This window comes from Ignavigranum ruoffiae (assembly GCF_023195815.2).
GTDB lineage: Bacteria > Bacillota > Bacilli > Lactobacillales > Aerococcaceae > Ignavigranum > Ignavigranum ruoffiae.
Window position 1 is genome coordinate 1,845,093 of record NZ_CP096206.2, and the last position, 104,290, is coordinate 1,949,382.

The following is a 104,290-nucleotide window of genomic DNA, read 5'->3' on the forward strand; positions in this document are numbered from 1 at the left end:
TACACGCTATAAAGAAGAGAAAAATGCCAAAGCCTTTATCAAGAATCTAAAAAATAGAAACTTAAACGTTCATGTCCACCGTGATATTGAAGGCTATCCTACCGAATTAGATATGATTCTCGGCCCGGATGGCTTTGAAGCAAATGAATTTATCTCAACCAGCAAACCTGTGGTCGTTGTTTCCGCCCCAGGAGCTAATAGTGGAAAATTGGCCACTTGCTTAAGTCAGGTCTATCATGAATATAAGCGAGGACGAAAAGCCGGTTATGCAAAGTTCGAAACCTTTCCTGTTTGGAATCTGCCATTAAAACATCCAATCAACGTTGCTTATGAAGCAGCGACCGTAGATATTAAGGACGTCAATATTATCGATAATTATCACTTGGAAGCTTACGGCGAACCTGCAATCTCTTATAACCGTGATACCCAAATCTTCCCTGTAATTCGACGTATTATTGAAAATATCACCAACGAACCTGCTTTCTATCAATCGCCTACCGATATGGGAGTGAATCGTCTGGCTTCAGCCATCACGGATGATCAAGTCGTAAGAGAAGCCGCCAATCAAGAGATTATCCGTCGATCTTTCGACATTGAGAACCTCCACAAGAAAGGCCAGATTGATGATGAGAGCCTACATCGGATGCACTTTATTATGGAAGAGAATAATCTCAGCCAAGAAGACCGTCCAAGTGTCTTAGCTGCTAGAAAATATAGTGAATCTCTAAAAGAACGTTTTGACTGTGAAGAGATTCAGGCTGCCATTGCCATTGAGCTTGCCGATGGCAAAATTATTACGGGTCGGACAGGAGATTTGATGGATGCTTCAGCGGCTGCCATTGTCAATTCTTTAAAATATTTCGCCGGTATCGCTGATTCCATCGACCTCCTATCACCTAATATCTTGGAAACCATTCGTAATTTAAAACAAGATTCCCTTCAGAGCCGGATTACGACCTTAACCGCTAACGAAGTCCTGATTGCGCTAGCGATTTCAGCGGTAACCAATCCGATGGCCAAGGTTGCCTATGACAAAATTGCTAAATTAAACCACGGACAAGCTCATTCCACCATCATCTTGCCGAGTGAATCCATGCAAACTTTAAGACGGCTAGGCATGGATGTGACTAACGATCCAGTCTATGAGGCGAGTCATTACTTTATCCAGTAACATCAGTAAAAAATATCCTTTCCCTACATTCGTAATCAGCAATTTTTGGTGGCGTCCGCATGGACTAACTAGCCAAATTAAAACTTAATCATCAAAACAAAGACCGTTCAGAAAATACTTGCTTTCTGAACGGTCTTTTCTGAGCCCATATTTGTAGATGTCAGATTGAAGGGCTATTTTTATTTATAAGCTTTAAAATTAATATCTTCCATCCGGTCAGCAAGACGAACACTGTCTGTAATCGCAGCAGCCATTAAATGAGGTTTAATGGTATGAACACGAACGACTTCTACCCCTTTAAGCGCAGCAATCGAAGTCAAGAAGGCGGATCCCCAATCACGATTCTCTGCTCCTTGAACCGTTTGACCATCGGTATCAAATCCTTGATCGGCTAAAATATTAGTAATGAAGCGTTTGCGTGACACCCCTAAATAAGCCAAATAGCCCATTTGATGAATCACATCAATTTGGTTGATTAACGTTAGATTTTCTTTCTTGGTTAATCCGAAACCAATGCCTGGATCCAACATAATCCGATCACGTGGAATACCCGCAGCATCTGTCAGAGCCAGACTCTTATTGAAATAAGCTCCCATTAAGCTAACAATATCTGAGGTTTCAAATTGGCTGAGTTCCTCAGGGGTAAAGACATCTTCGGCACCAAAGGTCGGGAAAATCTTGGAACTTGGATGTTCAGGCCGGGCAATCACCGGGTTAAACATCAAAATCAAACCAGCTTGGCTTTGACTCACTACTTCCGCCATCTTAGGGTCCCCGAGACAGCCAGTAATATCATTGACAATATCAGCTCCAGCTTCAATCGCTGCCTGAGCAACCTCACTCTTCCAAGTATCCACAGATAAAGGCACATCGACCGCTGCTTTAATGGCTTTAATCGCTGGCACGACGCGGTCAATTTCTTCTTGAATCTCCACATAAGTTGAACCTGGTCGGGTAGATTCTCCCCCAACATCCAACATTTTGGCCCCATCAGCGACCAATTCTTTAGCCCGAGCCACCGCCTTATCGACTGAATTATATTTTCCACCATCTGAGAAAGAATCTGGTGTCACATTAATAATGCCACATAAACAAGTTTCTTGTCCGGGTAAGATTTCTTTTCCCATATATTTGAATTTCATCTTATCTTCCTTTCTAATCTTATAGAATTCCCATCAGATGCCACCATGGGAAATACAACAAGGCAAAAATCGCAAAAATAACGACCGTCATTACCAGACCAAATCGCAACATATATTGATCAGGATAATAGCCTTTTGCAGTTCCAATCATTAAGGTCGCATGATGATACGGGAATAGAAAATGAATATTTACAATAATATAGGTCATTAAGGTAATCATCTCGGCTTGATAACCTTGGTTTACCAATAAAGGAATCATGATTGGTAAAGTGACTGACATGGTTGCCACCGCTGAGCCAATACAGATATGAAGCCCCATAATGACTGCGATAATCAAGAAGAGATAGAAGGCTGAAGAAGTCTCCGGAATCATGGTCGTTAATTTCTCAAACAATTGTCCAGTAATTCCCGTTTGACCTAACACCTTTCCAATTAAAAAGACCGTAATTAAGAAGATTAGAAAATGCGGATTTACCGATTTAAGATCCTCTTGTTTCAAGACTCCCAGGACAAACATTAATATCACGCCCACCAATGCTGGAATCCAAGGCCGTAAATGATGGATGCTCTCGCTCATCCAACAGCCAATAATGACCAACATGACCAGTAACAAGATATTCTTGGTCTGAGCACTCATTTCAAGGCTCTTTTGTGAGGGTTTAACAATCATTGTAGGTTTAAAGTTTTGAATCTCTTGGCGGAATAAGAAGTATGATAGGCCCAACACCAGTAGACAAGTAGCTAGTGTAGGAACACTCATTAAGGTAAACCAACGTTCAAAAGTCAGCACTGACTGAACTTCCGGTCCAGCAAAGTTCAAAGCGGCCCCATTCAAGACAATGTCTCCATTATTAAAGAACATATAAGTCATAGAAATCGCCATAAAACCATTGAAAACCAAGAATTGTTTAGTCTTATGACTCGCCTGGTCGTTGTCCTTCAATAATTGATTAAAGATCGTCCCGATAATAATCACCCGGGCAAAGGCTTGTGGAATTAAGAAAATCATAATTAAGCCTAAGACATAGGGTAATAAGAGCAATAATAAAGTGTTGCCTGAACAACGACGAAATAACGATTCTACGAAACGGTCAATAATCCCTGCTTTCATCATCCCGACCGATAACAAAGTGGTCGTAGCAATTAATAGAATCACATCCGACCATAAGAATGAAACAACCGTCCAGGGAGAAGTCTGGCCAAAGAGAATAAAGACTAACAGCAAGAAGAGACAGGCTAGGGTCTTATGAAAAGCTCCCGTTGCCCAAACGCCTACCGTAAAAAACAAACCAGCTAAGACAATATTCTGAGAACTGGTCAGGGCTAAGGGATTCAACCAAGCTAACAACAGCGTGATCAAGGTCACAATCGCAAGTGGCTTTACTTTGATATTATTCAATACAGCACCTCCTTTAATTTTTTACCTCAAAACAGATAGGAAGGCGCTCCAGCAAAAAATACACAGCGGAGAGTTTATTCCACAAAAAATACACAGCGGAAGCGGCAATCAATCGTACGATATCTTAATCGTTCGTTTCACAACAACATCCCATTCGTGAACACTTTACGCTAATTGTCTACTCTGTTTATCGATGATATTGAATAGCATCAAGCCTTACCTACTATAAGCCTATCAAAGTGGCTTGTCAACGCTACCAACGCAGATTTCACAACTATTTTCATAATTATTTTCAAGAGGATTCTTCCATGAAATCTCCTTTAAAATGGTGTCAAATCATTAATATTATTTAACCTTAATTTAATAATGTGGGCGTCTATGTTATAATTTTTCTAAGGAGGGAGAGGATGAAAGTCTATTATTTTAATATAAATTTGGATAAGCATGGCAACCATGTGGTCCATAGCCAAGACTGTAAATATTTACCAAAAATTGAAAATCGCAAACTGATTGGCCGCTATCAAGATTGTGAACAAGCTTTACGAGCCGCAAGTTATCTAAATTATCAAGCTAATTTCGACGGCTGTCATTTTTGTTGTGGTGAATGTCATCGCACTAATTCTTAATAGATAAATTGATAAACAACTGATTAGCGACTTCTACCTAATCTTTATGATCAACCCTTGGCTTCATTTTAATCCTTATTCTTGCATTCATTTTCTAGTTTGTTTATAATGATTCTAATGTAACATTAATAAAAGGAAGGTTGATTATATGACTCCAGCAGATACTCTATTACTTAATGAATCGACCATTCAATCTTTGATTACGGTAAGTGAAATCAATGATATTGTTAATCAAACCTTTCAAGGATTAGCAGATGGTTCCATTGTCAACCCTAGTAAAGTTAGTTTAGATTTGGGTGAAACAGGAAATGAACCCCAGTATGAAGGCTTCATGAATGCAATGCCAGCATATGTCGGCTTTCAAGATATTGCCGGAATTAAATGGGTCGGTGGTTTTCAAGGAGAGCGTAAACAAGCCGGCTTGCCTTATATTACCGCGCTAACTATTCTACTAAACCCCCATTTAGGGACGTTCATCTCGGTCATGGAAGGTTCTTATATATCAAATATGCGCACGGGAGCGCAAGCGGCGATTGCCATCGAATACCTTAAACGCAAACCATCAGTGACTATCGGCATCTTCGGAGCCGGTATGCAAGCTCGTAAGACCATTCAAGCGATTGCTGACCGTATGACCATCGACCATCTATATGTCTGGAATCACCGCCGACCTACGGCAGAGCAGTTTAAAGAAGACATGGCAGAATTTGTTCAAGGTGAAATCGAAGTGACCACGGATCCAGCCCAGGCTTGCCAAGCCGAAGTGCTGATTACCTTAACACCTGCTCAAGAACCCTTATTCAAAACCGAGTCGGTCAAACCTGGTACCATTATCTTCCCTATGGGGTCTTTCCAAGAAATTGAAGATGAACTGATCCTTAAAGCCGATAAAATTATCGTCGACCATGTCCACCAAGCCCTTACTCGAGGGGCCTTAAAAAAACTTCATGGCCAAGGTAAATTAAATGAAGCTTCTATTGATTCTACCATCGGTGACCATGCTCAAAGCCAAGAAGCGATTGATCCAGATCAGCAACAAATTATTATCTGTATTCCAATCGGAACGGGAGCTATGGATGTCGCCGTAGCTTACCAAGTTTATCAAAAAGCACTTGAACAAAACCTAGGTAGTCATTTCGATTTCCATGGCTAATACTTTAAGAGGACACCATTATGTTTGAAAATTGGTTAAGGATGGAGCAATTTTACTATCAACAATTACCAACGATTGCCATTGTAATAGTTATTCTGTGCTTTATCCTCTGCATCCTCATTCCTTATCGACGCATAGCGAATATAAGGCGAATCCTACTAGGCCTTAGCCTACTCATATTTGTTGGCCTTTCCTACTTAGCTATGAATTATTACCATTACCAAGCCGATATCCAACAAATAAGCTGGATTGATGCTGGCATCCGCTCAATCGATAAGCAATTCTACTTTGACTATCCATACTCGTTTAACGAACAAAACGCTTATAAACAATATAATAACCGACAAAATTTCCAACACTTAAGCATGTATCAAGTTGAAATAATCAGCGAGCCCATTGAATTCAAGGGACTTAGCGATCGCTATCTATTCTTTGAACTCCAAGAAGAAAAGTATAAAGTCCCACAATACCTAGTCACTTATCAGACCAAACTTCAACACCCGATCCGTCAAGGGATTCAATATCAGTTAAAAGATGAACGCTTTATTGAGCTTGGTTTCTACCCCAAGTCGCATAGGTTTTTACAAAGCTATGTGCTACCGGCCGACTATGAATTCCCCCCAGCTGAAACTTTGAATGAGGATGACTATCACTATCCCTTCAAAGTATTGGCCAACTGGTATAATCCTTGAAGTAAATTATTAACAAATGAAAAAAGACCTGCTTAATGTAATCGCCAAAGGTTAGCGTTCACATTAGTCAAGCAGGTCTTTTTGTATTATTTTTGACTTTAGCCTTCGAGCAAGCAGTCTATGCAAAAGCTTGCCTTTGCCTAGGGATTTCTAATTAAAGAAATTGTTTAAAGCACTCGGCCAACTTCTCAAGTTCTTCGTCATTGGCTGGTCGTTGGCTTTGATAGAGTTCTTGCCAGGTCTGGTCTGAAAGGCCAATCTGTTCAGCCATTACCGCATCGGTTAAACCGGCGCGTTCCTGTTCATCATGAATAAATTCGACGTAATAAACTGTTTCAATTTCAGCGGGCTCGACATCTTGCATCATAGAATCCATCGCTAACAGATCTTTGACCGATTCCAGACCTAGAATTTTCCCCATATTTCGTACAGTTTGTTTAATTTCTTTCAGAATAAAATCTTTATCTTCTAAAGCCATAAGTCTCCTCCATTCTCTTCTTCATTATTATAATCGAGCAAACTTTAAAATACTACTTTAAAAGGAGTTGACTTATCAAAGCCAACTCCTAAATAAGTAATGATTTAATGGTTAATTAAAGGAAACATGGACATGGTCGTAATGGTTAGCGGTAATGCCGCCCCGATCTTCCATTTGACTCCAAGAGTTATTCCAATCGCCATAGATTTGTTGTTCCCAAATGACGTACGAAATCCCTTTTTCAGCCATATTAGCGATTGAATAGTTTGCTACATCGTCCCCTAGTTGAGAACCAACGGGAACCATGAAGTCCACGGCTTTACCCGCACCATGGTCACCATCGTCGCCTGGACGGTATAAGCTAAAGGAAGTAATTCCAAATTTATTAGCAACTTCTTCTTTATACGCAGCTACATTAGCTTGCAGGCCAGCATTTTCTGGGTTAGCCATTGGGTCAAAATCAGGACTGTTAGGTTGATCAACGATCTCTTCGACTTCTTCCGGATCTTCAACAACAATGTCTTCGGCAGGAATTTCCTCTTCTGCTTCAATATCTTCCTGAACGGATTCAGGAATTTCCTCAACAGGGACTTCAACAGTCGTTGTTTCTTCGACTGGAGTCTCAACCGGAACTGAAATTTCTTCAACTGGCTCCGTTTCTACTGGGATTTCATTATCCAACGCTGATGAATCTGTTGCTGTATTATCTGTTAAGCTAGAATCCACGGTTTCTGAATCAGCTTGCCCAACTGGGGTTGAAATTAATGCGTCAGGATTTTCTTCAAGAAGTACTGGTTCGCTTTCGCTCACCGTAGCTTCTTCTGTCGCAGGGCTTTCTTCGACCCATTCTTCTACCATCGCGGGACTATAGGTTTCATTCTCTGAACTGGCTTCAACTGATTCTGCTTGAATCATTCTTTCTGTTTGTTCGTCGCCACCAATTAAGCTAGTCGTTTCCGCTGGAGTTTCTTCCACGGCTACCTCTTCTGCTACTGGCGCTGAAATTTCTTCAGCCACTGCATCTGTGGAAACTTCTTCAGTCGCTACGTCTGAGGTTAAATTAACTGGAAGATCAATTTGATAAGATTGACCTTGGGGAGTATTTACCGTTAAATTGGTAGCTTGTTGATCTTGATTGAATTGAGCCACCAATTTGGTTCCAGGTAGAATCAAATCAACGTTATCAATCCCATTAATATTAGCTAAATAATGTAATTCAATTTGCATCGCTTCAGCGATTACACTTAGCGTGTCACCTTCTTTAACTAGGTAAGTGACTTGTTGGTTCTCGTCAACTTCTAATTCAGCTAAGACTTGATCAACAGTACGAGCTTGCCAAGAAGACATATCTTGCGCAGTAGCCATCGCTGCTTGTGAGGAAAGAGCTAATAAGGATGCTGACATCCACATTGTTTTTCCAAATTTCATATATAATCACCTTTTTATTAGTTTTTTGGTTTTTTCCTTGTTCACGGATCAAGTTTAACACAGAATATGGACAGTTTGGTCAATCTCTTGTCTTCTTAAAGGAATTGTATCGATCCTGTAACAATCATCATTCCTGATGTTTAATCATTAAAAAGTAGAAAAATCAATTAAAATTGGCTTTTATCTTAGGAATGATTTATGCTAGAATTAACAGGCTTGTTAAGCAACAAGTAAATTTTTGGTTTATCCTGAAAGAGGCGTAAAAAGATGAAAAGATATGTTGGTACCCTAAGCTTTGGCGTTCGCACTCCGATTATTCAAACCGGCGACAACCTAGTGGATATTGTAACAGACTCTGTCATTCAAGCCACTGAATCTGAGCAAATTCGCATGCGAGATAAGGATGTTGTCTGTGTCACTGAATCCTTATTGGCTCGAGCTCAAGGGAACTACGTGAATACTGATCACATTGCTAAAGAAATTTCTGATAAATTTCCTGATGAAGTGGGCGTAGTCTTTCCTATCTTAAGTCGGAATCGTTTCTCTACATTATTAAAAGGGATTGCAGCTAGTGGTCGTAAATTACACATCCTCTTAACCTATCCTTCGGATGAAGTCGGTAACCATCTGATGGATGAAAAACTACTCTATGGCATTAATATTAATCCATATACCAGTGTCCTCGAAGAAGACGATTACCGTCGCTTATTTGGCCAAGAGGTGAAACATACCTTCACTGGAATTGACTATGTCAATCTATATAAAGAAATTGCTCCCAATAGTGAAGTCCATTTTGCTAACGACCCTAAGACGATCCTTAATTATACGAAAGATGTCCTCGTTTGTTCGATTCATACCCGCGAGTTAATCAAGCAGGAATTGAAAGATGCCGGTGCCGAACGAATTTATGGCCTCGATGATATCTTAAATGAATCGATTGATGGATCAGGTTATAATGCAGAATATGGTCTGCTAGGCAGTAACATGGCTGGAGAAGATCAAGTGAAATTATTCCCTCGCGATGGTCAACCGTTCGTAGAAGCGGTCCAAGCTAAATTGATCGAATACTCTGGTAAACAAATTGAAGTCATGATTTACGGAGATGGCGCCTTCAAAGACCCAGTCGGTAAGATTTGGGAATTGGCTGACCCTGTAGTGTCTCCAGCGCATACTAGCGGCTTACTTGGCACCCCAAACGAACTGAAAATGAAGTACTTAGCCGATACAGAATTAAAAGGAATGGATAGTCAATCCATGGAGACAGCGATCCTTGACCGAATCAATAGTAAAGATCAAGATTTAACTGGGAAAAACGAAACCCTCGGTACCACTCCACGTCGAATCACTGACCTTTTAGGTTCATTAGCTGACCTGACTTCAGGATCAGGCGACAAGGGGACTCCAGTAGTATATGTCCAAGGTTATTTCGATAATTATGCGTCTAACTAGCATTAAACTTTTGAAATAAATAATAAAAATACGAGCTGTGAATATCTCACAACTCGTAATTTTATTCGTTATATTCCAAAACGAAACGATACACTCCGCGCTCGCTGGCTCGCCCGGTACTGGGCCAGTAACTCGCTACGCTCGAACTGGCAACACAAGGAGCCGCGCTCGCTAGCTTGCCCGCTACTGGGCCAGTAACTCGCTACGCTCGAACTGGCAACACAGGGTTCCGCGCTCGTTGGCTCGCCCGGTACTGGGCCAGTAACTCGCTGCGCTCAAACTGGCCCAGTACTAAAATTGGTATTTGCGAACAAAGCGTTGGACGCTTTTTTGTTTGAAGACTAGATATAAGATGGCTGTGTTTAGGATGAGGCTGACAGCATTTTTGACTAACCGAGGCATGATTAAAGCCACCCAAGCTTTATCATAAAGAATGGTTAACCACAATGAGTTCAAGCCTATATTAATAAACACAGTGACAATCGCAACATAAATAAATATTCTTAACAATGTGGGTTCTTGTCGCCAGAAACATTTAGCGTAGAGAAAACCACCTAGGGCTGCACTTAGGGTGAATCCTAAGAAGAAAGGACCCGGGTGAATAATCAAAATATCCAAGAGATCGTAAAGCACTGCAAAAACTGTTCCATAAAGTGGGCCTAAAATAGCTCCAGCAAAGGCAGTTCCTACAAAACCAAATCCCATTTGAATAATATTACCTACTTTAAAAGCTGGAATAAAGGAAAGTAGAATACGCATAGCCAACAATAGGGCCATAATCGTTAAATGTCTAGCACGAAAATGATCTAATTTACCAAGTCGATTGGTACGGTTATACTCCATTAATATAATTCTCCTTTGAAACAGAACGCCACATGTTAATTATGCAGCGAATGCAGGATTAAGCACGATGGTCATCCACCCCTTATGCAACATTCCATCACAAAGGGCTAATGCTTAATCCTTACTCTGCTAATTATTTTTTATTATTGAATGTCTAAGCTAACGGCTTCTTCAACTGCTTTTAGTAAGCTTCCATCTTCAAGTACGGCAGAAACTTTATTAAGTTCGTCGTAGATTTCGATGTCTTTATCAAGTTCGATGAAATCAACTTGTTTTCTGACGAAGTCGTAAGCAGCTTGAGATCCTTTACCTAAACCAGAAGTTTGTTCTTTCAAGTCAAGTGCTTGACATGCAGCCATAATTTCAGTAGCCACAACACGACGAGAGTTTTCTAGGATTTCTGCGGCTGTACGAGCAGCGATAGTACCCATAGAAACAAAGTCTTCTTGGTTTTCACATGAAGGAATTGAGTCAACTGAAGCTGGGTGAGCAAGGATCTTGTTCTCAGAAGCTAAAGCTGCACAAGCATATTGAGTGATCATGAATCCTGAGTTCAAACCAGGGTGTTTAACTAAGAATGAAGGGAGTCCACTTAATTGGTTGTTAACTAAGCGTTCTACACGACGTTCTGATACGTTACCAATTTCAGCTACGGCAATACCTAAGAAGTCAAATGGTTGAGCCATTGGTTCACCGTGGAAGTTACCACCTGAAATAACGTCACCATCATGAGTAATGATTGGGTTGTCAGTAACGGCATTAATTTCAATTTCAACTTTTTCTTTAACGTAGGCTACTGAGTCTTTACTTGCTCCATGAATTTGAGGGATACAACGTAAAGTATAAGCATCTTGTACGTGTTCTGGTGTTTGAGGGCGAGTATGTTGGCTGCCTTCAATCAAAGTACGCATGTTTTTAGCAGTTGCTAATTGACCAGCGTGAGGACGGATGGTATGTAAGCCTTCTTTGAAAGCATCATGGATACCATTGTGAACTTCAAGAGATAAAGCACCAGCGACGTCATTTAATTTCAACAATTCGATGGCATCGTAAGTTGCTAACGCACCTACAGCGGTTAATACGGTTGTACCATTGATTAAAGCAAGTCCTTCTTTAGCACCTAAAGTGATGATTTCTTGACCCGCTTTTTCCATAGCTTCGCGACCAGACATTAATTCGCCTTCATAATAAGCTTTACCTAAACCAAGTAAAGGTAATACCATATGAGCCAATGGAGCTAAGTCCCCTGAAGCACCTAGAGATCCTTTTTCAGGGATATGTGGAATAACATCAGCATTTAACATGTTGATCAAAGCTTCAACCGTACTTAAACGAATACCTGAGTTACCTTTTAATAGAGAGTTGATCCGGATTAAGATGATCGCACGAACAACATCTTTCTTAAATGGTTCACCAAAACCAGTTGCGTGAGTCCGAATTAAGTTTTCTTGAAGTTGAGCTGTGTCTTCAGCTGAAATACTTACTCGGCAAAGAGAACCGAATCCAGTATTTACTCCGTAAACTACCCGTTTGCTTTCAACGATTTCGTCAACAATTTTACGAGAATTGTTAACTGCTTCGATGGCTGTTTGGTCTAATTCGACCTTAGCACCTTGGCGCGCAACTTCTACGACTTGTTCAAGCGTTAAACTTTTTCCGTCTAATTTTACCATTAAAAATTCCTCCTATTGTTTTGTTACTATAATAAATTATTGGGCTTTGGACGTATTTTTTGATTTATTTAAATTTAATAAGAAATAGATGACAGAGGCAACAACTACCCCAATGACAAGATAAACCACGTTCTTAGCTTCAGCCATAAAGAGCATTACCAAGCTGACAATAACGGCTAAGGTTGGAATTAACCAAGGTCCGCCAGGAACTTTGAAAGCTGGTTTATTTGGCATATCTTTACGTTTACGTAAGAATGGCACAGCTAGGGCAGCAGGAATATATTGACCGAAACGGAATACTACTGAAAGGTTCGCTAAGGTTTCGAATGATCCTGAGAATAGTAAAGCAATGGTTACAATTGAAGAAATGGCGATGGCAACGATTGGTGCCCCTTTATCATTTTGTTGAGCAATCACCGCTGGTAATTGACCTTCTTCAGCAATCGCTGCACCGAAACGAGGAATCATAATAGATTCACCCATGTTCAAACCAGCAACTGAAATAATTGCACCAATGTTGATAATGGAGAAGCCGATTGGTCCAACCATCTCTCTAAAGGCATCTTGTACTGGAGCATCTGTAGCTAGAATACGTTGACCTAACATAGCGATAACTCCGGTAGTAATAATGATGTAGAATAATGATACGATTGAAATTGATGAAATAATCGCTCTAGGTACGTTCTTCTTAGCATCACGCATTTCCCCGGCAATAATTGGTAAAGTTTCAAAACCAATGAAGGCATAGAACACGGTAACCGCGGTAGCAGAAAGAGCTTTACCTAAAGTCATGTCTGGGTTAAGTTGTAAGAATGGAGTAAAGTGACCTTGATCCACACCATGTTTAATGAAGAAGAAAGTCATGAATGAGAAGGCCACAATTGGCACTAATTTAGCGACAGTGGCTACTACCGTAAATATCTTAGAAGTTTTAATCCCAGCGACGTTCATCAATGATAATAGAATGATGATAACCACACTTAAGATAGTTTGATGAGGTGCTAAGCTTGGGATTTGAATTGAAATTAAACGAGATAGACCCGCAGCCATGGCTGACCAGGCTACAGTGGTTACGAACCAACCTAAAATACCTACGTTAAATCCGACAAAATCACCAAAGGCAGCCTTAGAATATTGATAAGCTCCCCCATTTTTATCAAAGTAACCAGAAACTTCAGCAAAACATAAAGCTAATAAGAATACAAGAACCATTACACCAGCCATGGCTACTAGAGAAGCTGGCCCTAGGTCTTTATATAGACCCGTTTGGATTAAGAAAATACCAGAACCAATAACCGCATTAATTCCGTAAAGAATCGCCTGGGGGAAGGAGAATTTGGCTTCCTCACTAACCTCCACTAGGTTAACATCTTTTTCCATATTATTTCCTCCTAACGTTTGTTATTTATATTCAATTTTTGCTAATAAAGCTATAAGTGCATTCTGAGAGTCTTGTGCGTCAAAAATCAATGTAGCGCTTTCATTTGTCAAGCTTTGACGAATCCATAATCCTTGTCCTTGTGCTAGTGTCCACCTCTCTTCCTCATGATTGACCCGCATAGAGAATGAGATATTCTCGACAGCATGTAAGTAATAATCATTGTTACTTTCAATTTCAATATTAGGGGATTGTATAGTAATCTTGATCAGATCACTCTTCAAGGATTCTTTATAAATAATATTAAAATCAGTACATGGTTGGTGGCTACTTATTTTATCTGAGCCACTAAATGCATAGGTTTGAAATTGATCTAGTTCTACTTCTTCTCCGCTTGTATGATTCGTTAACAATAACTTACCTTGCAAAGGTAGAATAATGCGTTGATAACCAGGTAAGGGAGTAAAATCCGATTCTTCAATTTCAATGGTCGCCGAAGAAATACGATAATCGAAATTCCCCGGTTGATATACCGCATCCGGCGGCGCGATTAACAACTGAGTTGTTAATCCGCCGGACCATTGCGATACAAGATAATCATTGCTTGTTATCTTTTTTGTTTCCATAGGCTTAGAATAATCCGCTGATGTTTCCTTCTGCATCAACATCAATTTTTTCAGATGCAGGGACTTTTGGTAAACCAGGCATGGTCATAACATCACCGGTTAAGGCAACGATAAATCCTGCCCCAGCAGAAACTTTCAAGTTCTTGATTTCAATATTGAAATCAGTTGGTGCACCCACTTGCTTAGGATCATCAGAGAATGAATATTGGGTCTTAGCCATACAGATTGGATAATTACCGAAACCTAGTTCAGTTAATTCACGCATTTGACGTTTAGCTTTACCAATCAAGACAGCTTTATTTCCGCCATAAACTTTTTGAACAATCTTATCAAGTTTTTCTTGAATGCTATCTTCTTCATCGTAGACGAATTGGAAGTTATTTTCTTGTTCAGCAAGCTCAACCACTTTCTCAGCTAAGTCTTTACCACCTTCACCACCATTAGCCCATACGTCAGATAGAACCACTTCTACCCCACGTTTTTCACAGGCTTCTTCGACTGCTTTCAATTCAGCTTCGGTATCTAGCGGGAATTTATTAATGGCAACCACTACTGGTAAACCATACACTTCTTGAACGTTCTTGATATGGCGATCTAAGTTAGGAAGTCCTTTGATAACTGCATCCACATTTTCAGGGCCTAATTCTTTCTTATCTACCCCACCATGCATCTTCAACGCACGAATCGTGGCAACCAATACCACTGCTGAAGGTTTCAAACCTGATAGGCGACATTTAATGTCAATGAATTTTTCAGCTCCTAGGTCGGCACCGAATCCACCTTCAGTAACCACATAGTCAGCATGTTTTAAGGCTAATTTTGTAGCAATGACTGAGTTACATCCATGAGCAATATTTGCGAATGGTCCACCGTGGATAAAGGCTGGTGAATGTTCTAAGGTTTGAACAATATTTGGACGAATTGCATCTTTTAATAAGGCAGTCAAAGCACCTTCAGCTTTTAAGTCATGAGCTGTGATAGGTTTCTTGTCAAATGAATAACCAATGATCATCTTGCCTAATTTTTCTTTAAGGTCAGTGATATCGTTCGCTAAACACAATACAGCCATAATTTCTGAAGCGACTGTAATATCATAACCATCTTCTCTTGGCACACCATTGGTACGGCCTTGAAGACCATTGACAATGTGACGAAGTTGACGGTCATTCATGTCAACTACACGTTTCCAAGTGATATTACGTGAGTCGATACCTAATTGATTACCGTGGTGAATATGGTTGTCAATCAAGGCAGCTAATAAGTTGTTAGCAGCACCGATGGCATGAAAGTCACCAGTGAAATGAAGGTTAATATCTTCCATTGGTACTACTTGAGCATGGCCACCACCAGCAGCTCCACCTTTTACCCCAAATACTGGGCCTAAAGAAGGTTCGCGTAGGGCAATTGCTGCTTTTTTACCAATTTTGCTAAGTCCATCGACTAAACCAACAGAAGTGGTTGTTTTACCTTCACCGGCAGGGGTTGGGGTAATTGCGGTAACTAGGATTAATTTTCCATCTTCTTTGGCTTCTAATTCTTGTGGGTCGATGGCTACTTTTGCCTTATATTTTCCATAAAGTTCTAAGTCATCTTCTTCAATACCGATAGCTTGAGCCACTTCGGTAATAGGTTTCATTTGGCTTTGTTTTGCAATTTCAATATCTGTTAATTGTGGCATTCTCCAAAACTCCTTTATTTAGTATAGAAATGTTACTGATTTACATTTGAGCTAAAATTTGAGTATAAATTGTGTCAGCTAGACGCGTACCTTCGTTAAGGATTGTTTCGCCTTTAGCTTTGAAATCATTGACAAATTCTTGATCTTTGATTCCGCTAATATTGATTAATACGTTTAACCAAGCACCTTGTAAGCCAGATTTCAAGTTTAAGGCAGCCACACCTAGGTCACTGGCAGCATTCGTATTTGACTTACCTACAGCTGCAGAAGTGACGCGTAAGGATTCTACCATTAATTCCATCACTTCTAATGGTGTTGTAGCGGCAACTTTTAAAGCTTTTTGCATGGCTTCGCGGCGTTTTGCTTTGTCTTCATCGGTTTCTTTTGGCATTTCAAAGACAGCAGCAACTTCATTAAAGGCTTCAGTATCTTTATCAATCGCTTTAACTAATTTATCTTGTAATTCTACAGATTGATCATGAATTTTTTGAATTTCATCTTGGAAATCCGCGTATTTTTTCTTACCTAAAGTCAATTCAGTGACCATTTTGGTTAAAGCAATGCCCATTGATCCTGCTAAGGCAGAAGCAGATCCACCGCCAGGAGCTGGTTCATCTGAACCTAAAACTTCGACAAATTCAGAAACTTTTAAGTCAACTAATCCCATCGATTGGTCCTCCTTAATTTAATAAGTGGTTTTCTAACACTTGTTTGTCATAGTCAAATTCTTCAACTTGTAAGTAGTATTCCGCACAGTCAATTAAAGCTTTGGCTGGAGTTAAACCAATCACTTCAGAACCGATAATGTTTACACCATAGCGTGCAGCTTCGAAGCGGATAGTTTCCATGACACGGTATAGTGGAGTCTTTTCGAAGTTAACCATATTCATGGAGACTTGAGCAACATTACGATCTTCTAGCATAACGCCGATACCTTTACAATATTTATAACCACCTGAAGAACCTCGAACGATACGAGCAATCTTATTGGCGATTTCAATGTTGTCAGTATCTAAGTTTACGTTGAATGCAACTAAAGGCATACGTACACCTACAGCAGTAACCCCAGCTGTTGGATGGATCTTACGTTCACCGTAATCTGGTGCCCATTCTTCTTGCAATAATTTTTCAGGCATTCCTTCAAATTGACCTTTTCTAACTTTGGCTAAGTTCTTACGAGCAGGGGTGCTAGCAGAGTCTTCATATAAGAAAATAGGAATGTTAAGTTCGTTGGCAATACGTTCTGCAACTTTTTTAGAAATTTCAACTGTTTCAGCTACATCGATATCTTTTACTGGAACGAAAGGAACAACGTCGGTAGCTCCCATCCGCGGGTGTTCCCCTTGATGTTTGGTCATGTCGATGTTTTCGCTTGCAAATTTAACTAATTGGAAAGCAACTTCTTGAATACCATCAACATCTCCTACGAGAGTAAATACACTACGGTTGTGACTTGTATCTGAAGAGTAGTCTAATAAGGTCACGCCTGGTACACTTTTAGCCACTTCAACTAAACCATTGATGATCTTTTCGTCTTTACCTTCACTAAAATTTGGAATACATTCGATTAACTTTGCCATTTCGATTCCTCCTAAATTATTCCTAAGAATTTGGCGATTACGATCACAACTTATGATATGAAATGACTGTGTTTCATCACATAAATTATGACAGCGTTCTCACATGCTTAATTTATCAAGTCCATCAATCTGTGTCAAATCTATAATATTTATATATAGATTTATTATTATTATAAAAAAATTTTTAATATTTCTAGAGTTTTTTTTCGTCTAATGTGAAAGTCACTTTTTATTTGACTATTTTTTGACAACTTTCCATTGAATCGCTTTCAGTTATTTTTTTTGTATAAATTTTGCGCCTATATTCAGCATATTTTTATTTTATTCTCATTTTAACCTGGTAATTCTATTCGCTTTGCCTGTTCATTTTCTTTTAATTTATTCTCAAACACAGCGTTTGACGAATATTATCTTAATATCTCACTAAAATATAATGATTTTAATTAAAATATTATCGTTTTTTAATCTTAATTCTTGATGATTTTTATTGTCTTTCTCAGCTTTTTACGGAAGGATTTTCAGTAATATTTTAAACGACATTTAAAATTTGTCATTCCCACATTATTTATTTGTTTCGTTGTCACTGAGTCTATTCTTTCAAATTGACTTACCCCAGCTCTTCCATCGACCTCTAGGTCAGTTTAAACAGAAGAAAACCGAATACCTACCCAAGCAAATCGCCATAGCTGCTTACTACTCGCTTAGTCGTTTATCTTTACAAATAGAACGACTTTTGGCCAATCTTTGCCAGGTAACTATTCGGTTAGAATGAGCGCTTAAAGACTTTATTGATTCAGTCACTGGGCTATTCTATTCGTCTTGGCTTACTTGATTTGATTTAACTCATCTACATCACGGAATGGACTGAGATGGTTATATGTTAGGGACTTATAATCATAATAATTCAGCGGATTCAAGATATTCTGATCATAATGACTTAATCGATCGCTTTGTTCGAGTTGATCTAAGATCATTACCTTGGCCCAATTTAGGATTCCTATATCCCGGTCATTGGCCTTATCTGCCATGGCGACTTCTAACTCACATTTTTGTAGGTATTCATTCGCTTTCTGATCCTTATTCATCGCCATATAAGTTGTGGCAAGGTAGGCCAACATTTGGGGTCGCTTCCAAATAAAATGAATGGATTCTGAATGCTGGGCCGCTTTTAACAAGTATTCCTCAGCCAGTTCATAATCGCCCATGGCAAAATAAATAATGCCTAAATCAATATAGAAGACCACTAAACTGGTCATTTGATTTTTACCTTCGCCAAAAGCTAGGGCTCGTTTTTGTAATCTTAAAGCATCTTCATATTGTCCATTTATGCGCTCAATCTCAGCCAAGTAATTATAAGCTGCCGCAATATTAATCGCGTACTTATCGGTTAAACTCCGTGAAAGGGTCAAATTAGTAATCGATTCATGGATATATTTCTGCGCTCGTTCGTAGTGACCAATCATCAAATAATAAAGGCCTTTGAGGCGGAGAAGGATCCCAATCGCTTCATAATTATTGCTACTAATTGCTAAATCCAAGGCTAGACGGACATATTGAATCATATCTTCAGAACTATTCGTTTGAATACAGAAGTAAATCATTTGTAAATAAGCTTTCAACAAGTAGGCAGAATCACCCACATCTTTGGCTTTGACAATAACTCTGAGAATATTATCTATACCACGGTCATATTGACCTAGTCGAATATAGTAGCGTCCTTCTATATAAAGGAATTTTAATTCTAAGCGAAGGTAATTATCATCGAGCCCTGATTGTTCACTTAGCTGAGCTAATTCGCTCCGTGTATTCTCGAAGAATTGATGAATTTCCTCTGGTGACATCGACACAATCTGATTTTGATAAAGATCTTGACTGTAAACTGGGAACAATTCATGCTGAAATCTCAAAATACTTTGTAGATAAGATAATTTGTAGCTGAGGGCTTGCGATTTCTGACTAGCTCGGTAATAGTGATAAGCTATTTCAGCGAGTAACTGTAAATTATCACTTTGAAGTCCTTGTTGAAGTTTAAGGTTTTCAGCAATTTGCTTATGCATTAATTGTTTGACGGCTTGGCTTTGTTTGTTGTAACAATATTCTTGCAGTCGTCGGTTTTTAATGCGGACTCCTTGAGAGTTCTCGGATTTGTCTTCTTCGATTAAATTCCTCCGGAATAAATCGACCAGTTCTTTCTTTAGTTGAATCACCGATAGTCCAATTAAGGTTGATAGAATTTGAATGGGCACATAGCTCTTGAAATAGGATAGCGTTTCTAAGATTTCCATCCCACTAGCGGTTAATAGACTATATTGTTTCTCAATACTTTCAACCATTTTATCGGTTAAGACAATCTCATACTTACCCTGTTGGAAACGTGACAGCAATTCAATGGTCGCTAATAAATTTCCTTGACTAAAGTCATATATATTTCGGATATCTTTCTCACTCAGTGTTGTGTTGCTGCCCAGTATGGTCTTAGCTAGATTCTCTGTTTCCTCATAGTTCAGCGGATTTAGATGAATGAGTTTAAGATATTCTTGCATCCGCAAATCATTCAAGACTTGCTGGGTATGGTAAGACCATTGACCGTTCCCCGCAAAGACGAAAAAGATAGGCAGTTGTTGACTTAAAATAAGGTAGTAAAACATGTTGAGCGATTTTTCATCGATAAACTCAAATTGGTCGATAAAAACGACCCATTGTTCATCTTCTAATAAAGGAAGAAGTTGTTCGGCAATCTGCTCTAGTAAAGAGAAAGAGATGCGATCATATTTATCGACAAGCTGATGATATTTCAACATTTTGCTAGACATCTTATTAGGGAAATCAAGGTACTTCGTCAATTGGTTGATCCACTGATCCCAAACATAAGCTTCTTCTTTATGAAGTGTCGCCTGACATTCTATCGTTAAGAAATTAATTGATTGCTGATTCATATTAATTAAACGATTGACAAATTCCGTCTTCCCATTCCCCGTCTCACCTTCAATAATAATGCCTTTAGGACTGCCTTCTTCTAAATAAGAAGCTAAACTTAACTCAAACAAGGCAATCTCTTCACTCCGAGAGAAGTAATAGTGGGGCAAAGGATTGGTTTCGACCTGATTTTTGGTATGAACTTTCTTCAAGGTCTGTTGATAAATCTCGGTAATTTCCTGCGTAGGTAATATTCCCAGTTCCCTTTTAAATAAGTCTGTTAAGGTCAGATATTCTTCGATAATCTTACTATATAAGCCCGCTTGGAAATAATAATTCATTAACAGAATATAGTTCCGTTCATTAAATTCATCAATGGCGATTAATCGGCGAATATCTTTTTCGACGAGTTCCATATTTTCACTATCTAAATGCTGATCGATGGTGATATATAATTGATCGGTGAATTTCTTTTCATAATAAGTACGCATTTTGTTCATCCATAACTCGTAGGATTCACAATCCTTTAAGTAGAAGCCTTTTAAGAAATCACCTTGATAAAGCGTATCCAAATCTTGGTTTTTGTCAGCAATTTTATCAATATCTAAATCGATCGGTAAGTCAGGATTCAAACTCAATACTTGATTTGACAAGGAAATAATATATTCTTCGCCCAAACTTTTATTGGTTTGATAGATTGTATTTCTCAAGTTCTTCTTGGCGTTAGCTTCAGACTTGTCCGGCCACAGCATACTAGCTATTTCATCCCGGCTGACCGACTTATTCACTAGAAGATAATAGAATAAAGCATTAATCTTGGCAAAAGGGAATAGAATCTCTTGCCCATTTTTGCGGATGGACGGACTGCCCAATAATCTCACTTTTAGTGTCACAGGGATAACCTCCTCCTCTTCATATAATTCACTTTAGTTTACACTTAATTCTATTCAATGAAAAGTCAGCTTTGAGTATGCGGAATGACATATTTCTTGAGTAATTTATGTGCGAAAGCTTGATCGATTTGAGAGAGGACACCAATCGCCGACATTAAATAGTAATGATCAAAGTAGATATTTGGTTGGCTAGGTCTTAAATTGTTATCCTCCGGATGAAAATTCTCATGTAAAATATCCTGGCGATAAGGATTCTTAGTCAATGGACCGCCAGTGGCAACAACGGTGGAGAATTGACGCAAATCCTTACCAGATTGATAATAATCCTGAGTGTTTACTTTGCGTAAACGACCGACATGGCGGTGAATCGCTTGATCGAGACACTGACTCGCCACCAATTTATCAAATAATAAACCGGCTTCATCTTGAGGGACATAGTTTCTTTCTTGGATCCGTTTATTAACGAAGTCTTGAATTTGATCTGAGGAAAATAATGATTCTAAGATTTCTTTACGTTTTGATTCCTGAATATAGGTTAAGACAGAAGCCACCGATTCACGCATGCCCAAATCGCCTTCCACCGTTCTCTTAAGTAGGGGCTCACTCATCCCTTCATAGAAGACATTCAGCCCTAGTCCTAATCCCTTGCCATAGCTATGGATATCCGTAGTGGCTCCACCAATATCAACGACTAGCACGCCGTCCATCGGCTGTCTCTCTTCCATTTGGCCTAAGCACTCGGTGGCTTTCATAACCGCAGTCGGTGTAGGAATAATAGGTAACGGAGACTGAGGAGCCAAATCTGACAAGCCATGGGACTGGGTAATCTTACGAATAAAAATTTCTTGAGCAATGGCCCGCACGGGTTCCACCTTGAGATCATTGACGGCGGGCATTACATTATCCACGATATATAGTTTGCAATTGGAATCTGCAAAGATTGCAGCAACTTCTTCTTGAGCCGCTTCATTGCCAGCATAGATAACATCAGTCTTTAATGAAGTTTGAGTCAGCTGATGAGCCACCTTAATAACAAACTGTTCATTTCCGCCATTGGTCCCACCGGCTAAGAGAATCACATCTGGATCTAGGTCTACGATTTCAGCTAAGTCTGATTGACTCAACTTATAATAGTAGGAACCGATAATTCGGGTCCCTGAACCTAAGGCTGCATATTCCCCTGCTTTCTTGGTTAATGTTTCAGTAAAAGCAATGACCACCATTCTAAAGCCACCCCAAGCTGAAGAACAATAATATTCATCGATTTGGTCTGTTTTAGAATAATTATCAAGCTGATTTAAGAGTATTGTCTTGGCGGTTCGATAACAATCCATGACCGAAGAAACCTGACTCGTTGGCAAAGTATGTTGATCAACTAAAATCTCTTGATCTCGGTTGAATAGGTTAAATTTTGAATAGGTACTACCAAAATCAGCCGTCAGAATATAATGTGTCATGATAACCCTCCTTTATTGATTGGATTGATAAACTCATCGTCGGATAATTTTATTGTAACGAATTTCTGTGACAAATTGAAAGAACATCCACCATCGGAGCATGATCCCCAGTGATGAATGTTCTTTTCTTATGTTAGCGTTGTCTCAACACCCTTGTTCAGACATCTTGGCTCACATTGCTCGCTGAGATGAATTATTTGAATAATTCGCTCACAGCTTTTTCAACCAATGATTCTTCTGGAATATAAGGGATAGTGATATGATCTGTACCTTGGCGCATCTTGTTATATTCAATTGAAGTTTCAATCGCATGTTCATTACGTGCCCAGTTACGACGAGCTACACCACCCATAGTATCCCAAGCAATCGCTGATTTGATGATTTCGTCAGTCAATTCGCTACCGTCAAGAACTAAACCGAATCCACCGTTGATTGATTTACCGATACCAACGCCACCACCATTATGAAGAGCTACCAAGCTCATACCGCGAGCTGCGTTACCTGCATAACATTGAACAGCCATATCTGCCGTTACGTTAGAACCATCTTTAATGTTAGAAGTTTCACGGAATGGAGAGTCTGTACCTGAAACGTCATGGTGGTCACGACCTAACATAACCGGTCCAATCTTACCTTCACGAACTAATTCATTAAATTTAAGAGCGATATTAACCCGGCCCATGCAATCTTGATATAAGATACGAGCTTGAGTTCCGACAACCATCTTATTCTTCTCAGCATCGCGAATCCAGTTATAGTTGTCACGGTCTTGGTAACGACGGTCTGGGTCGATAACTTCCATCGCTGCATGGTCAGTAGCCACTAAGTCTTCGTGACGACCACTTAAGCATACCCAACGGAATGGTCCATATCCATAATCGAATAGCATAGGTCCCATGATATCTTCAACATATGAAGGCCAGATAAAGCCATCTTTGTCATCTTTACCATTCTTAGAAATTTCTTTGACACCAGAGTCATAGATTGCTTTCATGAATGAGTTACCATAGTCAAAGAAGTAAGTTCCACGACTGGTTAATTCTTTAATGGCTTGATAGTGACGTCCTAGAGTTTCGTCAACTAATTTTTCGAATTTTTGGCTATCTTTAGAAAGTAATTCAGTACGTTCTTCGAAAGTAAGACCTACTGGGCAGTATCCACCATTGTAAACATTGTGGCAAGAAGTTTGGTCAGATAATAGGTCCACATGGATATCGTTCTTAACTACATATTCTAATAGGTCAACGATGTTACCATGGTAAGCAATTGACATTGCTTCTTTCTTCTCTAAGCTTTCTTGAGCTAACTTAATCGCTTCTTCTGGAGTTTCAGCTAATTGTTGGATCCATCCTTGTTCCAAACGAGTATTCACCCGTGAAATATCCACTTCAGCGATGATTGACACAGCGTGAGCAATATCTGCTGCCTTACCTTGAGCTCCAGACATTCCTCCTAAACCAGAAGAAATGAATAGTTTACCTGATAAATCACCATCATCAGCAATACCTAATTTCAAACGTCCAGCATTTAATAAGGTATTGAAGGTTCCGTGAACGATACCTTGAGGGCCAATGTACATCCAACCACCAGCAGTCATTTGACCGTAGTTGGTCACACCCATTTGTTCAGCAATTTCCCAGTCTTTCAAGTTGTCATATTCACCAACAAATAAACCATTGGTTACGATAACGCGTGGAGCATCTTTCTTAGATTTGAATAGACCCATTGGATGTCCTGATTCAACAACTAATGTTTGTTCATCAGTCATTTCTTCTAAGTAACGTTTGATTAAACGATATTGCATCCAGTTAGAACATACTTGACCAGTTTCTCCATAGGTAACTAATTCATAAGGATAAAGGGCTACATCAAAGTCCAAGTTATTATCAATCATAACTTGCATTGCTTTAGCTTGAATACATTTACCTTTATATTCATCAATTGGTTTACCAGATAAACGACCTTCTGGACGCCAACGATATCCATAAATTCTTCCTCGAGTTTTTAATTCTTCTAGAAATTCAGGAATAATTTGTTCATGATATTTGTTAGGCACATAACGTAGGGCATTCTTTAAAGCTACTTCCGTTTGTTCTTTACTTAGACGGAAACCTCTATCTGGTGCCCGGCGAATACCTTCAACAAACTCCGGCATTTCTGGCAGAGTATCCTCCAATTTAATCGTCATTGCTTGTGAAACATCAAGTTCCGTAAATTTTTCCATGCATATCCTCCTTAAAATTATCAAGGTCATAAATGACTGATTTTTTAATGTGAGTTTATTATAGAACGTGCCAGTCAATAGAGTGTCTATTTCTTAAAAATATATAAAAAAAACGACAAAAAAACGCTTTCTATCTTTTAGACAAAATTTTGACGTGTTTTTCCTACAATAATATCAAATCAAATAATAGAAGGAACGTGATTAAATGTCTGCGGATAAAATCTTGATCCATTTCAATCAAATTTTTAACCCTTACGATTTAGGTCATCCTTTATCTGGTTCTGATATGAATGATGCCCAAATTATTGAAGATGGCTATATTGCCATCAAAGATGGAAAAATTCTAGCCCTTGGTTCAGGCGAACCTGATGATAAATTGAAAGACGAGCATACTGAAATTATCGACTATTCGGGAAAGATCGCTCTGCCTGGTTTCATTGATTGCCATACCCACTTAATCTATGGCGGTAGCCGTGAGCATGAATTTGCTCAAAAACTTAACGGGGTTTCTTATCTAGAAATTCTGGAACAAGGCGGAGGTATCTTAAGTACTGTTCGTTCAACCCGTGAAGCTGACTTTGATAACTTATATAATAAATCAAAACGTCTATTAGACTATATGGTACGTTATGGTGTAACGACCGTAGAAGCTAAAAGTGGTTACGGCTTAGACTGGGAAACTGAAAAACGTCAATTAGAAGTATGTAAGAAATTAAATGAAGATCATACCATTGACTTAGTTTCTACCTTTATGGCAGCTCATGCTGTTCCACCAGAATATAAAGGAAAATCTGGCGAATTCATTGATATGATTATCAATGACATGTTGCCTAAAGTTAAAGAAGAAAATCTAGCTGAATTCTGTGATATCTTCTGTGAGAAAAATGTCTTTACCGCTGAAGAATCTGAGAAATTACTTTCTGCCGCTAAAGACCTCGGCTTCAAATTAAGAATTCATGCGGATGAAATCGAATCTATCGGTGGTGTAGACGTGGCTGCTAAACTGAAGACCACTTCTGCAGAACACTTAATGATGATTACCGATGAAGGCATTAAGAAAATGGCTGAAAGCCAAGTCATTGGGGACTTACTTCCAGCCACTACTTTCTCTTTAATGCAAGATACTTATGCTCCAGCTCGTAAGATGATTGAAGCCGGTGTGCCAATTACACTTTCAACCGACTGCAACCCAGGTTCTTGCCCAACCATTAATATCCAATTCGTAGCTCAATTAGGTTGCTATCAAATGCGCTTAACACCAATCGAAGTCTTTAACGCAATCACCATCAATGCTGCTTACGCAGTCGATCGTGCCGATCAAATTGGTAACTTTGATGTTGAAAAGCAAGCCGACATCACCATTATGGATTGCCCAAATGTTGACTACTCTATCTATTTCTTTGCCACTAACTTAGTTAGCGATGTCTACAAGAACGGTCAACATGTGGTCGTCGATGGCCAAATTCAGGCCTAATTGATTCTGTCCCTCCCCTACAAAACAGGAGCTCCTGCTTTCAATAGCAAGAGCCCCTGTTTTTTATTGATTAAAATTTGGAAAATTAATCATCAATCGTGACCTGATATAAAACCTGACTTAGATAGAATATCAGCATCGCCGCTAAAGTAGCTGTATGTTGATCATAATCATAAGGAGGCGACAATTCTACGATATCAAAGCCGATGACCTTCCCGCTTTTAGCCAAATGTTGTAGCATAGGAATCACTTTTTGTGGATTCAGTCCTAAAGGTTGGAAGGCAGAAACACCAGGAGCAATCCCCATCGAAAACACATCCATATCGATGGTTAAATATACGTGGTCAACTTTGGCAATAAAATCATCAATGACTTGATAAGAGTAGTTCAAACCACGATTCCAAATATCCAGACTGGTCACAAAATCTAACCCCGCATGTTTAGCTACAAAATCGAAAAGATGCAACTGATTCGCATGCTCTTGAATCCCCATCGCCAGATAATTAAAAGCCTTACCTGCTTGATGATTCATATCATGCATTTGTCGAAAACCCGTTCCCGAATTCGGTCCAGTCTCATCATAGGGTCTAAGATCGAAATGAGCATCAATATTTATCACTCCGACATTCTTATCAGAATAACGAGGGTGGCTTGATAAACCTAGATAATGACCAAAAGCTGTCTCATGACCTCCTCCCAAAACAATTGGAAAGATATGCATATCTAATAATTTTTGAACGGCCTTAGCTAAAGACGATTGAAGTTGACTTAAACTTCGATTCACTCCCTCGATATCCCCCGCATCAAAAATTTGCACTTCTCGACCGAGATGCCAAGGTAGTTTAAACAAACGTTGGCGAATCGCGGTTGGCCCTTCAATCGCCCCCGCCCGGCCATGATTAATATAGACACCCTTATCACAGCGGAAACCTAATAAAGCAAAGCGTATTCTGGCATTGGTCTCAAATTCAGCCTGATTTAGATCCAGGGGTTTAATCACATTTACCCATTTTGCTTGATATAGGTCGGCCTTATCCTTTCCATAATATAGACTCACATCTGGACGTTTATAATCTTCTAACATATTATTATCGCTCTCCCATAAAAGTTTATCCTGACTGACAGATGGATCGGACAAATTATAACACTAATTCAGCAATAAAGAAAAAACATTCAGAACGAAGCTGAATGTTTTTCAGTATTGGAACGAGCGAAATTATACATCCTTATGCTGGTAGTTCCACAGAGAAAGACGATAGGAAGTGTAAAAGATAATTAAGAAAATTCCGCTGCCTAATAAAATCAATTGCCCATGACTTAAGTTGAGTAGCCAATCCAACATTGGGCCATGACCAATAAAATTGATGACAAAGTATAAGGCAATCCACATACCCATAAAGGTCATAAAGACAATTTGCTTGGCTTTCTTGTAGCCAAATTTAAAGAGAAAAGGCAATTGAATACAAGAAAATAAAATCGAAGCCGCTGCACTCATTGACACCCCAGTGAGACTAGCCTGCCAGTCAATCGGTTCACTAAATATTATTTTTAGCAGACTATATAATAAGACCGCAAAAATCATGGCTGCTAAGTTCAGGCATAAGAGGGTTAAATAACGGCCCTGTACCACTGATTTCTTACCAATCCCAAATACGGTGTATAAATTATCTAAACCAGCCTCATCCGCGACCAAAAATGGATAGGAAACATGGAAGGCAGCTAAGATAGGAATCATATTCACCACGATTTGGATTTCACCAAAAATAATCGCATAAAAAGCAAAGAGCAGCGAGAATATTAGTAAATTCTTCAGGGTGAAATAGGGACGAATCGCTAAATAATCTAAATGAAGGATTTGCTCAACAGCTTTCATCTTTTATGCTTCCTCCTTAAATAAATCATGATTTGGTCAATCGAAGGCTGACTAGCGTGCCAGTCTTGAGGCAATGCTTGCTGATACTTACTCTCGATTAAGGCTTCGAAATGATAATCCATCTGCTTACAAGCCACTACAGGGGGGAGATGATTATCTGCTAAACTATCCAAGGGTCCCTTCACTAGCAGATATTTAGCTAACAAGTCGTCCTTCGTTCCCTGAAAGATGAGCTGGCCATCTTGAATATAGATGAGATAATCGGCAATCGCTTCTAGGTCGGCCGTAATGTGGGTCGAGAAGACAACTGAACGTGCTTCATCTTGAACGAAATCTTGCAATAAATCCGTCAACTCTTCGCGAAAAATAGGATCCAAACCGGAAGTAGGTTCATCAAGAATCAGGGTATTTGCTTGATGGGATAATGCAATGGCTAACATTAACTTGATGGTCATCCCCCGAGAAAGTTCCTTAACTTTCAATGATGGATTAATCCCGTATTCATTGAGTAATTGATAGTATGTTTCACTTCGCCACCCTTGGTAACCTATTTGCATCACATCATTAATGTCGTCAGCCGACCAATCTTTAGCCAAAATTGGTTCATCCATAATAATGCCAATATCTTGTAAATACTGACCCGTAGTTGATTGGACCGTTTGATCTTTATAATATATTTGGCCTTGATCAGGCTCAATCAAAGATAGAATCAGCTTGATGAACGTTGTCTTTCCTGATCCGTTGGGACCAATGATACCTGTGACATAGCCTTGAGGAATCTCAGTATTAATCCCATCCAAGCGAAAATGTTGGAATGTCTTACTAAGCCCTTGACAAGAAATTAAATTAGTCATCGACACCACCCCTATCTAATAATTTCAAAAGTTCAATCAATTCTGACTGATCAATCTGATATAAAGCAGCCAAACTTAACACTTCTTCCAACTTACTTTCAATTTGTTTAAGAATTTCTTCTCGCTCTAACTCATGATTACGGGGAGCCACAAACGTACCCAATCCCTGGCGACTGATAATGTATCCCTCAGCTTCGAGCGCATCATATGCTTTTTTAACCGTTAAGATGCTCACCTTCAACGACTTTGATAGGTGTCGAATTGAGGGTAAGGGATGATCTTCTGCAATTTTTCCTTGTAGAATATTATCTTTAATGGCTTCCTTAATTTGTTCATATAGGGCCTGACTCGAATCATTGCGCAATATAATATTCATTCAGCCACCTCCCATTTCATATAACAGTATATAACAGTGCATAACACCTGTCAAGCTGACTCAGATAAAAAAGACTGCCTTAAGTGGCAGTCTTCCTTCATAAGGATATTTACTAATAATTCCCTCAAGAACAATCTATGCTGATTCTCTTAAGTTGGACTCTTTAGTATACCTCTATGGGTCACGCGAATCTTGACATTTAAAGACTCAAATTATTTTTCTGGATGGTATATTCTAACGACGCCTGGATCATCTGCTTCAAGATATCCAGACGAATATCCGCTAATTTATTAACATAAATACACATCTTGCCTTGCTTATGCTTACCTAATTGAGTCAATAATTCAGCCCGTTCAGGAAAATCTTCAGCCAAATATAGGGCAAAACGCGCTTGACGTGGCGCAAAGGCGACAAGAGTAGATATCCCTTCTCGACCCGCCGGGGTCTGATAATTATATTGACCAAAGCCTATAATCCCTGGATACCAAATCTTAGCCGGATACGAACTCACTTCTTCAAAAAGTTTGACTAAAACACGGCTCTCTTCTTGTTTCTTCTTTGAGGCCAGGCTTTCAATATATGCTTCAACCGCTTGGCCGGTTGGTTTAAATTTCTGACTCATCGCTGTCTCTCCTAACTAATAGCGGAAAATATAAACTAATTACTAGCTTAGCCTCTTCCAGCTGAAGCTCCATGCTGCCCCCGAGTCTCTGCAGAGCAGAATGCACAATCGACAGGCCTAAACCACTATTTCCCGAAGTTCGTGAGGCGTTGGCCTGGTAGAATCGTTCGGTCAATCGTTGCAGATCTGCATTAAAATCCTGTTTTAAAGGATTGGAAATGCGAAATACAGCCTGCTTGTTTGCTTTCGATAATGATAAAGTCAAGGTTGAATGTTCTTGCCCATGATCCAAGACATTCTTCATCAAATTATCCACAATAGCATCTAAGAGAAAATCATTGGCCAAACAAACTTCATTGCTTAAGCTAAATTCTGCCTCCGTTTTAAAACCAGCCTTTTCTAACTGATCATAATAGATAAAGATTCGTTGGACCAGACTTTCTTGTAAATTCATCGGCTTTAAATCAATCAGTGCTGATTGATCTTCTAATCGCATCAACAGAAACAAACGGTCTAATAATTGATTAAGCTTATTCAATCGCTGATAAATAATCGTAAAGTAGCGGTCGCGATCGTCTTGATTCTCTGTCTCTTCTAGTAACTGAATATAACCGACTAAACTGGTCAAAGGCGTTCGAACATCGTGAGAGAGATTTGTCATCAACTCATCCATCTGCCTCTCTTTAGCTTGAATTTGCTTTCTTAACAACCTTTCTTGTTCAATGGTCTGATTAATACGAGCCACCAAGTTAGAAATTTCTGGACTATAAAGTTCTTGAGTTAACAATTGATTGGTTGTTTGTTGAGACATCTCTTGGAGTTGTTGGGAAAGTTGACGGACCTGATAACGATAATAAAATAGCACCCCCAAAATAATCAATAAAGCCAACACTAAAATGATTATCATGAGGATGCCCCCTTATTTCTTAATGTTCAAAATTAAAATCCATCCGATAAATTTGCCAATAATTAAATAGATATAATAGAAGAATCATTATCAAACCACGAATTAATAAAGGTAAAATTTGTCCCTCAAATTGGGTTCCCATTTGTAATAACTGGCTGGAATACAGCTGTTGAACCAAATCGATTCCTAGACTATTCTCGATAATCGTCAATAATTGAGTATGGAGACCCATACCCATCAAGGTTGCTATCACAATCGTTGTCACCTTGTTTTGACTGAATAACATAACCATCACGGACACTAAACAAATAATCATTAAGAGACTGAGTTGAGGGAGTATCAGTTGCAGATGGTCACGCCAGTGAATCTGAGTCATGAATTGGCCAGATAACAGTTCATTAATTACCGCAAAGATCATATTATTCAGCAAGAGTACGGGATAGAAGCAAGCTACACTGACTATTTTAGCTAGCAACCATTTCCATTTTGCACCTGACAAAGGGAGCATATTCTTTAGAAATCCTGAAGAAAAATCGGCCGCGACAAAGTTTGCTAAATAAATATATGCAAAAACTATCACCATCGGGAAATTATCAATCACAAAGCGATCAAAGGTCATGCTAGCTTTGACTTCGGCCTGATTGGCTAAGAATTCTTCTTCGGTCATGATTTGACCGCCCTCCATAGATCGCTCAATGACTAGACCCGATTGCTCATCCGGTTGACTTTGATTCATCGCTTCTTGCTGATAATCTGCATAAGTCTGCTGAACTTCATGATAATTAATGAAAGTCATTAAAGCCAGAAACAGATTAATAATCAATAATCCCAACCACAAACCTTTTGAATTAAACATACGACGAATATCATAACGGATAAAATTAAGCATGATCTTGCCCTCCTGTCATCTTCATAAAATAATCTTCCAAACTCGCTTGATCCACGGTAAAACTATCGAATAAGATGGCTGAACGAATCAGCTGGTGGGCCAACATTGGCGCTTGGTTCATATATTCAAAGATATGAAGTTCTGTGGGCGTGACCATGGTATAATTTTTCAAATTAAAATGTTCTTCTAAATGGGCAACAACTTGACTTAAATGATTTCCCGTGATGGTAATATGATCTTGGTTTTCGATCTTCAATTGCTCCATACTAGCTTCTTTAATCAGTCTACCCTGATCGATGATACCAATCCGATTGACTAATTTCGCTAGTTCCCCCAGTATATGCGAAGAGACAATCACGGTAATATCTTTTTCAATATTTAATCGCTGAATAATCTGCCGAAAATCAACAATCCCTTGCGGATCCATCCCATTGGTCGGCTCATCCAAGAGTAAAATATCGGGATCTCCGACCAAAGCCAAAGCTAAACCTAAGCGCTGTTTCATCCCCAAAGAGAAATTCTTGGCTTTCTTCTTGCCCGCTTGGCTCAACTGAACTAAAGATAATAATTCCTCAATATAACCAGGTCGTCGAATCCCATATAAAATGCATTTTAAATTCAGATTCTCATAGGCTGACAAATTCTGATAAAAACCTGGCGCCTCAATTAAAGAACCAATCCGCAAAGAATGACTATCCTTTGCCGATAATTCCTTTCCTTGAATAAATAACTTTCCTTGATGGTGAATTTGACGATTAATAATCTTCATTAACGTCGTCTTACCCGCTCCATTGCGACCGATTAAACCATAGATATCGCCCGGATAAACATGAAAATCAACCTGGTCCAGAGCCATGTGTCCTTGATAGTTCTTGGACAGATTGGCACTTTCTATCATCGCTTGCATCTTTCTTCCTCCTTATCTAATGCCTACTATACCGTCTAAAGATAAGTAAAGAATAAAGGAAAGATAAAGAATTTATAAAGATGTCGGCAACAAACGAAAACCTACACCCCAAACCGTTTCAATCCATTCCTGACCAGTTTGTTGAAGTAAACGACGGCGTAAATTACTAATATGAACATGAATCGTTTTGTCATCAGCATAATAATCTTCTTCCCAAGCACTGGTAAACAATTCTTGCTTGGTGAATATCTTTTGGGGATGTTTTAGAAATAAGACCAATAACTTACGTTCCTGGGGAGTAAGTTGAATCTCTTGATCCTGATAGGTCAATAATTGTGTCTTGGGATGATACGACAAACCCTGATATTGATATACTTTCTCGTCCAGGGCTGGATTCTGATATTGTCTCTTCAAACAAACACGGATACGAGCTGCTAATTCTTTCAAATCAAAAGGTTTAACCAGATAATCATCGGCTCCATGTTCTAATAACTTGACCTTGTCGTCCACAGAACTTTTGGCTGAAATCACAATGACCGGAATCGCAAAGGTTTGACGAATCTCCGAGAGTAAATCTTCACCACTCAGTCCTGGTAACATTAAATCCAGTAAGATTAAATCAAAGGTCTCCTGAGCTAGAATCATCCGGCCTTCGGTCCCCGAGAAAGCAGAGACGACCTGATATCCCTGCTTGCTTAAGCTTTCGACTAATAATTGATTAATTTGGACATCATCTTCGATTAATAAAATTCTTGCCACAGCAGGTCTCCAACTTTTATTTTACTTCTTGAATCAAGGGATTATTTTCCCGCAAGACTTTCACTGAATAAGCTAATTTATCAGCTTCTTCTGCTGAAAGTTCTGGAGTTAAGACTTGGCGAATCCCCTGTCTGCCTAGAATACAAGGTACAGAAATATAAACATCTTCGTGGCCGTATTCGCCTTGTAAGAGAGTAGATAGCATTAATAATTCATTCTCATCGCCAAAGATAGCTTTACAAATCCGGGTCAAAGCCATAGCCACACCATAATAGGTAGCTCCTTTGGCTTCAATAATCTTATAGGCAGCATCACGTGTTTGCTCATAGAGCGCTTCTAGCTCTTCTTGATTCAATTGACGATCTTCTAATAAATCGATCAAAGGGACCCCGGCTACTTTAGCAATCGACCAAGCAACAAATTCTGAATCGCCATGTTCACCGAAGACACAAGCATTAATTGCCCGAGCAGAGATATTAAAGAGTTGACTTAATTGATAACGTAAGCGGGCAGTATCTAAAGCCGTCCCAGAACCAATCACGCGTTCCTTAGCAAAGCCTGAAGTTTTCCAAACGGCGTATGAAATAATATCGACTGGATTGGAAGCCACTAAGAAAATGCCATCAAAACCAGAAGCCACCACATCTTTAGTGATCGCGCTGGCAATTTTAACGTTGGTTTGAATTAATTCTAGACGTGTTTGGCCCGGTTTCTGAGCAATTCCAGCACAAATGACGACAATATCTGCATCGTGACAATCGCTATAATCGCCATGCCATACATTCACTTTCGCCGTAAAATTAGCCAGACCATCTTGCATATCGGCGGCATCGGCAGCCACTTTCGCCGTATTTAAATCAATCATGACCAATTCATCACAGATATCTTGATTTAAGGCTGCAAAGGCAAAGCTAGCTCCGACAGATCCTGTCCCTATTAATACGATTTTGCGTGCTGATTTCATCATAATCCTCCTTAATATGCTTTTATTCATTATATCACAAAGTAATTTTATCACTGAAGCTAAGCAGATACAAAAATCTTCAAGTTATCATATTAATTTCAAAGTCAAATTTGCCAATGGCTCTGCTCGCTGGCTAAGTGAACTGGACCTTGGAACATATTCTGAGCTGCTTGCTTAATGGCTTGGTGAGAGCCATCTGAAGGTAAATGAGTTAGTACCAGTCGCTTGACCTTAGCTGCTTGAGCTAATTCGCCGGCTTCCTGACCACTCATATGCCCTCGCCCACTGCTGTGTTTACTTTCTGCGCTAACCGTAGCCTCTGATAATAAGAGGTCTGTCCCTTGAACAAAGGAAATGAGTTCGGGAAAATAAGCTGTATCCCCGGTGTAGGCCCATTGCTTATTCCCTTGCGAAATCTTTATCGCATAAGCGGAAATCGTATGCCTCACAGGCATCACTGACATCTGAAGATCCAAGATATTAAAAGACTTAATCGATGATAATGAATGAAGTTGAAATTGTTGCGTCTCAAAGCGTTGGTAGATGGTATGTGGTTGCTCGGGTAGATAAAGCGAGAGAGGGTGCTGGCGCAAACCTCGTCTTTTGGCGACAATCAGCGCATGATCCAACGTTAATAAATCAGCGACATGATCATTATGAAGATGACTGATTATAACCGCATCCAAATCATGTAGCGCCTGTAAGTGCGAAAGTTTCAGTAAGGAGCCACTGCCGCAATCTATCAACACCTTAGCCTGATCACTGGTGAGTAAATAGCCCGAGGCTGCAGATCCTTCAACCGGAAATCCTCCATAAAAACCTAAAATATCCAAGGACAAAACCATCATTAGACCCCTTCCTTTGGCCGTATACTTACCCAATCCTGATAGTCATATTGTTGAGAAATCGGAGTATGTACGCTAATCGTTTGCTGATTCTCGAGTTGAATCATATAATGTAATTCTTTTCCTTGAAATTGGCGGGCTTGAATTTGTCCAACAAGACCACTATGTTCAGCAGGCAGAAGTTCAATCTCTTCAGGTCGTAGCAAATATAACTGGTCGGCTTTAATTTGAGGATCAGTCCCCAAATCCGGCCAAACAATTTGAGTATCCTGAACCCGAAAGCCTTGATCCGACCATTGCCCGGAAATCAAATTAGCTTTGCTAACAAAATTAGCCACAAATGAAGTCTTTGGTTGATAATAGATCTCATAAGGTGTCCCCACTTGTTCAATGCTTCCTGCACGCATCACAATAATCCGGTCAGCCATCGCCAACGCTTCACTTTGATCGTGAGTGACATAGACGATTGAAGATTGAGTCAACTGGTGTAATTTCTGAATTTCAGCACGCATTTCAATTCTAAGTTCTGCATCTAAACTTGATAAGGGTTCATCCATTAATAGTAATCCTGGTTTGGGCGCTATCGCTCGAGCCAGAGCTACTCGCTGTTTCTGCCCCCCTGAGAGTTGGCCGGGTAGACGATCTGCCAAACTAGCCAAGCCCACACTCTCCAAAACTTCCTCAATCCGTTTATTTATCTGGTTGGCCACCAAGTTGGGTCTAAATCGATGGTACAATAAAGGAAACTTAATATGATTGCCAACCGTTAGATGAGGCCACAAGGCAAAATTCTGAAAAACCATCCCAATATTACGCTCTTCGGGAGCAAGGACTTGATCCTGATTGGAAACTAATAAATCGTCCAAATAAATTTCTCCTGAACTTGGCTGCTCAAAACCAGCTAATAATCTAAGTAAGGTGGTCTTCCCACATCCAGATGGGCCAAGGATAGCTACAAACTCCCCTTGCTGAATCTCCAGATTAATATCAACTAAAGCTTGATAATCTCCGTAAAATTTACTGATATGATTGATTCGAGTTGTCATCCTATTCTCCTTTCTTTCTTTCTAAACCCATCTATCACAGTCCAGATAATATAAGCAACAATAATTAGAAGGACGATCAAACTAGAGAAGGCATTGGCATGGCGCAAATTTCCTGCTTGTTGGAAACTCAAGACAGATACGCCAATAGTTTGAGATTTAGAAGCATATAATAAAGACGAAACAGTCAACTCTGTTAAGGCGGTCAAGAATACTAATACCGTTCCACTCAAGACAACGTTTTTAATAAGGGGCATTAGAATCCGACGCCATTTTACCCAAATCGGACTGCCACTAACTTGAGCCGCTTCTTCGATGGACACATCTAATTGCTGAAAACTCGCGATTGATGAGCGCACTTGCAAACTAAAAAAACGGGTAAAATAAGCAATGTACAAGATGGAGATTGAACCATAAATCCCTGGATTCCAACCTGGTAGGGGTTGCATCCAAGCAAAGATCATGGATAAAGCAAAGACCGTACCAGGTAAGGCATAAGGAATTGTTGCCACACTTTCAATTAGAAAGGCAAGTGGCTCTTTCTTACGAACTCGAAAGTAAGCTAAGATTGTTCCAATTCCCAAAGAAATAAATGCAGTTACCCCTGCTAGTTTTAAGGAAGTCAATATGGCTTGACGACTTTTCACACTTTGGAAGATAAACAAATAATTCTTTAGACTTAGATTATCGATGCTTAAAGGCCGGCCCATAACTTTATATAACGGAGAAATTATCAAGGCAAATAAAGGAAGAATACTGGTTACCAGTATAAATAGAATGATGGCACCTTCTATCCAAGGACGTTTAGTGCCAAGATAATAACGAACACTATGGTCCTGAACCTGGCTTTCCAATTGTTGATGCCGGGCTAATAATAAGCGCTGAATACCTAGACCTATTAAAGCAATCACCGCTAGAACCACTGATAAGACTGCTGCCTGATTAAAAGCACTCGGCCCGAAGCCGATAACTTGTTGATAAATATAGGTAGTCAACACGGTAATATTGGCCGAAGAGCCGAGAAAAGCTGGAATTCCAAAATTATCCAAACAGCTAAGAAAGGCAATGAAAATTCCTGCCGTTAATCCAGGCATCGCCATTGGTAAGGTTACTTTCCGTAATACAATCCACTGACTAGCGCCTGAGATTCTGGCTGCTAGTTCTGTTTCGCGTGGAATTTGGCGAAAAGCATTCAAAGTAAATAAATACACTAAGGGATAAGTTGTAATTCCTAAAACAACAATCATCCCCAACATAGAATATAAATTAAAACCATTAAACCCTGGCAAAATCACTGCCAGCCATCTCGCCAACTGACCATTTTGGCCAAAAAACTGTAACCAAGCCAGAGACGAAACATAAGAGGGAATAACGAAGGGTAAGAAAAGGAGTATGTGCAAGCTTTTCTTATGACGAATGTCCGTATAAGCCATCAGCCAGGCAAAAGAAATTCCACATAAACTAGCTAAAATAGTTGCGCCGAATACCATAATAAAGGTATTGACCAACACACGCCAAGTTCGCTCCATCCTAAAGATTTTAAGATAATGATCGAAGGTAAATCCTAACTCACCTTGAAAACTCATATAAATTAATTTTAAAAAGGGAAGCACAAAAATTAGAAAACTTGTAATAAGAATCAATAGCTTTACGATTCGGTATTTATCAAAAATAAAAGAGGAAACAAAAAGGTTTCCTCTTTTATGGGCAGGTTTAAAGATTGGCATCGTTCTTTAATCCATCTCCTTTATAACTTATTGAGCTGAGAACATTTCATCAAATTTTGCTTTATCTTGTTCTCGATTATCCAATAATTCCTTCATATCTCCTGAGAGAACCTTATCCAATTGATCAACAGTTTTTAGACCTTCTGGCGCTTCAATCCCTTCGCGAATTGGAGTATAACCTAGATCGGCTTGTAATTGTTGACCGGCTTCTGAAAGGATAAAGTCAACGAATGTTTGAGCAATTTCTACTTCTTCGGTATCTTTAGTAATCGCCACAGGTTCAGTGATAACCGGCACGCCTTCCTCAGGATAAACGAAGTCTACTGGCGAACCTTCATTTTTGGCTCGAATGGCTAAATAGTCAACCACCATCCCATAGGCTTTTTGACCACCAGCAACGGCCTCCATCACTCCACCATTCCCTTTCACCACTTCAGGATTGATCGCTTTTAGATTTTCGTAGAAGTCCCAGCCAAAGTCATCCAAACGGGTAAAAATACCTAAGTTGTAAGCAGCTGCTCCTGAATACAAAGGATTAGGCATGACAACTTGATCCTTAGCTGTTTCTGCTAATAAATCTTGCCAAGATTTAGGGGCTTCAACCAGATCCGTGTTATAGATAATTCCAGTGGTCAAGATTTTAGTCCCAGTATACATATTATCCGCATCTACAAAATCTTTCGGAATCGCACCTGCTTCGGTCGATTCATATGCTAGTAACATATCTTCTGCCTTTAATGATTCAAACGTCACCGCATCCGCTAAAAGCAGAACATCCGCCATCACCTTGCCAGATTCTTTTTCTGCTTTCAACTTAGACATCACTTCTTCCGTACCAGAACGGAACACATTGACAGTAACTTTAGGATAAATCGCATTATAAGCTTCGACTAATTTTGCAGCATCCTCATCGGGTTGTGAAGTATAGAATTCGATTTCACCTTCAAGATCCTTATTTTCTTGACCAAAAATGGTTGAAATATTGACCATAGAAGCTAATAGAACTATAGATAATAATAATTTAACCAGTTTTTTCATCAGATAATCTCCTTTTCATTAATATATTTCTGAATGGGTTCAACTAAATTTATTGACTCCGACATCATTGATAAAGGGGACACGGTTACATATCCCGATTTAACGAAATGATAATCATTCTGAATATCCTCAGAATGAATCTCTTGAAACAAATTTCTTAACCAATAAACATCCCGGTCTTTTGGATCTTTCAATACTTTAAAATCAAATTTCTTAATGCTTAAATCCATCGGCACTACTTTAATTCCCTGGATAGACTGATGTTCCATACTTGGTAAATTTACGTTTAGAAAATAAGCGAAATTTTTCAGGTCGGGCAATAGCTTGCCTAAGTTTTGTTGTAGAAACGGTTTTAGCCGTCCGAAATTAACCTGATGATTATTGCTTCTGGCCATGGATAAAGCCAGAGCTGGAATTTGATACAGGTTGGCCTCTCGGGCTATCGCCAGTGTCCCAGAGTAGCATAAATCTTGACCCAAATTAGCACCAGCATTAATCCCTGATATTACTAAATCTGGTCGACCAGCAGATAGATGTTCTATACCAAGCTTAAGACAATCTACCGGACTTCCATTGACTTTAAAAGAAGTCACACCGGTCATCAAATCGACTTGCTGAGCGCGCAAGGGCCGGTCCAAAGTGATGGAGTGACTTGCCCCGCTTCGTTGAGAATCTGGTGCCACTACAATAATTTCAGCAATATCTTTTAAGACTTCTGCCAACAAATACAAACCAAGACTATCAATCCCATCATCGTTCGATATTAATAACTTCATATAACCTCCTTTATCCACTTACTATTTATTTTATTAAAATAATGTTAATTTAATGTTGATCCTAGGTAAATTTTTAAAAGAATTGTTAATTCAATGTAAATAATTTGTAAATATGACAAACCTACTCAGAATTTCTAAAGCTGAAACTCAACTATACAATGTTGAATCGTTAAACAACTTTTTGATCTCTAATTTTTGCAAAATAAAAAGCTATGATATAAGTCATCAATTAAAAATTGATGATTTATATCATAGCCTTGGAAATTAAGAATAGTTGTTTTTGCCCCTTTTTTACCCCTTCTGAGAGTTAACTAAGCAAATTATTAAAATGGCAGGCACTTGAAACATGATAATATCAAGCTTATGCCGACTGCAGGGATGAAAAATATTGAATTATTAAATAATAATTACTAACAGTGCAAAATAGGTGCAAAATTTGATAATTAGCCCCTTTAACCGGGGCTATTTTTTACAAAAAAATAAAAATAATTTGATAAAAGTGTTGACATTAGCAAATATATTTGCTATAATTTACTTGTAAGGTTGAGATATATCTTACGAATAAAAACACAGGCAAGGAGTGAATGAAAGATGGAAAACGGTATGACAAATGAACAATTCAACAAAGTGTTAAAAATGATTATACAAATAATTGAAGACTCAAAAACAAAAGAAGAAGCAGTAGAAAAAATAAAAAACCTACTCAAATAGAGTAGGGTCGGTAATGAATCAGGGGAGCCTTGCCCTCCATCTGATTTATTTAAGTATATCATATTTGGCAAGAGTAAGGAAGATTCACTGATGGATATCAAAGAAAATATAAAAAAATTATTAGAAACCGATATTAGCAGTTATGAAATAAATAGGAAAACAGGGGTAACACGACAACTTATTGACAAATATAGAAAAGAACCTAATACAATCGGTAGATTAACTTTGGATAACGCTTTAGCATTAAGTAAATATTATGAAACCATCAAAAAAGAGCACAACCCGTAGTGGATTGTGCTTTTATTTTTGTTACGAGCATAAAATGTTAATGGATAAGAATTCTTTAGTATTTATATTAACATCTTCTATAGTACTAATTCGTTCTAATATTTCTAAAAAAGATTCTTTGTGAAGTTCTTTTTTTGTTTTAAGTTTTAATGGAATGTTCACATGCTCAAGAATAAAGTTTTTATCTAAATCAACAAATGAATCTCGGTTACACGGATTATTCTGATCAACCGCCTTTAATTCATAGAAATTTAAACATGGATATCCTTTAGTCTTATGGCGATTTTTAATTGTCTGAATTTTTAATAATTTTTTTATTTTTCCTGGCTTTTTACAAATATACATATGACTAAGTACTGCTAGATTACTAGAAACATTTGGATAAGGCATTCGTAAGGTTACAACATCTTTTTCTCTAATCAATTAACAATACTCCTTCTTCAATATCTAAATAAACAGGATTTTCTAAATCTTGATCCCGGCTTAAAAGCTCAATAACTTCTTGATGTTCATATGTTAATTTTTTAGCGTTCTCTTTACTTATAATAAATATTTTATTAAAAAGTTCAATGATTTCTACGTCTTGTAACGACAAATTTAAATATTCATCATATAATTCATTAAAGCATGCAACATCTTTTTCAGTTATATCACTATCATATATACCGATTCCTTTTTCGCCATTTAAGATTCTCTTAGCTTTACAACTCCATAAATCTAAATTATGAGTTAAATCAGAAATTTCGCGCTCAGTAAATGTTTTTACCAAATAAAGAGCAGCATTACTAATGTTCTCATCTATATCAGAGAAATCTACAAATGATTTAATCTTTTCGGTAAATTCTGTATTTCTATATGTTGAATCTCCATAAACCTCACTAAATACGGGACCATTTGGATAAGCTTTTAAGTACTCTAAATGATAATCCCTATTATTTATTTTTGAAAACATTTCATAGAAGAAAAGGAATTTTTGCTGTCTAAGTTTTGAACCAAATGTTTCTTCTGATTGATTTCGCATCCAAGCAAGCCTTTTTAATCGTTCTTCACTTGTAAACAACATTATATCCCTCCTTTTATTATATAATACCATAAATAATACTTTGTCACTTAGAATAAAGCAATAAAAATTTAAATTTATTTATGAAATCTTTACGAATGGCGGATTTTATAATCAACTTAGCCACCGCTAAAAAATAAAAAAAGCCATGTAAATTCATGTTATATTTAAGTCACGACACAAAAATATAAGAAGGATGAATTTACATGACGCAAACTCACTTTACCACATCTGACCGCAAATCAAAACACTTATCGTTCAAAGAACGGGGCCAAATTGAATTGTTGAAAAAACAAGGCTATTCTAACCGAGCCATTGCGCGAATACTGGGACGGGCGCCCCAAACAATTCATAACGAAATCAAACGGGGTTCGGTGGAACAAGTCCGTCAACAAAAGCAACATGGGAAGGTTTATACCTATCAATATTCCAAGTATATCGCGGAAGTCGGCCAAGAAGATTATGAACATCAGCGTCAACATTGTGGACGTAAACCCCTTTGGGCCTATTCGAGTGTCTTTATCGATTGGGCCGATCAACGGATGTTAGAAGATAAGTGGTCACCCGATGTGGTAGTGCATCGCGCCAAGCAGGTCCTCGACATTGATCCGCGTCTGATTCCTTGTACGACGACCCTCTATCATTGGATTGATTGCCAGATTATGCAGACCCGAAATATTGATTTAGTTGAAAAGTTGAAACGACATTCCAAAGTCAGCGCGCCGAAGACTCGACCCCATAAGAAAGTCCTAGGGATGTCCATCGACGAACGCCCTGAAGAAATTAACACCCGTCAAACTTTTGGTCATTGGGAAATTGATACGGTCATTGGCAAGAAAGGCAGAGATGAACCCGTCTTGTTAACCTTAGTAGAAAGGCTGAGTCGTTTTGAAGTCATTCTAAAGATTGAGAACAAGACGGCTCAAGCGGTGGACGCCGCCCTCAGAAGCTTACGAGCACGCGCAAGCGACCACTTTCCGTTACTCTTTAAGAGTATTACGGCGGATAACGGCTTAGAATTTGCGGGGTTGAGTCAAACACTGGCTGACGACGTGGCCGTTTATTTTGCCCATCCTTACGCCTCTTGGGAACGAGGAACCAGTGAAAATCAACACGGGTTGATTCGCCGATTTCTGCCCAAAGAAACCTCGATGAAAGACGTGACTGAAGCCGATTGTCGCCGCATCCAACAATGGATGAACCATTATTCGCGCAAGGTTTTGGACTATGAGACCCCTTATGAGGTTTTCATACGCTGTTTCTATAAAGAAAGACAAGCTCGCGCACACGTGCCCGCTTGACAACGAGCCTCCTTCGGCATGGTTTTCTTGGTAAGGCGGTCAATGACCCATTAGTGAACCAAACTACCATGCCTCAGCTCATTGTCAAGCCGTCACTGGCAGAGAGGATTAATGTTACATAGCTAGTTACCCGAGGTGGCTAACTTATACTTGAAATTTACAAATCTTTACGAATGATTAATTCAGCAAAATTAAACAAAACCCTACCTCCGATTAAGGAAGTAGGGTTTTATCGTTATTTTATAATTTTAACAATCTCAATCTTACCGTTTTTAACTCTTAGATATTCGTCCTCTGCCAACTCGATTGCTTTGGTCTGTTCACCTTTATCCTCAACAACATTGACAACCTTTTCATCGACTCCCTTATCATTCGTGGAATCTGGTTTCTTGTCGCCAATCTTCGCCGGTTCTTTAACAAATAATTTCATACCTGTATAAATCATATTAGATTCAAGGCTGTTCCAGTCTTTGAGCTGTTTAACGGTAATTCCGTGGGCTTGTCCAATAGCCCATAGGTTATCGCCATGTTTAACCGTATAGACATTGTCTTTAGCTTTTTCGATGGTCGGCTGCGTGGACACTTTCCCGAGGTTTGCTAGGTCAGACTTAAATTTCTTCCACAGTGCCCAATCATTATGACGCCAAGGCGCTGGACACATCTTGCCAGACACGTCATAGTGACGGACAACATTATCAATAGGGATATCGTATTTATCCATCAAAAACTTAGTTAGTAACAATGTTTGCTCAACAACAATCGGGTCAATCGGCCAATCTTCAATCGGTTTACCTGGTTGCGGATTTTGACACATCTCAATCCCAATTGAGTTATAGTTGGTAGCTTTACCGTTATAAACATAACCATTCGCCCAGCCTATCCGGGATTTATTACCGTCGCCGACGTGCCACATGCCCATATCATCATAGCCGACCTGCCACGTTTCTTTTTTGTCAATAAAATAATGGGCGGAGGCATTGCGGTTTACATTATAAAAATAATCAGCGTTAGCTTCCGCTTGACCGGCAGCACCTACATAGTGGATTACGATAAATTTAGGTTTATTAGTGTTTCGTCCGAACGTATTCACTCGAGTAATTTGGACAATCGGTTTTCTTAGCGTCGCCATTTCTTTTTCTTCCCCCTTATTTAGTTTGTCATAAGCATTAAGCCCGTAATAATTGATAATCTCGATGAGCTTGTCTGCGTACTTCGAATCAGTGGCATACGTACCTGTTAATGCTTTTGCTTGTTCTTCCGGTGTTTTCGCATTAATTGCCTTTCTGTAATAATTTGCATACCAATCTGTCCGAGACAGCATTTTAGCGTGGTCTTTGACGGATTCCTCCCACGATTCGTATTTCCTGAAATTACTCCGCTTGATATGGATAGCACCTTTTATTTCCTCGGGGCTTTCCTTGAGATAGGTTTCCCCACTCCATTCGCCTCGCTTAGCCTTATAGCCAAACAAATTATTTGCCTCTTTGGCTAGCTCACTTTGCCCATATCCAGACTCTAAGCAGGCCTGGGCGATAGAAATCGAATTAAAAAAGTCGGACGGGTATTTAACCACCATCCGACCGATTTCTGCGATAAAGTCTAGTTCTTGTGTCATCTTAACTCCTTTCTAAAAATTGAGTTCCACTTTGGTTCCGGCCTTAAAAATTGCATAGGCGTATGTTCCATAATCTTTCCACATTTGCCCGGTAGTACGTTCGAGATATTCTTTCCACGCCGTAAATTGGTCGCCTTGTATTTTTAATCGAGCGCCGAAGTTTTTAGTTCCGCCAATCACGACATTTTCAAAGTATAAAATTTCTTGATTGTTAATTCGAATTCCTTTAATACTTAGATAAGACGATGGTTTTTCCGTTTTGAAATAAACTTCTCCGCTACGTGTGGGTGCCACCGTATTTTTAAAGATAGTAATGTGGCTAATCGTACTCGAAACATCTAAACTATTTGCCGATTCTGCCCATAATTTAGCGCCTTTATACCAAGCTTCTTTGATTTTCTGTCCGTTATAATAGACGCTTTTAGTGTTTCTAAAGTCAATAATTGGCATATTATGCCCCCTTAACTAGATATAAAACATTATCTTGGGGTGCTGACGGTGGTTCGGTCACGACTTGCACCGTAATAGATTGACCATCTTTACCTGGTAATCCTTGTTCGCCGTTTTCGCCACGTAAGCCTTGGAGCCCTCGAGGTCCCTCTGGTCCGCGTTGAATAACCGCTTCCTTACCGTCTGAAAAAGTAATTTTTGTGTTGCCATCTTCTTGGATTTGTGAGCTTTCAACGGTTACAGATTTTCCGTCCAGCCCGCTAGGGCCGGTTGGTCCTTCTGGTCCGGTCGGTCCGATTGGTCCTTGTGGACCTTGTTCTCCCCGGGGTCCTTGTTGACCCTCTGGGCCCGCTACCCCTTGAGCACCGGATAGGTCAGCCAGATATTTAAAGGTTTCGCCGTCCCAGTAGTACAGTTTTGCGTTGTCCGGGTCTTCGACGTCATCAGTATTAATCATGACAAAGTCATTTAGTTCGAGACCGCTTGAATCCATCGCCTCTACCGATTTAAATGTTTTCTTAATCGAGAAACCTTTACCTTGTGGCCCTTGCAAACCTTGCGGACCCGGTTCGCCAGTTTTACCAATAGGCCCCATCGGACCTTCTTCGCCCTTTAGACCACGTTGAATCGTGATACTGGTGCCATCGCTAAATTTAACCGTCGTATTTCCGGCCTCGTCTTGAGATTGGCTCTCGATGGTTAGATTATCCCCTTTAGGTCCCATGGTACCTTGTGGGCCCCGTGGTAACTGTAATTCCTCGGTCTTATCGTCTGAATAGGTTACGGTGGCGATTCCGGTGCCGTCCTTATCTTCAATGGATACAACAGACCGCCCGTCTTGACCAGGTTCCCCTGTATCCCCCTTAGGACCCGGGTCGCCTTGAGGACCTTCCAAGACACTGATTTCGTCCTTGCGCACATAGCCTTCAAGGTCTTTAAGTGTTAACCCTTTTTGCTCGCCTAACTGATTTAGGATATCTGCCTTAAGTTGCTCAATCCCGTATGATTCAATGGGTTCGATTAATAAATTTTCACTTGATGTTGTAATTAAGATGCTTGCTTGTCTATCCGACGGGAAAATATGTTTATCTCCAACAATAATTTCAAGCAAATACTCGCCAGTTGGCAATGTTTTATTAATATTAAAGGTAGCTAAACTACCCATCAAATCAACGTGTGTCTCATAAACCACTTGATGATTTTTAATCAGTTTAGCTACGGCTGTTTCATCTTCAAAATTAACTTCATGACCGTTTTTTAATAGATTGTATTTAATAAACGTATTGTCGCCTTGCTTAATGACTTGAATTTTATCCGATGCTAAAATATCTAAGACATTACTCATGGCTATTTACCGTTTTGCTTGTGATAAGCATTGCTAGATACTTGTAACAAACTCCCTAGCATGACAGCACAGGCATTAATGGTTAAAACGATTTGATCCGCATTTTGTAATCCCCAAATTTCGCCTAGGGTTCCGATTAAAGTAGCAATAGCTGGCAATCCAATTAAAGCCACATATTTCAATACATCATATTTTTTATTACTCATTATTTTGTTCCTCCAATTCTTTGATTCGCTTTTCTAATTCTTCCACAATCAATTTCAGTTGAGCGATTTCTGCGTCCCGTTCTTCCAGTTCTTTTTCTAACTTTTCAATCCAAATTTGTTGCTTATCAAAAACTGTTGTCGCACCTTGAGTATTTACTTTTCTACGATCGTTTAAATACACCAACAAAGCGGGAAAGAAAGCTGCAAGAAATGTTGTAATTAATTCCTGGCTCATCATTACCTCCTAACCTACTTGTTATATGTCATAGATGCTGTAGCTGTTAACATGACCATCACAAGTCCCAAAATAAACACCGTGTTCGGTGGCGGGCTGATACGAAATGCAATCATAAAGGTACACCATAAAAACATCAGTCCTGTTCGAGCTATCATTTTCAAATGTCGGTTATTAAATACCACCCCTAACAATTTAATTGAAGCTAAAGCTATAAACGCTGAGCCGATTAATTGGCCGTGGAAAATCTCTCGAATTAATGCATATACTCGATACTGATCTAAAATCTCAGGGTGCAATACTAACTGCAAACCATAACGAAAAGAGCCAATAATCAAAATGATGCTGGCTCGCTTAAGTACAATAATATGTTTTATCCTGTCCCATTGGTTGGGTCTTCCCATAAATTTGCTCCTTTCACTAATAATGTCTAGCATATTCTTTGGCCATCTTCCTACCGAGTAACATAATCCCTCTTTCGTTCGGATGAGTTCCATCTGTTTCGCTAAAATAATACCGCTCATTATCTGCGTTAATGCCTAAATCGTGAAATGTTTGTGCGATTGGTACATAACTATCTTTATTTAAAATCATATTTAACGCCGATGCCCATTCCACTAATCGCTCGCCCTGACCATTCTTATTGCGCCAATTATCTGCATTCTGCGAACGGTCATTTGTTGATCTAAATATCGGCTGACAAACCAAAATATGTAAGTGAGGATATTTTAATCTCAATGCTCGAATTGCGTAACGTAGTGCCCCAAGATAGCTTGATTTATCGAATGAATCATCATTATTTAATAATAGATTGCTATTTGCCCAGTCATTGGTCCCGTAAGATATGATGACCCCATCCACAGCTAGCCAATTGGTATCTTTTAATTTGTTAATTTGGTTAATATAAGCTTGATGTTGTTGGGCCCCCATTTCTAATCCACTCGCTGTAACGCCTAATTGCAAGCTAAAATCATTATTAACAATACTGTCTACTAAATTGACTAGCGATAACTTCTTCCATTCTGCATTAGGGTGGTATGATGCCATCGTGCCACCAAGACCAGCATTGACAACTTTCGCATTAAGTTCGTCTTCGATAACCAGGGATGTCGTTAATTGCTTGCCATAATTGTGTTGGATAGAATCTCCAAGGACTACAATTGTCTTTCCTTCATAACCAGTCAGAGCCTCTGCTTGGGGAATGAAATAACTACCATCACTACCTTTAATTTTAAATACCGGCATTATTGCACCTCCTCAATCGTAAAGGTATAAGTTTTATCTTCTAGCTGTGCAGAGTTATATTGATTTACATTTCCGCCTTCTCTGTCCTTAGGTGGTCTTGCAAAAACAGATACATTTCCATTAGTCGTTGTAATCTTTGGTGTAACCCCGCTGACTGCTTTGCTTCCGGAAATGAATGACGACGAGCTTAGCCAGATATCCCCAGGGAAATCGGTTCGCAAGACGTAAGAGGCACCAGGTTTCAGTGTGAGTTCGAATATATCTAGATACATCGGGTTTAAATTCTGAGAAATTACAAAATCAACATTTGTCTTGCTAGAATCAAAGGCAACGTTGGCCACTGGATCCGTCGGTTCTGGATCAGTGGGCTGAGGTAACTCGCTGCCGTCTGCTAGTGGTAAAATAATAGGACTTGTATCTACCCACATCAATGTGTCGGGTTTATCCTTGGAAATTGTGAGACTGGTGGTTCCTTCGAGTTGTTGTTGCAATTCTGCTTCCGTAACGTATTCACTTGGAATTACTGTTAAATAATTCCCCTTAGGTTGATACGTTGAATCTGCTGTATTTTTTGTCAGATAGTTGCTTAGGTCAACACTTCCACCACTAGAAACATTAGCTAATTCTTCTTTGGTGGCGTAATTACCTTTCGGCTGATATAACTTATCAGCTTGTGTTTGTGTAAATGTTTCACCCGTTAAATACCCTTTGCCAGATAATTCGGTATCTGTCACATATTCATCAGGGATGCTTGTTAGATACCCTTTATCTGCCAACTCCGTTTTACTCACATACCCACTTAAATCCACTTCACCACCTAAGCTAGCCTCTGCCAATTGTTCTTGGGTTACATAATTATCATGGGTGTGGTCTATCGGAGCATATTCTGTGTGCGTGTGTGTTTTATTTGCGTATTGGTTGTGCGTGTGGTCTTTTAACGCGTAATTAGCTAATGCTGAGCTTAATGCATACTCGCTGTGCGAGTGGTTGACCGGAGCATAGAGTTTATTGGCATCTACCGCCTTTAGAAAACCATCTAAATTTATCGTCCCACCGCTAATGGATTGGATAATTTCCTGTTTTAGCTTATCAATCCCATAGACTTCAATTTCATCGACCAAGGCATTATCATGGTTGGCGGTAATGATTAATTGAGATTCGTATCGATTGGACGGTACTTTGTGACCGTTCAAAGTCATCTCAATATCATAGGTAGCTGTTGGCAAAGCTTTATTAATAGTCAATTTAACACTATTACCATCGCTGGTTACAGATTTCGTATAAACTCGGGTATTGGTTTCTTCGTTTAATAACGATACGTTTACACTTCCGCCACCGAGGTTTATCGGCGAGCCGTCTTCATCCACAAATATATAGATGAGCTCCGTAGCGTTATCGCCCTGCTTGAGCGTTTTACCACCCTTGATTTGTTTTAATCCTACACTAAGTTTCGGAGAATACATCCACATGCTCCTTTCTAAATCAACGACTTCAATCTTTCCTTAGCGTGTGTAACAATTTCATCATGAGATAATGAGTCTAAGTTATATTCATTCTTCAGTAATAACACATTCCCACTAAATGCTTCATTCAGTCCGCTAGATACATAAGAAAAACCAACTAATATAGAAATTAGTTGGTCATCATCATAGTTATATTTAATTTCAGTAATATTCATTAGTTATCCTCGCCTTCTTGTTTGTTAGATTTATCCTCGTTTAAATCATCAGTCAGGATAGGACTTATAAAATAAATCTCATTAGGAGTAATATCCAAAGATTCTATTTCAGAAAACATTAGTGTTTGAATATCCCCTACTTCTTGTTCTGAATCTGTAATTTCAAACCATTCAGGCGATTTATGTTCAATACCTGATAGACTATATACAATAGGTTGCATGAGGTTGTCGAATTGTTTAATCAGTAGGGCGATTTTAAACTTCAATCTGCCTTTAACTTCTTGGTCTCCTAGTTTCATAAGTGTATTGTTGATTGTGATTATTTCAATGTTTTTTAATTTCATAGTTTGATTCTCCTAATTTACTTGATACCCTAAATCCATTAATATTTTACGTACATCATATGAAATCCCATTAAGTAATATTCTCATACCATAATCATAAACAAGAATACCATTTCTACTGTTCGTGCTTGTCCAACCAATATGTCCTGAATTAGGAAACATACTTAACCTCATTCCATATTGAGGATAATCAGAATCAGCTATTATATCCGCTCCAAAATACATTAAACCTGTATCACCGTCTAATCCTAGTAGACGTGTAGTTGTACCTTCTTCTTGTCTAACTGAACTTTCATAATAACCCCATGATAAATAAGAACCTCGTCTGGGCGTCATAGATATTGATTTTTTACCTGCAAAGAAACCAGTAGTATCACTGGCGTTACGACTCTCAAACCTACCGATAAGAGTTCCCTCTTTCCAAATTTCTAAACCATTTCTTGTAAAACTTGTTGAAACATAAGTTGAATTCGCCATAACGTCCATACCAGAACTTGTGATACGAACCGTGGAATATGTACCATTTAAAACCGCTAGTACCATATCAATTCGTCCTGTAGTTATGTAACTTGCGTCAATATTAGCAGAGATAACATTCTGAAATTTAGCGGTATGAGCAGAGATTGTTTCAGCGGTCATATTTTCTACCATGAGATTTTTTACAAAAGCATTATCCATAGAAACTTGTCCATCAAGTTTTATATTCTTACCTCTAATGTAAATATCTTCTCCAATATTAAGTCGTGAGGTAGCTCCTGTTTGACCATATAAAGCTAAATCTATATTATTATTAAGTTGTGTGATTCTTGATGATATTTTTCCTGAACCTGTTGTAACAGGTACCTTTGCTTTAACTTCTTTCCAAATCTTCACACTTACAACAGAACCTGTCGTACTATCCCAACCTAAGCTAAGTTCATCACTGTCAGTGATAATATCTCTTTTAGTTAAGGTAATACTTCCAGTGATAACGCTTGTGTTAGCAGGCACATATTCTGATATAAGCATAGTTCGTTCTTTATAAATATTTTCAGCAGTTAGAACGATTCCTGTACTTTCACTTTGAGGGGTTATCTTTATTTCGAATAAGTAATCCCCTCTGTAAATCATTTTCTTGAGACGATAATCATGAGCATAAAATTCAGGAAATTCAGGGGCAATATGATAGTCAACGGCAGACCTTATCTTTGTGTCTTCCATGAAAACTTGTTTACCAATCTTCTCCTCATATTGCTGAACCATTTCCTCATCAAGTTTACTACTCACAATCGCCTTAACCTGTTCCACGGTCATTCCAGATTGTTCAGCGATTCGTTTAATATCTTCATCACTTACAAAACCGTCAGCGAACATTGCTTCAATATCTGATTTAGTCAGGTTCACTGATTTAGCAATATCCTTAATCTGTTCATCACTTGGTATTGGTACAATCTCTTTAATCTCACTTTGCAATAACTCGCTAGTCTGAACTAAGTTACTGATATACTTTTCATCAATAACAGAATCTTTAATAAACTTTGCTGTCTGTTCGTTGATTGATAAGCTACCATCAGGATTGTAGACCATAGCTTTCACTCTATCAGATAAGGTTTCAAGCTTGACTTCGCTTACATCGCCAATTGCTTCTTTAAGGCTTGCATATCCACCTTCAGAAATAATCTTTTCAAACTCATTCGCTAGGGTCTGTCCGGCTCCGGATTGTTCTAAAGCTACCTTGGCATTGATTTCGGCATCAGCAATAGATTTCATCATGTCGGCCACTTTGCCATCAATTTCTTCAAATTTTGCTTGAATTTCTTTCGGCAAGTCTTCACTCATGATTTCTTCCCACATCGTACCGTTCCAGGTTAAAATCATTAACTTACCTTCATATCTAGGGTCTGGCTTAAACCATAAATCGCCGATTTTAGGATTTTCTGGCGTTAAATCCGTATAGTAGTTACGGTTAAATCCATCAGCACTCGGAAGACTCGTAACCAATTGTTCGATTTCATTACCAAGGAAATTAGTTAAGTTTTCGGCGACCTTAGCCATCATACTTGCTTGACGTTTCTGTTCATTGCTATTAATCTTATCGCCAAGTTTCATGTCGGTAGATGCATTGGTCAATCTATCCCACTCAATTTCGAACACGCGTGTTTTATAATCCAAGTTTCTATCAGGTCTAACCACACGAATCGTATCGCCGATTCCTGTTTCCGTGAGATATAAACTATCTGTTTTCATTAAGACCTGTGGACGGTTCAACTCTAATAATTTTTCGTAAGTCAGTTGAATTAATATTTCTGGGTCTTCCACATCTTGAAATTCGACAAATCCAATCTTAGGCAGATTCCCATCCTGTGTTTTTATACCATATAATAGGGTAGCTTCCGGGTCTTCTAAATACTCTTGTCCAGCCGGTTTATTGAGTGGTTTCCCCTCAGACGTCCGCCACACTACATCTTTAAAGGTTATTTTTCGACCATAGCCCGCTTGACCCGATTCGTTTTCTTCGGCGCTTGATATTTGCTCGCCTTTACCGCGACCAATCAACGCTGTGATGAGGTTCGTTTTGCTGTCTTCCTTAACAATCTTTAGCGCATTGTGGCCATAAACCACACGCTTGCCGATATCTTTTCCAGTGCGTTTTTTAAAATCGATATACCTCGCTCCGATTCGCGTACTTCGGACTTCGACAAAAAACTGCATTTCAACATTAGCTGATAAACACGCTTTTTTTAGAGCTTCAAAAACAGAAATATAATAAAAATTTGTGCTGACTTTCCCATCAGCGACATAATTCGCCCGCCAATTCGTCCCTTCAAGCAATCGTTCAACTACTTGTCTAACATCATAATTCTGTGGTCGCTGGTCATAGACCGGTATTTTACGTAATTCTTCTATCCCAGACTGCACACCCGTAATCGTCGTGATATTTCCTTCCGTTTTTGTTTCGACGATAAAAAATAAATGATGGACAAACGGGTCTTCTTGTGTGGGAATCGCTATAAATTCCATGTCTTGAATGACTTGTTCGTCTAGTGCTAATAATTCAACAAATAACTGATCAGATATATAATTTTCATCCGTTAAAATTTGTTTATGCTTTAACACTCTGATGGCATCTTTTCGAACAATTTTAATCAGTTGCTCTTGATTATTAAATAAACGTATCACTCAATCACAACCTTTCATCTTGCCAAGTGACTTTGTCTAATCTAAATCCGATTGGTTCAACGACATCATCATGTTTCACTGTAAATGTTTCCGGAATATGGAAATTTGCTAATTCATGCATGATACTGCTACCTGCCACGATAGCTTTAAATTCTTCCGTCGTCCATTCGAATTTAACTTTTTGTCCCACTTTATAACTTCCCATAAAAACAATTTGCTTCGTCCCTACTTTAAAACCAATGGCGGACACCGTGGTAAGCACTTCGCCTTCAATCGTCAATGGATTAACTTCTTTAGCATGATACAGCTCAACTTTCCCTTTACTAGATTGGACATCATGCTTTTTATAAGGGTTCGGGCACAAGATTTCAAACTCGTCAATAACCTGTAGTCCTTGTTCTGGTGCATCTTTTGCATCACTTAGCACGCCGAAATAACTCCACGATGGTTCATCCGCGAATTTAATCGGTAAATACCCGTCTGCATTCACACCGCGTAATATCGCATTTAAACGCTCATATTTATCCCGTAATTCATCGGATGATTTAGCTTCCAACTTAAATGTAATTTTAAGTTCTCGAATATCGTCTTGGTGTAATTAAAAAATGCCCCGGCACGACCAGGGACTTCGGTTAAATGAGGTTTCATACCGACGACTCCACGTCCTGCGACGTGAAGTTGCCGATAACCATCAATAAGATCACTAAGTGAATTCCCATTGATTAACATATCATCACTAGGATAAGCGTAATTTGTACGCCCATCTGGCGCTATTTTACTGTAGTTATACATCTTATCCCCTTTCTAATAAGCAAGCCTTAAATCTGCTGACTTATTCTGTACATCGGTAATATCGTCCACGAATGCGCGGTATTCTGTTCCGCCTAGATTTAATGCAATAGTGGCCGGTTGTTGATTAACCGTTAATGTTCCGGCACTAAATTGATAACCGGCATCTAATTGCTTCGTGGTCAACGCATTCATTCTGCCTGTAATATCGTTGGCTGAAATATCTGGCACCGCATAACCGGCTAGTTTTGTTGCCATCCGTTCAACGTAACCCCTCATATTCGCAATACCATTTCCCAGACCCTCACCAGTATATTCCCCGATCTTTGTGGTTACTCTAGATGGGGAACGAACGATTAACGCACTTCGCATCGCAGCAGCTGCACGACTAGCAATACTATACGCTAAAGCAATAATCGAACCCGCCATCGAGCTTAATCCGTTGTAAAACCCAACCCCCATGTTATATCCGGCAGAACGTGCCTGTCCGGCTGCGCTATTCATGGCAGATACCACACTGCTCATGATACTTCTGACTGTGGAAAGGGTTGAATTCATGCTAGAAGTCACGGTGGATTTAATCGCATTAAAACTGCTTGTAAACGATGATTTAACTGAATTCAAGCCACTTGTTACTGTAGACTTAATGCTATTCATACCGCTAGTAAACGTTGATTTAATACTATTTAATACTGTGGTGGCTGTCGTTTTCATAGAAGTTAAAGATGTTGTGAAGGTGCTCTTTAAAGTGGTCATAGTTGACCCTAATTGTGTTGCTGACGTGCCAAGTTGTGTAAGTCCTTGACCAGCTTGTGTAGCAAAAGTACCTAGACCTGTTAATGCTGTTTTAAGCGCTGCAAAGTCGGTAGCTAATGCTGAAACTCTAAAGATAGTACCTAAAGCTGTTCCAATCGCCGATAACCCTGTTGCAATCGTTTGAGTGTCAGGGAATCCGCTGAGTGCTGATCCAAGCGCTTGGAAATCAGTCGCCAATGCTGAGACTCTGAAAATGATTCCTATAGCTGTGCTAATTCCTGTTAATCCTGTTGCAATGGTTTGCGGGTCGGCTCCCTTAACGGCCGCTAAACCGGCACCAAAGGTAATGAAACTTGCCCCTAAACCAGCCACATCGACTTGGTTCAATGCAATTAATGCATCAGACATCGTTTGAAACGATTCGCCAATCTTAGTAGCTGTGTCGCCGATTTCCTGAATAATTCCACGGACTGAATCCATGATTCTGGTCACTGTATCGCCGAATGTTTCAATGACTTGACTTGCGCCACTAAACACCGTTTCGATAATGGTTCCAAAACCTTCTAGGACACCTTGTGCGCCCTCTAAAGCCGTCTTAATACCTTCGCCTAAATCTTTAAACATTTGTCCAGCTGACTCTAATACCGGGCCGATTGCACTGATTAAACCAGTAACAGATTGGATAATTTGACTAATACTATTACCTACTGCGGTAACAAGACCTGCAAAAGCTGTAATAATGTTTGGGATTTGACTCACTACCGCTGTAACCATTTCAGTAATTGCTGGAATAAATGGCGCAATCGCTTGGACGATTTGGACAATCGCATTGGCCACAATACCGGCGAGTTGTACAAAGATACCTCCAACCACTGATACAAGTGGCGTGACGGCTGTAATAATGTTAGCGACCGCTTGACCAATGGCAATAGCTACTTGAGCTAAGGCACTACCAAGCGATTCCACAATGCCACCAATCGCTGTACCAAGAGCCACCACAATTTCAGAGATAGCACTACCTAATGCTTGTAAGATTTGCGCTACACCTTCTGATTGTGTGGCGAGGAGTGCTAATGAGGCCACCACAATGGCAATAGCGGCTGCAAAGGCTAGCATATTGACCGGATTCATAACCTGAGTCATGCGTCCAATCCCCATGAATATGGTTGATAATCCTTTACCAATCCCTTGTGCTGCGGTTGAAATGCCTTGGCCTAATCCCTTAAAAACAGTTGAGATACCTGTTCCGATACCCTGAGCGGCCTTGCCAATTCCTGAGCCCAAGTCTTTAAAGAGTGTTCCAATGCTTTGAATGATTTGAGCGACTTTTGACTTATCTTTAATCAGTCCGTCAGTCAATGCTTTGAGTGGATTCGCTGGCATTTTAAGTTTGTCAAAAAAGCTTTTGATATTTAAAGCAGTTTTTAACATTTTAAACGCTAATACGACTCCTAATACACCTTTGGCAAATGCTTTAATTGCTCCAGGATCTAACTTAGCCACAAAATTGGCAATCTTGCTAGCTACATTCGCAATTTTTTCAACCAATTTACCAAATGACCGACCTAAATCAATCGATGAGGTTTTAGCTCCTGTAAATGCACTGATTACATTTTTTACCGCTGAACCAATAGAAGAAAAAGCTTGCTTCAGCGCACTCATTGCGCCTGTTTGATTAAACCCTTTAAAGAAACTAACTACCGCTAATCGTGCTTGCATGATTTTATCTTTAAGGCCATCAAAGTTGACTTTATCTAAGGCTTTTCCTATTGATTTTACAGCTTGAATACCAATTTTATCCAAGGCTTGAAAGGCTGGCATCAATTTGTTGGCCAATCCTTCCCTTAAACCATCAATCGCTTGTCCCGTTGTTTTTGCTTCTGTGGCCATTCTCGAGAACGATTCATTTGTCCCAACTTCAGCTACGGCTGCCGCAAAATCTTTTGATGAAACTTCGCCATCTTGAATTTTTTGAACCAATTCATCCAGCGACATGCCCATTTGTTTGGCGACTGCGCTCATCCCTGCCGGCGATTGTTCTAACATCAGCTTAAAGTCCGCCCACGTCATCGTAGGCTTGGTTAGTGCTTGTGTCATTTGTGTGGATAAAGTCTTCATCGCTTGTTTCGGATTTTCTGAAGCGGCTGCAATACCGCCCATCCCTTTTACAAGCTTTTCGGTATCTTTCACACCAATCGCGGCCATTTGTGCATAGGTTTGCGCCATATCTGATGCCGAGTAAATAGATTTCTCCGCAAAATCTTGCAAGCTAGACTTTACTTGATCAATTTCGCCGGAAGATTTGCCCAACATCTTCATATTACCTTCGAAAGTTTTCCATGATTTATTAGACTCATCCATCTCGCCAATCAGTCCGCTCATTCCGCTAGTAACCATACTAAATCCCTTGCTAACGGCGTTTGAAGCTAAATTGGCTAGAAACATCGACTTCCCAATTCCGCCCATACCACCAGCAACAGATTTTACCAGACCAGACAGTCCGCTTTGAGCTCGTTGTAGTCCACTACTAAAATTACTCGTATCAGCCTTTAAACGAGCCACTACATCAAAATTTGCCATACATACCTCCTTTCTTTATCCGTTTAAAAGGCGATTCATATCAGCGATGCTATTTCGTTTCTTCTCTTGGTTCTGTGGATCAACAATGTTACGAATCATTTGTTCAGCATCGTAAAAATCTTCAAACCGCTTATAGTACGGTCGTGTTTTATTTTTTCCGACACGCTTATCGGCTTGAACATCACGATTTTTCCACGCTTGAAAAGCCATATCTTCATGCCGTTCTTGACGTTTGAACCGCCTTGCATGCATGTAAATATCAAACTCTTTCGGCGTACATCGTTGCGCTTCAACAAGACTCATACCTAGCCAACCGATACAAATCGCTAATATATCTCGATGCCGGAGGTTTAAATCTAAACGTTTAGCTCGGACAGTGCCTTCAGCATTTTGTCCTTTTTTATCTCACTATGTAACTCTTCAACAAATTCTTGATAAGCTTCAGCACCTTCATACAATTTTTCTTCAATAAGTTTGCGGATATTTGCTTTTGACGGCGTTGTTTTTTCGGTGGCAGTCGCTGATTGGATTACTTTTTGAACCGCAATCAAATCGTACGATTCTAACCCCTGTTCCATAAACGGAAACCCATTCATCCGAGTGTTAATTTCAATGCCATTCACATCGACCACAAACCCGAATAAGTTATTGACTTGTTCCAAGAATTCCCATCCAAAATACAATGGATAATTTTTATTCCCAATCTTTAATTCCATGTTCTTATCTCCTTTTTAATAAAAAAATAAGAGGAGCTTCCGCCCCTCAATGATTAAACTTCTGAAACAGTAGTTGCTGCCATTTTTTCGTATCCGTAAATAGCCGCTTCAATCATCGCCAACTGTTCTTCTGATAGTTTATCTTCGCCGGTTACACCATTGCCGTTAATCGCATAGGTATAATTCAATTCGACCTTATCATCAGCCGGTGCTGATAATTCAAACGATGAAAAATAACCTTGGAAATAATCCGGTGTAACGTCTAGTTTTTCTTTCGTAACGTCTGTAACATCGACTTGCCACATCTCAACCAAGGCATTCCGCTTAAACATATCTTGTAATTTTTTCCATGTCTCAATGGTTTCTCCGTCCTCACGGTATGCTAATGATGTGATTTCAGCTTCGTTTTCGCCGTCATTAATCGTATTAATATTGCCGTCCTTAGTAACTGTAGACTCTGTTTCTTTCTCCATTGAAATAGAGTATTCCGTCTGAAAACGTAATTTTGAAGCATCTTCAGTGGCTTTTTTATTATATTCACGGAAAAACACAATGACATTGCGCCCAGATAGTACTTCTACTGCCATAAATTTATCTCTCCTTTTATTTTTTGTTGTAATTTAGTGTGACATCAGCGATAAAATGCAAAATGCCAGGAGCATCATTGCTCTCTGGCAGTTCAAAATTTCTCCATGTTTTTACCGACATTGCATAATATTTTGTAGATAGCGGTTTGCGTAAATCGTCATGCAATTGACTCATCGCAATATCAATTACCTTTCGGTCTGTACGTTTGCCAAAGAAATGGACATAAACGGTATATTCGCCAAAGGCATCGTTATTTGTCTGTTCATCAATCCGACCATATTCGACAAAACAGAAAGGATATTTTGTATGTGCATCCGGCAAATAGTCATAAGTATCCATCAGACGGTTACAAATCGACCCTAAAGCCAGAAAACACTCATAATTTGGTGTCATATAAACATCCCCTCCGTAACATCTTTAATATCTTTTTCCAATGGTTTTAAGATATCTTGAAAAGCTGGACGGAGATGTTTCTTTCCAGGTTGAAACCGAGTCCCGAATTCTTGGAAACCGGCGTATCCAGCGTATGAACCAACCTCATGATCCATCTTCCCCATTGGTTTGTGACGGATTTGTGATTTTAAATAACCTGTATCCTCTGGGGCATAACCAAATGCTTTGTCTTTCATATCTTCAGCATTATTAAAGATAACCTTATCCACAAGTTCGGGCGATTTGGCAATCGCTTTTTGTAAAACTCTGCCGAACTCTTCGGCACCAACCCATTCGACTGTGACTCTGCTCATTCAGCCACCTCTTTCAAGCGGTACGCTGTCTTAGGAGCATCTGTTTGCTCAATAGGTATAAATGACTTGCCTTGAAACAAAGCCTTATCAAACGGATGCTGTGCTTGCATAAAACGAGCAATTAGAACACGGTCAGTGCGGTCGCCGTATAACTCAAAGACACGTTGTTGGGATACATAGTTAGCAAAACAAGGGACGTTAACCGATTCGCCTTTTGCATCGCTATAATCCCCTGTTTCCCAGTCAATTCGTCGATGACTATTGCGAATGAGTGTAATCGTGTGGGGTGTTTTCATACGAAATAAAAGCCCCCTTTTTCTCGGAGGCTCTTATCGTCTAAATTAAAATCTTTATTTAATAACCACATATAACTATTAAAGTCATCCGTGTCATAGGTCACTGAATACCCGTCCACACTTTCAGATTTAACCCCTTCACTACCTTTTCGAGCATAACGCATACATACTACGTCGGTAATAATGAAACTGTACTTACTCAGAACGGCTTCAGCGCCTGTAATAGCTAAGAATTGTGCTTCTGCATCTTCGATGAGGTCACCCAGTAAGTCGTCTTGTAGCGTATCTTTGATACCCAAACGACGCTTGATTTTATCTATTTGAGTACCCATATCATCACTACTCCTTATCTACACGTTCAAGGTGGTCAGGATACTTCTTATTAGATTCTTCAAACCGTTTAACGGTTACTTCAATAATTTCCCCAACTTCATACATCTTTTTGGTTTCTTTATCTCGGATTGGCTTTAAAACTTTATATTTAGCCATTTAACCCCCCCCTTAAACTTCTGAAGTAACCGCTGGTGCAGTATCTAATTTAGCAAATGCTTTTTCATTAGGAATAGCAACCGCAATCTCGAAGATCGCTCGCATTGCTTGCATATCTTGTTCGAATAAATGCACATCACCAGAATCAGGTCCAGTATTTTGAACCTTAGATAATGTGGCATCTCCAGTTAATTTAAGTCGCAATCCAGTACCTTGTGGCAATCCGTATTTAATTGCTTTGAAGTCTCCAACGAATAATGAATTCTCTGGATATTTAACTTCTTTAGCTAATTTTAATTCATGATATGGCAGTCCGTCTAAAGTATTGGTATTACGATCAAATAAATACGTCTTCGTATTTTCGTCAAAAGAACCACGTAAAGCAGTGTTAACAGAACGATGTCCAACAAATGCAGTCGGTTCAGATTCAACTAATGACTCAACCTTTAATAAGTTATCAAAAGTAACACCGCCTGTCACTGGAGAATTTTGCTCAGCTAATTGTTTCACGTTAGTACCGAATGTGTTACCGTGTAAACCTAAGAAAACATCGCCGTCTAATACTTTATTAAATTTATCAATGATTAACGGTTTAGCGTGTTCAAAATATTGAGCCCAAGTATAATTTAAAAACTCTTGTGTTACCGGCAAGATAACTGCAATTTTCTTGGTTTCAAGCGTATAATCTTTCATTTGAACATTAGCGATACCAATTTTTTCGCCTTCGCCAACAAAATAGGCATCAGATAATTCGCCATCAATTGCTTTAACTTTTTTGATATATTGGTTGCCCATGTCAATACGTTCGCCTAATTGGATTACTTTTGATACGTTCGCTAATCCTTTAACAAATTCCGCAGTAATTAAATTGTCTGTAATCTCTTTACCAATAGAATCCATCAGCATAACTTTTGCTGGATCAAATGTTTGTGCCATAATTTTTTATCTCTCCTTTTTATTATAAAATCAGGCGTTTATCGACCTGCATCATCTAAAATTTTGAAAATATCTGTTTCTGTGTTTTTATTACCTATCCCCCCACTCGTTAGTGGCGGTTCACTCGTTGCATATTCGTTTTTAATGTCTTTGATAATCTCCCCCATGCTTTCAATCGCTTTTAGGGTATCTTCAGCCGTGTCTTTAACAACGAAGTCAAGCACTCGGTCATTGACTGGCATCTTGCGTTCAGAAAGCGTCTTGATAGCTTCATCCTTCAACTCCCGTCTAGTGTTTTGTAATTGAAGTTCTTCGATTTTGTCTAACAACTTTTGCTTTTCTTGTTCGGCTTGTTGCTCTTTGTATTTTTGCAACTCTTTACCAGACAGTTGTGCTTGCTTTTGCGCTTCTTCCACGGCTTCTTTAATACGATCATCAATAGATTGTTCAAGTTCTGCGAATTTGCTTTGTTCTTTTGCAATACGTCGTTTCATCTCCGCAACAGTCACAGTAGGTTCTTGAGTGTCGACTTGCTCTTGTTCCTGTGTTTCTGTTACTTCTTGATTTAATTCTTCCATGTTCTAAACTCCTTTTACGCTTTAACGTGCAACCTCCACGAGTCTCATGAGTTTTAACGATGCATCACGGTTTATCGAAACAGTTTAATGTCATGCTTAGGACATAAAAAATAACCGCAGGTAACCCCATACGGTTAGTAAAATAAAGAAGACCGCTATTCGCCGTCTTCTTCAAACAAAAAATTAATACTGTCTAATTCATCTTGCAATATCATTTCTTCGGTAATTTCCTGGTCTTCAATCGACTTTTCATAACCTCGCTCATACGCATGAATAATTGCTTCTACGAAATTTTTAGTATGCTCATCCATGTTACTCCTCCTAGATAACGTTCTAGTCACGAGATACGGCATTTTTCAGCATTTGGATCACACTCCTTTCAGACTAAGCGACAATACTCTGTCAAAGTCATGTAATCCCCCCCTTTCAAGGGCAAATCGTTATTTTTTAAACGTATCCATAAACCCTTTGATAAAACTCCCACCAGACAATGCAATGACAATCAGCATAAATACCGCCAGGGCATCACTCACTAATCTCCACATACCTATAACCCCCCTTTGATAATTTTGAGCATAAAAATAGCGCCTCTATTAAGAAGTGCTACCGTTTTACATAAATGGCGTAATATCTTTGACATCTTTCAACGTTCGTTTTATTTTCTCTAAAAACGTATTATCAAACAAATATTGAATGCCTTTGGGAGTAATCATCATTCCTTTAAAATCATTAAAAATGATGCCATCCTTAGTCGGAATTCCCTTGGGTCCTTGAATAAAATCTTCTTTCAGTAAACTATCAATAATATATCCCCAATAAGATTCCGGAATATTAAAGTAACTGGCTGTTAACTTATCATAATCAGGTTGAATACCTTTTTTTAAACAATCATACAGATATTTTAGTAATTGATACACAATGACAAAATAGTCATCTTTGCTCATAAAAGTATCACCCTTTCTGCATAAAAAATAGCACCCTCTTAAATTAATAAGTGAGTGCTATGAATATGTCCCATAAAACACTATGGATGGATCCTCACATAAATCATTTAATGATTTTCCATCAAAAATTTTTTTATTCATTACGACATCAATATCGTCTAAATCTTCATAATAGTCACCAAACCAAACAGTGTATTTCCGTTTATAATTGTTTACCAATGTATCAACTCCCGCATTTTTACCAGCATACTCAAACGTAATTGTATCCAAAGGATTATATATAGAATTTTTCAACTTTTCTTTCATAATATATCCCTATTTTCCTTTCTTTCTATTTCATTTATTTCTCTGTCAGAACGATATCGTAGCTTTCCATTTTGATCCCAATAATAATTGTGTGCATGTTCACCATAAAATCCAAGATTATGGTGCTTTGAATTATTGTGATTGTGAGGTGTAATATCTTTAATTTTTAAACCTCTAGAATCATAATACGTTCTAGTATCGAATCCTTTTTTAGTAATTCTATCAACAACAGAAAATGGTTTATATGTTTTAGGGGCTGATTCGTGCCCATTAATTATTGTATCTGCTACTATTATACCATGTTTATTCCGTTTATAACCATCCGTTTTACCAATATTACTCATTCCATCTTTGCGTTTTAATTCATATCTTGCCTTGGTATGACATCGACAGTTTGGATGGAATGGCGGGGCATTCACTCCGATTTCCATTTCTTCACGTTTTATCCATATACCTTGCCACCCAGCACAATGTGGACAAGCACTATATTCCGGAATATTCGTATAATAATCAGCCTCAGCTTGGTCATACATATCTTTTTCAGCAAGCATGCGCATTCGATTCATCTCGGTATACATCAGCCGATTGGCTTCATATTTCGTGACCTGCATAGCTTCTTGCAATCGTCGCCGTTCTTGCTTGAACGTCGATATATCACTATGCATTCGCATAAAAGCACCAAATAATTTTTGCCGGGTCTGTTCGTATTGACCATTCCGCCCCCATACTTTTTCACTGAAAGAATTACCGTAAAAATCGGCGTTTAACACCTCTTGGACACGGTCTAAGTGTCCAGTAGCTGATTGTCCTAAGATGCCGGCTTGACGCTTTGTTTCGTCTAAATAGGCATTGATTAAACTTTCTTGGATGATTACATGGTCTTGGGCATACATACGTTGCAAATCGATTTCTATTTCGGCTTTCATGTATTCTAGTCGTGAAATATACATCTTGCGGTTATAAGTCTTCAACCAGTCATTGGTTTCCGGACTAAAATAGTCGCGTAAATTTTTCTTATTAGCTTTATATCGCTGCGGGTCATGTAATTTATCGCGAATTGCTTTATCGACCGTTCTGGCCGCTTTATCCGCCCATGAAGGCACATCGAAATCTTTTATCTTCTTCCGAGCTTCAGCCAGTGTTAGACCTTGTTGATTGGCGTAATTAATATAATGCCGGTCAATTTTTTGTTGGATGATGTCTAAGGTTTCTTTATGGACTTCTTCGATGGCTTTTTCGACATCAAAGTCTTTTCTCGCCCATTCGTTTTGAATTTTTCGTTCTTTGTTGTAATCAATACTATTCATCTTCAATCACTGCCTTAACCGAGTCAGTTGCGTCTGGCCGGACACCATCTAAGGCAATCCGTTGTTTTTCTTCATCAGCATTCGGAATGAAGCTAGCCAGTTCCATCAATGTTGTATCTGATACCACACCCCCCACATTGATATAGCGTTCAACTTCTTGCCAGATATCTTCAGGAATGTTTTCGTGGAAAGTAAAAGTCAAATCGTCGGCGGTAATTTTGTTGGTAGATAAACCGTTATGGATATTCTCAATCAATTGATACCGTCGTCTTAAAGCTTTGCTAAAGAATGATTCTTTGATTGATTTAATTTGTTCTAAACCAATCATCTTGTACTTTAAGGCGATACCAGAATTGCTGGCGTTGAATCGGTCATCGTCTAAATTAGGCACCTTAGATAATTTATAAATATCATTAATCAAGCGTGTTTTATAAGCTTCCACACCTTGGACGTCGTATTGTTTATAAATATATTCGGCACCAACACTGGTTTGTTTGCCCGTGTGGTCGATTCCCGATTCCAGTAAAAGCATGTTCGCTTTCTTCATCAGCATAGCGTCCGTTGGTGTGATACCGGCAGAGTCTAGGTCGCCATTGATGACCAGCAAGGCGTCGTTTAAGTCACTCATATAGTTCGCCGTGTCAGATTGTGCTGCGTCGTATGCGTCAATCAAAGGTATCTCGTTCTCGAAATCCCCTTGCCTGAATCGATTGTTCCACCATTCAACCACTGGGACATCGTCGTACATGTGTTTCCTACGGGATAACTCACTAAATGTAACTGCACCCTCCTTGAACGGTTGAAATTGGATCGCGTGCGTATTAGTGTAAATAGTCATATTTATCTCGCCGTTATAAATCGGTACATGCACTGCACCAATAACTCGCTTAGATACATCAGTAGAACGTATGACAAATATCTCCCTTGGGTCAATCTGCACAATGTTATCTGTGCCGCCTAAATCTCGGTAATGTAATTCAAAAGCTCGTCCAAATCGTGAAGCGTCAAAGCCAAGTTCAAAGTTAAGCGTATCTATATCATTATCCAAATTGATGTCATGAATCGTTGCTAGTGATTGTGTCTCGTCATCGTCTGCTTGACGTGTGCCAATCGTGATAGGTTTGGAGATTAAGTAACCAGTAATATAATTACTGATATACCCACCCCAGTTATGTGTCACACGGTAGTCAGATTTTTCTTGTTCCAACCGTCTGCGACCCGATAGGATAGTGTAGTTATGTCCTTTCGAATAGCCGTCTAAAATATCCAATCTTATTTTTTGTGCATTAAAAAAGACCGATAACATATCGGTCAATGATTTCTTTCCTTGCTCGGTATTTAATAGGTCTTGCATGTTGCTGTATACAAAATGAATATTTGCGTCTTCGTCAAATTGTAATGAATCGACACGCCGTTCAGGATTGGAATAGTCCATGTCCCGTTCGAATTGATACGACTTCGGTATGTATTGACCTTCTAAGTTCGTATCGCTTGCTGTGTGTGTTGTTTCTATGACTGCTCACCTCTTTCGATCAGACGAACTCTTGTTACGCCTCCTGCCGGCATATACTCCACCTCTACGATTTCGATTGCTGCCGACATTGTTTCGGACTCAACCTCTATTTCGTATTCTGTCATCCCATAGTCTAAATTTTCTGGATAATCTTTCACAATTACTTCGTATTTATTTTTACCCATAATTAATCACTCCCCTACCCAAACAACCGCTTGGCTGTTCGCAATTTATTTGTTATGTTGGTTTGTTTAGTGTTAAATACAAACGTTTCTAGTGCGTATCTACTGGCATCTATTACGTGGTTATATGAATCTGCCGGCTTATTGACATATTCATTTGTCTTTCGGTCTTTCTGCCATGTGTAATTCTCCAATTCTTCAATCAGTTTCACGCACCGTTCATCCACAATTAAGTCAAACTGTTGCATGAGTTGGATTCCTTGCAAAATACTTCCCGGAGGTTTCTTCGCTGCGACCACTCTCGTAATTCCATGTTGCCTTAACTCTGATACCGATTTCTGCTCGGCACTATCTGCAATAATTTGTTCCTTAGCATATCCAAGTGAATGAATTGCACTTGCTATGACATCATTAGTCATGCCACGTTTGACATACTCTTCCATAAAATAAAGCTGTTTATTATGTTCATCTACCTTGATATGGATAAACGCACTTGGGTCATTGACATAACCGAAGTCAAGACCGAAAAAGCTAGGTAAGTGCGACAACTCTTCTTTGTTTAGTAATCGTTTCTCGTATTTAGGGAAGACCAACTTATCTAGTGTCGCAAACTCCCCTAATGCGTATATCTTGTAGTAAGCAGGATTACGATTAGCTAAGTCTTCAATATTCTGTTTCGTCATTTCGTCTAAGAATCGATTATCCTTGTAGGTTGACTGGTGTATGATCGTATTGTTCTGTTCTTTAATAAAGAACGTCGTATACACCCAATTGACCTTACTCACCGGATTGAACATCAGAAAAATTTGCTTGTCTTTATGTTTCTTTTCACGCAAACGCAATGTTAACTGCGTGTAGTCGTCTAAATTAAATTCAGACGCTTCTTCCATGACTACGTCAGATATACCTTTGATAGATTTAATCTTTTCAGGGTCATCTAAGCCTTTAAATAAAAAAATTGCTCCATTCGGGAGCGTTATTTCTCTGTTTGAATGATTGACCTTGCAATGTTCTAGAATATAAAAGTCTGCCAATGATGATATGACATCCGCAAAGATTGAATCCTTAACTGTTGCACCGACTTTTCGTAGCCACAGTACCTTTCTTGGATATTTCCAATCTTGCAATGACTTTAGAATCACCTTTTGCACCACGCCATGAGACTTTCCGCTTGAAGCGCCACCGTACCAAACTTCGGTAAAGTATTTGTAGTCCATCAAGTTGTCAAATATATGCTTGTTAAAGATTCGTTCGGGATGACTTATGTTAATTTCAATCTGTGTCATCGTACTCACCAAGATTAATCTTAATAGGTGTATTTACATTGACGTCTTGCTCGTGCTTGTCTCGCCATTCTGCTGGCTTTCTATTCTTCAACCAAAATATTTGAGCCGTTACATTTGGCTTGCTACACTTCCGTGTTATCACTACTTCACCGGCATTCGTGACCGTTTCCTCTTCATACATAAAACCTAATGCCGATTTAAGCATGGCATTCTCAACTTGTCTATCTATGACCTCTTTACCACGCTTTAAGGCCTCCGAAATGTCCGTGTACTTATTCTTCCATTCGTATAATGTCGACTCTACAATGCCCAAATTATGGGCAATTTGCTTATCGGTAAGGCCATCTCTAGCCATACCTTCTAATTCAGTTAATCCTTCTTCTGTTATCCAGTAATCGTATTTAGCCATGACCTCACCACCTTTCATTTTTAGTTCACGTTCATGAACTGTACTTAGTTTATCAAGTAGATTGAATCGTGTCAATAAAAAAGTTCATATTTTTTAAACTTATTCATTGAATAAAAGTTCAATAGTTGATAGAATATAAACATAAAGGAGGCTAGCAATGGAAGAGAGAGTATCATCAGGCGTTCGCCTTAACCAAATTATGTCTCAAAGAAACTTAAAGCAAATTGATATTTTAAATATGAGTAAAAAATACCAAGATAAATATTCTATTTCTCTTAGTAAAAGCGCGCTTTCTCAATACGTTAATGGCAAACAAGAGCCAGACCAACACAGAATATATCTTCTGTCAAAAACTTTAAATGTAAGTGAAGCTTGGTTAATGGGGTTTGATGTTCCTATGGAAAGAAATGATTTGCCGAAAAACGTTACTGAAATCCCTCCCGCCATTCGTATTCCTGTCTTAGGCCTTATCGCGTGTGGTGAACCCATACTAGCCGACGAAAATATTTCCGAATACCGGGAGACTTTTAATCGTAATTTACCTAAGGGCGATTTGTTTTTTCTTAGAGCCAAGGGCGATAGTATGGCACCTAATATCCCTGATGGGAGCTATGTAATGATTAGGCATCAGGAAGATGTGGAAAACGGAGAGATTGCTGCGGTGCTAGTTAATGGGGATGAGGAAGCTACGCTCAAAAAGGTTAGAAAACTAGGAGATTCAATTTTGCTAGAAGCCATCAACGAGGATTATGCCCCTTATCTAGTAAACAAAAACAACCCTGCCAGAATCATCGGCAAGGCTGTGAAGGTGGAGTATGAGTTGTGAGGAGGAATGTAATGGTAAAAATAGTGGCTAATGGAAATGAAATATCCATCTTAAAATCAGATTCAGATTATATTAGTTTGACTGATATTGCAAAATATCAAGATGAAGAAAATCCAAGATATATCATTCAAAATTGGATGAGAAACAAAAATACAATAGAGTTCCTTGGAACTTGGGAAAACTTAAATAACGAGAATTTTAACCGTGTCGAATTCGAGGCGGTTAAAAATGAAGCAGGTACAAACAGATTTGTATTAACACCTAATAAATGGATAGAAACCGTAAAAGCTATCGGCATTCAATCTAAAGCAGGTAGATACGGCGGAACATATGCACACTCTGATATAGCATTTGAATTTGCTTCATGGATATCACCTGAATTTAAACTTTATATAATTCAAGATTATCAACGGTTAAAACAAGAGGAAGCATATAAAAATCAGCTTGAGTGGCAAACAAATCGATACATATCTAAGCTTAATTATTCTATCCATACTGACGCAATAAAAGAGTATTTAATTACCCCAAATCTAACACCGAATCAGATTCGTTACACATACGCTAGTGAAGCAGATATGCTTAACACAGCCTTATACGGTATGACAGCTAAAGAATTTAAGCAAAAATACCCTGAAAAAGAAGGTAATTTAAGAGATAACTCAACGATTGAACAATTACTAATCATGAATAATTTACAAAATATTAATGCCGAAATGAACAAACAAAAAATACCTATGGCAACAAGACTCAAAGAATTAAATAGAATTGCTAGAGAACAACAAAATATCCTCATAAAAAATAACCAAAAAGCATTAAACGACTTAAAAAAATTACATTAAAAAAATCCCACTCTCCTGTCGCCAAACAATCGGAGTGAGATAACACAAAAACAACCCCATAATAGGGACTATTTTATGTACCCTATTATATCAAATTTTGCACCGATAGAATAGGAGTAATAAACATGTCTGTATCTAAAGACAAAAAAACGAAAAAATGGATGTGTCGAGTATCGTATAAAGATTGCGGTAAGTATAAACAAGTAACCAGGAAAGGATTTGATACAAAGAAAGAAGCATTGCTAAAAGAATCGGATATTTTATTAAACATAGAAAATGGTAAAGATATTGATGATAACCCAAGAGAAATCTTAACACTTCACAAATACTTCGAACATTGGATATACACATACAAAATAGACAGAGGTCTTAGCAAAAGCACGGAAAGCAAATATTTATTTACATTAAATTTAGTAGAAGACTATTTTGGAAATACCCCAATAAATGCTATAACACGAACCATGTATCAAGATTTTATTGATCAAAGAGGCAAAGATAGATCTAAAGATACCGTTGAAAAAACACATAATTATATCAGGTCATGTGTACAAGATGCACTTCACGATGGGATAATAGAAAAAGATTTTACATATAAAACGTTACTTTCTTATGACATTAAAGAAAAAACAAGCGCAGAAAAATATTGGGACTTAAACGAATTCGAAAAAATAATAAAATTTGTTTCTAACGAATTAAAGCAAACGGCAGCAATTATTTTAATCTCTGCCTTAACCGGCCTCAGAATGGGGGAAGTATTCGGTTTAAGTTGGGACGATATCGATTTTAAAGAAAAAACATTAAGCGTCAATCGTGGATTTGATTATGTAAAAACAAACAGATTTACAGATGGTAAAACAGATTCATCCATAAGAACAATCATCATTAACGATGAATTAATCTTATATCTAAAAAAATACAAACTAGTTTACGGCAAAGATAACAATTGCTATTTGTTTATAGATAAAATAGCAAAACGTTATCAACCAGCTATTAGCTATACAGCAGTTCGTAAATATTTAGAACGCACTTGCAAATTTCTAGGAATTAGAAATAGATCTCCGCACGCTTTAAGGCATACCCATTGTTCAGTGCTACTAGCTGAAGGAATAGACCTTAGTTACATTTCACAAAGGTTAGGACATAAAACGTTGAATGAAACCATTAGAACGTATTCACATATTATTAAAGAAAAAGCGCAAAAAGAGGATACCAAGGTTATTGATGTTTTAGAAAACATATCTAACTAACATAGCAAATGTATCATTTTGCACCCACAAAAAAATTGGGTGCAAAATAGTGCAAAATTATTTTATTTTCTTATGAATTCTTCTGAATTCTCAAAAATAAAAATAAGCTACAAACGCCTATGTAACAACGTTCTAGCTTATTCTTATGTTTTCTTATATTAAGTTAGGATGCCGACTGCAGGGTTCGAACCTGTGACCTACGCGTTACGAGTGCGTTGCTCTACCAACTGAGCTAAGTCGGCACAAAAAATGACCTGTGCAGGAATCGAACCTGCGACCCACTGATTAAAAGTCAGTTGCTCTACCGACTGAGCTAACAAGTCATAATTACGACAAGCATTACTATAACTTAAATAGGCCATGCTTGTCAATATTTGTCAGGAAATTTTTAAGCGGGTCCAGAATAAACTACTATGTCAGAACCATTTTTTCCGTTTAAAGTACCATATCAATACCAAGGCGACCACAATACAGATGATCCAAAACATGGCATAGCCAAATTCCCAGCGTATTTCAGGAAATTCAACAAAGTTCATCCCATAAACCCCAGCCAAGAAGGTCAATGGCGTGAATATGGTCGCAATCACAGTCAAGGTTTGCATGATTTCATTCATCCGATTATTAACTCGAGCTAAGTGCGAATCATACAAGTTGGAACATAGGCCTCGATACAACTCAACCATCTCATTCAATTGACTCATATCTTCATAAACATCATGGAAATATTTTTGCGTATCTTCATCAATCATGGCATGTTTACCCCGTGTCAGGCTACCAATCGCTGTTCGCATCGGCCATAGGCCTTTCTTTAGCGAAAGCAAATACTTATTAATATGGTTGATTTTCTCAATCGAATCTTGATGATCCCCATCTAGAATTTCCTCTTCCAATTCATCTAGATAATAGTCAATATGTTCAAAGATTTCCATATAAGATTCCATGACCGCATCAATTAAGTAATACATCAACATGGCTGTCCCATGCTCATTAATGACTGATTTGGCATGGAGCTGAGAAATCACCCAACTAAATATGCCATGACCTTCAGGTTCAATCGTGATTAATAAATTGTCATAAAGGATAAACTGAATACTTTCATTAATAATATCTTGATTGCGGTCCATCCGGGTCAATACTAACAATAGGGATAGATAATTCTTAAATTCTTGAAACTTGGACCGGAGATTACTTTCTTCGTCTTCCACAATCATCAAAGGGTGCCAGTCAAAATAATCTAACAATTGATTGGAGATCTGTTCGGGATCGTCTGTTTGAATCGATAACCAGTAATGGTGATCGGGATTATCCACCTCTAACTTGTCGAGATTATCGAGAGTTCGCCGATACAAATAATCGGTATTATATTCATACAGTTTAATCCGTGTTCCCATAAGAACTCCTTTCTTATTGAATAGCTTTATTCTGACTTGCCATGGATTGATACTGATTAAGGTCGACCAGAACCTGACCGATAACGTTGATAATGAACGGGTTCTTTCTTGTAGAAATCTTGATGGTAATCTTCAGCTGGATAGAAAGGCCCTGCTGGTTCAATTGGGGTAATAATAGGTCGATCATAACGACCACTTTGACTCAGGGCTTCTTTAGAAGCTTCGGCTAATTGTTTTTGTTCTGGCGTCGTATAGAAGATAACTGGGCGATAAGAATCGCCACGATCGACAAATTGACCGCCAGCATCGGTCGGATCACTCACTTGCCAATAAATATCTAATAACTTCTGATAAGAAATTTTGCTAGGGTCATAAGTTATTTCAACTGCTTCTGTATGCCCAGTTTCTCCCGAACATACTTGTCGATAAGTAGGATTTTCTGTATGGCCCCCTGTATAACCAGAGACCACTGAGATTACCCCATCCCATTGATCAAAGGGATGAACCATACACCAGAAACAACCTCCGGCAAATATTGCTTTCTCTTCCATAATATCGCCCCTTTATCTTAATTAAATAAATCTGTAAAGAATTTCCGAGTAGCTTCCCAAGATGCATCAACCGTCTGACCAATTCCTTTAACGGTCTTTTCAAACCAATTGACTTCTTCGATGCTAGTCTTTACTTTTACTGATACTGTATTCCCTGTTGAGAATTTAAGAAATTTACTTTTTTGTCCTTCCACATCAATCACCATCTGACCAATTTCCGTTCCTGCTTTCACAGGGGCCTGCAATTTCCCATTTGGATCCATGACTTCTTCATTGGCCATGAAATGATAGGTCATCCTCGGAGCCGTATCGATAATGGGCGTAGCTAGAACCAGCGCTTCACCGTATTCTAGGCTAGCATAGTCGTCTTTTCCATCATTTACTTTAACTTGAGCCATCTGGGTGACTTCCTGTCCTTGGCGAATGACTGGCGTACTGACATACATTGCATAGACTGCATCTAGCAACTTTTTGCTTTCATTATATCTTCGATTTGAATCTTTGTGATCTGTTCCTAAGACGACACTTAAGACGGCCAGATCATTCTTTTCGGCAGTTATCATCGCTGAATAGCCATCTTTGGCTGAAGCACCAAGAAATAATCCACTAACACCAGGATATTCTTGGGCCCCATCAGCTAACATTTCATTCGGCGAAGACATCTCATAAGGATCGTCTGTATCTTGCTTAAAAACGGCCTCGCCTTGCTGGCTATATTCTAACAATTCGGGAAAGACTTGTAAAAGATGAAAACTTGCTGTTGCACAAGCTGCAGCAGACATCTTATTCACAGAACCTTGATCCATCGTTGCCGGATCACCCGGAACAAAATCACTGGCTAAGCCGGTACAATTATATATCTCCGCTCCATCATATTCCCATTCAGCGAGCTGAGCACGCATTTCTTTTACAAAGGCTTGTTCACTCCCTGAATGAAATTCAGCTAAGGCTAGCATAGAACCATTAGCTCCAGTAACCGCGACACTTTCAATCAGTTCCTCAACCGTATAGGTAAAATCTTGACGCAAGGGTACGTTATAAATATCGTAATCCTGACTTAAATCGTAGGCCTGATCTGAAATTGGTACCGAGTCTGATAGTTGAATTTCTCCTTTATCAACGGCCTTTAAAATTAAGTAAAGTGACAAGGCTTTTGATAGGGCGCCCACTTCAACATTCTCCTGGCTATCTTGTTCGGCAAGAATTTGACCAACTTGCAAATCAATGACCATAGCCCCTTTGGCTTTTACCTTTACTTCTGTTTGAGCCATGGCCATGGACCAAGGGCTGAAGCAAGCCAAACACAGGCTTAGGAGACTCAGTAATATGAACTTAGCTTTCAGAATTTTCATCCGTCTCCCCTTTCTTGATTTTCTTTGGCATCGTCATCCGAAAGACCGTCTCATTATTCTCAACCAGCGCATAAATCTCGCCTTGATGTAGGTGAATCATATTCTTGACGATGGCTAACCCCAGTCCAGAACCCGGTTCCTTGGCATTTCTTGATTTCTCGGTTCGATAAGAACGTTCGAAGATCTTATCTTCCTCGCCAGCTTCAAGAACCTGTCCATTATTACGAACTTCAAAAATATTTTGCTGCTGTTCTACCTGCTCATAAGCAATTAAGCGGATTCGGTCGGCTCCATGACCATATTTAATCGCATTGGAAATTAAATTGGCGAAGACGCGAGCCATTTTATCCGCATCAAAACACACTTGCAAATCTGCAGGTTCGACTTCCACTACGATATTAATTCCTTTCTCTTGAGCTGTGAGTTCAAATTCGGCAGCCAGTTGTTCCAAGTAGAAATAAATAGGAATTTCTGCACATTGAATGTGATAGCTTTGTTGCAATGAATCCGTATATAGAAACAAGTCATCTACCAATGTCTTCATAGTTTTGGCCTTTTTATAGGCTATATCAATATAATGTTCTTTTTGTTTCTCTGTATCATATTTATGATTCACAATTACATCCAGATAACCTATGGTTGAAGTTAGTGGAGTGCGAATATCATGGCTGACATTAGCTATCAGCTCATCCTTGGTCTTTTCATATTTCTTTTGGTTATCTAAGGCCTGTACGGTGGCGTCAACCAATTGGTTGATACTCCAGACCACGGGTTGTAGTTGGGTATTCTGAATTTCGGGCACTCGTGTATCAAAGTTTCCTTCAGCAATATAATGTAAATGTTGGATAATCTTATCTAACTGAATATAATTATATTTTCTTTGCACTCGGCGATATGTCAAAGAGAAACCGATTGCCATCACCAAAAGGGTAAAAACAAAATAAACTTTCCCATCATTAATGTTCACACCGACATTATCCAGAAAATACTCATAAATATTGGTTCCCGCTATTGGAAGGGCAATTAATAATGGATAGCCGATAATCGCAGCAAAATAGATAATAAAGACATTGGTTAAAACCCCAATGCCCGTCATAAATAATTCTATTTTTTGTGTCTTGCTTAGAGCCACGGAAGGAAGAGAATTTATCTTAGGCTTCAATTTTGTACCCCACACCCCATACTGTCTGAACTACTTTATTACCACCGGTCGCTTCAGCAAGTTTATCCCGTAGATGGCTCACATGGACCATGACCGTCTTAGCGGACATTTGTCCTTCTTGTTGCCACACTTCATCAAAAATATTCTCAGCCGAGAATACTTTATTCGGATTGCTCGCTAACAAATATAGAATACCGAATTCAGATGCCGTCAATTGGATATCCTTTCCATCGGTCGTTCGCACTTGATGCGAGTCTTTAGCAATCACTAAGGGCCCGACTTCCAGCAGATTACTATCTTTGCTAACTTCTGCATAATTATATTGGCGACGCAATAAGGATTTTACCCGAGCCATGACTTCCGATGGATTGAAAGGCTTCACCACATAATCGTCTGCCCCCGAAAGTAGACCTAATATTTTATCATTGTCTGAAGATTTAGCACTAACGATTAAGACTGGAATAGAAATTCCTTGGTTGCGCATTTTTTCGACGACTTCCAGCCCGTCCATTTCGGGCATCATAATATCTAGGATTGCTAGGCCGATATCATTCTGACTGAGAAGTTGTTCCCAGGCTGCTCGGCCATCATTGACAGGAATCACTTGGTATCCTTCACTCTTTAAATATATAGACAACAGATCAACAATTTCTTGTTCATCATCCGCAATTAAGATACGCATACTTTATCATCCCCTTACTTGTAAGTTCATTCCCTATTATACCCTATTCCTCATTGATTTTTAAGTTTATTTAGAAAGCTAGCCATAATGTAAAAAATATGTAAAAAAAGAAAGCCAAACCTTATCCAGGCCCAGCTCCCTTTGATACAAATTATTGACGAGAATAGTTTGGTGCTTCTTTAGTAATGTTAACATCATGCGGGTGAGATTCAATTAACCCAGCTCCCGACATCCGAACGAATTGAGCTTCTTCTCGTAAGCTTTCCAGATTTTTAGCACCGACATAGCCCATACCTGACCGTAATCCGCCGACCATTTGGAAAATAATATCTTTCACGCTACCTTTATAAGCCACACGACCTTCAATGCCTTCAGGAACTAATTTATTGGCTTCGGTCTTAGATTGGAAGTAACGATCAGAAGATCCCTTCTCCATAGCTGCTAATGAACCCATACCGCGGTATGTTTTGAACCGTCGTCCTTGATAAATTTCAAATTCACCAGGGGATTCGTCGGTTCCTGCTAACATAGATCCTAACATAACTGCATGTCCGCCAGCCGCTAAGGCCTTCACAATGTCACCAGAATATTTAATGCCGCCATCGGCGATAATCGTCTTGCCGAATTCTTTGGCTGCACTTGCTGCTTCGTAAATAGCTGTCAGTTGAGGAACACCCACACCAGCCACGACCCGTGTCGTACAGATTGATCCCGGTCCAATACCGACTTTGACTACATCTACACCTGTTTCAAATAAGGCGCGTGCTCCTTCGGCGGTAGCCACGTTCCCAGCTATAATGATCACGTCTCGATAGGTTTGGCGAATTTCTTTAATTTTTCGAATCACGCCTGCGCTATGACCATGGGCAGTATCAACCACAATCGCATCAACTTGTTGTTCAATCAACGCTTTGGCACGTTCAAAGGTATCTTGGGTAATGCCAATGGCAGCGGCTACTAACAAGCGACCTTGCTCATCTTTAGCAGCATTAGGATATTCTACGACTTTTTCAATATCTTTGACGGTAATTAAACCGGACAATTTACCCGCTTCATCAACTAAAGGTAATTTCTCAATCCGATGTTGATGAAGAATTTCCTTGGCTTCATCTAAGGAAGTTCCGATCGGAGCAGTCACTAAACCTTCGCGGGTCATCGCTGATTCGATGCGTTGGGAGAAATCAGTGATGAAGCGCATGTCTCGGTTGGTAATAATTCCAACTAAGGTTAAGTCAGCTTCATCTTTAACAATCGGCACCCCACTAATCCGATATTTAGACATAAGTGCTTCAGCATCTTGAACCGTATGTTCAGGCGTCAAATAGAATGGATCGAAAATAACTCCATTCTCTGAACGTTTGACTTTACGAACTTCTTCGGCTTGATCAGCAATTGACATATTCTTATGGATGACTCCTAGACCCCCTTGGCGAGCCATTGCAATTGCCATCACAGAATCAGTGACTGTATCCATTGACGCAGAAATAATTGGGATGGTTAATTTTAGTTTTGGCGCCAATTCAATCGAAAGGTCCACATCATTGGGTAAGACTTCACTTGCAGCTGGCACTAATAATACATCATCAAAAGTATATCCTTCACGTTTAAATTTGCTTTCCCATGGGGTCATGTATCTTCCTCCTATAAATTATTCTTGCTTAATTTGAACTAAGGTATCACGTTTGGCCAGAGACTTCAACCGAAAAACTAATAATTAATCAAATTCTTAGAAAATCGTACGGATTTCAGCTCAATTTCATATAAGATTAAAGAAAAAAGCCTGCTAAATGCAGACTTTCTCCTGTGTTAGAATACGCCACCTTTAATATTATAGCGCCGACGAAGATAGAAGCGCAGGGCGAAAGTGACCCCACCAATCATCATATAAATAACCCCTGGAAGAACCGGGTTAATTGATCTCGGTAAGATGACTACACTAAAGGAAACTATTAAGAACCAAGATACCATGGTTAAGATAGAAACTAGGAAATAACGTAAATATCCTTTCTTGCCTTTTTCAGCATCGGGATTTGGCAAATTTTTGGCGGTCATTAGCATGGCAAAACCAGCCACAATATAATTGATAATCATGGTAATGACACCCATATAGGTTTGAGTGTTGGCTTTGTCTGTTGCCATGACCATGGAAAGTCCTGATACAAAGGTAAAGAGAGAACCTAAGAACAATGACCCATCAATACCAATTAATAAATCACTGGACGGAGCCTGTTCCGCTTCGATTTTATGGGTCAATTCTTGATCACGAATCACTTGCGCCAATTCAGTAGGCGTCCCATAAATATGTTTAGCAGTTTGTGAGTGTTCTTGACCAGCTAAGAGGGTCTCTACAATTTCCTCGAAGACTTTACGACGGACTTCAAAATGCATTTCATTATGCAGTTGCCGATCTAAAGTAACAATGAATTGTTGGTTTTTATTCGTTAAGCGGTCGAAATTTTTCTGCGTAACCCCAGCCATAATTTCTTTGGACTCATTGGCTTCCATCTCTTCTGTTCGGACTTCTTCAACCTGCTCAATTTCTTCCTGTTGGACAATTTCTTCTAGCTCAGTTGTTTTTTGGCTTTCTTCCAGACTTGGATCAGCCTGAGCCATCGATTGTTTTTCTAAGTTTTTCTTTTCTTCACTCATATTATTCTCCTTTAAACATTGAATCTGAACAGCATAATATCACCATCTTGAACCAGGTAATCCTTACCTTCAGAGCGGTAACGTCCAGCTTCCTTAACCGCGTGTTCGCTACCATATTTCATCAAGTCTTCATAGGACATAGTCTCTGCTCGGATGAAGCCACGCTCAAAATCACTATGAATGACGCCAGCAGCTTGTGGAGCTTTCATACCTAATTTGAAGGTCCAAGCTCTAACCTCTTGGACACCGGCAGTGAAATAAGTTCCCAGCCCTAACAAGGCATAAGAAGCTTGAATTAGGCGATCAAGTCCGGATTCTTCCAAGCCAAAATCAGCCAGAAATTCTGCTTTTTCTGCTTCATCTAATAAGGCAATTTCTTCTTCTAATGAGGCACAGACTGGCACCACTTGAGCCCCTTGCTCTTCCGCCAAAGCTTGAACAGCTTGTAAATGAGGATTTGAGCTTGGATCAGCCACTTCATCTTCCCCAATATTAGCCACGTAAAGCATTTTTTTGCGAGTTAATAAGAATAGACTCTTGACAATCGGCTCTTGTTCTTTGCTGAATTCCACACTATTGGCTAAACGATTTGCTTCTAAGGCTTCTTTTAATTTCTCCAGAACTTCAAGTTCAGCCATGGCTTCGGCATTTTTTGCTTTAGCCATCTTACTTGTTTTACTCAATCTTTTATCGATGGATTCCAAGTCTGCCAAGATTAATTCTAAATTAATCGTCTCAATATCTGATACAGGATCAACTCGGCCATCAACATGAGTAATATTATCATCTTCAAAACATCTTACCACTTGACAGATGGCATCGACTTGCCGAATATTGGCCAAGAATTTATTTCCTAGTCCCTCACCCTTACTGGCTCCCTTAACAATACCAGCAATATCGGTAAATTCAAATGTCGTTGGCACTGTCTTCTTGGGTTGTACAATCTGGGTAATATCATCTAATCGCTTATCTGGTACTTCTACAACACCAACATTAGGATCAATCGTTGCAAAAGGATAATTTGCCGCTTCAACACCAGCTTTGGTAATTGCATTAAATAGGGTCGATTTACCAACATTAGGTAAGCCTACAATTCCGGCCGTTAATGGCATAATTCAATCACACTCTCTTCTTTAATCTTGCTTTGCTTTTTCGATAACTTTTTTTAATTTTTTCTCGAAATCGCGTCGAGTCATGGTAACAATATGTTCACAATTCTGACAGCGAATTCGTATGTCCATACCCATTCGAATGATCTGCCAACGATTTGTTTGGCAAGCATGGGGTTTCTTCATTTCTACGATATCAAATTTATCATAATCTTTGGTTTGCACTTCGCTCACCTCTTTATATCTAATCTAGACTGCTAAATTTGGATATTAAGAATATCCAAAATCCGCATCAAATCTGACTCCGAGAAGAATTCGATCTCAATCTTCCCTTTATTTCCTTTTTGAGAAATATTGGTTTGAGTTCCTAAGAATTCCTCAATATGTTGTTCAATCTCGATAATATGTTGGGGCTTTGTAGGTGTTTTTTTAGCCTTTTTTTCTTTACGAGGTTCTTGTTTCTGATTTAACTGCTGGACCAAATCTTCTAATTGGCGGACCGTTAATTTTTCCTTAATGACTTTTTTAGCTAAATTAGGGAGTTGGCTTTTGTCTTTTAAAGCTAGAAGGGTCCGAGCTTGGCCCATAGATAATTCTTCTTGATTGACCATAGTTTTAACGGCTTCAGGCAAGGAAAGCAAGCGTAAATAGTTTGCAATATAAGGCCGGCTTTTACCAATCCGTTCGGCTACTTCCACTTGGGTCAGATTTAATTTATCCATTAAGACATTATAAGCCTCTGCTTCTTCAAGCGGACTCAAGTCTTCCCGTTGTAAGTTCTCTACCACTGCAATTTCAATCATCCGTTCTTCATCCAGTTGACGAATAATCGCAGGTATGGTTGTTTTCCCAGCCATACGACTGGCACGAACTCGTCGTTCACCCGCAATTAATTCATAACCTTTGATAGAAGATTGTCTTAAAATCACCGGTTGAAAAACGCCGGATTGTTTAATCGATTCAGCCAGTTCTGCTAAAGCTTCCTCATTGAAGTGTTTCCGAGGTTGATAAGGGTTGGGACGGATCTCTGCTAAAGCAATCTCCTCAACCACTTCATTCTCATTGGGAGTTTCTTCATAAGCCTCAAAAAGGACGTCAATCCCCCGACCCAATCCACTGCGTTTCTTTGATTTATTGGTCATTGGCAATCACTTCCTTTGCTAATTCCATATACATCTCAGCTCCTCGCGAACGCGGATCATAATCAATAACGGATTGGCCATAGGAAGGGGCTTCAGACAAGCGAATATTACGCGGAATTAAGGTCTTGTAGACTTTCTCTTGGAAATATTTTTTGACTTCTTCTACCACTTCAAAACCCAAATTCGTTCGGGCATCTAGCATCGTAATCAATACACCCTCAATGCGGAAGTTACGGTTATAAGATCTTTGAACTAAACGAATCGTATTTAATAACTGTGTTAATCCTTCTAAGGCATAATATTCGGCCTGAACCGGTATTAGGATGGTATCCGCAGCAGTAAAGGCATTAATTGATAATTGTCCTAAAGACGGTGGGCAATCCACCAAAATATAATCATACTGATCACGCACCGGCTCTATCGCTTGTTTTAGACGGGCTTCTCGATTCTTGACGCCGACTAATTCAAGTTCAGCCGCTGCCAACTGAATATTAGAAGGAACAATATCTAAGCCTTTGGCGCTTGTTTCCAAAATAACCGATTCTAGCGGGACTTCATTCACCAATACCTCATATAAACTTTGTTTGACTTGACCTCTTTCAACACCTAAACCACTGGTCGCGTTTCCCTGTGAATCCGAATCGATAATTAATACCTTTTTACCTAAAGAAGCAAGGGCTGCCCCTAGGTTGACGGTCGTTGTGGTTTTACCAACGCCTCCTTTTTGATTACCTACGGCAATCATTCTTCCCATAATATCGTCCTCCTTTAGTCTCACTACAGTGGTTGCTTATTTGGTTTTCCTGGTCGTCGTGGGTATTTATTAGGTGTATCAAGGGTCTTACGAATATCTATAATTGCCCGATAACTTTCTTCTTGAGGTAACGTCTCATGAAATTCTGCTTCGAATTTACCCCCTAATAAAGTGATGGCCCGTTTAGCTTCAATCAGCTCATTATGAGCATCTTGGCCTTTTAAGGCAATAAAGTGACCGCCTTTTTTGACAAAAGGAAGGCAGAGCTCGACTAAAATATTTAAAGAAGCGACGGCGCGGGCAGTTGCCAGATCATACTGACCACGATAAGCCTGATCTTGACCGGCTTCTTCAGCCCGAGCATGAACTGCCTTAACTCCAGTCAAACCCAAATCAGCCACTAATTCATTTAAGAAATTTATGCGTTTGTTCAGCGAATCAATAATGGTTAATTGAATATCTGGACGGATAATTTTAATCGGAATACTAGGGAATCCTGCGCCAGCGCCAACATCGACAACTTTCGCAGCTTCTGGAATCTCCACCCACCATAAAGGTACTAATGAATCATAAAAATGCTTTAAATATACCTCATCATGTTCGGTGATGGCTGTGAGATTGATTTTTTGATTCCATTCAACTAACAATGAAAAGTATCGATCAAATTGTTGAAGCTGTTTTTCCGAAAGTTGGATGTTTTTTTCCGCCAAAGCCTGTATAAATTTTTCTTCGTTCAATCTCAAGCTCCTTCGTTAAAATTTGTGAAACAATAATGTTTCACACATGCCTACTATAGCGAAATTTATAAAGAATAGCAACCTCTACAGATAAATTATTCACTATACTTAAGCGAAATTTTTGTTTGAAATATTTTGTCGGCAAAACTAAAGATTTTATTGGAAAAAATTCAAACTTATGATTTTTCTGTGAAGAAAACCTTTCCAAAACACTTATAGTATCATATAAGCTCAATTCATAATGTCTTTAACTTTCTTAATAATTATTTCTAGACTCTTTCTTAGTATCTTTATTAAGTATTCATGGCTAGTCGCTATACTTTAGATAGTGAGATAAGGAAAGATACTATCTCAGAAAATTAAATAAAAATTGAATAAAGTCGTTTGTTACTTTGGCACAACTGTCGTTCTTTGAGTTCATGTCATACTATATAAAGGAGGAGAAAAGACATGCAAAACTTGAAAAAAGTATTAGCGTTTACTTCCTCAAGTTTAATCTTGCTTGGAAGTATTCCCGTGATTAATGCTCAGGAAACAACTACCGTCTCTGAAACCTCTGAAACAGAAACTATTGAAAGCAGTCAAACTATGACAGAAGAAACTTCTATTGAAGAAGAAAATTCCCTACAAGAAAATGCTGAAACTGTCAATCCTACCACGACTGTCCAAGTATTGGTCAACGGGGAACCAATCCCTGAAGGAATGGGGGTAAATATTGAGAGCAAAACTATTGGCGTTGACTTAAGACCTGTTGATAGTCAAAGTCAATTTGAAATAAACTATGCTAGTGGGGAATATCAAGTCCAATTAGTCTCTGCTGAAGGAATTCCTATCGAAACTGAAGGGAGTCAGGGTGTTCTAGTCGTGCCGGAAGAGGGTGGACCTGTCACGCTCCACTTTGAATTAGCGGAAGAGCTCACTCAAACTCTGGTACTCAACCTATATCTAAATGATTTAGCCGTCGAACCTGGCTCACGACTCATATTAACGCAACAAAATGGTGAACAAGACTATATCTTAGAAGAACAAGGGCAAATTGAACTTGACCTTGTTCCTGGCGAATACATGGCCAAACTGATTTCTGCCGATGGTACAAAGATTTCTAATAAGTTAAAATTCTCAGTGGACAAAGATACAAACATCAAAAATCTGTTCTTCTCAACTTATGATGTTCCGTCATTTACTGAATATCCCGTTCAAACTACTCTCGATCAAGAGCTTGTAGAAGCAGGTTGGTTTGTTAAAGTTTATTCTGATGAAGAAGTCTACACCTACACTGTGGGTGAAGAAGGTGAATTTACGATAGCACTAGAGACTGGAGAATATCAAACCGTTCTTTACAATAAAGATGGTAAATATATTGATGAGGCACCCCTGATCATTCCAGAATCAGGTGGCACGCTGAATATAAATTATCATAGTAAAGATGCCGCTCCTGTTGATCCAATTGGTATCAACTATACGGTTCGAGGTTTCTTAAATGATGAACCTCTCGGTGAAGGCGCCTTAGTTAAAGTAATCACCGAAAATGATACTTACAGCTTTATGGCTGACGCTGAGGGTTACATTCCCCTTGATTTATTACCAGGTGACTATCAATTAAATCTATATAATATCAAAGGTCAACATTACGCGACCAGTTATCTAACAATTCCGGAAGAAGGTGGTGAGTTAACGGCTATCTTTACGAGCCCTCAAGAAGATCTACCAGTAAATTACACGGTATCAGCCTATCTCAACGATCAATTACTCACCGATCCATACGTCATTAAAGTAGATACCCCTTCAGGTGTTTATTCATATAAGGTGAATGAAGCAGGTTTGGTACCATTAGACTTGTTACCAGGCGAATACAAAACAACTCTATATGGGCTTGAAGGACAAGCTTTAGCAGAAGCCTATTTAGAAATTCCAGAGAATGGAGGAGAGCTCAGCCTAAACTATTATGTCGATGCAAATAAACCCACTCAGCCCGGTTTACCAGGCAATAGCGAAGGCGAAGGTTCCTCAACCGAATCTTCAAATCAAGCCCAACTTCCTAATACTGGGGAAAACCAGATTGCTAAGTATCTAAGTCTCTCAGGATTCTCATTTGTAGGAGCCATTGGCTTACTCTTAAAGAAATTTAAACACTAATCAAATAGCATCAGTTAACTAACTCTTGCTATAAAATCGCATAGAACCCCCTTCATTCCTAACTGGTTTGAAGGGGGTTCTGATTTTAATTATTTTTTTATCATTCCCGTGATTGAACGGGTAATCATGCGTCCTAACTCACGTCCAACGGAAGACATCATATTCTTGGTAAAGCGATCGAAATTAGAATCAGTCCGTCGGCTAGACCTGCTGGTCTCTGTTTTTTCTTTTTTTGCCGGAGCTTCTTCTACTTCCTTTTGGGCTTTAGTGGCTTTTTCTGCTTCAGCAGCTTGAATTAAAGCTTGCTCTTGTTCTTGAGTCGCTTTAAGAATTTGTTCATGAGCACTTTCTCGGTTAACAGGTTCGGCATATTTATCCATCAAGGCAGATCGATTAATAATTAGTAAAATTAAAGAAGGATCAATGGTGCCAATCTTTGACATCGGTGGATAAATCATAACCTTATCGGCAATACTTGGCGCGCCATCAGCTTGTAAAGTCGAAATCACTGCCTCGCCTACCTGTAAATTCTGAATGACTTGGCTTAAATCCGCTTGATCATCTTGTCGGAAGGTCTCTGCCACGACTTTCACGGTCTTAATCTCCTTAGGAGTAAAGGCACGTAAACCATGCTGAATTCGATTCCCTAATTGATTAGCTACCGAATCAGGAATATCCGTCGGATTCTGGGTAACGAAGAAGACTCCGATCCCTTTGGATCGAATGAGTCGAACGACAAGTTCAATCTTATCCACTAAAGCTTGTGGAGTATCTTTAAAGAGGGTATGGGCTTCATCAAAGAAGAAGACCAATTTAGGTTGTTGGAGATCTCCCTCTTCCGGAAGATTCTCATATAAATCAGAAAGTAAGGCAAAAAGCACCATCGCATATAAGGTAGGAAGTTTATATAACTCTTTAGCATTGAGGATATTAACCATCCCTAAACCTTGATCGTTAGTTCGAAAGAGATCCTGAATTTCTAAACTCGGTTCACCAAAAAATTTATCGGCTCCTTGCTGCTCTAAGACCACTAAGCTTCTTAATATAGCTCCTACCGAACTTTTGGCAATGTTGCCATAATGTTGACTTAATTCGCTAGCATGGTCAGCGACATAATTGAGCATGGCACGAAGATCCATTAAATCAATCAGTAATAGACTTTGTTTATCTGCTACATCAAAGACTATATTTAATATACTTTCTTGAACATCATTGAGGCCCAGAATTTTGGTCAGAAGAATCGGCCCAATTTCAGAGACGGTAAAGCGCAAAGGCAAGCCTTCCTCAGCTAATACATCCCAAATTTCAATGGGGAAACTTTGACGTTCGTAATCCGTATAATGAGTATCTGTTAAACGCTGACTTAGATTTTCACTTTGATTTTCCTCCGCCAAGCTCATGATGTCACCCTTGACATCAGAAAGAAATACAGGAACTCCTGCTCGACTCAGTTGTTCAGCCAAGACTTTCAGGGTAATCGTCTTACCCGTCCCGGTAGCACCGGCTATAATGCCATGACGGTTCAACTTATCCAAATGTAATTGCGCAACTTCTTTACCAAAGCCAAATTGAATTGATTCTGCCATTGTCTCTTCCTCCATCAGATTTAGTCATCCTTATCTTACCATATCTACCTTGTGAACAGGATATGAAAGATACTGACAAATTCTCTGATTAAGCTAAATTTTTTAAAGCTTCTCGTTGACTGAGAGAACTCATCTTTGAAGCACGCTCTTGCACAAATTTTTTGACCCATTCTGGATCCGTTTTGGCATATTCTCGTAAAGCCCAACCAATTGCTTTGTTAATAAAAAATTCCTGACTCTCTAGATTATTATCAATGACTTTACTTAACAATGTTAGGTCAGTGCCTTCTTTCAAGCCTAATTGATGAATAATTGAAGTACGAACTAACCAAATGTTCTCCGCTTGAGACCAAGTTAAGATTTGTGCTTTCAGCGAAGGATATTTGTGAACCAGAGTTCCTACTCTTTTAACCAGAACATCTACTGAATCCCACCATGATTTATCGACAATAAATTGCTGTAACTGATCAAGATCTTCTTCTAGCAGATAGTTTTCGACTGATTTTAGGTAATCCGCGGCTATATACTGAGCCTCTCTAAAATCTAAGGCCCATAAATCTCTAACCATTGGCCAATCAATATAAGGGGACACCTGTTCTTGATATCTTTGACGAACCTCTAACTTGGCCTGGCGTAGCCAAGCACGACTCAATTCCCGTCTCTGTGGGGCTTTGATTCCCAAGAATTTAAATTGATTTTTCTGATAGGCTGCCATCCCTTTGGCTACCGTCAAATCTTCGTGGTCAAGCAGTGTCGAGATCAGAGTATCCAGATTTTGCATAATTCCTCCTAAGAATAAAACATCTTTAGCAAACCTGACAGAATGTAAGCTAAGCAAAATAGACCGATGTATTGTCCTATTTTAGCAGTAAGTGCTTCTCTTTCCTTAGTCAGGGACTTCAATGATTGAAAAGAACCTGACTGAAGCATCACAAGAAATATTATCAAAACGGTTCCATAAAAATAATATTTAATCTGATAAAACGCTAGCAGGATTCCTAAAACAAAACCGCAAATAAATGAGAGTAGCTTGGCTAACACATTATGCACCTTTTCTTTTTGTAATATCATATATTTTAACATAATCAGGTAATTAGTGATTTAACCAGCCATGATAACGCGCAATATTCAGTGCTTCGATTCGCGATTGTGCTCCCGTTTTACTTAATATTGAGGAAATATAGTTACGAATGGTCCCTTGACTCAAAAATAATTGATCCGCAATAGATTGAGTGGCCAATCCTTGATCTAGTTTTAACAGAATTTCTTGTTCGCGCGGGGTCAACGGATTACGTTCTGCCCGTAACACATGACGAACCAGTTTGGGATCATAAACAGTATCACCATCTATGACGGCGTGAATTGTTTCAATTAAATGTTCAGTTGGACTATCTTTCAATAAATAGCCTTTGACATCGGCCTCTACCGCCTGTTCAAAGTAATCTTGTTTGGCAAAAGTCGTCAAGATAATCACTAATACCGCTGGTTTCTCATCTTTTAAACGATGTGCCAGCTCTAATCCTGTCATATGAGGCATCTCGATATCCAATATGGCCACATCAACGGCTAAGTGATTGATCTCCCTGAGCGCAGTTTCTCCATCCAGAGCGGAACCAAGAATATTAAGGTCCTCTTCTAAGTCTAACAAACTTACCAAGGCTGAATTTAACATGACTTGATCTTCGGCAATATATAGATTAATCACGTTCTCCCTCCTTTATCGGTAATTCAACCTTTAATAGACAACCCTTGTCACCAGAGATAAATAGCTTTCCTCGCGCTTTTTCAATCCGTGAAATCATCCCTTTAATACCAAAAGAGGGCTCAAAGGAAGCTGATAAACCAACTCCATTATCATGAATATTCATCCAATAGGTATTTCCTTGGCCAAAGATTACCTCAACTTTCTGTGCTTGACTATGACGCACCACATTATTAAAGGCTTCTTTTAAAACAGCTCCCATTATATACTGAATTTCAAGGGGCCAATTTCGAGAAATTTCTTCATCTTTCGTTATTAGAATAATTTCAGCTTGTCCTAACTGATTTTGATTTTCAATTAAGACTGAAGCAATGGTTGTTTCGTGCAAATTGCCAACAATGTTTCTAACCAAATTCAGATGGTCGCGAGACGTCTGGGCAATTTCTTGTAATTCTTTCTGAGCTTTAACTGGATCTTTCTGTAAAAGCTTACTAGCTAATTCAGCCTTTAAGGCAATCATCGAATAAGATTGACCCAGATTATCATGGAGGTCGCGGGCAATACGCTCTCTTTCACCTTGACGAATGATAGTTTCTAAACGCTGGCGATTTAGATTCAAATCATTGATTTTATGTTGATAAGAATACAAATAACGAGCAAAAAAGGGAGAAACGAGAACAACGAATAAGCCGAAAAATAACCAACCCCATTCAAAGTGGATTTGAAAGTTAACCAATATTAGGGCAAACAGACTTGCTATAAGTACAGAAGCATAATAAATATTTAAATATTTTCGAAAAAGACTCTCTTTTATCTGCCAAAAAGGAAATTGCCAACCCGTATAAATAAAAATCGAAATGTAACCTGAAGGAATCGCTACAATCGTGGCCAAGATTAATTGAATGAATAGATTTTGAGTGTTTTGACAGGCGTCAAAATAGCCTTGCCGATAAAAATATAAGTAAGTGAGGACCAATAAAAAATATAAAAAACGCAGTGGCTCCGGGTAAAACCAGCTGGTATAAAGCATGGGAATCAAAAAGAGTAAATAAAAATAAGCAAACAAGCCCATGGGTGGAGGGATCAAAATATATTTTCTAAACCAATTTTTCATGAAGTTTTCGGCTCCTTATAAGGTATCCACTTTACCAAGACCAAAATCAATAAGCTTAAAGCAAATGCCCAACTCAGTAAATGGAATAATAATGCTCCACTCATTTGACCTTGATGAATAAATTGTCGACAAAGAGCAGCAGATTGGTAAGTCGGTAATAATTTGCCGATGTCTTGTAACCAGCCTGGCATGATTTCAATCGGCCACCATAGACCCCCTAGAATTGCTAAGGGAAAGACTAATAAGTTAGTTAAGATATTTACTAATAAACTATTATTTAATTGGGCCAATAGGATGCCTAAGAGAGAGAAGATGGCACTGGCAAATAATGAAAATACTAACAAGACTAAATACGATAACAAGGGCAAAGATACCTGGTTTAAGAAAAATGCCAAGGAAGAAATTAAGATAAAAATCAAAGCATTCAAGGAGAAATAAACCAAAACCAGCATCCAATAATAATAAAATTTCGATTTGGGACTTAAAATTACAAATAAATCGAAATAATCCTGATGATCTTTGACTAAACTGCTTGATATTACTTGGATTGAAGTAATCAAATTTCCATAAATAATCATACTAATCATATAGTCAAGTTGCCAAATTTTCAACATCTCTGCAGACATCTCCCAGGCAAACACTCGCGTATATAAATAGTAAAAGAAAATTGGGAAAATTAAGGCGGCGATATAACTCTTTAAATCACGTAAAACCAACCTTTTGAAATGCAACTCGAATTGGTTAATAAATGGCTTCATCTACTTACCTCCTTCAAATAGATTGAAAATAGTTTCTAAAGAAGTCTCTTTAATTTCTATATGTTTAATATGATTTAAATAGGGGTAGAGTTCGACCAACAAGTTTATAGTCTCCTGGGTTTTAATATTATACCTATGATCCAGTTCCTCTAAAGAAAGCACAGAAGGCAATTGCTTAAAGACGTCGCTGGTTAAATCACTGACAAAAGAAACACTGACTGCCCCAAATTGATCCCTTAACACTTGTAAATTACCGTCAAAAGCGATTTGGCCTTTGGAAAGAATTAATATTCGGCTTGCCACTGACTCAAGTTCATCCAAATAGTGACTCGTAATAAAAATTGTTTTTCCCTTCATTTTAAGCCGTGTAATCTGTTTCCAGAAAATTTTCCGGCTCAAACTATCCATAGAAGTTGTAGGTTCATCAAGAAAGATTAATTGCGGGTCACCCACCATCGCTAAGACAAAATTAAATCTTCGAAGTTCCCCACCGGATAATTGATTCACTTCCTTCTTTTGTAAATTTTCTAATTCGCCAAGTTCAATGAGTTCACTGTAGGGAAGCGGATGAGCATAATGGCTTTGAATAAGACGAATGGCTTCATGGACTGTTAAGTTTCGTAATCGAAAATTATCCTGCAACATCATGGCTGTTCTTTCACGTACTATGGCATTCATTTTTGAATAACCAAATAAATTAACTTTGCCAGAATCTGCTTTCAGTAAACCATTGATTATTTTGATTAATGTGGATTTACCCGCCCCATTTCTACCGAGTAAAGCAATAATTTCACCTTGATTTACCTTTAAATTGACATCCGTTAATACTTTATCTTTCTTAAAAGATTTAGCTAAGTGTTCAATTTTCATAATTTCTTGCATAAGCTTCCCTCCTTTTGGCTTAATTATAAAATGAAAGCCCGCTCTATCCTAGACACAGCTATCATGACTTTCTTATGACAAATGTCATATCTTTATCAGACAAACGAAAAAACGCCTATTTGTACTGTTTAAAATACAAATAAGCGTTTTATTTAATAACAATTATATTTAATGTTTATATGCTTTCCGGATTATCTTTAATTCGGGCGATATTGCGATAGGGTTGAGATAAATACACAGAAAGAATAGCAATATCCGCTGGATTGACCCCACTGACGCGGCTAGCTTGTCCTAAGCTGGTTGGTGAAATACGCTTCAAGCGATCTCTCGCTTCGTTGGCTAAGTTAGGAATTTGGTCCCAATCGATATCCTCTGGGATTTGTTTTTCTTCTAAGGACTTCATCTTATCAACATTTCGTTGGGCTTTTGCAATATAACCGGCATATTTTATTTGAATCGAAACTTGTTCAGCCGTTTGTCGATCTAAGGTCGGTCCCTCTTTGGGAATTAATTGAACCAAATCTTGATAATGAATTTCAGGACGTTTCAGTAATTCACTAGCCAAGATACCATCTTTAAGAGGTGTTGAATGTACCCGTTCGAATAATTCGGCTAGACCAGGGGTCGACGGTTTAATTCTCACCTGCTCAAGGCGTTCAATTTCTTCTTGAACCTGAGCTTGTTTCTTCAAGTACTGACGGTAACGGTGTTCGTCCACTAAACCAATCTTATACCCTTTTGACGTTAAGCGTAAGTCAGCGTTATCGTGACGTAAGAGCAGACGATATTCAGCTCGTGAAGTCAGCAAGCGATAAGGTTCCGCCGTTCCCTTAGTCACTAAATCATCAATCATTACACCAATATAAGCCTCATCTCTTCGCAAGATAAACGGCTCTTTCCCTTGAACTTTCAAGGCGGCGTTAATCCCAGCAATGAGACCTTGTCCGGCTGCTTCTTCATAACCGGATGTACCGTTCATTTGACCAGCGGTAAATAATCCTGGAAAATCTTTCAATTCTAGACTAAGACCCAGTTGATAAGGCATCACCACATCATATTCAATGGCATAGCCGGGTCGCATTAAGCGAGCGTGTTCTAAACCCTTGACGGTCTTAAGCATTCCTAGCTGGACATCTTCCGGCATAGAGGTTGATAAACCCTGGATATACATTTCTTTAGTGTGCAACCCTTCAGGCTCGATAAAGATTTGATGTCTAGGCTTATCAGCGAATCGCACTATCTTATCTTCAATCGACGGACAGTAACGAGCTCCAACTCCTTCAACCATTCCTGAGAACATAGGAGCTCGATCCAGATTGTCTCGGATTAGTGCATGGGTTTGACTATTGGTATGAGTCAGCCAGCAAGGTTCGCCAGGTCCCTTATAAGCACTATCTTCAGTGAGATAAGAAAAGTGATTAGCTCGTTCGTCACCCGGTTGGATTTCTGTTTCCTCAAAATTTACGGAATCACGGTGGACGCGCATTGGAGTTCCAGTTTTGAATCGAACCAATTCAATCCCTAATTCTAATAAATGTTCAGATAACTTAATCGAAGGAATTGTGTTGTTGGGTCCCGAAGAATAAGCTAAATCTCCAATTAAAATCCGTCCTCGCGAAGAAGTCCCAGCTGTTAGGACAACGGCATCACTATAATACATAGCCCCTGTACTAGTAATAACCCCTTTGATGACCCCTTCTTCGACAATTAATCTTTCAACTAAACCTTGTTTTAAGGTTAAATGTTCGGTATCTTCTAATGTCTGACGCATTAAGCTTGCGTAGGCTTGTTTATCTGCTTGGGCCCTCAAGGCTTGCACTGCGGGTCCCTTAGAAGTATTTAACATTCTCATTTGAATATACGTTTGATCAATGTTTTGGCCCATTTGCCCACCTAGGGCATCAATTTCTCGCACAACGACCCCTTTAGCTGGCCCCCCAATGGAGGGATTACAAGGCATAAAGGCAACCATTTCTAAGTTTAAAGTTAGCAAAAGTGTCTCAACACCCATTCTGGCACTGGCTAAGGCTGCTTCAGAACCAGCATGGCCGGCACCTACGACGATAACTTGATAATGTCCGGCTTCAAAAGTTTTCACGGTATTATTTTCACTCCTTTATTTATTGAAATCAACGGAATAGGTTTGTAATTGACCGGCTTCATCATAAACAAATTTAGCAGAGAAATAATCAATTGACCGATCTAGCACCCAATCTAAGTAGATATAATCTCCTTGCCAAGTAGGTTTTTCAAAGACTTGATCATAGTCGACCCAATAGAGAGTCCCTTCATCAGAGTCAAAGTTGATCTTTCCTTCAAAACCAGTCACTCGGTAGACAAAGCTGTACCAATCTTCGCCATCATGTTGAAAATTGGGAAAACTAATAAATCCTCGCAAATCTAATTTTGTAGCAGTTAAACCGGTCTCTTCTTTAATCTCCCGGATTGCACATTCTTCAGGTGTTTCTCCTAGCTCGAATTTCCCGCCAACACTAATATATTTGCCCCAATGATAATCATTTTCTTTCTTATTTCGTAAGAGTAAGAGCAATTGTGAGCCATTATCAATATAACAAATGGTAGAAAGTTTGGTCATCGTCTAGTCCGCCTCCTATTTACCTAAACAGAATTGACTAAATAACTTAGTGATTAATTCATCTTGAACCGCTTCACCAATAATTTCTCCTAACAAATCCCAGGCTTTAGTAAAATCAATTTGAATCAGATCGACTGGCATGCCTAAGTCACAAGCTTGGATAACTTCATCTAAAGCTGAACTGGCTTGTTTCAATAATTGAGTGTGACGCGAGTTTAATAAATACGTCACGTCCTGGCTAGCAATAGCTCCGCTAGCAAATTTTTGCCAAATCATCTGTTCTAAATCATTCATACCACTTTCAGACAACATCGATGTTCGGATCATCTCCGCTTCTGAACTATATGGCCTTAAATCCTCATCATTCAATTGACTAGGTAAATCTTGTTTATTTAAGACGATAATCCGTTGACTCCCTTGGGTCAAACGTAATAATTCCTTGTCAGTATCAGTTAATTTCTCAGCTTGATTCAAAATTAAGATGATTAAATCTGCTTCTTGCATCACCTGGTGACTTCGTTTAACCCCAATTTGTTCGACCACTTCGTCAGTTTGACGAATTCCAGCTGTGTCAATTAATTTCAAAGGAATTCCTTTAACATTAACAAACTCTTCAATCGTATCACGGGTAGTTCCTTCAATATCAGTCACAATAGCCCGCTCGTAACCTGATAGGACATTTAACAAACTAGACTTGCCTACATTTGGCCGGCCAATAATTGCCGTCTTAATCCCTTCGCGGAACAATTTCCCTTGTTGGGCTTGATTTAATAACTGTTGAATTTGTTCTTTAACCGATTGCGCTGTATTTAATAATTCTTGACTAGATAGCTCCTCAACATCATCATACTCAGGATAATCAATGGTCACTTCAACTTGAGCTAAAGTTTCTAACATATCTTGGCGTAATTGACGAATCTTTCGCGACAGACTTCCCTGTAATTGATTAACTGAAGCTTGCATAGCCTTATTGGTCTTGGCTTCAATTAAATCCATAATCGCTTCTGCTTGCGATAAATCAATTCGACCATTTAAAAAGGCTCGCTTAGTAAACTCGCCCGCTTCAGCCAGACGCGCCCCCTGATCTAGAACATTATCTAGCACTTCTTGGACAGCAATAATCCCCCCATGACAATTGATTTCAACAACATCTTCTCGAGTAAAAGTTTTTGGAGCTCGCATCACGCTGACCATCACTTCATCAATCACTCGATGCTCTTTACGATGAATAATATGGCCATAATGGATTGTATGACTGGAAACTTGAGCTAAATCTTTGCCTTTAAACACCTGATTAGCAATTTCAACGGCCTGATCACCACTTAAACGGACAATACCAATCGCCCCTTCACCTAATGCAGTTGAAATCGCAGCTATAGTATCTTTAACATACATGGACAGTCTCCTTTCTAAAACATTGAACAAAAAATGGCTAAATCCATAAAAAAAGTGCCTAAACTAACCCAATTACAAAATTAGGTTAGTAAGCACTTTGACTGCTGACTCTTATTTCTCAGCCATTATACAGCAGAAAAATAACTTCCGCAAGCAGAAATCATACGAATTGAATGATTTAACTTGAAGATTTAGATTCTGACTTATCTTTCTGAGGATTGCAATCGCTAAATAATGGGTTATAATTGAGACTGTCAGTTATCTTCAAGGAGGGAAAAAGCTTGAATAGAAAACTCCGTTACTTTATAGGAGTGATCCTTACTATGATCAGTCTAGGCTCTTTTCAGACTGCTCATGCTATTGACAATGCCGAAGTCTATAATATTGAGCTTATGAAAGAAAACAACATAGAAAGTGGACTCGGGGCTGAATACGACTCAATCGAGAGCTTAGTCAATGATTTAATCGCTGAGTATAATATTAATACTGATGAAATCAGTTTCGCTTACTATAATTTTACCAGTGATCAACATTATTATATTAATCCTGATTTACAAATGATTGCCGCATCAACCATTAAAGTTCCCATCGTTGCCCTATATCTGGATTTGATTGCACAGGGACAATATACTTTTGATAGTCAGATTCCTTATGTGGAAGATTATATTGGTGGCGGAACTACCGGGACCACTTCCCCATTGGCAGACTTGATGTCCAATGCCATTATTTATTCGGATAATAGTGCCTGGTATTCGCTCATGTCTAATTACGGATCTTTTAGCGATAATCGTCAAGCAATTCTAGATTTCGTGGGTTATTATGATGTTCCTGGCGAATTTTTTGCCGATAATTATAGTTCGGCCTATTTAGCTGAACAATGGTTAATCAAGGTTGCGGTCAATCCAGATTACCAATATGTCGTTAATTTAATGAAACAAACTGATCCTAAACAACTTTTTACTTCCTATATTGCTCAAGGAATGGCCAATAAATATGGTCGTTTAGATGATTATATCCATGATACTGGCATCTATTATGAGAATAACCAAGCTCAATATGTCCTAGCTATTTATACCAATAATCAAGAACAAGCCGATCCTTTTATTGAAATGCTAAGTTTAAGAATTAATGAATGGTATCGAAGCCACTATCTTTCAGCAGAATATACACCTATAGATATCAAAAAAGATGAATCAGGCGTATCCATCACCAAAACTCAAAATGAAGACTCAACGAGCACAGAGACTAGCCAAGAATAAATCTAAAGGATTATAATATTTTAAAGAAGACGATTGAAATATTTTCAGTCGTCTTTTTTATCTGATGAAATCAATAAATTATCTCTTTATCACTGATTTAGCGAACTTGCTGATAACTTATCATTCACCATACATCAGATTACTTAAACACACCGAAATTTCTGCGATCAATTATTAAATTCGTACAAAAACCCAAGTCTGGTTAGCTGACTGCCAACCAAACTTGGGCTAATATCATCTTCTATTGTGTTTGAAAGGGATTGGTTTTAGCTTCTTCCAACCACTTCGCATCATAATGATAGACTCCTTGCTGGGGATAAGTAAAGGTATCCGGAGCCAGACCATATTGATTGACAGTTAAACGAACTTGATCAACACCCAGCCATTGGTGAACATTGGCAACAATCGCTGCAATCACAGCTTGTTCTCCTTGAGGATGGGCATTCATGGTAGCCACCACTCCTGGACTAAAATCAATCGTCACGGTATTATCTGCTAACTCAACCTGATTGACCACAATATCCGCCCCAATAAAATTTTGACTCTGGAACAAATTCGTAAAAGCACTGGCTAAATCTTGATCCGTCTGCCAGTCCAAAGACCCTGATGTCAATCTTAATAAACTTGATCCATCAGCTTGGGGTACAACCACCGGTATGGAGCTAATCAATTTAACATTTTGATTTCTTGCTTTAATTATCCAGGATTCCTTATTATTTTCTACAGCAATTAAACCGACTGCTTGCGCGAAATAATAAATCTGATTCCCCACTGAAACTTGCAGAACATTCTGATAGGTCGATTCTCCGATCTTAGCTTCGCGGTATATCTCGGTAATACCATTACTTTGATCAGTCAATGTCAAGGGCTCTTTCATCAGCAAGGTATTTTCGGATGCTGTCGAATCTAACACAAAAATTCTTGAATCTTTTTGTTTTGAACTTTTTGTTAAAGCTTGCTGAGCCCAACTATAAGATTCATTCCTTAACTGATTATCTTGAATCACTAAGATATGTTGAACTTGTTTTTGATCGTCTGTCGACATTAAATATAGAGACCTACTCGCAGAACCATTACTAAAGGTGCGAATTTCATTGGCCTGCATAGGTAAGAAATCAAGTATCGAAAACGAAGATGCTTCTTCTAATGTTTGCCAATGAGACTTATCAATACTGAGCTTTTCTTGAGGTTTGGTTTTTTTCTCTGAATTACTCTCTGTGGTCGATTGTTTATCTTGCGACTCAGTTTGTTCTTGATTTTTTTTGGCTTCAATTTTGGCCTTATTTTCCTCGCTCAACTGTATCATAGGTTCTTGACGACAGGCTGATAAGCTGAGCATACTAAGTGAGATAAGGCCAATTTTAATGATGGTATCTTTCATCCTTCTCTCCTCAAATTTAATCACTCCCAAATTGTACCATAAAATTTCAATCAAAATTTAAAATTTATCATTGAAAATTTGTTTTCGACGAGCAAAATCATAAAATCTAAATTTTTCTAATTTATGGTAGGAAATCGTATGTTGGAAAAAAGTGGTGTCTTCAAGATACACATTACTTCGGACTGCCATTACATAGTCATTCTCCTGAATTCCTAAAGCTTGACTAATAAATTCATCCGCTCGCTTGGCCATAATTTCCTTACTGGCATAGGCAATCTCTAAGTTTAAATCCCGTTCAAAATATTGATAAATAGAAATCTCAGCACGATCCTTGGGAATTTCTGGGATAATTTGTTGACGGAGGTAGTCTTCATCAACAATTAAGACTTCACCCTGGACTTCTCTGGTTCGAATCAAATGAATAAATTTTTCATGTTCAGAAACATCTTCTTGATCTGCTAAAAACTGAGGACATAATACTAATTCATTAACCAAGACAGTGGTTTTGGCCGAAATATTTTGTTGATCTTGTAATTCTTTGTAACTCGTCAATCCACTGATTGGCAATGAGAAGCGCCGATAATCCAGAATAATTGAGCCAGATCCTTGTTTCTTTTGAATATAAGCATGATCCTCAAGCAAACGCAAAGCTTTACGAATAGTTTCTCTTGAAACTTGATATTGCTCAGCCAATTGATGTTCACTGGGTAAATAAGTATCTTTTGGATACTGACCTTGCTGTATTTTTTGTTCAATATCTAAATATATTTTCTCAAACTTTTTCATGGTTCACCTCTACACGCTATTTAACCATCCTTCAACAGAAATACTGCTGTTTCGTAAGATTGTAACATAATTTCTTCGGTTAAAAATTGTAGCGGACCATTTCCGATTAATTTTTGACTAGGCTTGTCTAAATATTTGCTCGGTAGCATCAATTTACTTGGCTGGGCGTAGAAATTATTTACTACCAATAGAATTTGACCTTGATATTGACGTTCGTAAGCCATAATTTGTGGGTGATCCAATTGAATTCCTTGATAAGATCCCTCTTGGATAATCGGATAATCTTTTCTTAATTGGATCAGATCTTGGTAATATTTATAAATTTTGCCTTCTTTTCTAGCTCGTTCAACATTGATTGTTTGATAATTATCAGCAACTTTTAACCATGGAGTTCCTTTAGTGAAACCAGCATGTTTACTACTATCCCATTGCATTGGTGTCCGAGAATTATCGCGAGATTTTTTACGAATGATATTCATGATTTTCTCAATGGAATAGCCTTTTTCTTGCAAAATTTGATAATGATTTAAGGTTTCAACATCAACATAGTCATCAATACTTTGATAACCCGGATCGGTCATACCAATTTCTTCCCCTTGATAAATATAAGGGGTTCCTCTGAGACACTGAATCGCTGTGGCCAGCATGGTCTGAGTCTCGTATGGATAATGAATGACATCGCCAAAACGCGAATTAGATCGAGGTTGATCATGATTATTTAAGAACAGTGCATTCCATCCCTGATGATCCGACATCCCTTTTTGCCAAGTATCCAGGATTTGCTTGAGCGCTATAAAATCAAATTCAGGATCTGACCACTTTTCACCATCTTGGTAGTCTACTTTTAAATGATGGAATGAAAAAATCATCGAAAGCTCTTGTTCTGCTGGATTGGAATAACGGATACCATTGGCAACATCCGTCGAAGACATTTCGCCAACCGTCACAATATCATCATAGCGACCAAAAGTAGCCTGACGCATTTCCTTTATCCATTGATGTACGATCGGCGTATCAGTGTATAAATGTTTCTCCTGATTAGATCCTGGTTCTTGACTATCCTGAAAATTTGGGTCTTTACCTATAACATTTAAAACATCAAAACGTAAACCCTTCACGCCTTTAGCTAACCAGAAGTTAATGACCTGATATAAAGCTTGACGAACTTTGGGGTTATGCCAATTCAGATCAGCTTGGCTAACATCATACAAATGTAAATAATAAAGGGAGGTATCGCCAAATTTCTCCCATGCAGGTCCACCAAATTTCGACTGCCAATTTGTTGGTAATGATCCATCAGCTTTAGCCGGCCTTAAATAATAAAAATCCTGATATTCTGGATCTCCAGCGAGCGCTTTTTGGAACCACTCATGTTCAATCGAGGTATGATTAAGCACCATATCTAGCATTAATGAAATGCCTCGCTTTTCGGCTTCAGCAACCAATCGTTCAAAGTCTGCCATTGTTCCATAGGTCGGATCAATGGCACAATAATCGGAAATATCATAACCATTATCTTTTTGAGGAGATGGATAAAAAGGATTTAACCAAATTAAATCTACTCCTAAATCTGCGATATAATCCAATTTTTCAATCACACCGGCTAAGTCGCCCTTTCCATTGCCAGTGCTATCGTAGAATGATTTAGGATAGACTTGATAAATAACTTTTTCGCCTAAATTCATGAAAATCTTCCTTTCTACAGACTAAATAAAGAATAGCGTTTTTGAAAAATACAAAAACGCTATTAAAGTGCTTGAAATCATTATTTATTGGCCGTATTAAAGAAGGGAATATCAAACTTTAACCCAGCATTGGTTAAGAATCCCATTTTCTTGAAACTAAGTGTGAGAACAAATGGAACCACCACTGCAATTAACATGGCAACAAAGAACATTAACCAATATTGGATTTGAATAACTAGAATCCCTGGCAAACCTCCCACTCCAATCGAATTCGCTTGAATGCCTACTGTCGTAGTTAGTAATCCAGCTAGAGCAGAGCCAATCATAGCGGCTAGGAAAGGATAAACATATTTCAAGTTCACCCCGAACATGGCTGGTTCAGTGACTCCTAAATAAGCTGAGATGGCTGATGGAATAGTAATTTGGGATTCTTCTTCATCTTTCCGACTCATCCACCAGACAGCCAATACCGCCGATCCCTGGGCAATGTTGGATAAAGCAATCATTGGCCATAAGCCAGTAGAACCGCTGTCAGCAATTAATTGGCTATCAATTGCATTCGTCATATGGTGTAAACCAGTGATAACCAGTGGAGAATAGAAAGCTCCAAATATCGCACCAAATAACCAGGATAATGGACCTGTTAAACCAGCTAGAACCACACTAGAAATTAGACTACCTAGCCACCAACCTACAGGACCCAAGACAGTATGGGCTAAAATAACTGCTGGTAATAAAGAAAGGAAAGGAACCAAGATCATAGAAAGATATTCTGGAATAACTTTTCGCCAGAATTTCTCTAAATAGCCTAAAGCTAACCCGGCAAACATTGCTGGTAGAACTTGAGCTTGGTAGCCAATCATATCTAACTTGAAGAAACCAAAGTCCCATTGAGGAACGGTTCCTTCAGCTAAGGCATCAGCAGCCCCATAGGCATTTAATAGTTGTGGAGAAACTAAGGTAATCCCGAGAACAATTCCTAAAATTTGGGTAGTACCTAATTTTCTAGTAACCGCCCAGGTAATCCCAACTGGTAAGAAATGGAAAATAGCTTCCCCAGGTAACCATAAGAATTGGTTTACCCCATTCCAGAAAGGTGATACATCGACAATACTGTTGTAAATCGGATCACCATTCGCTGTGGCTTGAGCCACACCATCGACAACTTTTTGACCTAATGCCTCAAATCCTACACCTTCTAGAATATTTCTGAATCCGAGTATCAAACCACCCACAATAATGGCTGGAATAATTGGTGCAAATATTTCAGCCAAGAAGGTCATCGCTTTCTGCCACCAAGATTGATTAGATTCAGCAGCCTCTTTTACTTGAGCCTTAGATGTTTCAACAATACCAGAATGTTTCTCAAATTCTTTATAAAAATCAGCGACTTGGTTACCCACGATTACTTGAAATTGCCCTGCTTGGGTAAAGGTACCTTTTACTGAAGCGAGATTTTCGATACCATCTACATCTGCTTTGTCTGGATCATTCAAGGCAAAACGCATCCGCGTTGCGCAGTGAGTAACGGCCTTAATATTCTCCTTGCCACCGATTAAAGTGAGCAAATCCTGAGCATCTTTATCAAAGTTCGGCATAAATTCTTCCTCCTTTAAGAACTTGTCTATACAACTTGTACTTGTAGTATATATTGAAAACGGTTAAATAGCAATGAAAGCACTCCCTTAAATTAAATGATAGATATCATAAGTTAATTTAATACTTTTAATTCTATTTTAATTGTAAAACGATATTTTGAGAGTCATACCATATTAAAAATCACGATAAAAAATACCTAACAGGGATCAGTCAATTGTTATGAAGAAATATTGACTGAAATCCCATATTAGGTATGAATGATTCATCGATTTATTGATTATTCATTAACATATTCAACTACTAGATAACGATTTGGATCTTTTCCTTCAGAATGCGTCTGAATATGATCAATTTTTGATAGATGAGCATGAATTTGCTTACGTTCATAAGCAGGTAAAGAATCTAAAATTACAGGTTGTTTGGTCTTTAATACTTCATCAGCGGTTCTTTTAGCCATCTGTTCCAAAATATTTGCCCGACGGTCGCGGTAATCACCAACGTTGAGAGTTACATTTGTGCGGTGGCGATAATGATGATGCAATAAGGTTTGAGCGAGTACTTGCAGAGAATTAATGATTTTTCCGTGACGACCAATGATGAGACCTGACTTATCAGTGTCGATATTGAAAATTACTTGATTATTATTTTGTTCAACTTCGATATCCGCATTGGCGCCATATTCTTCAATCACATCGATCAGAAAATTAGCCACAATATGACTCGCTTTATGCAAATCAGGTCCAGTCGTTTCTTTGTCATCTGCTTCATTTTTATCTTTGAATGAAGAGCTTGTTTCAATATCCTGATCTGACATCGCTTCATTTTCTTCGAAATCTTCTTCAACTTGCGGATTGACCTCTTCCTTAGACAAGGTACTTTCGTCAACTTGTTTTTCATTTTCAGATGAATAAGATTCATTATTTTCTATCACATCAGTTGATTCTGACTGATTTGGCTGAGTAATCGCTGAATTTGGTGCCTTCTTAGCTTCCATTTCCGCTTCAAGGGCATCTGTTAATTCAGAAAGTGATTGATTATTTTTTCTGCTAATGACAACAACAGCATCTTGTCGACCAAATCCTAGAAAGCCTTTTTTACCTTCATTAATCACCCGAATTTCGGCTTCTTCGCGTACAATTCCTAAATCTGCCAAACCTTTAGCAATAGCTTCATCTACCGTTTCTGCATTGATCGTAATACTATGATCTAACATCTATGTTTCCTCCATTATTTTTTATTTTTACCCGTAGCCCGTCTTAATTGGCGTCTCAATTCTCTTTGACGATCTTTCTCCATTTGAATTTTTTCTTCTCGTTCACGAATAATCTTATAAGGATTATTAAAAATTAAGACTTGAGTCACAGTAAATAAGTTGGTTACTACAAAATAAAGACCTAGGGCACTCGGTAGTCCAAAAGCAATCATAAATATAATCACAGGCATAACGTAAGTCATTACCTTATTTGCCGAGTTGGAGCTAGGTGCCGCCTTCATCATCAAATAAGTCGATAAGAAAGAGAAAACGGCTGCTAGAATAGGTAAAACTAAGTAAGGATCTCGTTGACCTAAATTCATCCACAAGAAATGACCTTGACGTAAGATTTCCGTTCTTTGAATGGTTTGATAGAGGGCAATCATCACTGGAAATTGGACTAACAAAGGAAGACAACCCGCGAATTGATTCACACCGCGTTTCTCCATCAGCGCAGATTGTTCTTCTTGTAATTGTTCCATAGAATGACGATCTTTATTAGGATACTTTGCTTTGATAGCGTCGAGTTCTGGTTGAATTTCTTGTAATTTACGTTGAGATTTCATTTGCATATTATTTAAAGGAATTAATAAGATGCGAATCAATAAAGTAAATAAAATAATTCCGATGGCGTACTGATTAGCGAACAAACTCGATAACCAAAGAATAAATTGGGATAGGGGTTGAATAATATAAATATCCCAGAGACTTGACCCAGCTTGCCCGGTACCCTGTCGACTACATCCACTTAATAATAACATACTTGAGAGGATCAGAATCTTTTTATAATGACGTTGAATGTGCTGCATGGAGCCCTCCTAAAATCTATTTAATAATCTTTGCTAATTTCATGACATGAATAATTGAATGCTTAACTTGCTCCATATTTTTATCACGAATATCTGGTCGAGCAATTAACAAAAAATCAAGCTCTTGATCAATCTGGTCTTCTAATTCTAATAAGGCTTGGCGAATATATCTTTTCACTTGATTTCTTTTGACCGCGTTTCCAATTTTCTTTCCCACAGATATTCCTACTCGAAAATGTTTTTGATCTGGTTTCGTAAAAACATAGAGCACAAGTTGGCGATTAGCCACTGACTTTCCTTCATGAAATACTTTTTGAAAATCATATTCACTTTTTACCCGATATTTTTTTTTAATACCATCCACCTACTTTATTGCCACTGACTTCTTATTATTATAGCGAATATTCATACAAATTAAAAACAGAATTCAATGATTTTTACACAAAATAAAAAGGCTCCCGATTTTCGGAAACCTAAAAAATTATGCAGATAATGATTTTCTACCTTTTAAGCGACGTTTTCTTAAAACGCGACGGCCGTTTTTAGTGCTCATTCTTTTACGGAATCCATGAACTTTTTTACGAGTGCGTTTTTTTGGTTGATAAGTTCTTTTCACTTGCCTTACATCCCTTCTATAATAAGTTTATTTTATGTCCAATACCAAAATATTCTAAAGAATTTAAGAGTAATTGTCAAGAATCAAATAAATTTTTAGAGAAAATATTTTTTATCCACAGGCCCTGTCAATATGTGGAATGGTTCTTTATCATTCCACATTAAAATATATTACTTATTAACAAAGACACAGGATGTTAATATAATACTTTTTTATCCACAATTTCTGTGGATAAGTCCAATAAAACCGATTAAAATCGCATTTTTTTATGAACAAGCGAAATCATTTTTTATCTATCCACTAACTTATCCACAATTATTATCATCATGTGCATAAGTCTACTGTTTATTTGTTTAAAACCTTGCATTATAAATT

The 104,290-nt window shown here is 38.7% G+C and carries 106 protein-coding genes, 2 tRNA genes and 2 riboswitches (1 of these 110 running past the window's edge); of the genes, 13 read left to right on the top strand and 95 right to left on the bottom strand.

What is annotated here, in order from left to right; all coding sequences use genetic code 11:
* Positions 1–1,171: the 3' portion of a DUF1846 domain-containing protein gene (locus M0R79_RS08710; protein ID WP_092570758.1), read on the top strand. It extends 338 nt beyond the left edge of the window; the window shows 1,171 of its 1,509 coding nt (coding positions 339–1,509); its start codon lies off the left edge, out of view; its stop codon occupies positions 1,169–1,171.
* A 179-nt stretch (positions 1,172–1,350) separates the two neighbouring features.
* Here the strand turns inward: M0R79_RS08710 and folP are convergent, their stop codons facing one another.
* Together folP and M0R79_RS08720 are read right to left on the bottom strand one after the other, a co-directional pair.
* Complete coding sequence (folP, locus tag M0R79_RS08715; RefSeq protein WP_092570760.1) at positions 1,351–2,313, bottom strand: dihydropteroate synthase; 963 nt, start codon at positions 2,311–2,313, stop codon at positions 1,351–1,353.
* 19 nt (positions 2,314–2,332) lie between these two features.
* Complete coding sequence (locus M0R79_RS08720; protein WP_248417037.1) at positions 2,333–3,712, bottom strand: SLC13 family permease; 1,380 nt, start codon at positions 3,710–3,712, stop codon at positions 2,333–2,335.
* Between the two features lie 91 nt (positions 3,713–3,803).
* A riboswitch (THF riboswitch) is annotated at positions 3,804–3,900 on the bottom strand.
* Between the two features lie 219 nt (positions 3,901–4,119).
* Here M0R79_RS08720 and M0R79_RS08725 point away from each other — a divergent pair.
* From M0R79_RS08725 to M0R79_RS08735, 3 genes are all read left to right on the top strand, one after another.
* A complete protein-coding gene (locus M0R79_RS08725) occupies positions 4,120–4,338 on the top strand; it encodes a hypothetical protein (protein ID WP_092570762.1) in 219 nt (72 codons plus the stop codon).
* Positions 4,339–4,486: 148 nt separating this feature from the next.
* The gene (locus tag M0R79_RS08730) at positions 4,487–5,491 is read left to right on the top strand and encodes an ornithine cyclodeaminase family protein (protein ID WP_092570764.1); all 1,005 of its coding nucleotides are present in this window, start codon (positions 4,487–4,489) and stop codon (positions 5,489–5,491) included.
* A gap of 20 nt (positions 5,492–5,511) precedes the next feature.
* Positions 5,512–6,183, top strand: coding sequence for a hypothetical protein (locus M0R79_RS08735; protein WP_092570766.1), 672 nt, complete (start codon positions 5,512–5,514; stop codon positions 6,181–6,183).
* Positions 6,184–6,337: 154 nt separating this feature from the next.
* Here the strand turns inward: M0R79_RS08735 and M0R79_RS08740 are convergent, their stop codons facing one another.
* Entirely contained in the window at positions 6,338–6,661 is a 324-nt protein-coding gene (locus M0R79_RS08740) for a helix-turn-helix domain-containing protein (protein ID WP_092570768.1), read from the bottom strand.
* 111 nt (positions 6,662–6,772) lie between these two features.
* The gene (locus tag M0R79_RS08745) at positions 6,773–8,089 is read right to left on the bottom strand and encodes a LysM peptidoglycan-binding domain-containing protein (protein ID WP_248417036.1); all 1,317 of its coding nucleotides are present in this window, start codon (positions 8,087–8,089) and stop codon (positions 6,773–6,775) included.
* Between the two features lie 267 nt (positions 8,090–8,356).
* Between M0R79_RS08745 and M0R79_RS08750 the strand changes: the two genes are divergently transcribed.
* Entirely contained in the window at positions 8,357–9,538 is a 1,182-nt protein-coding gene (locus tag M0R79_RS08750) for a coenzyme F420-0:L-glutamate ligase (RefSeq protein ID WP_092570772.1), read from the top strand.
* A gap of 291 nt (positions 9,539–9,829) precedes the next feature.
* On the opposite strand, the gene M0R79_RS08755 is transcribed toward M0R79_RS08750, so the two are convergent.
* The 10 genes from M0R79_RS08755 to hutU all read right to left on the bottom strand — a co-directional run bounded on the left by M0R79_RS08755 (position 9,830) and on the right by hutU (position 24,806).
* Positions 9,830–10,381 (bottom strand): folate family ECF transporter S component, encoded by a 552-nt coding sequence (locus tag M0R79_RS08755; RefSeq protein ID WP_248417035.1) that lies wholly within the window; start codon positions 10,379–10,381, stop codon positions 9,830–9,832.
* A gap of 42 nt (positions 10,382–10,423) precedes the next feature.
* Positions 10,424–10,512, bottom strand: a riboswitch (THF riboswitch).
* A 12-nt stretch (positions 10,513–10,524) separates the two neighbouring features.
* Positions 10,525–12,054 carry a histidine ammonia-lyase gene (gene hutH, locus M0R79_RS08760; protein WP_248417034.1) on the bottom strand — a complete coding sequence of 510 codons (1,530 nt, stop codon included), beginning with the start codon at positions 12,052–12,054 and terminating at the stop codon, positions 10,525–10,527.
* A 36-nt stretch (positions 12,055–12,090) separates the two neighbouring features.
* Positions 12,091–13,434 (bottom strand): APC family permease, encoded by a 1,344-nt coding sequence (locus M0R79_RS08765; protein WP_248417033.1) that lies wholly within the window; start codon positions 13,432–13,434, stop codon positions 12,091–12,093.
* 21 nt (positions 13,435–13,455) lie between these two features.
* Positions 13,456–14,094, bottom strand: a complete 639-nt coding sequence (locus M0R79_RS08770; RefSeq protein ID WP_248417032.1) for a HutD/Ves family protein — start codon at positions 14,092–14,094, stop codon at positions 13,456–13,458.
* On the bottom strand, positions 14,063–15,736 hold the full coding sequence (locus M0R79_RS08775; RefSeq protein WP_248417031.1) for a formate--tetrahydrofolate ligase: 1,674 nt from the start codon (positions 15,734–15,736) through the stop codon (positions 14,063–14,065). The genes M0R79_RS08770 and M0R79_RS08775 overlap by 32 nt, the downstream gene beginning before the upstream one ends.
* 40 nt (positions 15,737–15,776) lie before the next feature.
* A complete protein-coding gene (locus M0R79_RS08780; RefSeq protein ID WP_092570784.1) occupies positions 15,777–16,403 on the bottom strand; it encodes a cyclodeaminase/cyclohydrolase family protein in 627 nt (208 codons plus the stop codon).
* A gap of 13 nt (positions 16,404–16,416) precedes the next feature.
* Positions 16,417–17,316 carry a glutamate formimidoyltransferase gene (ftcD, locus tag M0R79_RS08785; protein ID WP_092570786.1) on the bottom strand — a complete coding sequence of 300 codons (900 nt, stop codon included), beginning with the start codon at positions 17,314–17,316 and terminating at the stop codon, positions 16,417–16,419.
* A gap of 824 nt (positions 17,317–18,140) precedes the next feature.
* Complete coding sequence (locus tag M0R79_RS08790) at positions 18,141–21,125, bottom strand: tetratricopeptide repeat protein (RefSeq protein ID WP_092570788.1); 2,985 nt, start codon at positions 21,123–21,125, stop codon at positions 18,141–18,143.
* A gap of 65 nt (positions 21,126–21,190) precedes the next feature.
* Positions 21,191–22,582, bottom strand: a complete 1,392-nt coding sequence (locus M0R79_RS08795) for a glutamate mutase L (RefSeq protein ID WP_092570790.1) — start codon at positions 22,580–22,582, stop codon at positions 21,191–21,193.
* A gap of 193 nt (positions 22,583–22,775) precedes the next feature.
* Entirely contained in the window at positions 22,776–24,806 is a 2,031-nt protein-coding gene (gene hutU / locus M0R79_RS08800) for a urocanate hydratase (protein WP_092570792.1), read from the bottom strand.
* A 205-nt stretch (positions 24,807–25,011) separates the two neighbouring features.
* On the opposite strand from hutU, the gene hutI reads away from it, so the two are divergent.
* Entirely contained in the window at positions 25,012–26,280 is a 1,269-nt protein-coding gene (gene hutI / locus M0R79_RS08805) for an imidazolonepropionase (protein WP_092570794.1), read from the top strand.
* A gap of 85 nt (positions 26,281–26,365) precedes the next feature.
* Here hutI and hutG read toward each other — a convergent pair whose 3' ends face one another.
* The 15 genes from hutG to surE form a co-directional block, all read right to left on the bottom strand.
* Positions 26,366–27,364 carry a formimidoylglutamase gene (hutG, locus tag M0R79_RS08810; RefSeq protein WP_248417030.1) on the bottom strand — a complete coding sequence of 333 codons (999 nt, stop codon included), beginning with the start codon at positions 27,362–27,364 and terminating at the stop codon, positions 26,366–26,368.
* Positions 27,365–27,496: 132 nt separating this feature from the next.
* Positions 27,497–28,153: an ABC-2 transporter permease gene (locus M0R79_RS08815; protein ID WP_248417029.1), complete on the bottom strand. Its 657-nt coding sequence runs from the start codon at positions 28,151–28,153 to the stop codon at positions 27,497–27,499.
* Positions 28,150–29,007, bottom strand: a complete 858-nt coding sequence (locus tag M0R79_RS08820) for an ABC transporter ATP-binding protein (RefSeq protein ID WP_248417028.1) — start codon at positions 29,005–29,007, stop codon at positions 28,150–28,152. The genes M0R79_RS08815 and M0R79_RS08820 overlap by 4 nt, the downstream gene beginning before the upstream one ends.
* Entirely contained in the window at positions 29,000–29,383 is a 384-nt protein-coding gene (locus M0R79_RS08825) for a GntR family transcriptional regulator (protein ID WP_248417027.1), read from the bottom strand. The genes M0R79_RS08820 and M0R79_RS08825 overlap by 8 nt, the downstream gene beginning before the upstream one ends.
* A 199-nt stretch (positions 29,384–29,582) precedes the next feature.
* Complete coding sequence (locus M0R79_RS08830) at positions 29,583–30,005, bottom strand: DUF1801 domain-containing protein (RefSeq protein ID WP_248417026.1); 423 nt, start codon at positions 30,003–30,005, stop codon at positions 29,583–29,585.
* Positions 29,989–30,912, bottom strand: coding sequence for a sensor histidine kinase (locus M0R79_RS08835; RefSeq protein WP_248417025.1), 924 nt, complete (start codon positions 30,910–30,912; stop codon positions 29,989–29,991). Before M0R79_RS08835 ends, M0R79_RS08830 begins: the two co-directional genes overlap by 17 nt.
* Positions 30,913–30,931: 19 nt before the next feature.
* Positions 30,932–31,801 carry a hypothetical protein gene (locus M0R79_RS08840; protein ID WP_248417024.1) on the bottom strand — a complete coding sequence of 290 codons (870 nt, stop codon included), beginning with the start codon at positions 31,799–31,801 and terminating at the stop codon, positions 30,932–30,934.
* The gene (locus tag M0R79_RS08845; protein ID WP_248417023.1) at positions 31,794–32,708 is read right to left on the bottom strand and encodes an ABC transporter ATP-binding protein; all 915 of its coding nucleotides are present in this window, start codon (positions 32,706–32,708) and stop codon (positions 31,794–31,796) included. The genes M0R79_RS08840 and M0R79_RS08845 overlap by 8 nt, the downstream gene beginning before the upstream one ends.
* Before the next feature lie 72 nt (positions 32,709–32,780).
* Positions 32,781–33,467 carry a response regulator transcription factor gene (locus M0R79_RS08850; protein ID WP_248417022.1) on the bottom strand — a complete coding sequence of 229 codons (687 nt, stop codon included), beginning with the start codon at positions 33,465–33,467 and terminating at the stop codon, positions 32,781–32,783.
* Positions 33,468–33,483: 16 nt separating this feature from the next.
* Positions 33,484–34,434: an L-lactate dehydrogenase gene (locus M0R79_RS08855; RefSeq protein WP_248417021.1), complete on the bottom strand. Its 951-nt coding sequence runs from the start codon at positions 34,432–34,434 to the stop codon at positions 33,484–33,486.
* Positions 34,435–34,535: 101 nt separating this feature from the next.
* A complete protein-coding gene (locus M0R79_RS08860; protein WP_248417020.1) occupies positions 34,536–35,279 on the bottom strand; it encodes an MBL fold metallo-hydrolase in 744 nt (247 codons plus the stop codon).
* Entirely contained in the window at positions 35,279–36,322 is a 1,044-nt protein-coding gene (locus tag M0R79_RS08865) for an ABC transporter ATP-binding protein (RefSeq protein ID WP_248417019.1), read from the bottom strand. Before M0R79_RS08865 ends, M0R79_RS08860 begins: the two co-directional genes overlap by 1 nt.
* The gene (locus tag M0R79_RS08870) at positions 36,319–37,905 is read right to left on the bottom strand and encodes an ABC transporter permease (RefSeq protein WP_248417018.1); all 1,587 of its coding nucleotides are present in this window, start codon (positions 37,903–37,905) and stop codon (positions 36,319–36,321) included. Before M0R79_RS08870 ends, M0R79_RS08865 begins: the two co-directional genes overlap by 4 nt.
* 168 nt (positions 37,906–38,073) lie before the next feature.
* Positions 38,074–39,084, bottom strand: a complete 1,011-nt coding sequence (locus tag M0R79_RS08875; protein WP_248417017.1) for an ABC transporter substrate-binding protein — start codon at positions 39,082–39,084, stop codon at positions 38,074–38,076.
* Positions 39,084–39,860: a 5'/3'-nucleotidase SurE gene (gene surE, locus M0R79_RS08880; RefSeq protein WP_248417016.1), complete on the bottom strand. Its 777-nt coding sequence runs from the start codon at positions 39,858–39,860 to the stop codon at positions 39,084–39,086. The genes M0R79_RS08875 and surE overlap by 1 nt, the downstream gene beginning before the upstream one ends.
* Positions 39,861–40,661: 801 nt before the next feature.
* Here surE and M0R79_RS08885 point away from each other — a divergent pair.
* The gene (locus M0R79_RS08885) at positions 40,662–40,859 is read left to right on the top strand and encodes a hypothetical protein (RefSeq protein WP_248417015.1); all 198 of its coding nucleotides are present in this window, start codon (positions 40,662–40,664) and stop codon (positions 40,857–40,859) included.
* A gap of 21 nt (positions 40,860–40,880) precedes the next feature.
* On the opposite strand, the gene M0R79_RS08890 is transcribed toward M0R79_RS08885, so the two are convergent.
* Together M0R79_RS08890 and M0R79_RS08895 are read right to left on the bottom strand one after the other, a co-directional pair.
* On the bottom strand, positions 40,881–41,282 hold the full coding sequence (locus M0R79_RS08890; RefSeq protein WP_248417014.1) for a hypothetical protein: 402 nt from the start codon (positions 41,280–41,282) through the stop codon (positions 40,881–40,883).
* Positions 41,275–41,922: a hypothetical protein gene (locus M0R79_RS08895; protein ID WP_248417013.1), complete on the bottom strand. Its 648-nt coding sequence runs from the start codon at positions 41,920–41,922 to the stop codon at positions 41,275–41,277. The genes M0R79_RS08890 and M0R79_RS08895 overlap by 8 nt, the downstream gene beginning before the upstream one ends.
* 203 nt (positions 41,923–42,125) lie before the next feature.
* Between M0R79_RS08895 and M0R79_RS08900 the strand changes: the two genes are divergently transcribed.
* Positions 42,126–43,220, top strand: coding sequence for an IS30 family transposase (locus tag M0R79_RS08900; protein WP_248416132.1), 1,095 nt, complete (start codon positions 42,126–42,128; stop codon positions 43,218–43,220).
* Between the two features lie 235 nt (positions 43,221–43,455).
* On the opposite strand, the gene M0R79_RS08905 is transcribed toward M0R79_RS08900, so the two are convergent.
* From M0R79_RS08905 to M0R79_RS09060, 32 genes are all read right to left on the bottom strand, one after another.
* The gene (locus M0R79_RS08905) at positions 43,456–44,835 is read right to left on the bottom strand and encodes a glucosaminidase domain-containing protein (RefSeq protein WP_248417012.1); all 1,380 of its coding nucleotides are present in this window, start codon (positions 44,833–44,835) and stop codon (positions 43,456–43,458) included.
* Positions 44,836–44,847: 12 nt separating this feature from the next.
* Entirely contained in the window at positions 44,848–45,285 is a 438-nt protein-coding gene (locus M0R79_RS08910; RefSeq protein WP_248417011.1) for a hypothetical protein, read from the bottom strand.
* 1 nt (position 45,286) lies between these two features.
* Positions 45,287–46,630 (bottom strand): collagen-like domain-containing protein, encoded by a 1,344-nt coding sequence (locus tag M0R79_RS09325; RefSeq protein WP_310795410.1) that lies wholly within the window; start codon positions 46,628–46,630, stop codon positions 45,287–45,289.
* A gap of 2 nt (positions 46,631–46,632) precedes the next feature.
* Positions 46,633–46,836 carry a phage holin gene (locus M0R79_RS08920; RefSeq protein WP_248417010.1) on the bottom strand — a complete coding sequence of 68 codons (204 nt, stop codon included), beginning with the start codon at positions 46,834–46,836 and terminating at the stop codon, positions 46,633–46,635.
* Positions 46,829–47,071, bottom strand: coding sequence for a hypothetical protein (locus M0R79_RS08925; protein WP_248417009.1), 243 nt, complete (start codon positions 47,069–47,071; stop codon positions 46,829–46,831). Before M0R79_RS08925 ends, M0R79_RS08920 begins: the two co-directional genes overlap by 8 nt.
* A 14-nt stretch (positions 47,072–47,085) precedes the next feature.
* Positions 47,086–47,475, bottom strand: a complete 390-nt coding sequence (locus M0R79_RS08930; protein ID WP_248417008.1) for a hypothetical protein — start codon at positions 47,473–47,475, stop codon at positions 47,086–47,088.
* 16 nt (positions 47,476–47,491) lie between these two features.
* Positions 47,492–48,316, bottom strand: a complete 825-nt coding sequence (locus tag M0R79_RS08935) for an SGNH/GDSL hydrolase family protein (protein ID WP_248417007.1) — start codon at positions 48,314–48,316, stop codon at positions 47,492–47,494.
* Positions 48,316–49,779 (bottom strand): hypothetical protein, encoded by a 1,464-nt coding sequence (locus M0R79_RS08940; RefSeq protein ID WP_248417006.1) that lies wholly within the window; start codon positions 49,777–49,779, stop codon positions 48,316–48,318. Before M0R79_RS08940 ends, M0R79_RS08935 begins: the two co-directional genes overlap by 1 nt.
* Positions 49,780–49,793: 14 nt before the next feature.
* A complete protein-coding gene (locus tag M0R79_RS08945) occupies positions 49,794–49,994 on the bottom strand; it encodes an ACT domain-containing protein (protein WP_248417005.1) in 201 nt (66 codons plus the stop codon).
* Entirely contained in the window at positions 49,994–50,338 is a 345-nt protein-coding gene (locus M0R79_RS08950) for a hypothetical protein (RefSeq protein ID WP_248417004.1), read from the bottom strand. Before M0R79_RS08950 ends, M0R79_RS08945 begins: the two co-directional genes overlap by 1 nt.
* A 12-nt stretch (positions 50,339–50,350) precedes the next feature.
* Positions 50,351–53,497 carry a phage tail spike protein gene (locus M0R79_RS08955; protein ID WP_248417003.1) on the bottom strand — a complete coding sequence of 1,049 codons (3,147 nt, stop codon included), beginning with the start codon at positions 53,495–53,497 and terminating at the stop codon, positions 50,351–50,353.
* Between the two features lie 4 nt (positions 53,498–53,501).
* Positions 53,502–54,053 (bottom strand): distal tail protein Dit, encoded by a 552-nt coding sequence (locus tag M0R79_RS08960; protein WP_248417002.1) that lies wholly within the window; start codon positions 54,051–54,053, stop codon positions 53,502–53,504.
* Entirely contained in the window at positions 54,005–54,289 is a 285-nt protein-coding gene (locus M0R79_RS08965; protein WP_248417001.1) for a hypothetical protein, read from the bottom strand. Before M0R79_RS08965 ends, M0R79_RS08960 begins: the two co-directional genes overlap by 49 nt.
* A gap of 12 nt (positions 54,290–54,301) precedes the next feature.
* A complete protein-coding gene (locus M0R79_RS08970) occupies positions 54,302–57,622 on the bottom strand; it encodes a tape measure protein (protein ID WP_248417000.1) in 3,321 nt (1,106 codons plus the stop codon).
* A 15-nt stretch (positions 57,623–57,637) separates the two neighbouring features.
* Positions 57,638–57,925, bottom strand: coding sequence for a hypothetical protein (locus M0R79_RS08975; protein WP_248416999.1), 288 nt, complete (start codon positions 57,923–57,925; stop codon positions 57,638–57,640).
* 53 nt (positions 57,926–57,978) lie between these two features.
* Positions 57,979–58,338 carry a tail assembly chaperone gene (locus M0R79_RS08980; protein ID WP_248416998.1) on the bottom strand — a complete coding sequence of 120 codons (360 nt, stop codon included), beginning with the start codon at positions 58,336–58,338 and terminating at the stop codon, positions 57,979–57,981.
* A 53-nt stretch (positions 58,339–58,391) separates the two neighbouring features.
* Entirely contained in the window at positions 58,392–58,925 is a 534-nt protein-coding gene (locus M0R79_RS08985; RefSeq protein WP_248416997.1) for a phage major tail protein, TP901-1 family, read from the bottom strand.
* Between the two features lie 16 nt (positions 58,926–58,941).
* The gene (locus tag M0R79_RS08990) at positions 58,942–59,319 is read right to left on the bottom strand and encodes a hypothetical protein (RefSeq protein WP_248416996.1); all 378 of its coding nucleotides are present in this window, start codon (positions 59,317–59,319) and stop codon (positions 58,942–58,944) included.
* Positions 59,316–59,672: an HK97-gp10 family putative phage morphogenesis protein gene (locus M0R79_RS08995; RefSeq protein ID WP_248416995.1), complete on the bottom strand. Its 357-nt coding sequence runs from the start codon at positions 59,670–59,672 to the stop codon at positions 59,316–59,318. The genes M0R79_RS08990 and M0R79_RS08995 overlap by 4 nt, the downstream gene beginning before the upstream one ends.
* Complete coding sequence (locus M0R79_RS09000) at positions 59,669–59,968, bottom strand: hypothetical protein (protein WP_248416994.1); 300 nt, start codon at positions 59,966–59,968, stop codon at positions 59,669–59,671. Before M0R79_RS09000 ends, M0R79_RS08995 begins: the two co-directional genes overlap by 4 nt.
* Positions 59,965–60,300, bottom strand: a complete 336-nt coding sequence (locus M0R79_RS09005) for a phage head-tail connector protein (protein WP_248416993.1) — start codon at positions 60,298–60,300, stop codon at positions 59,965–59,967. Before M0R79_RS09005 ends, M0R79_RS09000 begins: the two co-directional genes overlap by 4 nt.
* A 7-nt stretch (positions 60,301–60,307) precedes the next feature.
* On the bottom strand, positions 60,308–60,457 hold the full coding sequence (locus M0R79_RS09010; RefSeq protein WP_248416992.1) for a hypothetical protein: 150 nt from the start codon (positions 60,455–60,457) through the stop codon (positions 60,308–60,310).
* A 12-nt stretch (positions 60,458–60,469) separates the two neighbouring features.
* Positions 60,470–61,393 (bottom strand): phage major capsid protein, encoded by a 924-nt coding sequence (locus M0R79_RS09015; RefSeq protein WP_248416991.1) that lies wholly within the window; start codon positions 61,391–61,393, stop codon positions 60,470–60,472.
* A 38-nt stretch (positions 61,394–61,431) separates the two neighbouring features.
* Positions 61,432–61,971, bottom strand: coding sequence for a capsid assembly scaffolding protein Gp46 family protein (locus M0R79_RS09020; protein WP_248416990.1), 540 nt, complete (start codon positions 61,969–61,971; stop codon positions 61,432–61,434).
* 155 nt (positions 61,972–62,126) lie between these two features.
* Positions 62,127–62,282 carry a hypothetical protein gene (locus M0R79_RS09025; protein WP_248416989.1) on the bottom strand — a complete coding sequence of 52 codons (156 nt, stop codon included), beginning with the start codon at positions 62,280–62,282 and terminating at the stop codon, positions 62,127–62,129.
* 300 nt (positions 62,283–62,582) lie between these two features.
* Positions 62,583–62,915, bottom strand: coding sequence for a YjcQ family protein (locus M0R79_RS09030; protein ID WP_248416988.1), 333 nt, complete (start codon positions 62,913–62,915; stop codon positions 62,583–62,585).
* 57 nt (positions 62,916–62,972) lie between these two features.
* The gene (locus M0R79_RS09035; protein ID WP_248416987.1) at positions 62,973–63,221 is read right to left on the bottom strand and encodes a hypothetical protein; all 249 of its coding nucleotides are present in this window, start codon (positions 63,219–63,221) and stop codon (positions 62,973–62,975) included.
* Positions 63,218–64,528, bottom strand: a complete 1,311-nt coding sequence (locus M0R79_RS09040) for a minor capsid protein (RefSeq protein ID WP_248416986.1) — start codon at positions 64,526–64,528, stop codon at positions 63,218–63,220. Before M0R79_RS09040 ends, M0R79_RS09035 begins: the two co-directional genes overlap by 4 nt.
* The gene (locus tag M0R79_RS09045; RefSeq protein WP_259560596.1) at positions 64,521–65,882 is read right to left on the bottom strand and encodes a phage portal protein; all 1,362 of its coding nucleotides are present in this window, start codon (positions 65,880–65,882) and stop codon (positions 64,521–64,523) included. The genes M0R79_RS09040 and M0R79_RS09045 overlap by 8 nt, the downstream gene beginning before the upstream one ends.
* A gap of 155 nt (positions 65,883–66,037) precedes the next feature.
* Positions 66,038–66,226, bottom strand: a complete 189-nt coding sequence (locus M0R79_RS09050; RefSeq protein ID WP_248416984.1) for a hypothetical protein — start codon at positions 66,224–66,226, stop codon at positions 66,038–66,040.
* A gap of 14 nt (positions 66,227–66,240) precedes the next feature.
* Positions 66,241–67,524, bottom strand: a complete 1,284-nt coding sequence (locus M0R79_RS09055; protein WP_375163586.1) for a PBSX family phage terminase large subunit — start codon at positions 67,522–67,524, stop codon at positions 66,241–66,243.
* Complete coding sequence (locus M0R79_RS09060) at positions 67,496–67,918, bottom strand: transposase (protein WP_248416982.1); 423 nt, start codon at positions 67,916–67,918, stop codon at positions 67,496–67,498. Before M0R79_RS09060 ends, M0R79_RS09055 begins: the two co-directional genes overlap by 29 nt.
* Before the next feature lie 157 nt (positions 67,919–68,075).
* On the opposite strand from M0R79_RS09060, the gene M0R79_RS09065 reads away from it, so the two are divergent.
* From M0R79_RS09065 to M0R79_RS09075, 3 genes are all read left to right on the top strand, one after another.
* Entirely contained in the window at positions 68,076–68,744 is a 669-nt protein-coding gene (locus M0R79_RS09065; RefSeq protein WP_092570918.1) for a LexA family protein, read from the top strand.
* Between the two features lie 11 nt (positions 68,745–68,755).
* Positions 68,756–69,583: a KilA-N domain-containing protein gene (locus M0R79_RS09070; RefSeq protein ID WP_248416981.1), complete on the top strand. Its 828-nt coding sequence runs from the start codon at positions 68,756–68,758 to the stop codon at positions 69,581–69,583.
* A 125-nt stretch (positions 69,584–69,708) separates the two neighbouring features.
* Positions 69,709–70,830 (top strand): site-specific integrase, encoded by a 1,122-nt coding sequence (locus M0R79_RS09075; protein WP_092570920.1) that lies wholly within the window; start codon positions 69,709–69,711, stop codon positions 70,828–70,830.
* Positions 70,831–70,999: 169 nt separating this feature from the next.
* Here the strand turns inward: M0R79_RS09075 and M0R79_RS09080 are convergent.
* The 14 genes from M0R79_RS09080 to rsmG all read right to left on the bottom strand — a co-directional run bounded on the left by M0R79_RS09080 (position 71,000) and on the right by rsmG (position 82,359).
* Positions 71,000–71,072, bottom strand: a tRNA-Thr gene (locus tag M0R79_RS09080).
* Positions 71,073–71,080: 8 nt separating this feature from the next.
* Positions 71,081–71,153, bottom strand: a tRNA-Lys gene (locus tag M0R79_RS09085).
* Positions 71,154–71,246: 93 nt separating this feature from the next.
* Positions 71,247–72,221: a magnesium/cobalt transporter CorA gene (gene corA / locus M0R79_RS09090; protein WP_248416980.1), complete on the bottom strand. Its 975-nt coding sequence runs from the start codon at positions 72,219–72,221 to the stop codon at positions 71,247–71,249.
* A gap of 56 nt (positions 72,222–72,277) precedes the next feature.
* Positions 72,278–72,772 (bottom strand): peptide-methionine (S)-S-oxide reductase MsrA, encoded by a 495-nt coding sequence (gene msrA / locus M0R79_RS09095; RefSeq protein WP_248416979.1) that lies wholly within the window; start codon positions 72,770–72,772, stop codon positions 72,278–72,280.
* Between the two features lie 17 nt (positions 72,773–72,789).
* Entirely contained in the window at positions 72,790–74,124 is a 1,335-nt protein-coding gene (locus tag M0R79_RS09100) for a D-alanyl-D-alanine carboxypeptidase family protein (RefSeq protein ID WP_248416978.1), read from the bottom strand.
* Positions 74,105–75,256: a sensor histidine kinase gene (locus M0R79_RS09105; protein ID WP_259560601.1), complete on the bottom strand. Its 1,152-nt coding sequence runs from the start codon at positions 75,254–75,256 to the stop codon at positions 74,105–74,107. Before M0R79_RS09105 ends, M0R79_RS09100 begins: the two co-directional genes overlap by 20 nt.
* Positions 75,257–75,275: 19 nt before the next feature.
* Entirely contained in the window at positions 75,276–75,968 is a 693-nt protein-coding gene (locus M0R79_RS09110) for a response regulator transcription factor (RefSeq protein ID WP_092570930.1), read from the bottom strand.
* A 151-nt stretch (positions 75,969–76,119) separates the two neighbouring features.
* On the bottom strand, positions 76,120–77,598 hold the full coding sequence (guaB, locus tag M0R79_RS09115) for an IMP dehydrogenase (RefSeq protein WP_248416976.1): 1,479 nt from the start codon (positions 77,596–77,598) through the stop codon (positions 76,120–76,122).
* Between the two features lie 176 nt (positions 77,599–77,774).
* Positions 77,775–78,617 carry a DUF1129 domain-containing protein gene (locus M0R79_RS09120; protein ID WP_248416975.1) on the bottom strand — a complete coding sequence of 281 codons (843 nt, stop codon included), beginning with the start codon at positions 78,615–78,617 and terminating at the stop codon, positions 77,775–77,777.
* 11 nt (positions 78,618–78,628) lie between these two features.
* Positions 78,629–79,729, bottom strand: a complete 1,101-nt coding sequence (ychF, locus tag M0R79_RS09125) for a redox-regulated ATPase YchF (protein ID WP_092570935.1) — start codon at positions 79,727–79,729, stop codon at positions 78,629–78,631.
* 21 nt (positions 79,730–79,750) lie between these two features.
* Entirely contained in the window at positions 79,751–79,912 is a 162-nt protein-coding gene (locus M0R79_RS09130) for a DUF951 domain-containing protein (RefSeq protein WP_248417168.1), read from the bottom strand.
* A gap of 71 nt (positions 79,913–79,983) precedes the next feature.
* On the bottom strand, positions 79,984–80,868 hold the full coding sequence (locus M0R79_RS09135; protein ID WP_248416974.1) for a ParB/RepB/Spo0J family partition protein: 885 nt from the start codon (positions 80,866–80,868) through the stop codon (positions 79,984–79,986).
* A complete protein-coding gene (locus M0R79_RS09140) occupies positions 80,858–81,622 on the bottom strand; it encodes a ParA family protein (protein WP_092570939.1) in 765 nt (254 codons plus the stop codon). Before M0R79_RS09140 ends, M0R79_RS09135 begins: the two co-directional genes overlap by 11 nt.
* Before the next feature lie 23 nt (positions 81,623–81,645).
* A complete protein-coding gene (rsmG, locus tag M0R79_RS09145) occupies positions 81,646–82,359 on the bottom strand; it encodes a 16S rRNA (guanine(527)-N(7))-methyltransferase RsmG (RefSeq protein WP_248416973.1) in 714 nt (237 codons plus the stop codon).
* Positions 82,360–82,809: 450 nt separating this feature from the next.
* Between rsmG and M0R79_RS09150 the strand changes: the two genes are divergently transcribed.
* Entirely contained in the window at positions 82,810–84,495 is a 1,686-nt protein-coding gene (locus M0R79_RS09150; RefSeq protein WP_248416972.1) for an LPXTG cell wall anchor domain-containing protein, read from the top strand.
* Positions 84,496–84,584: 89 nt separating this feature from the next.
* Here M0R79_RS09150 and M0R79_RS09155 read toward each other — a convergent pair whose 3' ends face one another.
* The 10 genes from M0R79_RS09155 to mnmE all read right to left on the bottom strand — a co-directional run bounded on the left by M0R79_RS09155 (position 84,585) and on the right by mnmE (position 94,528).
* Positions 84,585–86,081: a helicase HerA-like domain-containing protein gene (locus M0R79_RS09155; RefSeq protein ID WP_248416971.1), complete on the bottom strand. Its 1,497-nt coding sequence runs from the start codon at positions 86,079–86,081 to the stop codon at positions 84,585–84,587.
* 88 nt (positions 86,082–86,169) lie between these two features.
* Positions 86,170–86,862, bottom strand: coding sequence for a DNA alkylation repair protein (locus M0R79_RS09160; protein ID WP_248416970.1), 693 nt, complete (start codon positions 86,860–86,862; stop codon positions 86,170–86,172).
* Between the two features lie 8 nt (positions 86,863–86,870).
* On the bottom strand, positions 86,871–87,164 hold the full coding sequence (locus M0R79_RS09165) for a hypothetical protein (protein WP_259560609.1): 294 nt from the start codon (positions 87,162–87,164) through the stop codon (positions 86,871–86,873).
* Between the two features lie 10 nt (positions 87,165–87,174).
* The gene (locus tag M0R79_RS09170; RefSeq protein WP_092570947.1) at positions 87,175–87,786 is read right to left on the bottom strand and encodes a response regulator transcription factor; all 612 of its coding nucleotides are present in this window, start codon (positions 87,784–87,786) and stop codon (positions 87,175–87,177) included.
* Positions 87,779–88,897: a sensor histidine kinase gene (locus M0R79_RS09175; RefSeq protein WP_248416969.1), complete on the bottom strand. Its 1,119-nt coding sequence runs from the start codon at positions 88,895–88,897 to the stop codon at positions 87,779–87,781. Before M0R79_RS09175 ends, M0R79_RS09170 begins: the two co-directional genes overlap by 8 nt.
* Positions 88,894–89,655 (bottom strand): ABC transporter permease, encoded by a 762-nt coding sequence (locus M0R79_RS09180; protein ID WP_248416968.1) that lies wholly within the window; start codon positions 89,653–89,655, stop codon positions 88,894–88,896. The genes M0R79_RS09175 and M0R79_RS09180 overlap by 4 nt, the downstream gene beginning before the upstream one ends.
* On the bottom strand, positions 89,656–90,537 hold the full coding sequence (locus M0R79_RS09185) for an ABC transporter ATP-binding protein (RefSeq protein WP_248416967.1): 882 nt from the start codon (positions 90,535–90,537) through the stop codon (positions 89,656–89,658). It lies immediately after the preceding gene.
* A gap of 175 nt (positions 90,538–90,712) precedes the next feature.
* Positions 90,713–92,635, bottom strand: a complete 1,923-nt coding sequence (gene mnmG / locus M0R79_RS09190; RefSeq protein ID WP_248416966.1) for a tRNA uridine-5-carboxymethylaminomethyl(34) synthesis enzyme MnmG — start codon at positions 92,633–92,635, stop codon at positions 90,713–90,715.
* An 18-nt stretch (positions 92,636–92,653) separates the two neighbouring features.
* Positions 92,654–93,133, bottom strand: a complete 480-nt coding sequence (locus tag M0R79_RS09195) for an NUDIX hydrolase (protein WP_248416965.1) — start codon at positions 93,131–93,133, stop codon at positions 92,654–92,656.
* A gap of 15 nt (positions 93,134–93,148) precedes the next feature.
* Positions 93,149–94,528, bottom strand: coding sequence for a tRNA uridine-5-carboxymethylaminomethyl(34) synthesis GTPase MnmE (gene mnmE / locus M0R79_RS09200; RefSeq protein WP_248416964.1), 1,380 nt, complete (start codon positions 94,526–94,528; stop codon positions 93,149–93,151).
* Between the two features lie 281 nt (positions 94,529–94,809).
* On the opposite strand from mnmE, the gene M0R79_RS09205 reads away from it, so the two are divergent.
* Complete coding sequence (locus M0R79_RS09205) at positions 94,810–95,787, top strand: serine hydrolase (protein ID WP_248416963.1); 978 nt, start codon at positions 94,810–94,812, stop codon at positions 95,785–95,787.
* Between the two features lie 241 nt (positions 95,788–96,028).
* On the opposite strand, the gene M0R79_RS09210 is transcribed toward M0R79_RS09205, so the two are convergent.
* The 8 genes from M0R79_RS09210 to rpmH all read right to left on the bottom strand — a co-directional run bounded on the left by M0R79_RS09210 (position 96,029) and on the right by rpmH (position 103,915).
* On the bottom strand, positions 96,029–97,168 hold the full coding sequence (locus M0R79_RS09210) for a GerMN domain-containing protein (protein WP_248416962.1): 1,140 nt from the start codon (positions 97,166–97,168) through the stop codon (positions 96,029–96,031).
* A gap of 57 nt (positions 97,169–97,225) precedes the next feature.
* Complete coding sequence (gene treR, locus M0R79_RS09215) at positions 97,226–97,954, bottom strand: trehalose operon repressor (RefSeq protein WP_248416961.1); 729 nt, start codon at positions 97,952–97,954, stop codon at positions 97,226–97,228.
* 20 nt (positions 97,955–97,974) lie between these two features.
* Positions 97,975–99,639 carry an alpha,alpha-phosphotrehalase gene (treC, locus tag M0R79_RS09220; RefSeq protein WP_248416960.1) on the bottom strand — a complete coding sequence of 555 codons (1,665 nt, stop codon included), beginning with the start codon at positions 99,637–99,639 and terminating at the stop codon, positions 97,975–97,977.
* Positions 99,640–99,719: 80 nt separating this feature from the next.
* Entirely contained in the window at positions 99,720–101,237 is a 1,518-nt protein-coding gene (treP, locus tag M0R79_RS09225; protein ID WP_248416959.1) for a PTS system trehalose-specific EIIBC component, read from the bottom strand.
* Positions 101,238–101,515: 278 nt separating this feature from the next.
* A complete protein-coding gene (gene jag, locus M0R79_RS09230; RefSeq protein WP_248416958.1) occupies positions 101,516–102,451 on the bottom strand; it encodes an RNA-binding cell elongation regulator Jag/EloR in 936 nt (311 codons plus the stop codon).
* A gap of 14 nt (positions 102,452–102,465) precedes the next feature.
* On the bottom strand, positions 102,466–103,299 hold the full coding sequence (locus tag M0R79_RS09235; protein ID WP_248416957.1) for a YidC/Oxa1 family membrane protein insertase: 834 nt from the start codon (positions 103,297–103,299) through the stop codon (positions 102,466–102,468).
* Positions 103,300–103,315: 16 nt separating this feature from the next.
* Positions 103,316–103,654 carry a ribonuclease P protein component gene (gene rnpA / locus M0R79_RS09240; protein WP_092571071.1) on the bottom strand — a complete coding sequence of 113 codons (339 nt, stop codon included), beginning with the start codon at positions 103,652–103,654 and terminating at the stop codon, positions 103,316–103,318.
* 126 nt (positions 103,655–103,780) lie between these two features.
* Positions 103,781–103,915, bottom strand: a complete 135-nt coding sequence (gene rpmH / locus M0R79_RS09245; RefSeq protein WP_092570975.1) for a 50S ribosomal protein L34 — start codon at positions 103,913–103,915, stop codon at positions 103,781–103,783.
* Positions 103,916–104,290: the final 375 nt, after the last annotated feature.

Excerpts from the sequence above, each read along its gene's own strand:
- M0R79_RS08985 (WP_248416997.1), bottom strand. The coding sequence starts at position 58,925 with ATGGCAGTAGAAGTACTATCTGGGCGCAATGTCATTGTGTTTTTCCGT.
- M0R79_RS08970 (WP_248417000.1), bottom strand. The coding sequence starts at position 57,622 with ATGGCAAATTTTGATGTAGTGGCTCGTTTAAAGGCTGATACGAGTAAT.
- M0R79_RS08990 (WP_248416996.1), bottom strand. The coding sequence starts at position 59,319 with ATGACACCAAATTATGAGTGTTTTCTGGCTTTAGGGTCGATTTGTAAC.
- M0R79_RS08855 (WP_248417021.1), bottom strand. The coding sequence starts at position 34,434 with ATGATGAAATCAGCACGCAAAATCGTATTAATAGGGACAGGATCTGTC.
- folP (WP_092570760.1), bottom strand. The coding sequence starts at position 2,313 with ATGAAATTCAAATATATGGGAAAAGAAATCTTACCCGGACAAGAAACT.
- M0R79_RS08930 (WP_248417008.1), bottom strand. The coding sequence starts at position 47,475 with ATGGGAAGACCCAACCAATGGGACAGGATAAAACATATTATTGTACTT.
- M0R79_RS09160 (WP_248416970.1), bottom strand. The coding sequence starts at position 86,862 with ATGCAAAATCTGGATACTCTGATCTCGACACTGCTTGACCACGAAGAT.
- M0R79_RS09010 (WP_248416992.1), bottom strand. The coding sequence starts at position 60,457 with ATGGCTAAATATAAAGTTTTAAAGCCAATCCGAGATAAAGAAACCAAA.
- M0R79_RS09325 (WP_310795410.1), bottom strand. The coding sequence starts at position 46,630 with ATGAGTAATGTCTTAGATATTTTAGCATCGGATAAAATTCAAGTCATT.
- M0R79_RS09195 (WP_248416965.1), bottom strand. The coding sequence starts at position 93,133 with ATGACCAAACTTTCTACCATTTGTTATATTGATAATGGCTCACAATTG.
- M0R79_RS08900 (WP_248416132.1), top strand. The coding sequence starts at position 42,126 with ATGACGCAAACTCACTTTACCACATCTGACCGCAAATCAAAACACTTA.
- corA (WP_248416980.1), bottom strand. The coding sequence starts at position 72,221 with ATGGGAACACGGATTAAACTGTATGAATATAATACCGATTATTTGTAT.
- hutH (WP_248417034.1), bottom strand. The coding sequence starts at position 12,054 with ATGGTAAAATTAGACGGAAAAAGTTTAACGCTTGAACAAGTCGTAGAA.
- M0R79_RS08745 (WP_248417036.1), bottom strand. The coding sequence starts at position 8,089 with ATGAAATTTGGAAAAACAATGTGGATGTCAGCATCCTTATTAGCTCTT.
- M0R79_RS09110 (WP_092570930.1), bottom strand. The coding sequence starts at position 75,968 with ATGCGTATCTTAATTGCGGATGATGAACAAGAAATTGTTGATCTGTTG.
- M0R79_RS09155 (WP_248416971.1), bottom strand. The coding sequence starts at position 86,081 with ATGGCAGAATCAATTCAATTTGGCTTTGGTAAAGAAGTTGCGCAATTA.
- M0R79_RS09150 (WP_248416972.1), top strand. The coding sequence starts at position 82,810 with ATGCAAAACTTGAAAAAAGTATTAGCGTTTACTTCCTCAAGTTTAATC.
- M0R79_RS08870 (WP_248417018.1), bottom strand. The coding sequence starts at position 37,905 with ATGAGTTTTCAAGGTGAGTTAGGATTTACCTTCGATCATTATCTTAAA.
- M0R79_RS09040 (WP_248416986.1), bottom strand. The coding sequence starts at position 64,528 with ATGAATAGTATTGATTACAACAAAGAACGAAAAATTCAAAACGAATGG.
- M0R79_RS09030 (WP_248416988.1), bottom strand. The coding sequence starts at position 62,915 with ATGAGCAAAGATGACTATTTTGTCATTGTGTATCAATTACTAAAATAT.
- mnmE (WP_248416964.1), bottom strand. The coding sequence starts at position 94,528 with ATGTATGTTAAAGATACTATAGCTGCGATTTCAACTGCATTAGGTGAA.
- M0R79_RS09065 (WP_092570918.1), top strand. The coding sequence starts at position 68,076 with ATGGAAGAGAGAGTATCATCAGGCGTTCGCCTTAACCAAATTATGTCT.
- M0R79_RS08780 (WP_092570784.1), bottom strand. The coding sequence starts at position 16,403 with ATGGGATTAGTTGACTTAAAAGTTTCTGAATTTGTCGAAGTTTTAGGT.
- M0R79_RS08860 (WP_248417020.1), bottom strand. The coding sequence starts at position 35,279 with ATGATGGTTTTGTCCTTGGATATTTTAGGTTTTTATGGAGGATTTCCG.
- M0R79_RS09035 (WP_248416987.1), bottom strand. The coding sequence starts at position 63,221 with ATGAAAGAAAAGTTGAAAAATTCTATATATAATCCTTTGGATACAATT.
- M0R79_RS09020 (WP_248416990.1), bottom strand. The coding sequence starts at position 61,971 with ATGGAAGAATTAAATCAAGAAGTAACAGAAACACAGGAACAAGAGCAA.
- M0R79_RS08775 (WP_248417031.1), bottom strand. The coding sequence starts at position 15,736 with ATGCCACAATTAACAGATATTGAAATTGCAAAACAAAGCCAAATGAAA.
- M0R79_RS08895 (WP_248417013.1), bottom strand. The coding sequence starts at position 41,922 with ATGTTGTTTACAAGTGAAGAACGATTAAAAAGGCTTGCTTGGATGCGA.
- hutU (WP_092570792.1), bottom strand. The coding sequence starts at position 24,806 with ATGGAAAAATTTACGGAACTTGATGTTTCACAAGCAATGACGATTAAA.
- M0R79_RS09100 (WP_248416978.1), bottom strand. The coding sequence starts at position 74,124 with ATGAAAATTCTGAAAGCTAAGTTCATATTACTGAGTCTCCTAAGCCTG.
- M0R79_RS08865 (WP_248417019.1), bottom strand. The coding sequence starts at position 36,322 with ATGACAACTCGAATCAATCATATCAGTAAATTTTACGGAGATTATCAA.
- M0R79_RS08825 (WP_248417027.1), bottom strand. The coding sequence starts at position 29,383 with ATGAATATTATATTGCGCAATGATTCGAGTCAGGCCCTATATGAACAA.
- M0R79_RS09005 (WP_248416993.1), bottom strand. The coding sequence starts at position 60,300 with ATGGGTACTCAAATAGATAAAATCAAGCGTCGTTTGGGTATCAAAGAT.
- ftcD (WP_092570786.1), bottom strand. The coding sequence starts at position 17,316 with ATGGCAAAGTTAATCGAATGTATTCCAAATTTTAGTGAAGGTAAAGAC.
- M0R79_RS09070 (WP_248416981.1), top strand. The coding sequence starts at position 68,756 with ATGGTAAAAATAGTGGCTAATGGAAATGAAATATCCATCTTAAAATCA.
- M0R79_RS08765 (WP_248417033.1), bottom strand. The coding sequence starts at position 13,434 with ATGGAAAAAGATGTTAACCTAGTGGAGGTTAGTGAGGAAGCCAAATTC.
- M0R79_RS08830 (WP_248417026.1), bottom strand. The coding sequence starts at position 30,005 with ATGAGTCAGAAATTTAAACCAACCGGCCAAGCGGTTGAAGCATATATT.
- M0R79_RS08820 (WP_248417028.1), bottom strand. The coding sequence starts at position 29,007 with ATGACTAATTTAATTTCTTGTCAAGGGCTTAGTAAGACATTCCAACAT.
- M0R79_RS08725 (WP_092570762.1), top strand. The coding sequence starts at position 4,120 with ATGAAAGTCTATTATTTTAATATAAATTTGGATAAGCATGGCAACCAT.
- M0R79_RS08875 (WP_248417017.1), bottom strand. The coding sequence starts at position 39,084 with ATGAAAAAACTGGTTAAATTATTATTATCTATAGTTCTATTAGCTTCT.
- M0R79_RS09045 (WP_259560596.1), bottom strand. The coding sequence starts at position 65,882 with ATGCAAGACCTATTAAATACCGAGCAAGGAAAGAAATCATTGACCGAT.
- M0R79_RS08905 (WP_248417012.1), bottom strand. The coding sequence starts at position 44,835 with ATGACACAAGAACTAGACTTTATCGCAGAAATCGGTCGGATGGTGGTT.
- treC (WP_248416960.1), bottom strand. The coding sequence starts at position 99,639 with ATGAATTTAGGCGAAAAAGTTATTTATCAAGTCTATCCTAAATCATTC.
- M0R79_RS09130 (WP_248417168.1), bottom strand. The coding sequence starts at position 79,912 with ATGAAGAAACCCCATGCTTGCCAAACAAATCGTTGGCAGATCATTCGA.
- M0R79_RS08910 (WP_248417011.1), bottom strand. The coding sequence starts at position 45,285 with ATGCCAATTATTGACTTTAGAAACACTAAAAGCGTCTATTATAACGGA.
- M0R79_RS08940 (WP_248417006.1), bottom strand. The coding sequence starts at position 49,779 with ATGTATTCTCCGAAACTTAGTGTAGGATTAAAACAAATCAAGGGTGGT.
- M0R79_RS09060 (WP_248416982.1), bottom strand. The coding sequence starts at position 67,918 with ATGGCTAAATACGATTACTGGATAACAGAAGAAGGATTAACTGAATTA.
- M0R79_RS09140 (WP_092570939.1), bottom strand. The coding sequence starts at position 81,622 with ATGGGAAGAATGATTGCCGTAGGTAATCAAAAAGGAGGCGTTGGTAAA.
- M0R79_RS08950 (WP_248417004.1), bottom strand. The coding sequence starts at position 50,338 with ATGAAATTAAAAAACATTGAAATAATCACAATCAACAATACACTTATG.
- M0R79_RS08755 (WP_248417035.1), bottom strand. The coding sequence starts at position 10,381 with ATGGAGTATAACCGTACCAATCGACTTGGTAAATTAGATCATTTTCGT.
- M0R79_RS08965 (WP_248417001.1), bottom strand. The coding sequence starts at position 54,289 with ATGTATAACTACAGTAAAATAGCGCCAGATGGGCGTACAAATTACGCT.
- M0R79_RS09175 (WP_248416969.1), bottom strand. The coding sequence starts at position 88,897 with ATGAAAAATTGGTTTAGAAAATATATTTTGATCCCTCCACCCATGGGC.
- jag (WP_248416958.1), bottom strand. The coding sequence starts at position 102,451 with ATGTTAGATCATAGTATTACGATCAATGCAGAAACGGTAGATGAAGCT.
- surE (WP_248417016.1), bottom strand. The coding sequence starts at position 39,860 with ATGAAGTTATTAATATCGAACGATGATGGGATTGATAGTCTTGGTTTG.
- M0R79_RS09025 (WP_248416989.1), bottom strand. The coding sequence starts at position 62,282 with ATGGATGAGCATACTAAAAATTTCGTAGAAGCAATTATTCATGCGTAT.
- M0R79_RS08735 (WP_092570766.1), top strand. The coding sequence starts at position 5,512 with ATGTTTGAAAATTGGTTAAGGATGGAGCAATTTTACTATCAACAATTA.
- M0R79_RS08980 (WP_248416998.1), bottom strand. The coding sequence starts at position 58,338 with ATGGAATTAAAGATTGGGAATAAAAATTATCCATTGTATTTTGGATGG.
- M0R79_RS08740 (WP_092570768.1), bottom strand. The coding sequence starts at position 6,661 with ATGGCTTTAGAAGATAAAGATTTTATTCTGAAAGAAATTAAACAAACT.
- M0R79_RS09000 (WP_248416994.1), bottom strand. The coding sequence starts at position 59,968 with ATGAAAACACCCCACACGATTACACTCATTCGCAATAGTCATCGACGA.
- M0R79_RS08945 (WP_248417005.1), bottom strand. The coding sequence starts at position 49,994 with ATGAATATTACTGAAATTAAATATAACTATGATGATGACCAACTAATT.
- M0R79_RS09135 (WP_248416974.1), bottom strand. The coding sequence starts at position 80,868 with ATGACCAATAAATCAAAGAAACGCAGTGGATTGGGTCGGGGGATTGAC.
- M0R79_RS08795 (WP_092570790.1), bottom strand. The coding sequence starts at position 22,582 with ATGACACATTATATTCTGACGGCTGATTTTGGTAGTACCTATTCAAAA.
- msrA (WP_248416979.1), bottom strand. The coding sequence starts at position 72,772 with ATGGAAGAGAAAGCAATATTTGCCGGAGGTTGTTTCTGGTGTATGGTT.
- M0R79_RS08885 (WP_248417015.1), top strand. The coding sequence starts at position 40,662 with ATGGATATCAAAGAAAATATAAAAAAATTATTAGAAACCGATATTAGC.
- hutG (WP_248417030.1), bottom strand. The coding sequence starts at position 27,364 with ATGTTAGAAGATTATAAACGTCCAGATGTGAGTCTATATTATGGAAAG.
- hutI (WP_092570794.1), top strand. The coding sequence starts at position 25,012 with ATGTCTGCGGATAAAATCTTGATCCATTTCAATCAAATTTTTAACCCT.
- M0R79_RS09120 (WP_248416975.1), bottom strand. The coding sequence starts at position 78,617 with ATGAGTGAAGAAAAGAAAAACTTAGAAAAACAATCGATGGCTCAGGCT.
- M0R79_RS08750 (WP_092570772.1), top strand. The coding sequence starts at position 8,357 with ATGAAAAGATATGTTGGTACCCTAAGCTTTGGCGTTCGCACTCCGATT.
- treP (WP_248416959.1), bottom strand. The coding sequence starts at position 101,237 with ATGCCGAACTTTGATAAAGATGCTCAGGATTTGCTCACTTTAATCGGT.
- M0R79_RS08770 (WP_248417032.1), bottom strand. The coding sequence starts at position 14,094 with ATGCAGAAGGAAACATCAGCGGATTATTCTAAGCCTATGGAAACAAAA.
- M0R79_RS09015 (WP_248416991.1), bottom strand. The coding sequence starts at position 61,393 with ATGGCACAAACATTTGATCCAGCAAAAGTTATGCTGATGGATTCTATT.
- M0R79_RS09075 (WP_092570920.1), top strand. The coding sequence starts at position 69,709 with ATGTCTGTATCTAAAGACAAAAAAACGAAAAAATGGATGTGTCGAGTA.
- M0R79_RS08835 (WP_248417025.1), bottom strand. The coding sequence starts at position 30,912 with ATGATAATCATTTTAGTGTTGGCTTTATTGATTATTTTGGGGGTGCTA.
- M0R79_RS09165 (WP_259560609.1), bottom strand. The coding sequence starts at position 87,164 with ATGTTAAAATATATGATATTACAAAAAGAAAAGGTGCATAATGTGTTA.
- M0R79_RS09210 (WP_248416962.1), bottom strand. The coding sequence starts at position 97,168 with ATGAAAGATACCATCATTAAAATTGGCCTTATCTCACTTAGTATGCTC.
- M0R79_RS09185 (WP_248416967.1), bottom strand. The coding sequence starts at position 90,537 with ATGCAAGAAATTATGAAAATTGAACACTTAGCTAAATCTTTTAAGAAA.
- M0R79_RS08845 (WP_248417023.1), bottom strand. The coding sequence starts at position 32,708 with ATGCAAGCGATGATAGAAAGTGCCAATCTGTCCAAGAACTATCAAGGA.
- guaB (WP_248416976.1), bottom strand. The coding sequence starts at position 77,598 with ATGACCCCATGGGAAAGCAAATTTAAACGTGAAGGATATACTTTTGAT.
- M0R79_RS08925 (WP_248417009.1), bottom strand. The coding sequence starts at position 47,071 with ATGAGCCAGGAATTAATTACAACATTTCTTGCAGCTTTCTTTCCCGCT.
- M0R79_RS09235 (WP_248416957.1), bottom strand. The coding sequence starts at position 103,299 with ATGCAGCACATTCAACGTCATTATAAAAAGATTCTGATCCTCTCAAGT.
- M0R79_RS08995 (WP_248416995.1), bottom strand. The coding sequence starts at position 59,672 with ATGAGCAGAGTCACAGTCGAATGGGTTGGTGCCGAAGAGTTCGGCAGA.
- M0R79_RS09180 (WP_248416968.1), bottom strand. The coding sequence starts at position 89,655 with ATGAAGCCATTTATTAACCAATTCGAGTTGCATTTCAAAAGGTTGGTT.
- treR (WP_248416961.1), bottom strand. The coding sequence starts at position 97,954 with ATGAAAAAGTTTGAGAAAATATATTTAGATATTGAACAAAAAATACAG.
- M0R79_RS08935 (WP_248417007.1), bottom strand. The coding sequence starts at position 48,316 with ATGCCGGTATTTAAAATTAAAGGTAGTGATGGTAGTTATTTCATTCCC.
- M0R79_RS08920 (WP_248417010.1), bottom strand. The coding sequence starts at position 46,836 with ATGAGTAATAAAAAATATGATGTATTGAAATATGTGGCTTTAATTGGA.
- ychF (WP_092570935.1), bottom strand. The coding sequence starts at position 79,729 with ATGCCATTAACGGCCGGAATTGTAGGCTTACCTAATGTTGGTAAATCG.
- M0R79_RS08975 (WP_248416999.1), bottom strand. The coding sequence starts at position 57,925 with ATGAGTCTTGTTGAAGCGCAACGATGTACGCCGAAAGAGTTTGATATT.
- M0R79_RS08730 (WP_092570764.1), top strand. The coding sequence starts at position 4,487 with ATGACTCCAGCAGATACTCTATTACTTAATGAATCGACCATTCAATCT.
- M0R79_RS09050 (WP_248416984.1), bottom strand. The coding sequence starts at position 66,226 with ATGGGTAAAAATAAATACGAAGTAATTGTGAAAGATTATCCAGAAAAT.
- M0R79_RS08815 (WP_248417029.1), bottom strand. The coding sequence starts at position 28,153 with ATGAAAGCTGTTGAGCAAATCCTTCATTTAGATTATTTAGCGATTCGT.
- M0R79_RS08840 (WP_248417024.1), bottom strand. The coding sequence starts at position 31,801 with ATGCTTAATTTTATCCGTTATGATATTCGTCGTATGTTTAATTCAAAA.